The sequence below is a fragment of the Pseudoduganella sp. LjRoot289 genome, assembly GCF_964252925.1.
Taxonomy (GTDB): Bacteria; Pseudomonadota; Gammaproteobacteria; order Burkholderiales; family Burkholderiaceae_D; genus Rugamonas.
Window position 1 is genome coordinate 4,039,496 of the sequence record NZ_CAXUPN020000001.1, and the last position, 109,650, is coordinate 4,149,145.

The window sequence follows — 109,650 nt, forward strand, 5'->3', positions numbered from 1 at the left end:
CCGTCGCAAGCAACTTCTTCGGCACCATCACCATCGCCATCCTGCTGCTGTCTGCCGTCCTCGGCCGCTATAGCGCCTCCCTGCAGCAGGCCGTGTGGACGGCCGGCGTCGCTGTCACCATCGCCCTCGCCTTCCTGTCGGTGCACCGCCTGCTGCGCGGGAACGCGGCGCCGGCCGGGGCCGTGCCGGTGTGGCTGATTCCAGGCGTGGCCACGCTGGACATCGCCGTCACCGGCGCCAGCATGCCCATGCCATGGGCGCATGAAGTCAATCTGCTGGCGGTGGCCGTCGGCAGCGTGCTGGCCATGGCCTACTTCGTGATGATCTTCTCGCGCCTGGTCCATGGAGATCCGCTGCCGGCCGGCATGACGCCGTCGCTGCTGATCCTGATGGCGCCGTTCGAAGTGGGATTCCTGGCCTACGTCAACCTGGTCCAGCAGGTCGACCTGTTCGCCGCCGTGCTGTTCTACTTCGGCCTGTTCCTGTTCGCCGTACTGGCCTTGCGCGTGTTCCGCCCCGCCGTCCCCTTTGCCGCATCGTGGTGGGCGGTCAGCTTTCCGCTGGCGGCGCTGGCAAGCGCCGCGCTCAAATATGCCGACGCCACCGGCAGCGCTGTGCTGACGGCGCTGGCCGCCGGCCTGCTGGCCTTCCTGAGCGTGACCATCGCCGTGCTGCTGGTCCGCACGCTGCACGCGCTGTTTTCCGGTAAGCTGCTCAGGACGTGATCTATAAGGAGTAGCCATGCGTATCGCCATGCTGGTCTTCCCCGGGGTGCAAATGCTGGACGCGGTCGGCCCGGTCGAAGTCTTCCACGAAGCCGCGCTCCAGGCGGGCAAGCCCGGCGCCTACCAGATCGACATGGTGGCGCAGCAGGCCGGCCCGGTGCGCGCGTCGAACGGCATGCTCCTGCATGCGAACATCGCACTCGCCGACACCGGCGCCATCGACACCTTGCTGGTGGCGGGTAGTCCGCACATCCAGACGGTGGAGGGAGAAGCGGCAATGCTCGCATGGTTGTTGCAGCAAGTGGGCCGGGTCCGGCGTCTTGGTTCCATCTGCAGCGGCGCCTTCCTGCTGGCGCGCGCCGGTCTGCTGGACGGCAAGCAGGTCACCACGCACTGGAACAGTTCCGCGCTGCTGGCGCGCGCGCATCCACTGGTGCAGGTGGAGGCGGACCAGATCTATGTGCGCGACGGCGCGCTGTACACGTCCGCCGGCGTCAGCGCCGGCATGGACCTGGCGCTGGCGCTGGTGGAGGAAGACTTCGGCCGCGAAGTGGCGCTCAACACGGCGCGCCAGCTGGTGATGTTCCTCAAGCGGCCGGGCAACCAGTCGCAGTTCAGCGCGCACCTCGCGGCGCAGGCCTCGGAACGCAGCGCGATACGCGACGTGCAGCAGTGGGTGCTGGCCAGCGTGGCCGAACCGCTGGCCGTGGACGACCTGGCGGCGCGCGCCGGCATGAGCACGCGCAATTTCTCGCGCATGTTCAAGCAGGACACCGGCATGACGCCGGCCGACTTCGTCGAGAACGCGCGCATCGATGCGGCGCGCAGGCTGCTCGAGGAAACCAGCGATCCGCTCAAGCGCGTGGCCGCGTGGAGCGGTTTCGGCAACCCGAACGGTTTGCGGCGCGCCTTCCAGCGCAGGCTGGGCGTCACGCCCGGCGACTACCGGACGCGCTTCCAGAACAGCTAGCGCGGTACAACCCTATGCCGGGTGCTGGAACACCTGGCGCAGGTAAGCGAGGAAGGTCTCGTCCTTGCACATGGTCTTGCCGGGCGAATCGGACAGCTTGGCCACCGACTGGCCATTGCAGCGCACCAGCTTCATGACGATGTTCAGCGGCGTCAGGCCGACATCGTTGGTGAGATTGGTGCCGATGCCGAAACCGGTCATGATGCGGCCGGCGAAGTGCCGGTACAGGCTGAACGCGGTCGGCAGGTCCAGCCCGTCCGAGAACACCAGGCGCTTGGTGTTGGCATCGATGCGCAGCGCAGCGTAATGCGCCAGCGCCTTCTCGCCCCACACCACCGGATCGCCCGAGTCGTGCCGCAGGCCGTCGAACAGCTTGGCGAAGTACAGGTCGAAGTCGCTCAGGAAGGCGTCCATGCCCACCACGTCGGTCAGCGCCACGCCCAGGTCGCCGCGATACTCCTGCACCCAGTCCTCCAGCGCGGCCTTCTGGAAGTCGCGCAGGCGTACGCCGAAGGCCTGGAAGGACTGCATGTACTCGTGCGCCATGGTGCCGATGGGTACCATGCCCAGGCGCTTGGCGAGGTAGACGTTGGACGTCCCCTTGAAGTACTGCGGCACCTCGGCCGCCAGGCGCAGCACCACCTCGTCGTGCCACTGGGCGGAGAAGCGCCGGCGCAGGCCGAAGTCGGAAAACTCGAAGGGATGGCGCAGCGCCGGCTGCAGGCCGAAGGCCTTCAGCGACGCGATCTTGTCCGTCAGGCGCTCGCGCCCCTCGGCCAGCGCGGCTGCCTGGTCGAAGCGGCGGAAATACAGCTCGTTGACGATGTAGAGCACGAAAATCTCGAAGCCCATCACGTGCACCTGCGGCCCGGCGGCGCGGATCGCCAGCGTGTCGCCCGCCACCTCGACCTGGATGAATTTGCGCTGGAAACGGAACACGGCCAGGAAGTCGACGAAGTCGCTCTTCATGTAGCGCAGCGCGCGCAGGAAGTCCAGTTCATCGTCGGCGAAGGACATCACGCACAAATGGTCCAGCTGCGCGTTCACCTCGGCGGCCAGTTCGGCCAGCGGGAACACGGTGCTGTTCCGGCACAGGAATTCGTACTCGGCGTGCGCGCCCGGATGGCCATGCAGCAAAGCCTGCCACATGCTGAATTTATACAGGTCGGTTTCGAGCAGGCTGCGTACCACGGGGATCATCAACATTCTCCTAGCGGCCGGCATTGACCAGCAACTCCTGCAGCACGTCGCCCGACTGCGCCAGGCGTACGCCGCTCTCCTCCATGTCTTCCAGGAAGTCCTGGTACTGGTCGCAGAAACCGGCCACGGGGCTCATGCAATCGGTGATCAGCACCAGACGGCCCAAGGAGTCTTCGCCGAAGCGCGCCACGAACTGCGCGGCGATATGCTCGGTGGTCGCCTTCACGCAGTGGCTGCCCGCCTCGCCCGCGATGTAGACCAGGTCCGCCTCGGCCAGGTGGTCGATCAGCTTGCGGTTCAATTGCGTGTCCGGGTCGGCGTGGTCGGGCACCTCGGCCATCACGGCCGAATAGTGCTCGGTCCAGGGATTGGAACCCTTGGCGATCTTGGTGACGGTGCCGAGCGCGGCGTCCTCCCAGCGGTTGTAGGCCGAGCGCACATCCTCGTGCACGTTGTGGCCCCAGGAGCCGATCTCGCAATGCACGGGCCAGACCATCAGGCGGTAGCGGTCGGCCTGTTCGAGCGCGTCCAGGTAGGCCAGCGCGCGCGGCAAGGCGGTTCTGTCGCGCGGCAGGTAGCTGGCGGCGCGCACCTCGGCGGCGGTGATCTGCGTGAACGGCGCGGGCGGCGCGCCCTCGGCGGTGAGCCAGAACGTGGGGTGCGCAATGTCGTAGCGGTGATGGGAGTCGAGTGTGACGCTGATGGCGGTCAAACCGTGACGGCCGCGGTTGATCAAGCCGGCCAGGCGCAGCATGTCCTGGTGCGCGCCGGGAACCGGCAGCGCGGGCGCGTGCAAACCCTTGGTGGCCGGATTCTCCGGCAGGTAGGCGGTCGGCAGGTCGCAAAAGTCGTTTTGCGGATCGATGACAAGCAAATGCAGATTGCGTTTCATGGGCAAGCTCCGTGGCACGTTGACCAACATCATACCGGTTGCCACGGAAACTCGCGTGTCATTCCCGCGCATGAGGGAATCCAGACCAGGCGTATCGGCCTCGGCATGGATCCCCGCCTGCGCGGGAATGACATGGTGCCGCGATGGATCCCCGCCTGCGCGGGGATGACATGGTGCGGCGATGGTTGCCCGCTTGCGCGGGATAACCTTAGGCGGCGACCAGGTCGGCGATCGACTGGCGGCTCTTGGCCAGGGTATCGGCCACGGCTTGCTCGCCCAGCGCCACGCCTTCGGCTTGCACGAAGGTGACATCGGTCAGGCCCAGGAAGCCGAGCACGGCGCGCAGATAGGTGCTCAGGTGATCGTAGGCTGCGCCGGGACCTTGGCTGTAGACGCCGCCGGTGGCGGTGAATACATAGACCTTTTTGCCGGTCAACTGGCCGACCGGGCCGGTTTCGGTGTACTTGAAGGTCACGCCGGCGCGGGCGATGTGGTCGATCCAGGCTTTCAGCGTGGAACTGACCGAGAAGTTGTACATCGGCGCGCCGATCACGATCACGTCCGCCGCCTGCACTTCGGCCACCAGCGTGTCGGAGGTCTTCACGGTGTAGGCCTGGTCGGCGTTGCGCGCTTCGGCCGGGGTGAAGAAGGCGCCCATCATCTGCTCGGTCAGGTGCGGCACCGGATTGGCTGCCAGGTCGCGCTCGACGACGGTGTCGGACGGGTTGGCGGCTTTCCATTTGGCGATGAATTCGGCCGACAACTGACGCGACAGGGAACCGGAATTACGCACGCTGCTGTTGATATAAAGTACGTTTGCCATGATGCTGCTCCTTCGTGATATGGACCCGGATGGGATTGCATGCATCATAGATCGGGTTTAGTATCGATGGAATACTGTAAATTTCAATCGATAGCATCGATTTTCTAGATCATGAGAGATCCCGGCCTGCCCTCCCTCGACCAGCTGCGCGTATTCATCGCCGTCATCGACCACGGCGGCTTCGCGCACGCGGCGCGCGCGCTGCACCGCACGCAGTCGGTCATCAGCTACACCATCGCCAACCTGGAGGAGCAGCTCAACATCGCCCTGCTCGACCGCAGCAAGCGCAAGCCGGTGCTGACCGAGGCCGGCAAGGCCTTGCTGGCGGACGCGCGCGCGGTGTCGATGAAGGTCGACAGCATGCGCTCACGCGCCAAGGCGCTCTCGGCGGGGCTGGAGGCGGAGGTGTCGCTGGTGGTGGACGTGATGTTCCCCACTTGCCTGCTGGTGCGCATCCTGAACGCGTTCCAGCAAACCTTCCCCACTGTGGCGATGCGCTTGCGCACCGAGGCGCTGGGCGCGGTGACGCAGCTGGTGCTGGAGCGGGTCTGCCACATCGGCATTTGCGGCGGCGTGATCGCGCCGCCGGACGCCATCGAGCGCCGCGCGGCGGGCGAAGTGACCATGATGCCGGTGTGCGCGCCCGGCCACGCGCTGGCGCAGTTCGAAGGCAAGATCCCGGTGTCGGCGCTGCGCGAACACCTGCAGCTGGTGCTCACCGACCGCAGCGCGCTCACCGCCGGCAAGGACTTCGGCGTGCTGGGGCTGAGCAGTTGGCGCCTGGGCGACCTGGCGTCCAAATATGCGCTGCTGCGCGGCGGCCTGGGATGGGGCAGCATGCCGCAGGCGATGGTGCAGGCCGACCTGGCAGCGGGGCGCCTGGTGCAGCTCGACATCGCCGACGGCAAGGCCTTCCAGTACCCGCTGTTCGTCATCAACCGCAGCGACGAGGAGCCCGGGCCTGCGGGCCGCTGGCTGATGCAGCAGTTCCTCGACCTCGACCACAGCCTGCCGCACGAAGCCTACTGACGCCGCCGCTGCACCGGCAGCGTGCCGGCGTATTGGTCCATGTCCTTGCTCCGGTCAGAACCTGGTGAAATGCGCTTCGTCCGGCTCGCCGTCGCCGATATGCGCGCTGCTGCCGCGCTGGCCGCCGCTCGCCAGCACCGGCTTGCGCGCCTGGCTGTGGACGGCCGCCTTGCGCGGCGGCGTCACCACGGTGCGCGCCGGCGCGGCGGACAGCCCGGCCACGCGGAAGAAGGCGATGGCCGCTTGCAGTTCCTCGGCCTGGCTGCTCATTTCCTCGGCGGTGGAGGCCAGTTCCTCCGATCCGGCCGCGTTCTGCTGGGTGGTCACGCTCAACTGGCCAACTGCCGCGTTGATCTGGCCCACCCCGGTCGACTGCTCTTCCGACGCGGCCGTGATTTCCTGCACCAGGTCCGAGGTCTTCCTGATGTTGGGGACCATGGAATTCAGCAGGTCGCCGGCGCGTTCGGCCAGGCTCACGCTGCTGGCGGCCACTTCGCCGATCTCCTGCGCCGCGATCTGCGAGCGTTCGGCCAGCTTGCGCACTTCGGCCGCCACCACGGCAAAGCCCTTGCCATGCTCGCCGGCGCGCGCCGCCTCGATCGCCGCGTTCAATGCCAGCAGATTGGTCTGGTAGGCGATATCGTCGATGATGACGATCTTCTGCGCAATCTTCTTCATCGCCGCCACGGTTTCCTTCACCGCCGCGCCGCCTTCGGTCGCCTCGCTCGCGGCCTTGCTGGCCATGGCGTCGGTCACCTTCGCGTTCTCCGTGTTTTGCCCGATCGATGCGGTCATCTGCTCGACCGAGGCACTGGTCTGCTCCACGCCAGCCGCCTGTTCGCTGGCCGCCTGCGACAGCGACTGCGCGGTGGCGCTCACTTGCTCGGAGGCGCCGGCCAGCACCTGCGCACCGTTGCTCACTTCGGCGACCACCTGTGCCAGCTTGTCGACCATCTGCTTCATCGCATACAGCAGGCTGCCATGGTCGCCGTCCTTAAGACGGATCTCGACGGCCAGGTTGCCGCCGGCGACTTCGCTGACGATTTGCTGCGCATAGTCAGGCTCGCCGCCCAACTGGCGCAGCAGGCTGCGGATCAGCGCCCACGCAATCAGCGCGCCCAGCAGCACACCGGCTATGGTCAGGCCGCCGCTCAAGCGGGTGGCGGCGTGGTACTGCTGGACCGCTTCCTCGTACTCCTGCCTGGCCACGTCCTCCTGCAAGGCGCGCAGCTTGGCCAGCAATTCCAGCGGCACGTAGAAGTCCTTCCCGATGGCGTGGAGCGCCTCGGTGGCCCCCTTCTGATTGCCGGCCCTGGCCAGCGCCATGGCGGCGATGCGCCTGTCGTTGTAGGCGTTCCAGGACGGCGTGAACTCGCCGATCAGCTTCTTCTCGTCGGCCGTCAACACGGTGCCCAGGTAGTCGGCCAGGTTTTTCTTGAGCACGGCATCGTTCTTGCCTGCCGCCGCCACATCGGCCTCCACTTCGGCCGCGCTGGCGGCCAGGGTGGCCTGCACCGCGCGGTGGCGGATGCGCAGCATGGCGTCGCCTATCGTGGCCAGCTGGCCCAGGGCCACGGTGCGGTCCTCGTACACGGTCTTCAGTTTCTCGTTGCTGAAGTTCATGCCGCGCAGACCGGCATAACCGACCGCCATCACGATGATGGACAGCAGCGCGACCAAAAACCCCAGGCGGGTGCCCACCGTTAGTTTGTTGAACATGCAAATCTCCTAAAAAGCTTGCTCGAGGCGGGGACCGCCGGCCGCCGCCGGTGCGGGGAGCACGATGGGCGCAAGCAGACGGGAATGGATACGAAGGACGTTTTACTGCCGGCGGCTCCCAGGAAACACGTCCAAGCCGTCCATTCGGGTAGTTGCACTGGAGAACTGTACCCACCAAGAAACATTTTGTAAGCTGTACTTTGGTACAGTGTGACATTCCCGCCCCACGGCAGAGAGCTCCGTTTTGCCATGCTGCACCAAAGTACAAGTTACAGCCGCGCCAGGCAGCGTTAGAGTGGGTGCATGGCCAAGGACACCAACACGATCGACATTTTTCTGCTGCCGGGCGAGTACTTCGTCGGGGGAGCGGAATACCGCATCCGCACCCTGCTGGGCTCGTGCGTGTCGATTACCCTGTGGCATCCGGAGCGGCGCATCGGCACCATGTCGCATTTTTTGCTGTCGGCGCGCAACGGCGCCAAGGACAGTGAGCTGAACAGCAGATACGGCGAGGAAGCGTTGGAATTGATGCTGGCCGAACTGCGCGCCATGGGCGTGGACCCGGCCGAATGCGAGGCCAAGATTTTTGGCGGCAGCATGATGTTCCCCGAGATCGAAGGCAGGAAAAGCGGCAACATCGGCCGTCGGAACGGCGAAGTGGCGCTGCGCCTGCTGCGCGTGCACGGCATCCCCGTGGTATCGGAAAGCCTGTACGGAGTGGGCCACCGCAGCATCATTTTCGATGTCGACAGCGGCAATGTCTGGAGCCGGCAAGCCCGGCCGGGAGACAAGACGGCGCAAAGCGGCGCCCCGCCCGCGGGCGCCAGGCCGATGCAGGACGCCAGCCTGGCGGCGCTGCAGCAGGCCAACGCGTGGGATGCCGCCAGGCAGCCCGCTAGCGCGCGCGAGTGCTGTGCAGTTTTGACCTGAGGCGCTGCACTTCCTCGCATAAATCCACCACCAGCGCAGCCAGCTGCTCGTCGGCTTCGAAGTCGCGCTCGACGCGCAGCAGGCTGCGTGCGCGGCTCAGGTCGACGCTGGCGAAACGCCAGGCCTCGGGGGCTTGCTGCCCGTCGCCCGCCAGCGCGCCGCTGCTCACGTGGCGCACCACCCAGTCCGGCTCCACGGCACAGGCGCGCGCCAGTTCCTCCAGCGTCAGCGCCGCGTCCTCGAGCAACTGGCCGTAAATTAAGCTGTCCTTGTGCAAGCTGTCCTTGTGCATGTCGTCATCCTCCCATGCCTGCGCGCGGGTTGAAGGCCAGCTCGCGCGCCATCGTTTCATATAGTTTGCGCGCCTGCTCGCTGTCGGCGGGCGGCAGCACCAGTTCCAGCAGCAGGTAGAGGTCGCCGGCGGCGGCGCCTGCTTGCGCGGCCGAGCGCGCGGCCGGAATGCCACGCCCCTTCAAGCGCAGCTTGCGGCCGTTCTGCGACTTGGGCGGCACCGTCACCGTCACGCGGCCGGACGGCGTGGGCACATCGATCTCTGCGCCCAATGCAGCCTCCCACGGCGCCACCGGCACGGTTTCATAGACGTCGCGCCCTTCCAGGCGGTAGCGCGGATCGGGCTTGAAGCGGATCTCCAGATACAGGTCGCCGGCTGGCGCGCCGCCGCTGCCGGGGTGGCCCTGCCCCGCCAGGCGCAGCTGCTGCCCGGCGGTGATGCCTTGCGGGATGTTGACGTCCAGCGTGCGCTCGCGCGTGACCGGACGGCCGTGCGCGTCGCTCTCCTGCAGGCGCAGGCTGACGGTGCGGCTGACGCCGTGGTAGCTGTCGGCCAGGTCGATTTCCAGCGTCGCGTGGCTGTCCTCGCCGCGCGCGCGGGCGCTGCCGGCCCGGCGTCCGCGCCCGCCCAGGTTGGCGAACAGGTCGGCGAAAAAGTCGCTGTCGAAGTCCGGGGTGGCGCCGCCGGGCGCCTCGCCCCGGCCGCCCATGCCGCCCATATTGCCCCAGCCCGGCGGTGGCCGGAACTGCTGGCCGTCGCGGTAACCGCCCCGGCCCAGTTCGTCGTAAGCGGCGCGCTTTTCAGCGTCGCCCAGCACGCCGTAGGCTTCGTTCAGCTCCTTGGTTTTCTTGTCCGCGTCGGCCTCCTTGCTGACGTCGGGATGGTATTTGCGCACCAGCTTGCGGTATGCCTTCTTGATGTCGTCCGCGCTGGCGGTCTTGGGCACGCCCAGCGCCTGATAATAGTCTTTGTATTCCACGATGCATGCTCTCCGGGCTGCCGCGTTCAGGCAAGATTACAAGCAAACGCGCGCCGGAAGCGCGCGTTTGGGGGGGGCATCCCCGCGCAGGGTGCAGCAGGGGTTTCGTGGGGCATGGATACCCCGCTGCGCGGGAATGACAGGCTAGCGTATCCGGCGCAGCGACGAGGCCTGGTCGTTCATGGGCCCCAGGTTGTCGTAGCGGCCCGGGCCGTAGATGACGCACCTGCCGCCGAAATTGTCGTGCTCGCACAGTTGCCACTGGCCTTCGTTGATGATCATCGAACTGGCGCGGTCGTTGAAGCCGAGGCCGCTCAAGCTGCGCGTCTCGCCCTGCACGGACACGCGACGGCCGCCCAGGCCGGCGTGCTCAAACAGTTCGATCGGGTCCGGGCGGTTTTGGCCGTAGCCTCCGCCGCGCTCGTCGCGGCGGTCATCGCGGCGCTCCATGCGCTCCTCGCGGCGCTCGACGCGGTCGTCGACACCGTCACGGTCGCGGTCGCGGAAACCGCCCGCGCCACCACCACGTCCGCCGCGCTCCACCTGGCGCAACGACGAGATGCTGTTGTTGAAGCGGCGCAGGTCGTTGTACTCGCCACGCTCGAAGACGGCGCAATAACCGCCGAAGTCCTTGTGCTCGCAGACTTCCCACACGCCCGAGTGCACCACCAGGCTGGACGCGCGGTCGTTGAAACCGGCTTCGCGCAAGTCGCGCGAACCGTCGCGGATGGTCACTTCTTCGCCACGGAAGTTATCGCGCGAGAACAGCGTCAATTCGCCCGCGTGGGCTGCGGCGAGCTGGCCGAACAGGGCGGCCGCCAGGGCCAGAGTCTTGATGCTCATGTTTTTCATTGCGCGTTTCATAATTAGCTCCGTTAGTTCTTCTCAGCCAGCGTAATCGATGCCTTCTATCAACGAATATGCCGGAGCATCAGCCTACACGACTGTGTAACAAATTCCTACTGCGTCAACAAGCATGGGGCGGATTTAGCCAGTAGAATCGTTGCTTTCGTCTCAACCTTTTTGCCGCTCATGCCCACCACCTTCACCCTGCACAACATCCGCACCGAAGCCGCCGCCCTATGGAAGCTGGCCTGGCCGGTGCTGATCGGGCAACTGGCGACGGTCGGCATGGCCGTGGCCGACGTCGCCATGACCGGCCACGCCGGCGCCGGCGAACTGGCGGCCGTGTCGCTCGGGGCGTCGGTCTGGTCCATCATCCTGGTCACGGTCAGCGGCACCATGATGGCCATCAACAGCGTGGTGGCGCATGAAGTGGGCGCCGGCGCCTTCCACACCATTCCGCACTCGGTGCGGCAGGCGCTGTGGAAAGCGCTCGGCGTGGGCGTGGCCGCCGCGCTGCTGGCCAATCTGGCCACCCTGCTGTTCGACCATCTCTACCTGGAGCCGGACGTCAACGCGCGCGCCTCCCTGTTCGTGCACATCATCAGCCTGGCGCTGCCGCCGTTCGCCGCCTACCGCGCGCTGTACGGCTACAGCACCAGCATCAACCAGACCAAGCCGGTGATGGTGATCGCCATCCTGGGGCTGCTGTTCAACGTCGCCGTCAACTGGCTGCTGATCTTCGGCCACTTCGGCCTGCCCAGGCTGGGCGGCATCGGCTGCGCGGTGGCCAGCGCGGCCGGCACCTGGCTGATGCTGGGCGCCATGGTGTTCTGGATACGCTACGCGCCGGCTTACAAGCAGACCTACCCGTTCACCCACTGGGAGTGGCCGCACTGGCCGGAGATCGCCAGCATGCTCAGGCTGGGACTGCCGATCGGCGTCACCTATTTCGCCGAGGTCAGCGCCTTCGGCGCGGTCAGCCTGCTGGTGGCGCGCTTCGGCGTGGTGACCGTGTCGGCGCACCAGATCGCGCTCAATTTCGCCTCGCTGGTGTTCATGGTGCCGCTCAGCTTCGGCATCGGGCTGATCACGCGGGTCGGCCAGGCCATGGGCGAAGGCAATCCGGCGCGCGCCCGTTTCGCGTCCTGGGTAGGCGTATCCATGTCGCTGCTGTTCGCGCTGCTGTCGGCCATCTTCATCGCCGCGTTCCGCCCCCGGATCGCCGCCGCCTACACGTCCGACGTGGCGGTGCAGGAACTGTGCGCCCACCTGCTGCTGTTCGCCGCGCTGTTCCAGTTGTCGGACGCGACCCAGGTGGCCTGCTCCTGCGCCATCCGGGGCTACAAGGTGACGCGCCAGCCGATGCAGATCCAGCTGCTGGCGTTCTGGGGCTTCGCCCTGCCGCTGGGCTACCTGCTGGGGCTGGCGCCGGAATGGGCACGAGGGCTGCCGCTCGCGCCGTCCGCGCCCATGGCCGCCAGCGGGTTCTGGATCGGCCTGGTGCTCGGCCTGACCATCGCCGCCGTGCTGCTGACGTGGTCGCTGCACCGGCTGTCGCTGCAGCGTTTGCGCACCGCGTAAAGCCCGGGCGGGAGGGGCTGGACGGTTTGCGCGCCGAATGAACCACGGTTTTTCGGCGCGTATTCCAAATCCCAGCCGTGCGCCAGTCTGGTATTGTCTTGCCCACTTTTCCGACCTTCTCGAGAACCTTCATGCGTTTTATTCTTTCCTTCCTGGCACTACTGGCCGCCGTGCCCGCCTCCGCCGAACGTTTGACGCTGGACCGCATCTACGGCGACCAGGCCCTGGCAGGCGCCGGCGTGCGCAGCCTCAAGGTGTCGCCCGACGGCGCCCGCGTCACCTTTTTGCGCGGCCGCGACGACAACCAGTACCAGCTGGACCTGTGGGAATTCAAGCTGAGGGACAAGACCACGCAGCGCCTGGTCGACTCGAAAATCCTGGTGCCCGAGGAAGTGCTGTCCGACGCTGAAAAAGCCAGGCGCGAGCGCGAGCGCACCGCCAGCCTGAAGGGCATATTGAGCTACAGCTGGTCGCCGGACGGGCGCCAGTTGCTGGTGCCCATCGCCGGCAACCTCTACCTGATCGACGTCGCCAAGCCGGACGCGGCGCGCCTGCTCGCCTCCGGCAACGTGCTGGACCCTAAAATTTCGCCGCAGGGCCGTTACGCGTCCTTCGTGCGCAACCAGAACCTGTTCGTGATCGACCTGGCCACCGGCAAGGAGCGTCAGCTGACCAGCGACGGCGGCGGCCTGGTGCACAACGGCGAAGCCGAGTTCATCGCGCAGGAAGAAATGGGCCAGCGCACCGGCTACTACTGGGCCCCGGACGACAGCGCCATCGCCTACAAGCGCTTCGATGAAACGCCGGTGCCGGTGGCGCGCCGCTTCGAAATCTATGCCGACCGCACCGACGTGATCGAGCAGCGCTACCCCGCCGCCGGCGATCCGAACGTGACGGTGCAGCTGAAAATCGTCTCCCCGGCGACCGGCGAGCAGCGCGACGTCGACCTGGGCGGCAACCCGGACATCTACCTGGTGCGCGCCGACTGGAGCGCCAACGGCAAAGCCCTGCTGTACCAGCGCCAGAGCCGCGACCAGAAGACGCTGGAACTGATCTCGGTCGACGCCGCCACGCTCAAGCAGCGCACCTTGATCACCGAGAAGGCCGACACCTGGACCACCATCCACGACGACCTGCGCTTCCTGAAAGGGCGCGACGCCTTCCTGTGGTCGTCCGAGCGCAGCGGGCGCAACCATCTCTACCTGTACAGCCTGGACGGCAAGCTGCTGAGCACCGTCTCCAAGGGCGACTGGGGCATCGACAACGTGCTGGCGGTGGACGAGAAGGCCGGCAAGGTCTACATCAGCGCCAACCGCGACGCGGTGATCGACAAGCAGACCTATGTGCTGGCGCTGGACGGCAGCATGGCCGACAAGCCGAAGCGCATCACGCAAGGCGACGGTTGGCACGAAGCCGCGTTCTCGCGCAACGGCGAAGTGTTTGTCGACACGTATTCGAGCCCCAGCATTCCGCCGCAGGTGAGCATCCGCCGCCCGGACGGCAGCATGGTCGACTGGCTGGAGCATAACGAGCTGAACGACACGCATCCCTACGCCCGCTTCAAGTCCGACCACCTGCCGACCGAGTTCGGCACGCTGCCCGCCAAGGACGGCCAGACGCTGCACTACTCGCTGATCAAGCCCTACAAGTTCGACGCGGCCAAGCGCTACCCGGTCTACCTGTCCACCTACGGCGGCCCGCATTCGCAGCACGTGTCGCGCAAGTGGGGCAACTACTTCGACCAGTACATGGCGCAGCAAGGCTTCGTCGTGTTCCGCCTCGACAACCGCGGCTCCTCGCGCCGCGAGCGCGTCTTCACCGACGCCAACTACAAGCGCCTGGGCACGGTGGAAGTGGAAGACCAGCTGAGCGGAATTGAATGGCTGGGCAAGCAAAGCTATGTCGACGCCAAGCGCATCGGCGTGTTCGGCTGGAGTTATGGCGGCTTCATGACCTTGCGCCTGCTGTCGCAAGCGTCGGACAAGATCGCGATGGGCGTGTCGGTGGCGCCGGTGACGGACTGGAAGCTGTACGACACCCACTACACCGAGCAGTTCATGAGCACGCCGAAAGACAATGCCGAGGGCTACAAGCAGGCCAGCATCTTCCCGCACGTGGACGGATTGAAATCGCCGTTGCTGCTGGTGCACGGCATGGCCGACGACAACGTGCTGTTCACCAACACCACGCGCATGATAGACGCGCTGGTGAAACGCAACGTCCATTTCGAGCTGATGACCTACCCCGGCGCCAAGCACGGCATCTCCGGCACCGCCAGCCAGCGCCACGTGTACGGCAACATCGAAGCCTTCTTCAAGAAGAACCTCAAGCCAGACACGATCCAATAAAAGAACCCCAAATAGTCCGGCAAAAAGGGGCCAGGGTCAAATATTAAAAAGGGTCAGGGTTATTTATTAACGAACGATCGTTCATTAATATTTGACCCTGGCCCCTTTTGTACAAAAGTCCGCGGGAGCGGACTTTTTGCTTTAGCGGTTGCCGCGGTCGATCGCGTCTTTCACAGCTTCCTTGGCGTCGCCTACGCCTTTTTGCAGCTTGCCTTCTGACTGTTTGGCCAGCCCCTTGGCTTGTTGTTCGGAACTACCCACCAGTTCTCCAGCTTTTTCCTGAACTTTACCGGCGATGTCTTTGGCTTTGCCTTTAACTTGGTCCTTGTTCATGATGCTCTCCTTGGTTGGTCAGGCTCACACGCGGTTGCGGTGTGCTGGGGGGAAGCATATCCACAAGGAATCGCCGGTTCCGTACGCTGGCGCACGCTATTCGGTCATTGCCCGGCTTGCCTGCCTCACCCGGGATTGCGCCACAGGCTGGCCAGCCACGGCTGTTCGTCGCGCGGCAGGCCGGGCGGACGGTAGTAATGGCCCAGCGCTTCGAAGCCCGCTGCGGTGAGGAAGCGTTCCCAAGTTTCGTAGTCGTAATAACTGCCGTAGCGCGGCCCGCTCCAGCCTTCCCGGTTGTCGCCGCGCGGGTTGGAACTGAACAGCACGCCTCCCGGCTTCAGCGCCGCGCGCAGGCGCAGCAACACGTCCGGCAAGGCCGCGCTGGGAATGTGGAACAGGGAGGCGTTGGCGAAGATGCCGTCGAACTCGGCGGCGGGCAGGTCGAGCCGGACGAAGTCCTGCTGCCACACCTCGCAACCGCTCCACGCGCGCGCCATGCGCACGAACTCGGCCGAACCGTCGACGCCGACCGCGCTGTGACCCAGTCCGGTGAAGGTTCTCAGGTCGCGCCCCGGCCCGCATCCCAGGTCCAGGATACGGTACGGCGCGGGCGACCGGATGGCGCCGAGCAGCGCGGACACATTCTGGCTCACGTCGTGGTCGCGCGTGCCTTCGAAAAACTGCTGCGCGCTGCGTTCGTAGTGCTGCAGCGTGGCCTGCGTGATCCGCGCGATCTTGTCCGCGTCCTGTTCTGTGTCTTTGTCCGGTTCCATCCCCCTACTTTACCAGACGCGCACGCGCTCCTGCGGCGCCAGATACAGCTGCTGGCCCGGTTGCACGTTGAAGGCCTTGTACCACGCGTCCAGGTTGCGCACGGTGTAGGTACGCCACCGGGCCGGGGCGTGGCCGTCGGTCATCACCTGGCGGCGCAGCGCCGGTTCGCGCGCCATGGAACGCCAGGATTGCGCATAGCCCAGGAAGAAGGCGCGGTCGGCCTCCTCGCCGCCCGGATTCACGGCCTTGAAGGCATCGTAGGAGGCGGCCAGGCCAGCCAGGTCGGACAGGTTTTCGCTGAGCGTCAGCTGGCCGTTGATGGCCAGGTCCGGGTAGGGCTTGTAGGCCGAGTACTGCGCCGCCAGCGCGCCGGCGGCGGTCTTGAAATGGGCGGCGTCGGCCGGCGTCCACCAGTCGCGCAGGCGGCCCTGGGAATCGAACTGCGAGCCCATGTCGTCGAAACTGTGGCTGATTTCGTGACCGATGATGGAACCGATGGCGCCGTAGTTCTGCGCGTCCGTTCCCTTCAGGTCGAAGAACGGCGGCTGCAGGATGGCGGCCGGGAAGTTCAGCGCGTTCTGCATCGGCATGTTGACGGCGTTGACCAGTTGCGGCGGCATGCACCACTCCTTGCCGTCCACCGGCTGGTGCAGCTTGGCCAGCTGTTGCCAGTAGTGCAGTTTGCCGGCGCGCTCGGCGTTGCCGAAGGCGTCGTCCGGCTTCACGCTCAGCTGGGCGTAGGAAGTAAATTTGTCGGGGTAGCCGACGCCGACGTACAGCGCGTCGAGCTTGGCGTGCGCCTCCTTGCGGGTGGCCGGGGCCATCCATTCCAGTTTATCGACGCGGCGGTGGAAGGCTTGCACGATGCTGGCCACCATCTGCTGTAGCTTGGCCTTGGCTTCCGGAGGGAAGTATTTGCCTACATACAGCTTGCCGACGGCGTCGGGCATGCCGCCGTTGACGGCGTCCAGGCCGCGCTTCCAGCGCGCCGGCAGTTGCGGCGTGCCGCCCAGCGTGCGGCCGTGGAAATCGAAATGCTGCTCGACGAAGGCTTGCGGCAGGCTGCCGGCCGCGGTGTTGATGGCGTGGAAGGCGAGGAAATCTTTCCAGGCCTCCAGCGTGCACTCCTTCAGCAGCGCGGCCACGCCCACCACGGCGGTCGGGTGCCACAGCATGAAGGTCTGCTGCTTGCCCAGGCCGGCGCTCTTGAAAAAGGCGTTCCAGTCCATGCCGGGCGCTTTCTTGGCGAAGTCGGCCGCGCTCCACGTATTGTTGGCCTTGAGCACGTCGGCCGAGTCTTCGCGGCTGGCGTGGGTCAGCGCCAGTTTGCGCTCCAGCTCGTACACGCGCGCGGCGCGGGTTTCCGGGTCGCTCAGCCCGGCCAGCTTGAACATGGCGGCGATGTGGGCCTGGTAGGCGGTGCGCAGCTTGTGCATGCGCTCGTTGTCGTCCAGATAATAGGCGCGGTCTGGCAGGCCGAGACCGCCTTGCAGCAGATACGGCAGGTTGTGCCTGGGGTCATTCAAGCCTTGCGCCACCCATAAGCCAAGGATGTTTTCGGTGTGGAATTCGGTGGCGTTCAGCGGATCGACGTCGGCACGCAGCGAGGCGCCCAGCGCATGGGCCAGTTCGGTCTTGTCCTGGATGGCGGCGATCTTCTTCAGCGCGGGCTGCAGCGGTGCGGCGCCCTTGCCTTCGATTGCCGCTTCATCCATGAAGGCGCGGTAGTAATCGCTCACTTTTTGCGCTTCGGCACTGGCGTGCTTGTCGCCGGGCACCGCTTCGATCAGCTTGATGATGCGCTGGTTGGTTTCTTCCGCCAGTTGGGCCATCGAACTCCAGCTGCTGCGGTCCGCCGGGATAGAGGTGATTTTCAGCCAGTCCGCGTTGGCGTAGCCGAAGAAGTCGTCGCCCGGCCGCACGGCGGCGCTGGGCACTGCGGCGGACGCGTCGGCCTGCGCTGCGTGGGCGGGAACGACGGCCTGGAGGGCGCCGATCAGCGCCAGGCTGAGTACGGTCTTGATGGGTGCGTGCATATGCTGTTCCTGTCGTGATGTTTTGATGGCGCGTTTTTTTATCGGCGTGGTACGCCATGATCGACTCTAGAGAAGCCCGTCGCCGAATGCGAGCGCCGTGCGACAGACGGCAAAACCGCGCGACACGCTGCGGTTTTGGCGGAATGCGACGCGGCTATGGTACGTACACCACAACAAGCACACGAAAATGCCACAGCGATGCCATGAATCGCTATATAGTTCACCTACAGCAACGCATACAAAACAAGGAGAGCCCCCTATGAAACTCGAAGCACTTTTCCAGAATCCGACTGCGTTGCCCACGGCTCCGAAGGTTGTTGAAGAATTAATCAGCAGCTTTGATAAAGCCAGCGTTTCCACCGAGGAAATCGCGAAGAAACTGTCCGCCGACCCGGTCCTGAGCGCGAAACTGCTGCGCCTGGCCAACTCCGCCTACTACCACGTGTCGCGCAGCATCGGCACGGTGGAGGACGCGGTGCTGATGCTGGGCTTCGTGACCGTGCGCACGCTCGTCATCAGTTCCGGCCTGGTGAGCGGCTTCAAGACCATCCCCGGCCTGGACCTGAAACAGTTCTGGCGCTACAGCCTGTACACCGCCGTGTCGGCCAAATGGATCGCCAAGAAAACCAAGGAAAACACCGACCTGGCCTTTACCATCGGCATGATGCACGCCATCGGCCAACTGGTGATGCACGCTGCCATGCCGGAACAGGCAATGCAGCTCGACAAGGTCGCCGGACCGCTCGATTCGCGCCGCCTGGACGCCGAACTGGCGTCGCTGGCTTACACCTTCGCCGACGTCGGCGCCGAACTGGCCAAGCGCTGGAAGTTCCCTGAGACTTTCTCGGAGACCATCATGGCCTTCCCCGACCCGATGAACCACAAGCACGGCACCCGCCTGGCCGGCGTCATCCATCTGGCGGCCTGGCGCGCGCGCGTGGAAGAGAACAAGCTGACCGACGAAGAGATCGAGGCGTGCTACCCGACCGAGATCGCCGAGGAGCTGGGCCTGGAGCCGAACGCGCTGATCGACGACATGCCGCCGCCAAGCGAGCTGAGCGCCGGCCTGGAAGAGCTGGTCAAGTAATCGATTTTCAGTTTTTCAGCACCCGGCATCAGGCCGGCGCCGCCCACCAGGGTCGCGCCGGCCTTGTCTTTTTGGTCACTCGAAAATTATTCGAAGAAATTTTCAATTTATTTTCAGAAAACCCTAAAGTTCCCGGAACGCATGACGTTAACCCAGACAAGCAGTAATCCATTTTATTTTTCCGGGATGCGCCATGACCTCCAATGAAGTGCTCGCCATGTATGAAAATGTTGCCGGCCTGACCAGTCAAATGGCGATGTCCGCGCGCGCGAACGATTGGGAAAGCCTGGGCCGCCTGGAGAATCAGACTGCGGCGATGACTGCCACCGTCGCGGCTGGCGCCAAGGTTCCCGCGCTGGACGGCGCAGCCCGTCAGCGCAAGATCGACCTGCTGAAGCAAATCCTGGCCAACGACCGCGCCATCCGCGACGTGACCGAGCCTTGGCTGAACCGCACCCCTGGCATGGCCCAGTAAGCCAGCCCCACCCCAGCGAAAAGCGCCTTCTTCAAGGCGCTTTTTTATTGCCCCGGCGCAGGGCGGGGCTCGGTGGCGCACGCCGCCGCCACCCGCCAACCACAGGCGATTCCGGTTCGCCGGCGGGCTACGCGGTTCGCGCTCGGCGCGCCCCGCTCGGCGCGCCCCGCTCGGCGCGCCCCGCCAACCCGCCTTAGCCAATGGCAACCCGCAGCGACAAGGCGATGCCCTTGGCGGCCTGGCGGATCTCGTCCAGCGACGGGAAGCTGGGGGCGATGCGGATGTGGCTGTCGTCCGGATCGACGCCATAGGGATAGGCGGCGCCGGCCGGGGTCAGCGTGATGCCGGCTTCCTTGGCCAGCGCGATGGTGCGCTTGGCGGCGCCCGGCGGCGTGACCAGGTCGATGAAGTAGCCGCCGTCAGGACGGGTCCAGCTGACGCCTTCCACTTGCCCCAGGTATTCCTCGAACTGCGCCAGCACGATGTCGAACTTCGGCTTCAACAGCGCGCGGTGCTGCTCCATCAGTGCCTCGACGGTGGCCTTGTTTTTCAGGAAACGCACGTGGCGCAGCTGGTTGACCTTGTCCGGGCCGATGCTGCGGATGCCGGCGTGCTTGGTCCACCAGGCGATGTTGGCCGGCGACGCCGCCAGCGCGGCAACGCCGGAGCCGGCCCAGCTGACCTTGGAGGTGGACGCGAACACGATGGCGCGGTCCGGATTGCCGGCCTTGACGCACTCGTCCAGTATGCTGGCCACGCCGAGCTTCTGCTCGCCCAGGTGGTGGAAGCGGTAGGCGTCGTCCCACATCAGCCGGAAGTCGGGGGCGGCGGTTTTCATCGCGGCCAGGCGGCGCACCACCTCGTCCGAGTAGACCACGCCGCCCGGGTTGCTGTACTTCGGCACGCACCACATGCCTTTGATGCTGGCGTCCGACGCCACCAGGCGCTCGACCACGTCCATGTCCGGGCCGCCGTCGCCCATCGGCACGTTGATCATCTTGATGCCGCGCTGCTCGCAGATGGCGAAGTGGCGGTCGTAGCCCGGCACGGGGCACAGGAAGGTGATGGGCTGGGACGACATCCACGGCGCATGGCCGGGCACGCCCATCAGCAGGCTGTAGACGATGACGTCGTGCATCAGCGACAGGCTGGCGCTGCTGTCGACCACCACCTGCGCGGCCGGCACGTCCAGCAGTTCGCCGAACAGCGCGCGCGCCTCCGGCAAGCCGACGCCCCCGCCGTAGTTGCGGGTATCGGTGCCGTCCTGCCCGGCGGTGTCGGCCAGCGCGCCCATCAGGGCGTTGGACAGGTCCAGCTGTTCGGGTGCGGGCTTGCCGCGCGACATGTCGAGCTTCAGGCCGAGTTGCTTGAATGCGTCGTACTGCGTCTGTAACGTTGCGGTGTTCATGATGCCTTTCTAGTGATTGAAAGCGGGTGCGCTGTGCGCGGGCACCACCCAGCGCCAATCGCCAGGCGGGGTCGCTGGCGCATATATTCAATGCGGGGGGAAAGGGTTCTTGGGAGCGGCGCCAGGTTATTGGTGGCGCCGCTCCGTCGCCGGTGGCTTCCGGCGTCCGCTTGCGCTGTTTGGCAAGGCGGACTGCTTCAGGCTGAACCGTCACGACTCTGTTCGCCGCGCCACGCAATCGCCGGTGGCTACGCCAGAATTCAGCCTGCTCCTTACATGGCGCGATGACCATGAAACAAGTATATCGTGTTTTTTTTGAACTTGCCTTGCTCTGCCCTATGTTATTTATGCATCGCCCAGTATAGGCTCGGCGGGAGGCGGCGCTTCGGCCTCGGCGGGCTTTTTGTCCTTGCGCCAGCCTTGCCAGACCTTCAGCGGCTCGGTCGAGAATTTGATCTTCTTTTTGCGGATGAGATACACGGCCAGGCCGAGCACCAGCGCCAGCAGCAATGCGCCGGCGGCGATCAGTGTGGCGGTATTGATGCCGGCGGCCTTTTTCTTGCCTGCGGCCTTGGCAGCATTCGCGGGCGGGGACGCTGCCGGGGCAGCGGCGGCAGCGCCCGTCAGGGGCGATGCGGCCGCTGAGGCCGCGCCCGCAACCACCGGGCCAGGCGCAGAGGCAGGCACGGCAGCAGGCCCCGGCAAAGTAGCGGCGGCAGTGACGGTGCCAGCAGGCCCCGGGACGGTCGCCGGCACAGCAGCGACGGCAGCCCCCTGCCCCAGCGCGGCCTGCAGTTGCTTGACCTTGCTTTCCAGGTCGACCAGCTTGGTCTTCAGTTCGGCATTGGTCTGGTCCAGGGCCAGGCATTGCTGCGCCTCTTCGCCCGGCTGGCCAGGCGTGCAGGCGGCCCTGGCGCGGCCCGGCCGGCTCCGCTGCGCGCGCGCCTCGGCGCCAAGCTTGATGGGCACGGCCGCCGGGCCGGGCTTGACCGTGACTGCTGCGGCTGCGGTGGAGGTGCCCGATGCCGTGGTGGCCGGGTTGGCTGCGGTGGAGGTGCCGGATGCCCCGGTGGCCGGGTTGGCTGCGGCGGAAGTGCCGGATGCCGTGGTAGCCGAGTTCGCTGCCGCGGAGGTGCCGGATGCCGCGATGGCCGGGTTGGCTGTGGACGCTTTGCCGGCTGGATTGGCCGCCTCAGCCGTGGCATGACCGTTTCCCGCCGCGCGGTCCGCCTTGGCGGCGCCGGCCGGCTCCTTGGTGGTGGCGAGCCCGTTCTGGGCCGCCGCGCGCAGCCTGGCCGCACGCAAGGCCACGGCGCGGGCCTCGGCACTTGCCGCAGTTTGGGCAGTTTGGGTGGGCTTTCCGGCTTGGGCACCTTGGGCCGTTCGCGCCGCCAGCGCCGCGTCGGCGGCCATCATGTCGGCGACGGCGGAAGCGGACTCGGGAACCGGCGGCCGCAACGGCGCCGGCTTGGGCGCTGGAAGCGGCTCGGCTGTCAGCCAGAGCGTCGCCGACCTGACGCTGCTGCGGCTGCCGGTCCCCAGCTCCAGGAACAGATGCAGTATTTCAGCGTCGACAGGCTGCACAGTGGTCAGGTGCAGGAACTGGCGGTTGTCGCGCTTCATCACCGACATGCGCAGCGACGACAGCGCCGGGTGGATCTGCGTATTCGCGCCCAGGTAGACATTCGGCGCCGCCAGCTTGACCTGCACGCCCGCAGCGTCTTCCGGCGTCAGCATCACCAGTTCTATGTCCGCCGACAGCTGCTGCCCGATGTGCGAGCGCACGGCGACCTCGCCCAACTCCGCGGCAGACACGGCGGGCGACAAGGGACCGGCCAACAGGCCGGCCGCCAGCGCGGCAACGCAGGCGGAAGGGACAAAATGACGGTGGAAACGAAGCTGCATGTGTTCTGATCGCTGGACCGCGAATTTCTAGAGTGTAACAGTCTTAACGGCTGGAATTTCCCGTTTTGAAGTGCCGCGCCGGAATTTGGCCGCTGCGCTACACTTATTGCAACTTCCACCACGAGAGGCTTTCCAATGAGCACCAGATCCGAGCGCGACAGCTTTGGCCCCATCGACGTCCCGGCGGGACAATTGTGGGGCGCGCAGACCCAGCGCTCGCTGGAGCATTTCAACATCTCCACCGAGCGCATGCCGCCGGAACTGATCCATGCGCTGGCCAGCGTCAAGCGCGCCGCCGCGCGCGTCAACCTCGACCTCGGCCTGCTGGACCAGGCCAAAGCGGCTGCCATCACACAGGCGGCCGACGAGGTGCTTGCCGGCAAGCACGCTGGCGAATTCCCGCTGGCCGTGTGGCAGACCGGTTCCGGCACGCAGTCGAACATGAACATGAACGAGGTGCTGGCCAACCGGGGTTCCGAGCTGATGGGCGGCGAGCGCGGCGAAAAGCGCTTGCTGCACCCCAACGACGACGTCAACATGGGCCAGTCCTCGAACGACATCTTCCCCACCGCCATCCACGTCGCCGCCGCCAACGCCGTCGCGCACACGGTGCTGCCGGCATTGCGCGACCTGCGCGCCACGCTGGACGCCAAGGCCATGGCCTTCGCCGGCATCGTCAAGATAGGCCGCACCCATCTGCAGGACGCCACGCCGCTGACGCTGGGCCAGGAATTCTCCGGCTACGTCGCCCAGCTCGACTATGCGGACCAGATCATCACCGGCTCGCTGTCGCCGCTGCTGGAACTGGCCGCCGGCGGCACGGCGGTCGGCACCGGCCTGAACGCGCATCCGGAATACGCCACCCGCATCGCCGCCGAACTGGCCGAGCGGCTGCAGCTGCCCTTCCAGACCGCCGGCAACAAATTCGCCGTGCTGGCCGCGCACGACGCGCTGGTGGCGGCGCACGGCGCGCTGAAAACGCTGGCCACGGCGCTGATGAAAATCGCCAACGACGTGCGCTGGATGGCGTCCGGCCCGCGCTCGGGCCTGGGCGAAATCAGCATACCCGAAAACGAGCCGGGCAGCTCCATCATGCCGGGCAAGGTCAACCCCACCCAATGCGAGGCGGTAACCATGCTGTGCTGCCAGGTGTTCGGCAACGATGTCGCGATCACTGTCGGCGGTGCCTCGGGCAACTTCGAGCTGAACGTCTACAAGCCGCTGATCGCGCACAATTTCCTGCAAAGCGCGCGCCTGCTGGCCGACGGCATGCGCAGCTTCGACCACCATTGCGCGCAAGGCATAGAGCCGAACCTGGCCCGGATCGGCGAACTGATGGAGCGCTCGCTGATGCTGGTGACTGCGCTGGCGCCGCATATAGGCTATGATCGCGCCGCGCAAATCGCCAAGAAGGCGCAGCATGAAGGCAGCACACTGAAAGAAGCCGCGCTGGCGCTGGGTTTTGTCAGTGCCGAGCAGTTCGAGCAATGGATCGTGCCGCTGGAGATGACGCAGCCCAACGCATCAGCCTGACTTGTGTGTTGACAGCGACACTTTTAATAACTGGACAACACGTCATCGCAACTGAGGATAAAATAAATGCAAAAGGTGAGTTTTGAACTGACTTCGGAATACATCGAACTGAACCAGCTGCTGAAGGTCGTCGGCCTGTGCGACAGCGGCGGCGCCGGCAAGATATTGGTGGCTAATGGCCAGGTGAAAGTCGATGGCAAACAGGAGTTGCGGAAAACCTGCAAGATTCGTGCAGGCCAGCAAGTCAGCATAGGCGATGTGCGTATCAGTGTTGTGGCCGGCGGCGGCGCCGACGGCGCCTGACACTGCCGCGCTGCAGCAGGAAATATTCTTGCATTTGGGCAATTTATCGCTAAGCTGAAGGATGACGGGCCGTGCCGGCGCAGACCGGCGGGCCAGCCACAGCATTGATGTTGCTCAACTTGTAGGAGGGGATCGCCATGGACGGCCCTGAAGAGAAGCTACAAACCCAGGAACGCCTGATCGGCGATTTGCGGCAAGTGATCGAGAACGCGGAAGAACTCCTGAAGAACACGGACCAGTGCAACAGCGCGCTCTACCAGAACGCGCGCGCCAAGCTGACCCAGGCACTGATCGCCGCCACGGAAGAGCTGGAACGGTTTGAAGACGCGCAACTGGGGCGCATGATCGCCGCCACGCACGCCGCCAACGTGCTGCACCGCGACGACACCGGCGAAGCCAGGCTGATGCGGGCCTTCCGCTAGCGCCGCACTGGCAGGTCAACCCAGCCGTTTTCGTCCGATCAGCGCATCGAGCGAAAAACGGCCGGGCCCGATCGCCACCACCACCAGCAGCAAGATACCCCAGTAGAGATGGTCATTGACCGCTGCCGGGCACTCGAAACTGAACAGCTGCGGGTAGGAAATCACCGCCATCGCATTGACCAGAAACAGCCCCAGCGCAGCCGGGCGCGAGAACAGACCGACGAACAGCAGCAGCGGCAGCGCCAGCTCGCCCGCCGCGCCCATGTAGGCGGCCAAGTCCGGCGGCAGCAGCGGCACCTTGTATTCGTCGTGGAACAGCGCCAGGGTGCTGCCCCAGTCGTTGACCTTGACCAGGCCGGCTTTCATGAACTGCCAGCCGACGTAGAGGCGGATGGCCAGACTGGCCAGCGAGCCGCCCCAGTCGCCCAGGGCTTCATCGTAGCGGGTGGACAGGCGATGCAATACGAACAGATTTTTCATGTTGGCTCGATTCAATGTGGGGCGGCCGGCGCGGACGGCGGCTGCGGGTTCAGGGTGCGGTATGGACTGCGCTGAAGACGGCGCTATCCAGCCATTGTTTCAAGTGCGTGGCAACGTCGAATTCCTCGTCCAGCCCGAAGGCGGCGTCAAGCGCTGCGCCGAAATCGCCCCCCTCTTCCAGTACTTGCAGCGCGGCATGGCTGGCGGGGCTGATAGTCAGCACTTCGGTCTTCCAGCGCGGCCGTGCGACCAAGGCGTAGCTGGGCTGGGACATGTCCTCCGGGAACGGCGGGCCGCCGGGCTGGTGCGCCAGCCACAGTGGCACCACGTTCCAGCCGGACGCCAGCAGGCTGCAGGCCGGGTGCAACGGCAACCGGGCCTGTTCAATGGACTCCGGCGGCACGGCGGCGACATCGGCAGCGCAAGCTGCGGCTGAGTCGGACGCGTAGTGCGCGCGGTGCAAGGCCCACTCGAGACGCGCCATATCGGGCAGATACGGCAAGCCGGCAGTGTGCGGGAAGGCCGCCAGGAAGTCGGCGAAACGGCCGCCGAACCGGTTCAGGTCGCCGCTTTCGGACGGGTGGGCCCGGCCGTATTCGCCACTCAGGCCGCCGAAGAACGCCTCGCCGACCAGTTGCGCGATGACGGGGTAGACGGCCGACAGCGTCTTGTGCCAAGTGGAGCTCAGGTTGCCGCGATATAGCGCGTAGCGGTGCTCATTGGCATCGCCGAGGAAGGCCGCCAAGGCAGGCGCGGACTCGGCAGCATTTAGCAGTCCGGTAGCGAAAGCTTGCTGCGAACCAGTCAATAACGCCAGCGCGTCATCCTCGCGGGCGCGGGGAACCAGCTTGTCATCCTCGCGGGCGAGGGGATCCAGCTTGTCATCTTCGCCAACGCAGGGAGCCAGCTTGTCATCCTCGCGAACGCGGGGATCCAATTCAGGCGCCGCCGCCGGGGACACCGCACTGGATCCGCGCGCATGCGCGGCGCTGCCGCTGGCGGGCGATCGGACAGCGGCCAGGGCAAGCCCCTCCGCCACGGCACGCGCCTTCTCCGCCTCGCCCAGCAGTACATCCAGTCCGGGGATATCGGTATCCCACTCGATCAGCGTCGGCACCGGGCCAAAGCGCCGCAGCGCGGCTTCGTACAGCGCCCACACCGGATCGGCGACGGTCGCGCCGTGGTCGTCGATCACCGCTTCGGGCGTCACCAGGTGGCCGGCGAGATGGATCTCGCCCACCGTGCCTTGCGCAATCGCGGCGATCGCGGCCAGCGCGTCCTCGCCGTGATTGCATTGATTCACATACAGATTATTAACGTCCAGCAGCAGGCCGCAGCCGGTGCGCTGCGCCAGCGCGGCCAGGAACTCCGCCTCGCTCATCGCGTCGTCGCGGAAGCGCACATAAGTGGACACGTTTTCCAGCAAAATCCTGCGTTGCAGTTTGTCCTGCGCGCGGTGCACGCGCTCGCTCAGCAATGCCAGCGCGGCATGGTTCAAAGTCAACGGCAAGAGATCGTTCAAGTGGCGGCCGGCCACGGCGCCCCAGCACAAGTGTTCGGACACCAGCACTGGCTGCACTGCGCGCACCAGGTCGCGCACGCGCTCCAGATGCTGCTGGGAAAAGCCGCGCGCAGAACCCAGGCCCAGCCCCACGCCATGCAAGCTGACCGGATAATCGCGCCGCAATTCCTGCAGCACATGCCAGTCCCATCCACCCTGATCGAGATAATTCTCGGTGTGGACTTCAAGCCATGCAGCTTGCGGCCGCTGCTCCAGGAACTGGCGGTAATGCGGCGCCCTGAGCCCGACACCGACGCCCAGCGCATGCGGCAGATGGGCGTCATGTGGCATGCTCATGGCTCCGCGTCGATGCACTACTTGGAAGGCGCCATGGTTTTGCCGCCGGCTTTTTCGCACGTGCCCTTGGCTACATATTTCCATTCGGCGGCACCGTTGTCGGTCTTGGACTGGCCGGCGCAGGAATGCGCACCGTTGGCTGCCGCGCAATCGTTCTGGCCGGCTTTGGCGATACCGAAGCATTTCTCTTTGTCGGCTGCAGGCTCGGCCGCCGAGGCGGACACGGTGGTGGCGGCGCAGACGGTGGCCAGTGCTGCGGCGATCAGGGCTTGACGTTTGTTCATGAGTATCTCCTAAGGGTAAAGGTGGTTATCGCTCTTGGTGCGCAGAAATCTGCGACTGAAGCATAGTCGCGCACTGCCCACGCATCCTTACACATTTTTTTAGAATATCAAAAAAGAAAAAGCCCGGATCACCGAGGCAGTGGATCCGGGCTGCTTCACACGCGCTGCGCGCGGCGCGGCATCAAGCTGCGGGAGCGGCTTTTTTGACGGCCTTTTTGGCGGACTTCTTGTGTGCTGTTTTCTTGTGGACTGCTTTCTTGTGCGCTGGCGCGGCAACGGCGGCCTCAGGCGCGGTGGCCGGGGCTTGGGCGAAAGCGGTACCCATGGCGAAGGTGGCGGCGATAACTGCAGCGATCAGTTTCTTCATTTTGATTCCCTCAAAGTTGTCCGTAAGAATTCCTACGTAGGCCATTAACGCCTGTGGCCGCATTTTTGTTGACGCCGTCTTGAGGATTTTTAACAAACCGGTCGCGCAAAGCGCGAAGTGCAAGCAGAGTTGCAAAGCGGAAGCGCAAATACGCGCGGCGACAACTGCCGGAGGCAGGCGCCGCGCGCGGTTCAGGCTTTGGTATTGATGCTGTTACCGAGATTCGATGGCAGGTTCGATGCTTTCGGCACCGGCGGGATCGCCTCGATCAGCGCCTGGGCGCTCGAAGCCTGGATGTCCTGGGCCTTTTTCTGCACCGCGACAGCCACGTCCTGCTTGATGCCGGTATCGGCGATGCTGCTGGATAAACGGGCGATTCCTGAAACGTCCATGGCTTCCTCCAATAAGGCCTATCCCCTGTTTACGGACGTTTTTTTCTAACCTTTAGGCTGGTGGCGCAATTATTTTCATCCGCTGCCGCAGCCAGTCCAGCACCAGTGCCGGCTGGTTCAAGTCCAGCCAGGCCAGGCCGTCGCGCAAATCGGCGGGGCGCGGCTGATCGGATGCGACCGCCACAATGAACGGATCGGCCGGATACAGCGGCGCACGGCCGGTGACCGGGCGGAACACCTCCAGCTTGTCGTATGGCGTGGATTTGAAGCCTTCCACCAGGGTCAGGTCGGCGGGCGCCAAGCGGGCCAGTTGCTCATACAGCGTCGGCTCCGGCGCGCCGCGCAGCTCCTGGATGATGGCGAAACGGTAAGGCGACGCCACCATCACTTCGGCCGCGCCGGCCATGCGCAGGCGGGCCGAATCCTTGCGCGGCGGCTCCAGCTCCAGGTCATGGTGGCTGTGCTTGATGATGTTGACGCGCAATCCCTGCGCCGCCAGTTGCGACACCAGGAACTCGAGCAGCGTGGTCTTGCCGCTGCCGGAGCTGCCGACGATGCCGACGACGTTGCCGGGAAGCGGAGGATGTTCTTGATGCATCTGAAATCTTTCAGTACGGCATGCGGTAGCGATAGCCTTTGAAGGTGAACACGGCGGCTTTCGGCTGCAACTTCTCCAGCACCAGCCCCGGCGCCACCTCCTCGCCTTCGCGCCGCAGCACTTTATCGATCAGCACGAGGCGGTCGGCGGGGTTCTTGGAATACATATATCCGCCCATGGCGATAGCCGGAACGCTGCGCTGTATGGGTTCAGGCAATTCGCGCAGCCACTGGACAGCTTCCTCCTGCGGCTCGACGGGTGCCGGCGCGGACTTGGCCGGAGGCTTGGCTGCGGGCTGGACGGCAGCTGTTGCCGTGGCCTGCGCTGGCCCCGGCGTGGGCGGCAAGGAAGGAGCAAGGCGCAAGGAAGGCGCGGGCGGCAAGGAGGGCGCGGGCTGCGCAGCGTCAACCGGCGCCAGGCGCGGCGCTGACGCGACGGCCGGCGCTGGCAGCGCGGACGTTTTCGCAGCGGTGGCCACATGCTGCGCTGCGGGCGCCGATCGCGCAACGGCCGCCACCGGCGCCGTAGCCGGGACGGCGGCCACCGGCGCCCTGGCGGAGACGGCAGCCGGTTCGGCGGCATTTGAAACAGTAGCCGCGGGCAAGGCCACAGCTGAAACAGTAGCTGCGGGCAAGGCGGCAGCTGGGGCAGCAAGCGCGGGCAGGGCGGCTGCCGAGGCGGCGGCTACGGCGCCTGCTGGAGCGGCACCTGCTGGAACGCTACCTGCTGGAGCGACACCTGCTGGAATGGCGACAACTGGAGCGGCGCCCGGCGCGCCGGGCGACGCCTGCTCCGCTGGCTGCGACAGCGCTGCGCGGTTGGCATCGGACGCGATCGGCGCCGTGCCCGGCTGCCGCCACAGCAGCATCAGCGCCCCGGCGGCCACGGCTGCGCCGGCGGCCAGCGCCAGCGGCTTCCACCGGGCTGCGGACGGGTTGCGGATCACACCGCTGTCGAGCGTCGGTGCGTGTATGGTGGGCGTGGCGCCGAGCTGGCGTTCCGCCTGGGCCTTCTTCAGCGCTTCAAGTATGTAGGACATATTATTTCCCCGCCACGGCCACGCCGGCCTGCGCCGGCGCCTGCAGGCGCGGTTCATTCACGCCGGCCAGCTGGTTCAACCGGATGAAAGTCTTGGGTCCGGCCACGCCATCGGCCTTCAGGTTCTGACTGATCTGGAACTCACGCAGCAGACGCTGGGTGGTCGCATCGAGCGGCTGGTTATCCTGCGGCTTCCTGGCGCCGCGCAGCGCCGCCAGGCGCTTGGCCAGCCAGTCCACATCCGGTCCACGATCGCCTGCGGAGACCTCGTCGCGCCACGCGCGCGGCGCCCGCCACAGCGTGGTGAAGCTGCCGTCGAAGCGGCTGGCCAGGGCATCCAGCCCCACCGTCTCGCGCTTGCCCGCCATCTCGACGGTGGCGCCCTGCCCGCTCAACGCCGTCAGCACGGCGAAACGCGGAACGACCGGATCGTCGTTCAGTTTCAGCACCGCAGGCCGGTTCAGCAGGCGCAAGTCATCGATGCCGCCCTTGCCGTGGAGGCAACGCAGATTCAGTTTGGCCGCTGCCGGGCAGAATTCCCCGTCCGGCACCGACTGCCCCCACAGCCCCGCCATCGTCCTCAGCGCATGATCGGCACCTGCCGCAGCGGATATCGCCGCAGCCGAGCCGGCATCCGCTTTTCCGGCAAGGTCAGCACGCGGGCTAGACAAATTCGCTGGATTCGGCGCCGCCGCAGAGCGAACCGCTACTGGGCCCGTGTCTGCATTTGCAGGCAGCGGGCCGGTGCGTGGAGAGGTGGCGGAATGAGGCATCAGCTGCCAGGCGGCGGCGCCGGTGATGGCGGCGCCTGCCAGCACGCCGGCGGCGATGGCGGGCCACAGGCGCCGCGCCTGGACGCCCCCGGCTTCCACCGCGAACACTTCGGCGGCGGCTTTGCGCAGGATGGTGCGCGTGACTTGCGCCGCGTTTTCGACGTAGGCACCCAGCATGGCACGGTCGCACAGCAGGTTGATGCGGCGCGGCACGCCTTTCGTCAACTGGTGCACTTGCTGGATCAGGCCGCGCGGAAACGGGGCGACGCCGGTGGCGCCCGCCACCGCCAGGCGGTGCACGATGTAGCTGCCGGTCTCCTCCACGGACAGCGAACCCAGGTGGTAGCGCGCGATCACGCGCTGCGCGAGCTGCTCCAGCTCGGGCCTGGCGAGGATGGCGCGCAGCTCGGGCTGGCCGATCAGGATGATCTGCAGCAGCTTGCGCTCGCTCGTTTCCAGATTCGTCAACAGGCGCAGTTGCTCCAGCACGTCCGCCGACAGGTTCTGCGCCTCGTCGATGACGAGCACGTTGTTGCGCCCTTGCGCGTGGCTCTCGAGCAGGTGCTGGTTGATCGCGTCCACATAGCCTTTGACGCTGACCGCGCCGGCGCCCTGCGGCGCCAGCGCGATCCGGAACTCGTCGCAAATCGACAGCAGCAGCTCTTCCACCGACAGCTTGGGGTTGAAGATGTAGCCCAGCTGGCAATTCTCGGGAACCTGCTCCATGAAGCAGCGGCACACCGTGGTCTTGCCGGCGCCGATTTCACCTGTCAGCAGCACGAAACCGCCGCCGCTGCCCACGCCGTACAGCAAATGCGCCAGCGCTTCGCGGTGGCGTTCGCTCATATACAGGTAGCGCGGGTCGGGCGCGATGGAGAACGGCGATTGTTTCAGATTGAAAAACTGCGTGTACATGGTGTCCCTGGATGAGCGCCCCAGCCGGCCACGATGTGGCTAGCCGTCAGCGTAAGGCGGGCGGCAGCGGCTTGAACTTGGCGCAGTATATCTTCGCTCTGCGGTCGGCATACACGATGCGGCTGCCTGGCGTGGCCTGCCGCACCGGGTAGCGCGAACTGTCAATTTTCGCATACCGCAGCCCATCCTGGGCAATGATGGCTTCTTCCAGCTTTTCCGGGGTGCTTTCCGCCACCGCGCCGACGAACACCATGGGGTAGCTGTCGTCGCTGACGATGACTTCGACGATCTCCGCACCCCACAGCCGCGCATCCTGCGTGCGGAACCACCAGGCGCCGCCTTCGCGCTTGTAGGGCGGGCCGAAGAACTTGACCATGTAGTCGTAGTAAAAGCGGTTGCTGGTCTCGTCGCGGCACAGCAGGCCGCTGCCGATGACGGTGCCGAAGGTGGTGGGAGGGGCGGCATGGACGCCGGAGCAGGCCAGCGCCAGCAGGGACGCCATCGCGGCGCGCGTAAGGTAAGCAGGCATCAATATGAGGATATCAATAAGAGGATATCAATAAGCAGGCTTCAATTCAGCCGCATTCCTTAAATTTTTGACATCCAGGCGCGGTTGGCGCTGATCTTGGCCTTGGCGGCGGCGGGCAGCGCGTCGTAGCAGCCTGGATACTGCTTCAGCGCCGATTCGCGGACTTCTTTCTGCAAACCATTAATCAGGAAAACATACAGGATGCCGCCTTCGCTGGTTTTCTTGGTCCCGATGTATTTGATCATGCTGGTTCTCCTTCCCGGCTTGGCGTGCGCACAGCCGGCGTAGCTCTTGAGCCATTATGACAGTTCCGGCCCGTATCTACACGGTTTCAGCTGGCTGTGCCGCTACACAACTTAACGGCACGCAAGCGCTGAAACTGTAGGGCGCGGCTACACCGACGCTAGCCAGGGGTCCCGTTCGGGATGCGGAAAGCGCGCCGTCATGAAGTCGACAAAGGCGCGCAGCTTGGCCGACAGCAGCTTGCGGCTGGGATAGGCGAGGAACACGCTCACTGTGCCGGTGCAGTAATCGGGCAGCAGCCGCACCAGGCGGCCCTGCGCCAGGTCATCCTGCAGGGTGTAGGAAGTACGCAACATGATGCCCATGCCCGCCAGGCCGGCCTGGTGCAGCACCTCCACGTTGTTCGAGATCATCTTGCTAACGATGGGTACCTTGGTCTCGCTGTCGCCGCAAAGCACGTACCAGTGGTGGCGCACCAGTTCGAGGTCGTGGTTCAGGCAGTCGTGCCCGGTCAAGTCGGCCGGCCGCGCCGGCGCCCCGCGCCGCGCCACGTAAGCCGGGGAGGCGCACAGCACCACACTGGAGGTCGCCAATTGGCGGACTATCATGCTGGCGTCCACCTTCTGTATGCCGATGAAGACGCCGGCGTCGAAGCCGTCCTCCACCAGGTCGGGGGCCTTGTCGGACAGGGCGACGTCAAGCACGATGTCGGGAAACTCGGCGGCGAACAGCGGCAGCAGCGGGGCCAGCTGCGACTGGCCGAAATGCAGGTGGCAGTAAATGCGCAGCGTGCCGCTGGGCTTGCACGCGGAAGCCGACGCCAGCGCATCGGCGTCGTCGATATCGCTCAGGATCTGGCGCACCCGCTCCAGGTAGCCCTGCCCGGTCTCGGTCAGCGACAGCGAACGCGTGGTGCGGTTCAGCAGCCGGGTGCCAAGGTGCTGCTCCAGGTCCGCCACGTGGCGCGTGACGACCGCGTTCGACATCTCCATCGCCATGCCGGCACGGGCAAAACTGCCCTGCTCCACAACTTTGGCGAACACCCGCATCGATTGCAGCCGGTCCATAGTGCCTTTCGATCATTGCTGATTCAGAAATTGTCCATTGTCATTATTCGCCTTTTTTGCGCGGATCGCAACGTATACACTGGCTTCATCGATGAGCAAACGCTCTTCCCACACAAGGAGCCACACCATGAACGCCAAGCACCTGATCGCCGCACTGACCGTTTTCGCCGCCTCCGCCTCCGCTTTCGCGGCCGACGCCCCGGCAGCCGACAGCGCCAAGCCGCAGCAACAGCAGTCGCAGCAGCAACAGCAGCAGCCAGCCCCGGTGCTGCTGGCCAGCGCCGCCACTGACAACGCCTATGCCAACGTCAACTACCCCAGCGCGCTGGTGAAGAAAAACGGTCCGCGCAGCCGCGCCGAAGTAAAGGCCGAGGCCGTTGAAGCCGTGCGCAACCACCGCAGCACCGACTCCCAGCAGTTCGACTTCTACAAATAAGCCCGCTTCGCCGGGACTGCGGCCCGCCACCGGAAACGGTGCGGGCCGCTTGCATTTCAGCGCCACTTTTTTGCAGTTGATGCCGCGATTCCGCACTTTCGTCCCTTTCCCCGGGTCATCAGGGCGGATTTATCATATTGTTCACACACCAACCGTTCCCCACCAGTCCACAGTGTGAAAACAATATGAACAAGCTGATCAAACAATCCGCCGTCGTGTCCCTCGTGGCCCTGGGCGGCTGCATCTACCAGCCCAGCCACGCCGAAAGCGCACCGAGCAAAGCGATCGCCGCCGAAGCGCGCCCGGTGGCCGCCTTCAGCGCCATCGAACTGGCCGGCCCCTACGATGTCGTGATCAAGGACGACGGCGGCCGCGCGGTCGAGGTGCGCGGCACCCGCAAGCAGCTGGACAACATGGAAACCGTGGTGGAGAACGGCACGCTGATCGTGCGCCCCTTGAAACGCAACAGCTTCAGCTTCCAGTTCGGCAAGAGCGCCGAACGGGCCACCGTGCGCATCAGCGCGGCCGGCCTGAAAAGCCTGCTCGCCAGCGGCAGCGGCGACGTCCAGGCCGAGCAGCTCAAAGGCCAGCAGTTCGCGCTGACCTCCAGCGGCCCCGGCGACGTCCAGGCCAGCGGCACCGTCGGCACCCTGGTGGTGCGCGCCAGCGGCAGCGGCGACGTCAACATGCGGCGCCTGCAATCGGGCAGCCTGAATCTGCAGATGAGCGGTCCCGGCGACGTCGAAGCGGGCAGCGTCAGCATGGACCTGAACGCGGAAATCAGCGGTTCCGGCGACCTCGACGCGACCGACCTGCACACCAACACCGTGAACGCGCTGCTGCACGGCCCAGGCAGCGTGACCTTGGGCGGCGTCAGCAAGGAAATCCGCGCCGAGATCTCGGGCTCCGGCGACCTGGAAGCCTGCCACCTCGCGGTGGAGAACGCCAGCGCCATGCTGCGCGGCCCGGGCAACGCCTGCATCGCCGGCAACATCAAGAAATTCGACGCCGAAGTGCACGGCTCGGGCGACCTGAGCGCGCGCGGCCTGGCCAGCAACAATGTGCGCGTCATCCTGGACAGCTCGGGCAGCGTGGAACTGAGCGGCACCAGCAATACCTTGAGCGCCGAAGTGAACGGCTCGGGCGACCTGGACGCCAAGGGCCTGGTGGTGGCGCGCGCCGTCACCCGCAACCGCGGCCCCGGCAATATTTACCTGAAAAAGGTCAGCGACACGCTGGACGCCGAAGTGCGCGGCTCGGGCGACTTGAAGACCAGCGCCGAATGCAAGGACGTGAAAGTGACCATGAGCGGGCCCGGCGCGGTCCACCTGGACGGCAACACCGCCAACCTGAACGCGCGCCTGACCGGCTCGGGCAACCTGCAGGCGAAAGGCTTGCTGGCCAGGCAGGCCGACGTCGTGGTGCGCGGTCCCGGCAGCGCCTGGGTCAATGTGCAAGGCAAGCTGAACGCCGAAGGCAAACCCGCCACGGCCGACGGCGCCCACATGGTGATGATAGACCGCAGCGGTGTACGCCCCAGCCGCGACAATTGACGGCGGCGGCGGGCCTGCTGGCCCGCCCAGCCTGACTTACCCGAACGCCCGGCCCAGAGCCGGGCGTTTTGCATTTCAGCAGTATAAATTGGCCTTATACCAGACCAGATGCAATACCAACGCAGGAAAATAACTTCCCGTTTAAAAACAATCGCTTACACATCAGTTATCGCCATGGAAAGCAAGGCCACTTCATCAAATTACAATACCAGTTAAATACCTGTTGACAAGCCGGTTGGCCAACCATATAGTGCCCCACAGCTCCTCAAAGAGAACATGCATATGATCGAATTCTTAATCGGCGTCGACGGCGGCGGCAGCGGGACCCGGGTGCGCTTGATGCGCAGCAACGGCGCCGCGCTGGGCGAAGGCGACAGCGGCCCGTCCGGCCTGCTGCACGGCATCAAGAACGCGTGGTCCTCGGTCGAGGACGCCGCGGCGAAGGCTTTCAAGGCGAGCGGCCTGGACTACCCGGCGCGCGAGCGCATCGCCATCGGCCTCGGCCTGGCGGGCGTGCACAACCGCCAGTGGGCCGCCAACTTCGTCGCCGCCAACCCCGGCTACGCGGCGGTGGCGCTGGAAACGGACGCCTACACCACCGTGCTGGGCGCCCATCTGGGCCAGCCGGGCGCCATCATCGCGCTGGGCACAGGCAGCGTGGGCGAAATCCTCTTGGCCGACGGCAACCGCAAGGAAGTTGGCGGCTGGGGCTTCCCGGCCGGCGACGAAGCGGGCGGCGCCTGGATCGGCCTGCGCGCCATCGGCCATATCCAGCAAGCGATCGACGGCCGCGTGGAAGGCGGCGCCTTCGCGGCGACCGTCATCAACGCCTGCGGCGGCGAGCGCAATGCGATCCAGGTCTGGCTGGCCAATGCCACGCAGACCCATTACGCGCACCTAGCGCGCATCGTCCTGCAGCACGCCGATACCGACGCCACCGCGCGCGCCATCCTGCTCGAGGCGGGGCGCCAGGTGGCGCTGATCGCGCACGCGCTGGACGCTTCCGGCAAGCTGCCGATCGCGCTGTGCGGCGGGCTGGGCGAACCGCTGCGCGCCTATCTGCCGCCGGAACTGCTGCAGCGCATCGTCGCGCCGCAAGGCGATTCGGCCGCCGGCGCGCTGCGCCTGATCCAGCAGCGGCTGGACCAGGCTTGAACCAACCCTGACAAAAAATCAAAACGAGGAGCCACCCGTGCTAGACCAGTTGAGCGATTTCAGGCCCGACCATGAAAGCGACACGCCGCTGTATATGCAGCTGGCGAACAAGCTGTCCGACGGCATCTCCAGCGGCGACTGGCGCGCCAACGAGGCGCTGCCGTCCGAGCGCGTGCTGTCCGAAATGCTCGACATCTCGCGGGTCACCGCGCGCAAGGCGATCGACATGCTGTGCGACCGCGGCATGCTGACCCGCAAGCGCGGCTCCGGCACCTACATCACGCCCAAGCTGGAGCAGCCGCTGTCGCGCCTGACCAGCTTCTCCGAGGAGCTGCGCCAGCGCGGCTTCACGGCCGGCTCGCGCTGGCTGCAGCGCGAGATCGGCGTGGCGGCGCCGCTGGAACTGCTGTCGCTGGGCCTGTCGCCCAATATGCCGGTGGCGCGCCTGAAGCGCCTGCGCACCGCCGACGACGTGGTGATGGCGATCGAAACGACCACCATCCCAGCCGCCTATATGCCCAACCCGCACAGCGTGACCGGTTCCCTGTACGGATTTTTGGAAGCCAACGGCACGGTGCCGATGCGCGCGCTGCAGCACATCCGCGCGGTCAACGCCACAACGGAGCAAGCCAAGCTGGCCAACATCCAGCCCGGCGTGGCGATGCTGCACATCACGCGCGTGAGCTATCTGGAAAACGGCGCGGCGGTGGAGCTGACCCACTCCTACTGCCGCAGCGATTATTATGAATTTGTAGCGGAGTCGCGCAGATGAGCGATGTAACGATCCAAGGCAACATCCTGACCCCGGCCGGCTGGCTGAGCGGCGCCATCTCCTTCGGCGAGCGTATCGCCGGCATCAATGGCGCGGCGGTCGACCCGGCGCTGAACGGAGACGATTACATCCTGCCCGGCTTCATCGACCTGCACGTGCACGGCGGCGCCGGCAAGGACGTGATGGAGGGCGGCGACGCCGTCCACACGGTCGCCGCCATCCACGCGCGGCACGGCACCACCAGCCTGCTGGCGACCACCATGACCGCGCCGCCGGAGGACATCGACGTCGCGCTGACGGCCATCGGCAAAGCCGTACGCCAGCGCGGCAAGAACGAGGCGAGGGTGCTGGGCGCCCACCTCGAAGGCCCCTACATCAACTCCGGCAAGCTCGGCGCGCAGCCCAACTTCGCGCGCGCCGCGACCTTGGCCGAAGTGCAGCGCCTCGAAGCCATGGCGCCGCTGCGCGTGATCACCGTCGCCCCTGAAATCGCCGGCCACCTGGAACTGGTGCGCCAACTGGCCAACGAAGGCATGCGCGTGCAGATCGGCCACACGCTCGGCTCCTACGAGGACGGCGTGGCCGCGCTGGAACACGGCGCGGCAGGTTTCACCCACCTGTTCAATGCCATGAGCGGCCTGCACCACCGCGAGCCCGGCATGGTCGGCGCCGCGCTGGCGCACGCCGAATACGCCGAACTGATACCGGACCTGATGCACGTGCATCCCGGCGCCATCAGGACCGCGCTGCGCGCCATTCCGCGCCTGTACTGCGTCACCGACTCCACCGCCGCCACCGGCATGCCGGACGGCGAATACATGCTGGGCCGGCACATCGTCCACAAATGCATGGGCGGCGTGCGCCTGCCCGACGGCACGCTGGCCGGCAGCACCCTCACGCTGGACCAGGCCCTGCGCAACCTGGTCGGGCTCGGCCTCGACCTGGCGGACGCCTCGGCGCGGGTATCAACCAATGCGGCCGACTACATCGGCCTGCAGGAACGCGGCCGCCTCGCGCCGGGCGCGTACGCCGATCTGGTGGTACTGGATCGCGACCTCAAAATCAAAGCTGTCTATATCGAAGGAGAATGTTGTGACCTCAATGATGCTTAAAGAAGCCCTGTCCGCCGCCGAATGCGTCGCGCTGCAACTGGCGAACGACGCCGACCGCTACGCGGAACTGGGACGCAAATTGAGGAGCACGCCCTACTCCACCGCGCTGACCGTGGCGCGCGGCAGTTCGGACCACGCCTGCAACTACATCGCCTACCTGATCATGGCCCGCCTGGGCCGCGTGGTCGCGTCGCTGCCGATGTCGCTGGTGACCTTGCACAAATCGCCGCTGATCACGCGCGACACCCTGACCATCGCGGTCTCGCAGTCCGGCCAGAGTCCGGACGTGGTGGAACCGATCCGCTACTTCCGCGACGGCGGCGCCACCACCGTGGCGCTGGTCAACGACATCGATTCGCCGCTCGCCCAGGCCGCCGAATGGGCGATGCCGCTGCGCGCAGGCAAAGAGCAAAGCGTGGCCGCGACCAAGAGCTTCATCACCTCGCTGGTGGCCGGTGCGCGCCTGGTGGCGCAATGGCAGAACGACCCCGAGCTGCTGGCCGGCCTGCAGGCGCTGCCCGAATCGCTGCAAAAGGCGGCCGAGGCGGACTGGTCGCCGGCACTCGACGTGCTGGCGCCGGCCAAGAACATCATGGTGGTGGGACGCGGCATCAGCTTCCCGGTGGCGCTGGAATCGGCGCTGAAGTTCAAGGAAACGTCGGCGCTGCAAGCCGAAGCGTTCAGCGGCGCCGAGATCAAGCACGGCCCGATGGCGCTGATCGAAGAAGGCTACCCGCTGCTGATCTTCGCCACGCGCGGCCCGACGCAAGCCGGCCTGCTGGCGCTGGCCGACGAGATGCGCGGGCGCGGCGCGCGCGTGCTGCTGGCCGCGCCGGACGACGTGGCGCAGCGCGACCTGACCTTGCCGGTCGCCGCCACGCCGGACCTCGATCCCATCGTCGCGATCCAGGCCTTCTACGTGATGGCGGCCAAGCTGTCCGCCGCGCGCGGCCTGGACCCGGACCGTCCGCGCCACCTGAGCAAAGTCACCAAGACCAATTGACCCATCGCCGGCGGCCATCAACGCGGGCGGGTTGGCGCACGCGCGCGTAAGCCGCCACGCGCAGCCGAACCGCAAACCTGGCGGGCTACGCAACGCAAAGCCGCCCTATGAACGACGCACCACGACCCGAGCCATCGATGAAGATCAAGACACTGCTGACCGCATGGATGGCCCTGGGCCTGGCGACGTGCGCCATTGCCGCGCCGCCGGTGCAGAAAATCGAATTCTGGACCTTCAGCATGAAGCCCAAATTCACGCCCTACTTCGAAGGCCTGGCGCGGCGCTATGAAAGCGCCCATCCCGGCATCCGGATCGAATGGGTGGACTTCCCGTGGGACATCATCCAGACCAAGCTGGTGACGCGCATCGTGGCCGGCACGCCGCCCGCGCTGGTCAACCTCAACGTTCCCTGGGCCGACGAATTCGCGCGCGACGGCCTGCTGACGCCCGTCGACGAACTGATAGGCGAGTCCCGCGCGCGCTACCTCCCCAGCACCCTGCAGGACCTGACCTTCGGCGGCAAGACCTACGGCTTTCCGATGTACAGCAATGTCGCCGTCATCAGCTACAACACCGAGCTATTCAAAGCCGCCGGACTGACGCGCGCGCCGCGCAGCCTGGACGAGCAGCTCGCGTTCGCGCGCCAGATCGCCCAGCGCACCGGCAAGGCCGGCTTGTGCCCCGCCCTCGCCAAGATCGACGGCCTGATGATGCAGCAAGGCCTGCCGGTGATCGCCAACGGCCGCGCAGCCTTCAACTCCCCCGCGCACGTCGCGCTGATCGCCAAGCTGGCCGAGACCTACAAGGCAGGCGGCCTGCTCAAGGACAGCCTGTTCGCCGAAGACAATTTCCCCGCCGCGATCGACGCCTACAAAGGCGGCCGGCTCGGCATGCTGCTGGCGCCGCCGACGGCGGTCAAGCGCATCGAAACGGACGCCAGGGACATCTACGCCAAGACCGGCGTCGCGCCCGCGCCGCTGGGGCCGACCGGGATCGCCGACGGCGGCTGGCTGGTGCACTTCGCCGTGCCAGCCGGCGTCGATAAAAAGCTGCTGCCCGCGGTCGGCGAATTCGCGCGCTACCTGACGAACGACGCCAACCAGCTCGCGTTCGCCAAACAAGCCAGCGTCTACCCCGCCGCCGCCGAAGCGGCGCGCGACCCGTTCTTCCTGTCCGTGCCGCCGAACGCCGGCGCCGCCGGGCAGGCCGTCAGCGCCGGCGCGGTCTCGATGCCGCACGCCCACACGCTGTACGTGTCCGGCGTGACCGACTACGACGAATTGCGCCGTTCCCTGGTGAAGGCGGTGGAAGCCGGCGTCACCGGCCGCCAGGACATCCAGCAAGCGCTCGACGCAGCCGTAGCCATCTGGAACAAAAAGCTCGCCAAGCAAGGCCGCGCGGTCGCCCCATCTGTCGCCCCATCTGTCGCCCTCGCGCAGGCGGGGACCCATGGGGTGCCGCCGATGACGCTTAGCATGGGTTCCCGCCTGCGCGGGAACGGCGTTGCGGCTGCGGGAGGCATGCGATGAGCGCGCGCCGTACTACTTTGACAGCCTGGCTGTTCCTGGCGCCGGCCCTCGTTCTGCTCGCCGCCTTTTCGTTTTGGCCGGTGGGCTTCGGCTCCTACCTGGCCTTCACCGACTACAGCCTGATCCGCCCCACCGCGTGGGTCGGACTGGACAATTTCCGCTACATCTTCGACAACGAGATGTTCGTCACCGGCCTGACAAACTCGCTGGTCTTCCTGCTGATGGTACCGTTCGTGCAGGTCGGCGCGCTGGGGCTGGCGGTGCTGGTGAATAACCGCCTGCCCGGCATCCGCCTGTTCCGCGCGGCCTTCTATGTGCCCGTCGTGACCACCGTATCCGTGGTCGGCATCATGTGGGGATTCATGTTCCACGAACAGGGCGCGCTCAATTACGTACTGATGGCGATGCGCTTCGTCGACGCGCCGGTCGGCTGGCTGTCCAACGATACGCTGGCCCTGTTCTGCATCATGTTCGTCACGCTGTGGCGTGGCCTGGGCTGGTATATGGTGATGTATCTGGCCGCGCTGCAGGCCGTCCCCGCCGACATGCAGGAAGCGGCCATCCTCGACGGCGCCAACCGCTGGCAGCGTTTCTGGAAAATCACCGTGCCCATGCTGCGCCCGACCATCATGGTCTGCACCATCCTGTCGGTACTTGCCGCGCTGAAGGCCTACCAGGAGGTGGACGTGCTCACACAGGGCGGTCCGATGAACTCAACCTTCACCGCGCTGTACTACGCCTACGACCAGGGCCTGAAGCACCTGAAGCTGCCGCGCGCGCTGGCCGCCAGCTTCGTCGTCTCCGTGTTCTGCGTCGGTATCGCGATGCTGTGCCTGCGCTACTTGAAACCGCGCCACAAATGAAGCTGCCGATGAAACCACGCGCCCAAACCGTCATGCACTACGCCGCGCTGTGCGCCATCGCCCTGGTGTGCGTATTCCCGTTCTGGTGGACGGTGGTGACCGCCCTTTCCACGGAAGGCAATATCTTCTCCTTCCCGCCCACCTTCTGGCCCAGGTCGCCGTCACTGGTGAATTTTGAGGAGGCGTTCCGCGTCATCCCCTTCCTGGCCTTCTTCAAAAATTCGGTCCTCATCGCCGCCTGCACCGTGTTCTGGAAGCTGGTGCTGTGCTCCATGGCCGCCTATCCGCTGGCGCGCATGCGCTTCAAGGGCCGCCAGCTGGTGTTCGGCCTGATCCTGGCCACGCTGGTGCTGCCGTCGGAGGTGAACTTCCTGGTCAACTTCATCACGGTGACGAAACTGAGCCTGGTCGACACCTACGCCGGCGTGATCCTGCCCAACGTCGTCACGGCGGTCGCCATCCTGCTGCTCAAGCAGGCCTTCGAGGAAGTGCCGCAAGACCTGATCGACGCGGCCCGCGTGGATGGCGCTTCGGAATGGATCATCTTCACCCGCATCATGCTGCCGCTGATTGCGCCCTGGCTGGCCACGGTCGGCATCCTGACGGCGGTGGAGGCTTGGAACGAATACATCTGGCCATCCATCGTGATGAGCAAGCCGGACGAATTTCCGCTGTCGGTGGGCGTGCTGTATTTGCGCGGCACCTTCGGCAGCAGTACCCGCGTGATCGCCGCCGGCACGGTGCTCACCATCCTGCCTACCCTGGCAGCCTTCCTTTTCACTCAACGATATTTCATGCGCGGCATGGACGGAGCTGTTAAATGATGCACCTCAACCACCAAGAACTGCGCCGCATCGCGGGCCAGATGATCATGATCCGCTTCCCCGGCACGGTGCTGGACGCGGCCACCGCCGATTTCATCAGCGCCAACAACATCCGTGGCGTGTGCCTGTTCCGCGGCAATATGGTGGACTCGGAACAGCTGGGCAAGCTGACCGCCGACTTGCGCGCCGTCATGGGCCCGGACGCGCTGATCGCCATCGACCAGGAAGGCGGCGCCGTGGTGCGTTCGACCTGGGTGCCGGCGCCGCCGGCAGCCATGGGCCTGGGCGCGGCCGACGACACGGAACTGGCCCGCCGCACCGGCGCCGCCGTGGCGCGCGCAGTCAAGTCGCTGGGTTTCAACTGGAACTTCGCGCCGGTGCTGGACCTGAACAACAATCCGCGCAACCCGGTGATCGCCGAACGCTCCTTCGGCGCCGAGCCGCAGCGCGCGGCCGAGCTGGCGATGGCCTGGATGGCGGGCAGCCACGCCGAGGGCGTGGCCTGCTGCGTCAAGCACTTCCCCGGCCACGGCGACACCCACGTCGATTCGCATCGAGACCTGCCGACCGTGGACAAGCCTTTGTCCGAGCTGGAAAACTTCGAGTTCAAACCTTTCCAGCTGTCCGCCGGCCATGCGCCAGCGATGATGACGGCGCACATCGTCTACCCGTCCATCGACGCCGACAACCCGGCCACGATGTCGCCCGCCATCCTGGACGGCCTGCTGCGCAAGCGCTGGGACTACCGCGGCGTGATCATCACCGACGGCATGGACATGCACGCTATCGCCGGCCGCTACGGCGTGGGCAACGCCGCCGTGCGCGCACTGGCCGCCGGCGCCGACATGGTGATGGCGCTGGGCACCCCGGAAACGCAGGACGAAACGCTGAACGCCATCGCCGCCGCGCTGGCCAGGGGTGCGCTGTCGCAGGAAGGCGTCGACGAGCGCCTGGCGCGGCTAGTCGCGCTGGCGCAAGCCTATCCGTGCAAGCCGCGCCCATACGGGGAGGACGCGGCCGACCGCGCCGTCATGGCCGAAGGCTGGCGCCGCGCTCTGACCGCGCGCGGCAATCCGCAGCGTCCCGCCGCTGGCGCCAGGCTGCGCCTCGTCGCGCGCCAGGACGTGGTCAGCGACGGCGTGTCCGAAGCGGGCGTGCCGGCCAGCGTGGTCGCCGCGACGCTGGGCAAACTGTACGACGTGGAGCTGGTGACCTATTCGGACGCCGACAGCTTCGACTGGTCCGCGCTGCCGCAGGACGGGCGCTACACCGTGCTGGCCTCGACCTCGCGCCTGCGCTACGGCGACCATCCGCGCGCGACGTGGAAGCCGGATTTGCACCTGGCGCTGTGGAATCCCTACCAGGCGCTGGACATCGCCGCCCCGGCGCTGATGACTTACGGCTTCGCCCAGCCCGCGCTGGAGGCGGTCAACGCGTGGCTGTCGGGCGAACTGGAAGCGCAAGGCCGCGTGCCGGTCCCCGGCTTTGAGTAGTTAACTTGTCGTCCTCGCGCAGGCGGCGGTGCGCCCCTGCGCGACCCATGCTGAGTATGGGTTCCCGCGTGCGCGGGAACGACAGCCGGCGACACGATAAGAATAGACAGGAAGAGACTTCATGGAAAAGACCACCAACCGCAGCCCGCTGGCCTGGGTCCCGACGCTGTACTTCGCGCAGGGCCTGCCCTTCTTCGCCGTCGCGCTGATCGCCAGCCTGATGTTGAAGAGCATGGGCGTGCCGAACGACGACATCGCCCACTGGACCGCCTACATCGGCACCGCGTGGATTTTCAAGCCGCTGTGGAGCCCCTTCCTGGAACTGGCCAGCAGCAAAAAGATCATCGTGGTCGGCTTCCAGCTGGCGGGCGGGGTCTGCCTCGGCCTGGTTGCGCTGGCGCTGCAGTTGCCGTTCTGGCTGTCCGCCTGCATCGCCATGCTGGCGCTGGTGGCGATCTGCTCCGCCACCCACGACATCGCCTGCGACGGCCTCTACATCGCCAGCCTGAGCGAAAAACAGCAAGCCGAATACGCCGGCTGGACCGGCACCTTCTTCAATGCCGGCCGCTTCATCTCGCTGGGCGGCCTGGTGATCCTGGCCGGCTACCTGGAAAAATCGCAGGGCGTGGTGCCCGCCTGGACCATCATCTTCTGCATCCTGGCCGCCACCATGATCGCCCTCGGCCTGTACCACAGCTGGTCGCTGCCGCTGGCCAGGAACGTCATCGCGCCCGACACCACGGCCGCCGGCATCGCCCGCACCTTGAAGGACGTGATCATCGACTACGTCAACAAGCCGGGCATCTGGGTTTCCATCCTCTTCATCATCCTGTTCCGCGCCGGGGAGGCGCAGATCCAGACCATAGGTCCGCTGTTCCTGCGCGAGGCGCGCGAACTGGGCGGCCTGGGACTGACGACGTCCGAAGTGGGCGCCGTGTACGGCACCACCGGCACCATCGCCTTCATCATCGGCAGCATCGCGGGCGGTTACTTCACGTCCTGGCTCAGCCTCAAGCGCGCCATCCTGTGGCTGATCCTCGCGGTCAACCTGCCCAACCTGGCGTTCTACTTCCTGTCCACCTACCAGCCCGCCGACCTGAAGATCATCGGCGTCGCGCTCAGCGTGGAGATGTTCGGCTACGGCTTCGGCTTCGTCGGCATCATCCTGTACATGATGCAGGTGGTCGCTCCTGGCAAATACCAGACCGCGCACTACGCCTTCTCCACCGGCGTGATGCAGCTCGGCTTCGTGCTGTTCAAATGGGTCAGCGGGAACATCCAGGTCGCGCTGGGCTATCAGAAGTTCTTCATCTGGGTGCTGCTCAGCGCCATACCCGTCCTCGTCCTGTCGCAGCTGATACCGATGCGTTCCCGCGCCGGCAGGGACGACGAATCGGCACCCGCGCAAGCGGCCACCGCGAGCTAAGCCATGTCCAGTGTCAGCCTGAAAAACATCGTCAAGCACTACGACGCCAAGCACCCCGTCATCCATGGCGTGGACCTCGACATCCGCGACGGCGAATTCGTCGTCTTCGTCGGCCCTTCCGGCTGCGGCAAGTCCACCTTGCTGCGCATGATCGCGGGCCTGGAGAGCATCACCGGCGGCGAACTGCACATCGGCGAGCGCCTGGCCAACGACGTGGCGCCGGCCGAGCGCCGCATCGCCATGGTGTTCCAGTCCTATGCGCTATACCCGCACATGACGGTGTACGAGAACATGGCCTTCGCCCTCAAGCTGGCCGGCCACAAGGCGGCCGAAGTCAAGGAGGCGGTGGAGCGCGCCGCCGGCGTGCTGCAGCTCACGCCCCTGCTCAAGCGCAAGCCCAAGGAGCTGTCCGGCGGCCAGCGCCAGCGCGTGGCGATCGGCCGCGCCATCGTGCGCAAGCCCGAGGTGTTCCTGTTCGACGAGCCGCTGTCCAACCTGGACGCCAGCCTGCGCGTGCAGATGCGCGTGGAGATCAGCCGCCTGCACCAGGAGCTGAAGACCACCATGATCTACGTCACCCACGACCAGGTGGAGGCGATGACCTTGGGCGAGCGCATCGTGGTGTTCAACGCCGGCCGCGTCGAACAGGTCGGCACGCCGCATGAGCTCTACAGCAATCCGGCCAATCTGTTCGTGGCCGGTTTCCTCGGCTCGCCGAAAATGAACTTCATTCCCGGCGAAGTGCTGGTGGCCTCACCCACCTATGTGGCCGTGATGCTGGCCGGCGGCGCGCTGGTGGAAGTGGCTGCCGAGGGCGGCGCGGCGCAGCGCGGCGACCGCGTGACGCTGGGCATCCGCGCCGAGCACATGGCCCTGCGCGCGCCGCCCGCGCCCGGCCCGGACGGCATCGACGCGCCCATTTCAGCGGCCGAAGCGGCGGCGGCGGCCGAGGCGGCCAGCGGCGAGGACGCCAACCTGCTGCAGGCCACCGTCGGCCATGTCGAATACCTGGGCGACCTGTCCATCGTCTACGCCGCCCTGCCGGGCGTGGCGGAGATGGTGGCGGTCAAACAGTCCGCCGAGGGCACGCAGCTGGCGCCCGGCGCCACCGCCCGCCTTTACCTGCCGCCGGCGCGCTGCCTGCTGTTCAATGCCGAGGGCCTGGCGTTCGCCCGCAGCATGTAACAGCCGTTACAATTCGCGCACTCTTGAACCCCGGCAGGCGCTCCGATTTATGGGAGAATACGCGTTTGTCTTTATTTAGATTGAAGGATTGTCCATGTCCAAGTTTCGTTTCGCACGTACCAGCCTGATCGTTGCCGCACTCGGCTTGAATTTTGCACCAGCGCTGCTGGTTGGCGCGCACGCCGCTGACAAAGCCGCCGCGCCCGCACCGGAAGCACCGAAGCCTGACACCGTGCGTCCTGAACTCTTCAAATTGCTGGACCCGGCCCAGATCAAGGAATTGATGACGGCGAAAAACTACGCCGAAGTGCAGAACCGCCTCACCCAGTCCGAAGCGCTGCCCAACCTGACCCCGTACGAATCGTTCGTGATGAACCGCATGCGCGTGTCCCTGGGTTCGGCCACTTCGAACAACGCGATGACCATCAGCGGCCTCGAAGCCGTATTGGCGTCGGGCAAGCTGCCGCCGGCCGACCAGGCCGACTTCGTGCAGGCGCTGGGCAATCTGTACTACAACACCAAGGACTACCCGAAGGCCATCGCGACCTTCAACAAGTACGCCGAGCTGACCGGCGACACCAAGAAGCTGCGTCCCTATATTCTGCGCGCCTACTACTTCAGCAACGACTTCGCCACCGCCAAGGCTGAACTGCTGAAGGACCTGGACGCGAACGTCAAGGCCGGCAAGGCGCCGACGCTGGAAGAACTGCAACTGCTGGCCAACACCGGCGCCAAGTCGAAAGACACCGCGACCTACCTGGTGGCCGTCGAGAAGCTGGTGCAGTACTACCCGACCGACGACTACTGGGTCGACCTGCTGAGCCGCACCCAGGGCAAGGCGACCTACTCGAACCGCTTCGCGCTGGACGTCTACCGCCTGCAAAAGGCCGCCGTGTCGAAGATGGCGCAGGAAGACTACACCGAGATGGCTGAACTGGCGCTGCTGGCCGGCCAGCCGATCGAAGCCAAGAAGGCCGTCGACGCGGGCTACGCCGCCGGCGTGCTGGGCGTGGGCAACAACGCCGACAAGCACAAGAAGCTGCGCGCGCAGGCCGACAAACAGGCTGCGGACGACACCAAGAACATCGCCTCCGGCGAAGCGTCGGCCAAGAAGTCGAAAGACGGCACCGGCCTAGTCAACCTGGGCTACGCCTACGTCACGCTGGAACAGTTCGACAAGGGGATTGAACTGATCAAGGAAGGTATCGCCAAGGGCGGCCTGAAGAACCCCGAAGACGCCAAGCTGCGCCTGGGCTACTCCTACGCGATGGCCGGCAAGAAGGACGAAGCGGTCAAGGTACTGGAAACCGTGCAAGGCGCCGACGGCCGCGCCGACCTGGCCCGCTACTGGACGCTGTGGGTCAACCGCCCTGTCGCGAACGCTGCGTCTGCCTCCGCAGCCAAGTAATTTGAACCACGTATAAAAGAGCCAGGGTCATAAGTTATTGACCCTGGCTTTTTTTCGCCTTTTATTTCCTTTCATGCCACGTCTCCTCAGTCTCGACGCGTTCCGCGGCTTCGTCATCCTGGCCATGATCTGGGTGAACTACATTGCAGAGATGCCGGCCATCCCGTACTGGCTCAAACACACGGGCCCCAGGGCCGACGGCATCACACTGCCGGACCTGGTGTTCCCGGCCTTCCTGTTCATCGTCGGCATCGCCATTCCGCTCGCGCTGCACAAGGAACAGGGCCGTTTCAGCGCCGCGCTGATGGGCCGCCTGGCCTGGCGCGCGGGCAGCCTGATGGTGGCGGGCGTGGTGCTGGCGAACGCCTACCGCTACGACGATGCCGCCGCCCTGCTGCCGCGCGCAGTCTATTTCCTGCTGTTCTACGCGGCCATGGTGCTGCTGTGGCGCCAGACCGCGCAGCGCGGTCCCGCCTTCTGGGCCGGCCTGGCGCTGATGCTGTTCCTGCTCGCCGCCTTCCGTGGCCAGCGCAATCCGGAATTCAGCAGTGTCTATCTGCAGCATTCCTGGTGGGGCATCCTTGGAATGATAGGCTGGGCTTACCTGCTGTGCAGCCTGATCTACCTGGCTGCGAACGGCAATGCGACGGTGCTGATGGGCGCACTGGCGCTGCTCGTCGTGCTGTACATGGGCGGCACCGCCGGCGCCCTCCCCATCCCGCAAGCGCTGAACGAATTCGTGAACGTGCCCCAGGTGCTGGGCTCCACCGCAGCCAACGTACTGGCGGGAACTCTGGTGGGTACGCTATTCCTGCGCCGCCTGCGGGATGCGAAGTTGGCTGCGAACTTGGCTGCAAACTTGGCTGCAAACTTGGCTCCGGACCTGGCTCCGGACTTGGCTGCGAAGCTGGCCTCCATGGCGCTGCACCGCCGCCGCATGGTCTTCATGGCCGTGTTCGCGACGGCGCTGTTCGCGGCCGGCATGCTGCTGAGGCCCTACCACGGCATCAACAAGATCCACGCCACCGAGTCCTACTCGCTGGTATGCGCCGGGCTGGTGCTGGCGCTGTTCCTGCTGTTTTACGTGCTGATCGACGTGCTGCAGTGGCGGGCGTGGAGCGCCGTGCTGATGCCGGCGGGGGAAAATGCGCTGTTCGCGTATGTCGCGCCGGATTTGTGGGACCAGTTGGCGGCGCTGTTGCACTTGCCGCGCATCTGGTGGCCTTACCTGGAGTCGGGCGGCAGCGCCGGACTGCTGAACGCCGCCGCGCTGACCATGGCCATGATGGGCCTGACTGCGCTGGCCAACCGCGCCGGCCTGCGCCTGAAATTCTAGCCTGGACGCGCTCTTCTCAGACTTTAACGTAGATGCGGCGGCGGTCCATCACATAGCCGACCGCCCAGCAGGCCAGCATGAAACTGACGGCGAACAGCAGCGAGGCCATCTTCGGCGGGGCCAGCGACTGGAAGGTATTGGCGTATAGCCAGTCGTAGCCGTTGCGCTTGCCAAGCTGCGTCTTCGCCAATACCACCACGGCCAGCTCGGACAGCAGATAAATGAACAGCGTGTTCCTGCCGAACACTTCGAAGAAGTAGGTCCAGCCACGCTGGCCGCGCATTTCGATAATGTAGATCAACAGCGGCAGCACCAGCAGGTCCAGGCCTATGGTGTACAGCACATAGGAACTGGTCCACAGTTTCTTGTTGATCGGGAAGGCCAGATCCCAGCACAACGCGGCGCCGGCACAGAGCACGCCGGCCATCATCAGCTTCGCCAGCGTTTCGTAGCTCGCGCCTTTCGCCAGTATGAGCCTGCCCGCGAAGTAGCCTGCGATGACGTTGACGGTCGCCGGGATGGTGCCCAGCATGCCTTCCGGATCGAAAGGCAGGCCTTCACCGTGGTAGAGATGGCGTTCGCCCAGCAGCCACAGGTCGAACCTGGCGGGAGCATTGCCCTCCAGCGTGTAGTCGCCGCACAGCGCCAGCACCACCCAGTAGGCCAGCAGTGCCAGCAAGCTGTAGACCAGCGCGCCCTTCGCCTTCCAGAAATGCAGGATCAGCGAGGCCAGGCCGAAGCACAGGGCGATTCGCTGCAGCACGCCGGGGATGCGCGTGCCCGACAGTGGAATCAAGCCCCAGTTGCCCGCGCTGTCCACGGCCACGAAGGGGAACCAGAACAGCAGGAAACCGAGCAGGAAGATGGTGGCGCTGCGCTTGCCGACCTTGGCCAGCACGGCGCCGTTGCCCATACGCGCGTACTTAGGCAGCGCGAAGCTGAGCGCATTGCCGACCACGAACAGGAAGGTGGGAAAGACCCAGTCGGTCGGCGTGAAGCCGTGCCATTGCGCATGCAGCAGCGGCGCGAAGACCGTGTTCCAGTCGCCGGGGGTGTTCACGATGATCATCAGCGCGACGGTGAGGCCACGCAGCACGTCGAGCGACAGGTAGCGGCTGGGGGCAAGGCCAGCGCCAGCGCACGATGCGGCGCTGGGCGAGTCGTTCGGCGAGACGCAGGGTGCTGCGGCCGGCACGCCGTTCATCGGGCAGCCTTGGCCAACGCGCGTCCGTAAGCGCCCGCCGGCACGCCAGGCATGCCGCTGCAGGTGGCGTCCGCGCCTTTGACTTCGGTGCGGCAGGGCGTGTCGCGGTCGGTCGACCAGAAATGCAGGCCCGCCAGTTTCAACTGGCGCGCGCCGCGGGTCATGGTGTTCATGTCGGCCATCGTGAAGACGTTCTCCACCACGTCGTTAACACCTATCATGGCGGTCAGCTCGATCTGCTCGTACGGCACCTGATATTTCTCATGCACGTTGCGCGCTGCCTGTAGCGCGGACGCGCCCATATCGCAGCGACCCTTGCCCACCACGCACACATTCTTTGCGGCCGGTCCGTAGTCCATCACCATGATGTTCAGCGTGTAGCCGGCCAGGCCGCTGCGGCGCACCGCCGCCAGCACCGTCTCGGCCATCCCGTTCAAGCTATGGCCGCTGCCATCGGACGCAGCATGCGTGGCAACGGTAAAGCTGAAGCGCAGTTGCGGACGCCGGGCCTGTGCCGCCGCGATGCGCTGCACCAGCGCATCGGTTTGCTCCTTCGTCTGGCCCGCTTCGATGTCGAAGTCGATGCCGATCAGCTGCGCCGATTCGTAGCGCTTGATGAAGCGCTCCATGCCCTCGTCGCTGCCGCAGCTAAATTCTTTGCCTTGCCCGCCAGTGGAAATGATGTAGCCCACGCCTGCCGCCGCGAAGGCAGCCACGTTGGCATCCGCCACGGCTTGCGCCGGCTGCCCGCCCCAGTTCTCGTCGCCGCATTCGCCGCTGGCGAACGCCCAGGTCAGCGTTTGCTTGCTATGCGCCAGGTAAGGCACGCGCTTGCCGTCCGGCGCCACGGTGATGACGTTGCTGGCCGGGTCGTTGTGCATCGCCAGGTGTTTGTATGGGCTGTAGACAACGCGCGGCGCCGCCTGCGCCATGTGCCCCGTCATGGCCAAAGCGCTGGCCACCAGCACCGGTTTGATCAAGTAATGCATTCCCGCTCCAATAAGAAAAAAGGCAGGACCTCCATGGAAGCCCTGCCCTGTACAGCGTCAGACTTCAGGCGGCATTACAGCTTGCCGCGTACGCCCAGGAAGAACTGCTTGCCGTTCTTGTAGAACGCGCGTGGCTGGTCCTTGCTGGTGGCGTAGGACTTCAGCAGCGGATCGTTCAGATCCTTGCCTTCGAACGACAGCGTCAGGTTCTCGGTCAGGTTGTAGTTCAGCGCCAGCGACACGGTGCCCACTTTGTCCTGGTAGATCGCACTGTTGCGGTCCAGGCCATTCAGGAAGGCCGAACGGAAGCTGTAGTTCACGCGTGCGCTGAACTTGTCGTTCTCGTAGAACACGCTGGCGTTGTACGAGTTCTTCGAGGTGCCTATCATGCTGCAGTCGCCCAGGTCCGCACAGGCCGATTTAGGCGCCTTGCCGGTTTCCTTACCGTCCGCATAGGTGTAGTTCACGCTGGCGCCGAAGCCGTTGCCCAGGTCCTGCGAGTACTGCAGCTCCACGCCTTTCACGCGGGCCTTGGTGTTCAAGGCCGAGCTCATGTTGTAGTTCGTGATCGAGTGGGTCGACTGGTTGAAGAACTGCGCAACCGAGGAACCGAAGGTCACGTAGGAACCCAGGTGCATGTCGTACACGTTCATCGCGATCAGCGATTTCGGCATGAAATACCACTCGACGCCGGCCTCGACGTTGTTCGAGTAGATCGGCTTCAGGTTGGGATTGCCGCCGGTGCCAGAGAAGGTCAGGTCGTTCAGGCTGAGCGAACCCAGTGCGCCGAAGTCCGGCCGCGCCATGGTGCGGCTGGCCGCGCCGCGCAGCACCACGTTGCTCGACAGGTCGGTGCGCAGGTTCAGGCTAGGCAGGAAGTCGTTGTAGGTCTTCGAGGTGTAGACCGGATTCCAGGAATTGTTGCCCGAACCGTTGGCCACGTTGATCTCGGTTTTCACGAAACGCACACCCATATTGCCCGTCACCGCGCCCAGGTTCACGTCGCCCATCGCGTAGGCGGCGTGCGCTTTCTCGGCGATCTGGAACTCGTTCTGGTAGGAGTGGCTGTCGAAGGTCACATACTTGTCGCCCCACTCCTTCATCGAACCGGCGGTGAAGGTCCATGGGTTCTGCAGCACGTTGTCCAACGGGCTGGTCGGGAAGGTCGTCATGCCGGTAGGACGGTTGGCCAGCAGCGAAGCCGCAGGCGCCAGGGTGCCGGCCAGCCAGGTCAGCTGGCGGTCATGCTTGGCGGTGCGCAGGCCCATGCGGATAGTGGGCACCAGGTCCCATGGGGTCTTGTAGGTGCCGTCCACCTGGCCGTAGGTTTCCTTGTCCTTGGCGGTGGTGTCCGATGCCCAGCCGCCGAAGAAATCGGCGCCGGTGCGCGGGCTGAAGGTGCCCGCGTTGTCCACGGTGACGGTCGCCGGCGACATGCCGTGCATGGTCAGGCTGTTGCCCGAGTAGGCCAGCCAGGCTTCATAGCCATAGTCGCGGGCGTAACCGGTGCCGCGCGTGGTGCCGATCTGGCCGGTGAAGTTCAGGTCGTTGTTGACGCGGTATTTCCAGTCCACGTTGACGAACTTGGAGTCGCTGTACGAGCCTGGACGGGCGATGATGTCCTGTACCGACGGGCCCATATTGGCGCAGCTGGCGACCGGGCAGGTTTTCGGGAAGGTGATCGACGTGATCTGGTTGCCGGTGACGGTGTAAGCCGACGGAATCACGCCGCCCACGCCGGACCAGTTGTTCGACAGCGGCTGGTATGGCGCCAGCATGAAGTTGGCGTTGACGTTGTCCGCGTCCAGGCGGGTGTAGAAGCCGCTGACGTCGAAGGAAAAGTCGTTGTTGACTTTGAACTGCACGTCCACCATGCCGCCCTTGCGTTCACGCTTTTGCTGGAACAGCGCGGAGCCTGTCAGCATGGACAGGTATTTGTTTTCCACTTCCGGATTTTTTGCGATCCAGTCGGGTGCGAAGCCCTTGGTGAGCTTGTCCCACCACAGGAATTCCTGGCCCAGGCGGCGCAGCGTGCGCTTCTCGTCAAAGACCTGGAACAGCACGCCCAGATTGTTCTCTTCGTTCTTCCAGTTCACCAGGCCGCTCACTTGCAGGTCGGTCTTCTTGGCCGAATCGCCGTAGGCGCCTTCGATGGAACCCATCAGGGTCACGGGCTTCTTGAAGCTCAGCGGCTTGCGGGTTTCGATGTCGACGTTACCGGCGGCGCCGCCTTCGGTCAGGTTGGCCTGCGAGCTCTTATGCACGGTCACGCGGCCGATCAGTTCGGACGGGAACATCGAGTAGCTGACCGAACGGCCGCCGCCGGTGATGTTGGAAATGTACCAGTCGCCGCTCGACACGGTATGGCCGTTCAGCGTAGTCAGGGTCAGGTTGGACGGAGTGCCTTTCAGGCTGACGCGGTCATTCTCACCGAAACCGCCCTCGGTGCCGCCGGCGGTGGCGACGGACACGCCAGGCACGCGCTGCAACGAATCGGCGACGCTCTTATCCGGCATCTTGCCCACGTCTTCGGCGGTAATCACTTCCACCAGCGAGTCGGCGTTGCGCTTCTGGTTGATCGACTGCGCCAATGCCGCACGCACACCGGTCACGGTGACCACCGTATCAGGCGTCTTGGATGCATCCTGCGCCATGGCGGCGGTGCTGGTGATCAGGATGGCGACCGCAGTGGCGATCGGTGTCAAATTGCGCTTCATGTACTCCCCCTTGATTGAGGCTCTCGGTGAAAGCCCGTCCGTTTAAGTAGATCCCTTGCCAGCCCGCCGCGCTCCCCGCAACGTCCTGCAGATCCTTCTATACAACCACTAACAAAACCAATTCAACGCCAATATACTCTCATCCAATACCAGAACACTACCAGTTTTCGTATTTTTTTCACATGTTGTATGTGCCACACAGACCACTTTGCGAACAATGCAGCATAGTTAGCGCTATCTCCCTCTGCGATTGCACTAGTGCAATACAAACCGCCGGCGGCCCGGTCTTTTTTGGTATTATCAAAACGGACCAGTAGCGTATAAAAAGAGCACAAAACAGAGCACAAAGACGGGGACACAGAGACATGACATCGCTCGCACAAATCATGCAGCACCTGGGGCAGACCAGCAGCCAGCCCCTGTACCAGCAGTTGCAGCGCGCGCTGCGGGAAGCCATCGACAAGCGCATCTTCGGCCCGGAGGAAGCTCTGCCGGCCGAGCGCCAGCTGGCCAACGACCTGTCGGTCTCGCGCATCACGGTGCGCAAGGCGATCGACGGCCTGGTGGACGAAGGCCTGCTGGTGCGCCGCGCAGGATCGGGCAATTTCATCAACACCCGGATCGAAAAGAACTTCGCCAAGCTGACCTCTTTTTCCGAGGACATGCGGGCGCGCGGACGCACGCCGCGCAGCGTTTGGCTCAAGCGTTCGGAAGGCACGGTGACGCCGGAGGAAGCGCTGCGGCTGCGGCTCAGTCCCGGCGCGCCGGTGTACCGCTTCAACCGCATACGGTACGCGGACGAGATACCGATGTGCCTGGAATACGCGACCATCGTGGCCGACGCCCTGCCCTCGCTGGAGTCGGTCGACGTGTCGATGTACGAGGCGCTGGAGAGCGCGGGCCACCGTCCGGTGCGCGCCTTGCAGCGATTGAGCGCGCTGCTGCTCAACGCGGAACAGGCCGCGCTGCTGCAGGCGAAAGAGGGAGACGCGGGGCTGGCAGTGGAGCGGCTAGGCTTCCTGCGCGACGGCCGCGCGGTGGAGTTCTGCCGCTCCTACTTCAGGGGAGATATGTACGACTTCGTGGCGGAACTGAGCACCCCGTAACGGTCATTCCCGCGCAGGCGGGAACCCATGCCCCGCCTGCGCGGCGGTCCGCCGCTGCGGGATGACACCTTACTTCGCTTTGCTCTGGTCGCCGGCGACCACCACGCTCAGCTTGTTCACGTCCACCGCCTTGCGGAAGGCGGCGTTCACCTGCGCCGGCGTCAGCGCCTTCAGCTTGTCTTCGTATGCCTGGCTCCACGCGTACGTGCGGTTCAGGTACAGGAAGTTGGCCCAGCCGCCCGCCAGGATGCCGTCCTGCGAACGGTTCTGGATGCGCTGCTGCAGCATGCCCGACTTGGCGCCCGCCACCTCCGCCGCCGTGAAGCCGTCCTTCAGCGCGCGCGCCACTTCTTCGCGGATCGCCGCTTCCAGTTTCTTCAGGTTCTGCGGTGCGGCGATCGCCGAAATGCTCAGGTTGCTGGCGCGGTCGACATCGCTCACCGACAGGCCGGAACCGCCGCCGTACGACAGCCCGTCCTTCTGCCGGATGCGGTCCATCAGCCGCGACTTCAGGCCGCCGTCGCCGAAGATGTAATTGGCCAGTTCCAGCGCCACGAAGTCCGGGTCTTCGGTGTTCATGTCGATGTCCACGCGCGCGGAGTAGAAGCCGTTCTCCTTGTCCGGCGTGTCGATCACCTTATGCAGCGGCGCGCGCTCCACGTTCGCATCCAGCACGCGCGCGTAGTTCGCCTTGCTGCTCCAGTTGCCCAGTTCCTCCGCCACCACCGCTTGCGCGGCCGGCGAATCGAAGTCGCCGACGATGGCCAGCTCGCCGTGCGAGGCGCCGTAGAATTCGCGGTGGTAGGCCTTGACCTCGTCCAGCGTCAGCGCCTTGATGGCCGCCAGTTGCTCGTCCACGCTCATCACATAGCGCACATCGCCTTTGGGATAGTGGTTGTAGTGCTGCGCCAGCGCGGTGGACGCGAGCACTTGCGGCTCGTTGCGCGCCGCTTCCACGCCCACCAGCCATTGCGAACGCATCTGCTCGAATTCGGCCGCGTCGAACGAAGGCTCCTTCAGCACGTGCGCGGCCAGGCGCAGCGCGTCGCCCAGGTTGCTGCGCGTGGTGTCGAAGTGGTACACGCTGCCCGACATCTTCAGCTTCTCCATCGCGTCCGCCAGCTGCGCGCGGCTGTATTTGCTGGTGCCGCGCGTGAGCATCTGGCCGGCGGCGGCGGCCACGATGGACTTGCCGAACTGGTTCTTCTCGTCGCCCCAGTGCAAGCGCAGTTCCACGGCCACCGTCTCGCCGCGATTCTTCTTCGGCAGCAGCGCCAGTTTCAACCCGCCTATGGTTTTCAGTTCGGTGCGTTTCAGGATATTGGCCTGGCTCGGATCGAACACCTCCGACACCAGCGTATTCTCCTTGCCCTTGAAGTCCTGCATCACCTTCTCCACCGCCGGCGCGGCGGTGATTTCCGCGCGCTGCGGCGCGTCCTCGGGCACGAAGGAGCCGACGGTGCGGTTGTCGCGCTTCAGGTAGGCGGCGGCGGCCTTGGCCACCTGCTGCGGCGTCACCTTGGCCAGACTGTCGCGGCCCAGGAACATCAGGCGCCAGTCTCCCAGCGCGATCTGCTCCGACAGCGCCACGCCCACTTTCTGCGGATCGTTGAGCGCCTTCTCGATGCTGTTGCCGATGTTGCGGCGCACGCGCGCCATCTCTTCCTCGGTCGGCGGCGTCTTGGCGAAGCCTTCCACCGCCGCGATCAGCTCCTCGCGCACCGGCTCCAAAGGCTGGCCAGCCTTCACCACGGCGCCTATCAGCTGCAGGCCCGGCGCGTAGCCGGTCTGGCCGAAGCTGAACACCTGCGCGGCCTTGCCGGTTTCCACCAGCGCCTTGTGCAGGCGGCCGTTCGGCGTGTCGTTCAATATCTCGGACATGAAACTGAGCGCGTCGCTGTCGTCGTGCAGCGCGGCCGGGATCTTGTAGCCCAGCGCGACGATCTGGATATCGCCCTTTCGGCGCACGAGGAAGGAGCGTTCGCCATCCTGGGTCGGTTCCACGGTCCAGAAAGGCGGCAGCTTGCGCTTGGGTTTCGGAATCGCGCCAAAGGATTTGGAAATCCACGCCAGCGTCTGCGCCGGGTCGAACTTGCCGGCCACCAGCAGCACCGCGTTGTCCGGCTGGTAGTAGGTGCGGTAGAAGGCCTGCAGGTTCTCGATCTTGACGTTCTCGATGTCGCTGCGGTTGCCGATGGTGGATCGGCCGTAGCTGTGCCAGTCGTAGGCCACGCTCTGCATGCGCTTGAGCAGCACTTCGAACGGGCTGTTCTCGCCGCTCTCGTACTCGTTGCGCACCACCGTCATTTCCGAATCCAGGTCTTTCTTCGCGACGAAGGAATGGACCATGCGGTCCGCTTCCATGTCGAGCGCCCATTTCAGGTTGTCGCCGCCGGCCTGGAACACTTCGTAGTAGTTGGTCCGGTCGTAGGACGTGGTGCCGTTGTACTCCATGCCCCGGTCGGCGAACTGCTGCGGGATGCTGCGGTTCCTGGGCGCACCCTTGAACATCATGTGCTCCAGCAGGTGGGCCATGCCGGTTTCGCCGTAGTTCTCGTGGCGCGAGCCGACCAGGTAGGTGACGTTGACGGTGACGGTGGGCTTGGAGGCGTCCGGAAACAGCAGCACTTTCAGGCCATTGGGCAGGCGGTACTCGGTGATGCCTTCGACCGACGGACCTTTGACGACGCCGGACGGCAGCGATTGCGCCAGGGCCAGGGAGGGGGGCAGCAGCGTCAGGCCGCACAGCAGCATGGTGGCGCGCAGCGCCGTCAGTTGTAGTTTCATGTGTAGGCAGGAGGGCAAAACTTCATCCTACCCTAATCGCACATGACAATGTGACAATGTGTGAATGTCGCGCGGGGTGGCCGCCCCTATACTGGGCCCCTTTCAAACCACCGGCACCATCATGCTTCCAAAACTCTTACCGACGCTGGCGCTCGCGCTGGCCGCCCTTCCCGCCTGCGCCGCGGATCGCAGCACCGACCCGCTGGCGCCCGTCGTCCAGTGCCTTGCCGACGGCGACTTCAAGCTCGCCCAGCAACAGCGCCTGCCCGCCACGTCCACCAGCCGGCAGGTGGCCACGGCGGCCGGCAACTACGCCGTGTCGACCGCCGACGGCTACCGCCTGCTGGTGCACAAGGCCAGCAGCGCGCCGCTGGTCAACCTGAAAGTGGAGCTGTCCGCGCCCGGCAAATTCGCGGCGGACCGCGTCACGGTGCTGGCACAGCTGAGGGAGATGTCGAACAAGCGCCCGCCCGGCATGATGGCGCTGACGCTGAGCGAAGTGAACGGGGTGGAGGTCATGGCGGTGAACAATCCCACCATCGAGCGCGGCGGGCCGATCAGCCTCTACACGCTGGCGCACGAAGGCAGCGGCGTCATCAGCACAGCCTATATCCTGAGCCAGCCCAAGGAAGTCCGGGAATTCGGGAATTACGAGCAATATGCGGCGCTGCGCGACCAGTTCATTGCGAAGCTGGCCGGCTGCCTGGCCGCACAGAACTAGACGGCCCGGCGCGCGCTCAACTACCTTCTCCGGGCAGCGGCAGGAAGCAGGCGTCGACGATCTGCAGGCCGTTGTCCTTGGCGAAGTTGACGACGAAGTGGTAGGCCATCGGCTCCAGTTCGCGCAGCGTATGGCTGACCACCACCGACTTGGCGCCGTTGATCACGGTCGGCCGCACCAGGGGCGAGAACTTCAGGTGGGCGTCGGTGCCGCCCGAGCCTTCCGGTCGGAAACAGGACATGACGCCGCACAGGCGCTCGGCCCAGTCGCTGGGACGGAACTGTTTGCCATCGGCGGTGATACCTAGAATAAAGAACTCGTTGGCCAGTTCTTTCTTGGGTTGGGCTGACTCGGCCATAGACTCGTGGGGACCTGGGTGCGTGAAAAATCCTAGGTATTATATCTTATAGAAGACCTGGGAAGGTAAGTACTTGATTTGAAACACGCATCGGCGACCGCGCCGTATGAAAGAGCGGCCACCAATCCCGATATTGTAACCCCATCGCCTGTCAAAATCCTTTCAGCGGCCGGTCAAACACCGTTCATCCCAGCCAAACTGCGCCGGACAGCAACAGCAGCAGCATCATCCACAGCAGCAGCGCGCGCCAGACCAGGCCGACCGTGCTTTGCAGTGCGCGCACGCCGGGCTCCTCGCCCGGCAGCGCCTCGCTTTCCATCTCGCTGCTGTCGACCACGGCGGCGTCGGCCGGCAGCACGCGGGCCGCGCTCTCGTCCGGCGTGCCCAGGCGCACGCCCATGGCGCCGCCGCCGGCGGCCAGGATGATGCCGCGCGCCTCGTCGGTCCAGCGGTGCGCGAAATTACGCCAGGCGTAGATCGCGTCCTCGAAATTGCCGACCACGGCGAAGGCCACGGCGGTCAGGCGCACCGGGATCCAGTCGATCCAGTAGAAGGCCCGGGTGGCGAATTCGCCGAACGCCTCGTTGCGCATGTGCTCGGGTTCGTTCCAGGCCCGCGCCAGGTATTCGGACACGCGGTACAGCACCGCGCCGGCGGGGCCGAGCGGCATCAGGAACCAGAAGAACACGCCGAACACATTGCGGTGCGTGGTGATCAAGGCCTTCTCGACGGCCAGGCGCGAGATTTCGCCCGCCTCCATGCCCACGGTGTCGACTTTAGTCCATTCGGCCAGCAGCGCGCGCGCGGCGCCCTCGTCGCCGGCGTTCAGGGCCAGCTGGATGGAGGTGAAATAGTGGCTGTAGTGGCGGAAGCCCAGCGTCAGATAGACGATCAGCACATTCCACGCGAAGGCGGCCAGGAACAGGTCGTAGCGCACCAGCACCCAGTAGATCAGCGCGGTGGGCAGCACCAGCGCCAGTATCATCAGGAACCAGCCCATGCGGCCGTGCTTGGCGTCGCCCGCGTTGAACCAGGCTTCCATGCGCACTGCCAGGCTCTTGATCTCGGCGTAGATGGGATTGTCCGCGCGTAGCGGCTTCATTTGCTCAATCAGCAGCGCGCACAGAATGGAAAGAAATGTCATTAAACGTCCTCAAGATTGGCATTGCCGCAATGCCCGCTACGATAGCGCAGCGGAGCGCGGGAATCAAACTTATTAGTTCGATGGCTATGCCCTCAGGAAATGGAACAGGTTGCGCAGCATGCCGGCGGTGGCGCCCCAGATGTAATAGTCCCGGTAGGGCATGGCGTAGAAGCTGCGTCGGCCGCTGGCCAGCTCGGCCGACAGGCGCTGGTGGTTCAGGCCGTCCATCAGGAAGGCCAGCGGCACCTCGAAAATCTCGGCCACCTCGTGCGGGTCGGCGCGCAGCTCGAACGGCGGGCGCAGCAGCGCCACCACCGGGGTCACGCTGTAGCCGGTGCCGGTGTAGTAGACCGGCAGGGTGCCGATGATGTCGGCGTGGCGGCGGTCCAGGCCGATCTCCTCCTCGGCTTCGCGCAGCGCGGTCTCGGCCGGGCTGGCGTCGTAGTCCTCGGCGCGGCCGCCGGGGAAGCTGATCTGGCCGGCGTGGTTGTTCAGGTGGGCGGTGCGCTGCGTCAGCAGCAAAGTCAGGCCCTCGGGGCGCTCGACCAGCGGCACCAGCACGGCGGCCGGCTTGGGCGCCACACCGGGCAGGAAGGGCTGCTCGGACGCCTCCGGCTCCCACGCCGGCGGCGCGGCGAAGCGCGCGCGCAGCCAGTCCGGCGCCAGGCGCTCGAGGGACAGGGCCGGTTCGCCGGCGATGCCGTCTATCGGGAGTTGCTGCGGATCGAACAAAAGCTTGGCCATAAAACTCCTCCGGAATGCAAAAGGGCGCCCAGGGCGCCCTTTCGAGGAGGACGCCACCCGGCGCCCTCCTCCCCAAACCCAAGCGCTATTAAGCGCTTGCCTTCGCCGCTGGGCGACGGTTTGGCAGTTTTTCTTTGATACGTGCCGATTTGCCCGAACGGTCGCGCAGATAGTACAGCTTGGCGCGACGTACGTCACCGCGGCGTTTCACTTCGATCGAAGCGATCAGCGGGGAGTACAGCTGGAAGGTACGCTCAACGCCTTCGCCGGACGAGATCTTGCGAACGATGAAGTTCGAGTTCAGGCCACGGTTGCGACGGGAGATGACCACGCCTTCGTATGCCTGGGCGCGCTTGCGGGTGCCTTCGACTACGTTGACGTTGACGATCACGGTGTCGCCAGGTGCAAATTCAGGAATGTTTTTGCCCAGGCGAGCAATTTCTTCTTGCTCGAGTTGTTGAATCAGGTTCATTTAATGACTCCAATTACCATCATGCCGGCGCGTACTAAACCCGGTAGAGGATGGGGTTGAACAAGCGGACAACATGTCCGCCGTCTTTGCTACAGTGCCGGTTTTTCTAAATCGGCCAAAAATTTCTCGTCCTGGCGCGTCAGCAAACCTGCCTCACGCGCCTTGGGCAATAAATCCGGGCGCTTGCGCGCGGTCGCTTCCAGCATGCGCTGGCGGCGCCATTTCTCGATCTCGGCGTGGTTGCCGCCCATGAGGACCGCGGGCACTTCCTCGCCTTCGTAACTCACCGGCCGCGTGTAGTGCGGCGAATCGAGCAGGCCGTTGACAAAACTGTCTTCGACCGCCGACGCTTCCGTGTTCAGCACACCGGGCAACAGCCTCACCACCGCATCCATCAGCGCCATTGCCGGCAATTCGCCGCCGGACAGCACGAAATCGCCCAGGCTGATTTCCTCATCGACAACGCGGTCGATCAGGCGCTGGTCGACCGCTTCGTAGCGGCCGCACAGTATCACCAGGCCGGGCTCGGCCTTCAGCTGCATCACGCGTTCGTGGGTCAGCTGCTTGCCTTGCGGCGACATGAACACCACGCGCGGCGCCGGCAAGCCGGCGTCGACCTGGCGCTGCTTCGCGGCGGCGATGGTCGCCTCCAGCGGCTTGGCCAGCATCACCATGCCGGGACCGCCGCCATAGGGGCGGTCATCCACGGTGCGGTGATTGTCGGTGGTGAAGTCGCGCGGATTCCACAGCGACAAATTCCACTTCTGCTGCTCGAACGCGCGCCGGGTCACACCCGACTGCGTCAGCGCGGCAAACATTTCAGGAAACAGCGTTACGACATCAAATTGCATAGTGGTCCCGGGATCAGAAATCCAGGCCCCAGTCCACCGTGATCTTGTTCGCTTCCTTGTCCACCTTGATGATGAACTGGTCGACAAATGGAATCAGGCGCTCCTGCGCCGCGGACTCGGCGTCACCGGACTCGGCGCTGACGGCGGCGGTGATGCGCAGTATCGACTGCGGACCATTGCTCATCATGTCGGCGACCACGCCCAGGCTTTCGCCCTGCAAATTCTCTACTGCCAGTCCGATCAGGTCGGACCAGTAAAACTCGCCGTCGTCCAGCACCGGGAACTCACTGCGGGGAATGTAGACGCCGGTGCCTTTCAGCGCCTCCGCTTCATTCCGGTCGGTCAGTTCCGGCAACTGGGTCACGACGTCGCCGCCGTGCAATTTCGCACGGCGAACCTCGACTGCGCGCAGGCTGGGCTTATCCAGCCACCAGGTCTTGGCATGCAACAAAGCATCCGCGTCGTCGGAAAAGGGGCGAACCCGGATTCCGCCAGCGACGCCGTAGGCGCCGAACACAAAGCCCACTTGCACCAGATCGTCGGGGAGTTTCACCCCGGATGCTATTTTGTCAGCCAAAACCAGCAGCAGACTTAGGCTGCTTTCTTGTTCGAAGCGACCAGGCGAGCAACGGCTGGGGACAGCTGTGCGCCTACGCCGGTCCAATGGGCCAGACGGTCTTCGGTAATGCGGAATGGCACTTCTTGGCCGGAAGCCATCGGGTTGTAGAAACCGATACGTTCGATGAAACGGCCATCGCGGCGATTGCGCGAGTCAGTTGCAACGATGTTGAAGAATGGGCGCTTCTTGGCGCCTCCACGAGCTAAACGAATAACGACCATAATATTTCCAAATAAGTGTGCTGAGACGGAAAAAGCCGCAAATTATAGCGCGCTTTCTCACCTGCCAGCAAGCATTAACAAAAAAAGGGGTGGGTTTGGGGCAATCAAAGATTATCCCCCACTCCGGCGTCAAGGGCAAGCGCGAATACGCGAAAAGGCTGGGCCGGAGGCGCATTATGACCCATACTTGCCGTTCCGCGAATTTTGGCAACGATCTATGAACCCTAGGCACAAGAACAAGACCTTCGCCAGCCTGCTGGCCTTCCTGCTGGGCGGCATCGGCGCGCACCGCTTCTATCTGCGTGGCGTGAATGACACATGGGGCTGGCTGCACGCGGCCAGCGTGCCGGCCATCGGCCTGGTGATGGCGGCCGCGCCACAGGCCGACATCTACTTCAAGCTGCTGCCGCTGTTCCTCTCCATGCTGGCCGGCTTCCTGCAGGCACTGGTGCTCGGCTTGATGTCCGACGCCAAGTGGGACGCCACTTTCAACACCGGCACCGGCCGCGGCTCGAACACGCGCTGGCCGCTGGCCGTGATCCTGGTGGCCACCATGCTGGTGGGCTCGGGCGCGCTGATCGCCACGATTTCCCGCCTGTTTGACTTGCTGTACACCGGCGGCGCATACGGCTAAGCCTTTCGCTCCCGAAGCCGCCGGGGCGCGCACGATAGCGTGGCACAATTGCCGTGAAGCTATTTTCAGCGGTTATACTGCGCAGACAATCTTTCCTGGAGAAAAAAATGAATGCACGCACCCTGACCATGTCGCTGGCTGTTTCCCTGGCCCTGGCCGGCTTCGCTACCACCGCGTCCGCCCAGCAGTACACCAAGGCGCAATACGCCGCCGACACCAAGCAAGCAGCGACCCGCTACGCCGAAGACAAGAAACTGTGCGCCGAAGAAAGCAACTCCAGCGCGCGCATGCAGTGCCAGCGCGACGCCAAGGCCGAATACGACAAGGCGCTGGCCGGCGCCAAGGCCGACCTGAAGAACGCCACCGGCAAGCCGATGGCCTGCAATGACTGCGGCCGCGTGATCGCGGTCAACGTGGTCGAGAAAAAAGGCGAAGGCAGCGCGGTGGGCGTGATCGCCGGCGGCGTGGCGGGCGCACTGCTGGGCAACCAGGTCGGCGGCGGCAGCGGCAAGAAGCTGGCCACCATCGCCGGCGCGGCCGGCGGCGCCTACGCCGGCAACAAGGTCGAGGAACACGTCAAGTCGAGCAAGGCTTGGCACGTGAAAGTCCAGTACGACAACGGCACCCAGGGCGAGTTCACCTTCGACAAAGACCCGGGCTTCGCCAACGGCGACCTGGTGAAGAGCGCCAACGGCACCATCGTGCGCAAGTAAGAACAATAAGCAGCAAGTAAGCAGCAAGTAAGCATACGCATCATCGCGGCCGGGCGCCATGCCCGGCCGCGCGCAATTGCGCGACGGACATTTCCCATCTTGTGTACTATTTAACAACACAAGATAAGGAACCCGCATGGAAGACTTGAAAGACCCCGTCGCCGCAAGCCCGGCCGCCCTAACTCCCGCGTCGCACCCCGCTCCCCCATCCGGCCCCTCGCCGCGCAAACGCCGGCGCGGCGTGACGGTGCTGCTCTATCTGCTAGCCGCTTTCGGCCTGCTGTTCCTGGGCATCTTCGCCTATGGCGCCTACCGGGCCTCGCTCAAGGTCGAACGCGTGACGATAGACGAGGCGGCCGTGATCGACAGCGTCATGTCCAGCAACTACGGCAAATACTCGATCGCGAAAAAGGGCTGGCTCTATGTCGGCGAGGACAACCGCACCTATCTGATGCGCGTGGTGCAGCAAGTGAAAATGGCGGACAGCACGGAGGGAGACGAGCTGTACTTCCTCGCCAGCGGCCAGGCCGTCGACGGCGAAGGCGTCGCCGTCTTCGGCGCCTTCCACATCCGCCCCAACTCGCCGTCCGACGGCGGCCTGGCCGAGATCAGCAACGCGGTGATGCATGCCGGCACGCGCGCGGTCAAACCGGAGGACGTGCGTTTCGAAGCGCTGAGCGAAGAACTGTGGGGCTGGGTGGTGAAGGTCAGGGACGGCGAGGACCCGCAAGGCAGCCAGCGCGTAGTCACCCGCAACCTGGTGCTGGCATCGCACGACAATCAGATCGCGACGCTGGCCGATTTCCTCGCCGGCGCCGAATTCGACCCGGGCATCCCCTGCGCCGAGGCCAAGGCCAACTACGAGCGGTACGCGGCGGGTCCGGCCGCCGGCGCGCAGGGCGCGGAAGAAGAACCGGAAGAGCCGCTGCGCTGCGAGAAGCGGCGCTGGAGCTACCGCACCGCAGGCGTCAACGGCAAGATCCCCGTGCCGTTCACGGTGACAGTCGGCGGCACGCTGGACGGCGAGCCGGTGGAAGCCAAGAGCTGGAAGCTGATGTTCGACACCAAAAGCTTCAGCTACAACGTCCCAGAGGAACTGAAAAACTGATGCGCACACCTTCCACAGTCCGGCCCGGCGTTGTCCTCCAGGAGTATTCCGAACGCGAAGCGGCGGCGCTGGCCGCGCAATGGCTGGAAGCGTTCGGCAAGCACCGCGACGGCGTCAGCGCCAAATCGTATCTATGGCACGTGCTGGCCGCCGGCTGCCACCCCAGCGTGCGCGGCGCCGACGCGCTGGCACAGTACCGGCTGCATGCCGCGCCCGGCTACATCGTGCTGTCGAACAGCCGCGACCACGCGTTCACCACCGACCTGCTGCCCGAGTCCTGCGCCCTGCAGGACTATTATGTGTTCCCGGCCAATATGGCCTGGACCATGGCCGTCACCCACGAGGACGGCTGGAACGAAGGCCCTTACTTCGCCCGCCACCGCGACTACGCCGCGCTGAACGAGGCCAACCTGGCTCTGCTCCGCCAGCGCCAGCAGCTCGAGCAAGCCCGCCTGGAAGGCTGGGGCTGAACGTTCAGCTGCGGCGGGACAGCAGCAGGCCCAGGCCGGCGCTGGCCAGCAGGCCGGCGCAGCTGCGGTTGAAGATGCGCTTGCCGCGCGGCTGGGCGAACCAGCGGCGCAACTTGGTGCCCATCCACGAATAGATCGCGATGGCCGCCATTTCCAGCGCCAGGAACAGCGCGCCCAGCACGGCGAACTGCGGCGCCATCGGCTGCGCCGGGTTGACGAACTGCGGCAGGAAGGCGGTGAAGATCAGGATCGCTTTCGGATTGCCGGCCGCCACCAGGAACTCCTGGCGCGCCAGCTGCATCAAGCCCGCGGCAGGCGCGGTCGATTCGGCCTCTGCGCCCGGCGCCGCGCGCCACAGCTGGAACGCCAGGTACAACAGGTAGGCCGCGCCCAGGGTCTTGATGGCGTAGAACAGCATCTCCGACGTGTGCAACACCGCCGCCAGGCCGAACGAGGCCAGCGCAATCATGCCGCCGAACGCCAGCAGCCGCCCCGCTCCCGCCGTGCACGCCTGGCGGAAGCCATAGCGCGTGGCGTTGCTGATCGATAGCAGATTGTTCGGCCCCGGCGCCATGTTCAGCGCGAAGCAGGCAGGGACGAATAAGGCAAGCGTGGACAGTTCCATGGTGCAGCTCCTTTGGTGACGGATTCGATTCTAACGGAGTTTGCGTACCGCGCAGGCGAAAAAAAAGGCAGCCGAGGCTGCCTTTCTTCGCGGTGCGAACTCCTTAGAACTGCTCTTCGCCCAGCGCCAGCACGCCGGCGCTGCCGTCGATGATGGAGGCGCGCAGGCCGGACGCCTGGGTCAGGAAGTGGTCGGCGAAGAAGCGCGCCGTGACGATCTTGGCCTGGTAGAAGCTGGCGTCGCCGTCGCCGGCGTCCAGTTTCTGCTGCGAGACCAGGGCCGCGCGGGCCATCTGCCAGCCGCCCAGCACGATGCCGGCCAGCTTCAGGTAGTTCACGCTGCCCGCGAACACGGCCTTGATGTCGGTCTTCATATTGCCGGCCACATACTCGACCACCGCCTCCAGGTCGGCCGCGCCCTGCGCCAGGCGCTTGCCGATCGCAGCGAACGCCGCGCCGTCCAGCTTGGCCAGCTCGGCTTCGGTGGCGCGCACTTGCGCGATCAGGCCCTTGGCGACCTTGCCGCCGTCGCGCACGGTCTTGCGGCCCACCAGGTCGTTGGCCTGGATCGCGGTCGTGCCTTCGTAGATGGTCAGGATCTTGGCGTCGCGGTAGTGCTGCGCGGCGCCCGTCTCTTCGATGAAGCCCATGCCGCCGTGCACCTGCACACCGTCGCGCGTGACGTCCTGCGACAGCTCGGTCGACCAGCCCTTGATGATGGGCACCAGGTATTCGTACACGGCCTGGTTCTCGGCGCGGGTGGCCGCGTCCGCATGGTTATGGGCCGCGTCGTACAGCGAGGCGCCGACGTAGGCCAGCGCGCGCGCGGCCTCGGTCTGCGAACGCATATTCATCAGCAAACGGCGCACGTCCGGATGGTGGATGATGGACACGGGACCGGCCGAACCGGCCAGGTCGCGCGACTGCACGCGGTCCTTGGCGAAGGCCACCGCCTGCTGGTAGGCGTGCTCGGACAGGCCGATGCCCTGCAGGCCGACGCCGAAGCGGGCCGCGTTCATCATGATGAACATGTATTCCAGGCCGCGGTTCTCCTCGCCCACCAGCGTGCCGATGGCGCCGCCGTGGTCGCCGAACTGCAGCACGGCGGTCGGGCTAGCCTTGATGCCCAGCTTGTGTTCGATCGACACGCAATGCACGTCGTTGCGCGCGCCCAGCGAGCCGTCGGCGTTGACCAGGAACTTCGGCACGATGAACAGCGAGATCCCCTTCACGCCCTCGGGCGCGGTCGGCGTACGCGCCAGCACCAGGTGGATGATATTCTCGGCCATGTCGTGCTCGCCGTAGGTGATGAAAATCTTGGTGCCGGACACTTTGAAGGTGCCGTCGTCCTGCGGCACGGCGCGGGTGCGCACGGCGGCCAGGTCGGAGCCGGCTTGCGGCTCGGTCAGGTTCATGGTGCCGGTCCACTTGCCGGTCACCAGGTTTTCCAGGTAGATCGCTTTCATCTCGTCGCTGCCGGCGGTCAGCAGCGCTTCGATCGCGCCGTCCGACAGCATGGGCGCCAGCGCGAACGACAGGTTGGCGCCGTGCAGCATCTCCACGCAGGGCGTGCCGATCAGCTTGGGCAAGCCCTGGCCGCCGAAGTCGGTCGGGTGCTGCAGGCCTTGCCAGCCCGCCTCGGCGAACTGCTTGTAGGCTTCCTTGAACCCCTTGGAGGTGGTGACGCTGCCGTCCTTCCAGAAGCTGGGCTCGATATCGCCGCTGCGGTTCAGCGTGGCGACTTCGCCCTCGACGAATTTAGCGCTTTCTTCCAGCACGGCTTCAGCCGTTTCCGGGGTCGCGTCTTCGCAGCCTGGCAGCTGGCTGACGCCGGACAGGTTGGCCAGTTCGTTCATGACGAACAGCATGTCTTTCAGGGGGGCTTGATAGCTCATCTTCTACTCTCCAAGGAAAAGGCCACGCTGGCGGCGGCGTAAAGCCTTGCCAGCGTGGCCTCAATACATAGTTATGGACTAACCCAGTTCTTTGACCAGTTCAGGCACGATCTCGAACAGATCGCCAACGATGCCGTAGTCGGCAACGGAGAAGATCGGCGCTTCGGGATCCTTGTTGATGGCGACGATGGTTTTCGAATCCTTCATGCCGGCCAGGTGCTGGATCGCGCCGGAGATGCCGACGGCGAAGTACAGCGACGGCGCCACGATCTTGCCGGTCTGGCCCACTTGCCAGTCGTTCGGCACGTAGCCCGCGTCCACGGCGGCGCGCGATGCGCCCATGGCCGCGCCCAGCTTGTCGGCCAGCGGTTCCAGGATCTTGAACGCTTCGCCCGAACCCATGCCGCGGCCACCGGAGACGATGATCTTGGCGGCGGTCAGTTCCGGACGGTCGGACTTGGCCAGCTCGCGGCCGACGAAAGCCGATTTGCCCGAGTCGCCGACAGCGGCGATGGTTTCGGTGGCAGCCGAGCCGCCGGTCGATGCGGCCGAGTCGAAACCGGTGGTGCGCACGGTGATGACCTTGACCTTGTCGCCCGATTGCACGGTGGCGATGGCGTTACCGGCGTAGATGGGACGCTCGAAGGTGTCCGGGGAGTCGACCTTGGTGATTTCCGAGATCTGGGCCACGTCCAGCTTGGCGGCCACGCGCGGCAGGATGTTCTTGCCGTAGGCGGTGGCTGGCGCCAGGATGTGCGAGTAAGAGCCGGCAATCGCCAGCACCTGCTCGGCGACGTTCTCGGCCAGGCCGTCGGCGAAGTGGGCGGCGTCGGCCACCAGCACTTTGGAGACGCCGGCGATCTGCGCGGCTTGCTCGGCGGCGGCGCCGGCGTTCGAACCTGCCACCAGCACGTGGACCTCGCCGCCGCACTGCAGCGCCGCGGTGATGGTGTGGTGGGTGCTGCCCTTCAGGCTAGCGTTGTCGTGTTCAGCGATAACTAATGCGACCATGATTATTCCTAGAATATGTTAGACCGGGCCGGGTAACCGGGCCGCTTAGATGACTTTGGCTTCGTTGCGCAGCTTGGCAACCAGCGTGGCGACGTCCGGCACCTTGATGCCGGCCGAGCGCTTGGCGGGCTCGGCGACCTTCAGGGTCTTCAGGCGCGGGGTCACGTCGACGCCCAGCTCTTCCGGCTTGACGGTGTCCAGCGGCTTCTTCTTGGCCTTCATGATGTTCGGCAGCGTCACATAGCGCGGCTCGTTCAGGCGCAAGTCGGTGGTGATGATGGCCGGCAAGGTCAGCGACAGGGTTTCCAGGCCGCCGTCGACTTCGCGCGTCACCACGGCCTTGCCGTCTTCCAGCACCACTTTCGAGGCGAAGGTCGCTTGCGGCCAGCCCAGCAGCGCAGCCAGCATCTGGCCGGTCTGGTTCGAATCGTCGTCGATGGCCTGCTTGCCCAGGATGACCAGTTGCGGCTGTTCCTTGTCGACCAGCGCCTTGAGCAGCTTGGCCACGGCCAGCGGTTCCAGTTCGGTCGCGGTCTCCACCAGGATGCCGCGGTCGGCGCCGATGGCCATGCCGGTGCGCAGGGTTTCCTGGCACTGGGCCACGCCGCACGACACCGCCACCACTTCAGTGACCTTGCCGGCTTCTTTCAGGCGCGTCGCTTCTTCCAGCGCGATCTCGTCGAACGGATTCATCGACATTTTGACATTGGCGATATCGACGCCAGTGCCGTCGGATTTGACGCGGACTTTGACGTTGTAGTCGACCACGCGTTTGACGGGTACCAAGACTTTCATAGCTTTGCCTTTGGGAAAATTTATAAAGGAAGGACAGTTTATGTGGGCTAGATTATAAGAGAAATTCCAGCGGCAAGCAGAATTAAAGCACGATCGTGCCTTTTTTTGGTAGTAGAAAACATCTAAAATTTACCTAGGCGTCGATTCGTGCTGAGTTTGCTTGCAGACAGGGGGCGTAGCCCGCCCCCCTGTGGATGGATTTAAAACTTATTGCGAACTTATTGCACTTACTTGCACTTACTTGCGCTTACTTGCGCTGCATCAGGAATACAAATTCCGTACCGTACTGCGCGTGCGACAGCAAGGCGTTGCCGGTCTGCTTGGCGAAAGCCTGGAAGTCGCGCACGGAACCGGGGTCGGTCGCCATGATGCGCAGCACTTCGCCGCTCTGCAGCTCGGCCAGGGCCTTCTTGGCCTTCAGAATCGGCAGCGGACAGTTCAAACCCCGCGCGTCGAGTTCTTTTTGAAATTCCATGATTTCGTTATCAACTAGGGTAGCACTCATCAAAAATCCCGCAATTGGTTGACCAGTTGTTCCACAGTCTACTCCAATTTGGCGTTCGTGACGCGGTGCACCAAAATAGTTCCTCCCTCGTTGCAAGTACACAACGAGGGAGCTGTGTCAGAAACGGCCCGCACTAGCATGCGAGCCGCATGTTTGCTAGGAAAGACGCTGTTCGACCCATGTTGCAACGCCACCTAAAGCGCCCGGCAGAGCCGCAGCATCGGTGCCGCCGGCTTGCGCCATATCGGGGCGTCCGCCGCCTTTTCCGCCCACTTGCTGTGCAACAAAGTTCACCAGCTCGCCCGCTTTGACCCTGGAAGTCGCGTCCGCGGTCACGCCGGCGATCAGGCTGACCTTGCCGTCGGCCACGCTGGCCAGCACGATGGCAGCCGTTTTCAGCTTGTCCTTCAGCTTGTCCATGGTCTCGCGCAGGGTGGCCACGTCGGCGCCTTCCAGCGTTGCCGCCAGCACCTTGATGCCCTTGATTTCCACCGCCTGGGTGGCCAGCTCGTCGCCCTGGCCGGAGGCCAGCTTCGATTTCAGCGCGGCCAGTTCCTTCTCCAGCGATTTGACGTGCTCCTGCACGGCGGCGATCTTGACGGTCAGCTCGTCCGGGTTGGCCTTCAGCACGGCGGCCGCTTCGCCCAGCTTGCGCGTCAGGCCCTGCACCAGCGCCAGCGCGCCCTCGCCCGTGACCGCTTCCACGCGGCGGATGCCGGCTGCCACGCCGCCCTCGCCGGTGATCTTGAACAGGCCGATGTCGCCGGTGCGGTGCACGTGCACGCCGCCGCACAGCTCTTTCGACGAGCCGATGTCCATCACGCGCACTTCGTCGCCGTACTTCTCGCCGAACAGCGCCATGGCGCCATGCTTGACGGCGTCGTCGAAGCTCATGTTGTGCGACTGGGTCGCCTGGTTCGCCAGGATCTCGGCGTTGACCATGGCTTCCACCTTGGCGATTTCCTCGGCCGTCAGCGCGGCGTTGTGGCTGAAGTCGAAGCGCGCCTTGTCGGGGTCGACCAGCGAGCCCTTCTGCGCCACATGCGAACCCAGCACTTCGCGCAGGGCCTTGTGCATCAGGTGGGTGGCCGAGTGGTTGCGGATGGTGCGGCCGCGGCTGACGGTGTCGACCGTGGCCGAGACGGCGTCGCCCACCTTCAGCGTGCCCTTGGCCAGCACGCCGTGCTGGCCGAAGACGTCGGCCTGGATCTTGAGCGTGTCTTCCACGTCGAACTGCGCGCCGCCGCTGGCGATCACGCCCTGGTCGCCGACCTGGCCGCCCGACTCGGCGTAGAACGGCGTGGTGTCGAGCACCACGATGCCCTGCTCGCCCGCCTTCAGTTCCTGCACCGGTGCGCCGTTGGCGTACAGGGCGATCACTTTGGCGTCCTGGCTCAGGCTGTCGTAACCGACGAATTTGGTCTTCTCGCCCGAGTACTCGACGTTGGCGGCCATCTTGAACTTGCCGGCGGCGCGCGCGGTTTTCTTCTGCTGTTCCATGGCGGCGTTGAAGCCCGCCTCGTCCAGCGTCACTTCGCGTTCGCGGCAGATGTCGGCCGTCAGGTCCAGCGGGAAGCCGTAGGTGTCGTACAGGGTGAAGGCGGTGGCGCCGTCCAGCTTCTTGCTGTCCTTGGCCAGCTGCGCTTCCAGGATCTTCATGCCGTGTTCCAGCGTTTCGCCGAAACGCTCTTCCTCGGCCTTGAGCACCTGCGCCACGCGGGCGGCGGCCTCGTTCAGTTCCGGGTAGGCGGTGCCCATCTCGGTGTTCAGGTCGGCCACCAGCTTGTAGAAGAAAGGCTTGGTCTGGCCCAGCTTGTGGCCGTGGCGCAGCGCGCGGCGGATGATACGGCGCAGCACGTAGCCGTGGCCTTCCGAGCCGGGGATGATGCCGTCGACGATCAGGAAGGAGGCGGCGCGGATGTGGTCGGCGATCACGCGCAGCGATTTGCTTTCCAGGTCGGTGGCGCCGGTTTCGCGCGCGGCGGCCTTGATCAGGGCCTGGAACAGGTCGATCTCATAGTTGCTGTGCACGTGCTGCAGCACGGCGGCCAGGCGCTCCATGCCCATGCCGGTGTCGACGCAAGGCTTGGGCAGCTTGTTCATATTACCCGCTTCGTCGCGGTTGAACTGCATGAACACCAGGTTCCAGATTTCGATGAAGCGGTCGCCGTCTTCCTCGGCCGAGCCCGGCGGGCCGCCCCAGATGTCGGCGCCGTGGTCGTAGAAGATCTCGGTGCACGGACCGCACGGGCCGACGTCGGCCATCTGCCAGAAGTTGTCCGAGGCGTAGCGCGCACCCTTGTTGTCGCCGATGCGGATGATGCGCTCTTTCGGCACGCCGATCTCGTTGGCCCAGATGTCGTAGGCTTCGTCGTCCTCGAAGTAGACGGTGACGGTCAGCTTGTCGGCCGGCAGCTGGTAGACCTTGGTCAGCAGTTCCCAGGCGTACTGGATGGCGTCGCGCTTGAAGTAGTCGCCGAAGCTGAAGTTGCCCAGCATTTCGAAGAAGGTGTGGTGGCGCGCCGTGTAGCCGACGTTTTCCAGGTCGTTGTGCTTGCCGCCGGCGCGCACGCAGCGCTGCACGGTGGTGGCGCGCGAATACGGACGGCTGTCCAGGCCCAGGAACACGTCCTTGAACTGGACCATGCCGGAGTTGGTCAGCAGCATGGTTGGGTCGTTGCCTGGCACCAGCGGGCTGGACCGGACGATCGTGTGACCCTTGGATTCGAAGAATTTGAGGAACTTCTCGCGGATTTCAGATGATTTCATGTCGTATTGGTTAGGTTGCTGGCTGGTGCAAAGGGTTGATTATACGTGATGTCGCGGCCGGGAAATCGGACTACCGCGCAGAGTACGGCGCCGGGTACCGCGCCGGGTGCCGCGCACGGTCCGGGGCAAAGCGCGGCGCCGGCCGCGCCGGCGGCGCAGTGTCTCGTTGCCAACTTGCAACGCTGACAATATTCAGCGCGCAGCCGGCCCGATATTCCCTATACTGGAAATCCGGCAAGCCCCCCCATGCCGTCCACACACTGCGAAAGACTGCCATGCTAGATAACCTCTTGCTTCGGACCAAGTTGATTCTGCTGCTGGTGTTCGCCATCCTCGGGATAGCGCTGGTGGGCGGGGCCGGGCTGCTCGGCCTGCGCGGCGCCAGCCAGGGTTTCTACGAGGTGGCCGAGGTCCGCCTGCCCTCGCTGGTCGGCCTGTACCAGATGAAGCTGGGCAACCGCGAGATACGCATCGGCGCGCTGACCATCTTCCGGCTGCTCGACGACCCCAAGAATCAAAGCAAGATCGCGGCCCAGGCCAGCGCCATGCGGACCGGCTTCGCCGAAGTGGCCGCCGGACGCAAAATCTACGATCCGCTGCCGCAAACGCCGGATGAGGCGGTGCTGTACAAGGACTTCCTGAGCGCCTGGGAGCTGCGCCTGCGCGGCGGCGAAAGGGTGATCGCGGCGGCCGACCGGCTCGCCAGCGCCGGCGACGCGGCGGGCATGAAGCAGGCCGCCGAGGAATTCAGCCAGGCCGCCACGGCGGTCGCGCCGCAGATCGAAAGCGTGCGGATGGCGCTCGACAAGGTGATCGACCTCAATATCAAGGTCGCCGAGGAGGCCAACAAGGAGGCCGAGGCCGCGATGGCGGCGTCCCAGCGCAACATGGCCATCATCTTCGGCGTGGCCGCGCTGCTGGTGGCCGGCCTGGGCATCCTCATCCTGGTCAACACGCTGCGCCAGCTGGGCGGCGATCCGGCCTACGCGGCCGGCATCGTCAACCAGGTGGCCGAGGGCGACCTGACCGTGCGCATCGAGACCCGCGCCGGCGACCAGGGCAGCCTGCTGTTCAGCATGAAAAACATGGTCGAGCGCCTGGCCGGCGTGGTCGGCAGCGTCAACAGCAGCGCCGACGCGCTGGCCAGCGCGTCCGAACAGGTCAGCGGCACCGCGCAGTCGCTGTCGCAGGCGGCAACGGAACAGGCCGCCAGCGTCGAGGAGACCAGCGCCTCGGTCGAGCAGATGACGGCTTCGGTGGCGCAGAACACGGAAAACGCCCGCGTCACCGACGGCATGGCCAGCCAGGCGGCGGCCGAAGCGGTCGAAGGCGGCAACGCGGTGGGCGGCACGGTGGACGCCATGCGCCAGATCGCGCGCAAGATCGTCATCATCGACGACATCGCCTACCAGACCAATCTGCTGGCGCTGAACGCGGCCATCGAAGCGGCCCGCGCCGGCGAGCACGGCAAGGGCTTCGCGGTGGTGGCGGCCGAGGTGCGCAAGCTGGCCGAGCGCTCGCAGGTGGCGGCGCAGGAGATAGGCGAAGTGGCCAGCAGCAGCGTGGAGCTGGCCGAACGGGCCGGCAAGCTGCTCACCCAGATGGTGCCGAACATCCAGCGCACCTCCGGCCTGGTGCAGGAGATCAGCGCGGCCTCGGAGGAGCAGTCGAGCGGCCTGGCGCAGATCAATTCGGCCATCAACCAGCTCAGCCAGGCGACCCAGCAAAACGCCGCCGGCTCGGAACAGCTGGCGGCGACGGCCGAGGAAATGAGCATCCAGGCCGAGGACTTGCAGCGCACCATGGGCTTCTTCGCCACCGGCAAAGGCAGCGCCCGGCCGGCGCCGGCGGGGGCGCGGCCGGCGGCGCGGCGCGTGCCGGCGCCGACGCTGCGGCGCGCCCCGGCGCCGGCGCGCGAGGCCGGCTGGGAGCCGGACCAGGACAGTTTCGAGCGTTTCTAGCCGCTAGCGCATGACCAGCGCCACCACCTCCTCGGTCACGCCGCCGCCGGCGGTCTGGCGCGGCACCACCATCAAGACTTCGCCGCCCACGCTGCCGTCGTCGCGCCAGTCGATGCGCATTTTCAGCTGGCGGTCCAGCGCCACGAAGGCGTTGTGTCCGGTAGCCACGATGCGGTGCGGCCCCTGCTGGTCGATCTCGGCATACATGAATTTCCCCTTGCCGCTCAGGTTAAGGGTCTGGCCGTTGGACAACTGGTACCAGCCACGGAAGTCGTCGAACTCGGCGCTGTCCATGTAATAGCGCCGGTCGGGCAATTCTATCTTCAAGGTTGGAGCGGGTATGGTCACGCGCTCGCCCGCTTGCTGCGCCGCAGCGCCGCTGCCGAATGACGACGCGGCGCACAGCGCGCACACTGCTAGCCATTTGTTCATGATGTTCTCCTGTCGGTGGATGGTGCTACCGCAGTCTAGGTAAGGGACTCCCGCTGCGCATCGTCCGTATGAATGACAGGGCCGATCAAGTCGATGCGGTCTGTACAGAAGCCGTCCACGCCCCAGGCCAGGATCTCCGCGGCCCGCTCCGGCGCGTTGACGGTGTAGCAGAACAGGCCGTAGCCGGCCGCCTTCACCGCCGCCGCCAGCGCGGCAGTCAAATGCTTCTGGTTGGTATGGATGGCGACGGCGTCCAGCGCCGCCGCCTGCTCGCGCCAGTCGGCCGGCAGGGTGTCGAACAGGCAGGCGCGCGGCAGCTCCGGCGCCGCCTCCCGCGCGGCGGCCAGCGCCGCCATGCTGAAGGAGGACAGCAGCGGCACCGCCTTGACGTCGCCCGCGCGCAGTTCCTCGCTGAAGCGCGCCCGCGTCTTGCGCGCCACCCAGCGCCCCGTCTCCGCCTCGTGCCCCGGCACCGGCTTGATCTCGATATTCATCCAGATGCCCTGCGAGCGGCAGTAATCGATGTATTCGGTAAACAGCGGCACCGTCTCGCCGGCGAAGTCCGGGCCGAACCAGGCGCCGGCATCCTTGCGCACCAGGTCCGAGGCCGGGGTGCGCGCCACATTGCCCTGCCCGGCCACGGTGCGGCCGAAATCCGGGTCGTGCATGACGACGCCGATGCCGTCCTTGGACAGCATGACGTCGAACTCCACGGCGCGGAAACCGTAGGCCAGGCCGCAGCGCAGCGCGGCGATGGTGTTTTCCGGGGCGAGCGTGCCGCCGCCCCGGTGTGCTAGAACTTTAGGATAGGGCCACATGGCTGCCTCGGTTGATGTTGAAAACGCATGTCGCATGTCTGGTATTCAAAACATACCACAAGACGTTAAGCTGGCGGTCTTGCTAAATCGACGAGGTGGAAGATGACTGTGACCAAAGCGCTGGGCCATATCCGCGTGCTGGACCTGAGCCGCGTGCTGGCCGGGCCGTGGTGTTCGCAGAACCTGGCGGACCTGGGCGCAGACGTGATCAAGATCGAGCGCCCCGGCAGCGGCGACGACACGCGCGCCTGGGGCCCGCCCTACGCGCGCGGCGCGGACGGCCAGGACACCACCGAGGCCGCCTACTACCTGGCCGCCAACCGGGGCAAGCGCTCGGTGACGGTGGACATCGCCAGCGCCGAGGGCCAGCAGCTGATCCGCGAACTGGCGGCGCACGCCGACGTGGTACTGGAAAACTACAAGGTCGGCCAGCTGAAACGCTACGGCCTCGACTACGCGTCGCTGAAAGCGGTCAAGCCGGACCTGGTGTACTGCTCGGTGACCGGCTTCGGCCAGGACGGGCCGTACGCGCACCGCGCCGGCTACGATTTCCTGATCCAGGGCATGGGCGGGCTGATGTCGGTCACCGGCGAGCGCGACGAGCTGCCCGGCGGCGGTCCGCAGAAGGCCGGCGTGGCGCTGGTCGACCTGATGACGGGCATGTACGCCACCATCGCCATCCAGGCCGCGCTGATGCACCGCGACCGGACCGGCGAGGGCCAGTACATCGACATGGCGCTGCTGGACGTGCAGGTGGCCATGCTGGCCAATATGGGCAGCAATTACCTGAACAGCGGCAAGGCGCCCAAGCGCTGGGGCAACGCGCATCCCAACATCGTGCCCTACCAGACCTTCGCCTGCAGCGACGGCTACATCATCGTCGCCACCGGCAACGACGGGCAATACCAGAAGTTCGTCGAAACCGGCGGCCGCGCCGACCTGGCCTTCGATGAGCGCTACGCCAGCAACCCGCTGCGCGTGAAAAACCGCGAGGAGCTGGTGCCTGTGCTGGCCGAGATGGTCAAGCGCAAGACGCGCGACGAGTGGATCGCGCAACTGGAGGCGGTGGGCGTGCCGTGCGGGCCGATCAACGACATCGGCGACGTCTACCGCAACCCACAGGTGCAGGCGCGCGGCATGGTGACGGAGGCGCCGCACCCGACGGCGGGCAAGGTCAAGCTGGTGCGCAGCCCGATGCGCATGTCGGCCACGCCGACCGACGGCGGCAGCGCCCCGCCGCTGCTGGGCCAGCACACCGAGGAAGTGCTGCGCGAGCTGCTCGGCCGCAGCGAGGAAGAGATAGTCGCGCTGAAGGACAAAGGCGTGCTGTAACGATACGCCCCCCTGCCATCCCCCCAGTGGGGGACATGACAGGGGGCGGGTCAATGCAGGTCGTGCTTCAGTTCGGCCAGCTCGTCATGCACGTGCTGGACCGCGCTGCGCATCTGCGGGGTCAGCGTGGGCATGTTGGTGCAGACCTTGCGGGCGCGGTCGCCCAGCACTTCCAGCTCATCGACCATCTTGCGCAGGCGCGTGACGTCGTAGGGTGCCAGCCCCTGCTGGGCGGCGTCGGCCTGGCGGTCCAGCTTGTGGATGCAGTCGCGCAGCTCGCCCGGCAGGTCGCGCTCGGCCGAGCACGCTTGCGCGGCCTCCCCTATGGCCCGTTCCACGCGGTTGAAGCGTTGCCGTATTTCATACTCTTGCAGCATGATCCCCTCCTTGCGGTGAGCAGGCACCGGCGTGCCTGTCTTCCTTGGACAGCGATCTCATCAAAAAGTTGCGCCCGCCAACTTGAGCCAGGTCAAGGGCCGCAAGTCATGCTTATGGCAGCGCATTGTAAGCAATTGTTAAATCCAAAATATCAAAAACGCAATTCAGATACATTGCCCGCATGACACATTCATCCCGCACGTCAACTGCCCTGCTGCTGACCGTCGCGCTGCACCTGGCGCTGCTGGCCGCGCTACTGGCGCGCAACCATGTACGGATACCGGCTTCCGCAGCGGCCCAGGGCAGGCCCGCCATCGCATGGATCTTCTCCGCGCCGCGCACGGCCGCGGTGCCGCCGCTTCCGCCGCTGCGGCCCGACCGTGCGCCGCCCGCGCACCGTGAACGCCCTGCGGCAGCGCAAGCCATCACCGCCAGCAGCGCGGAGCGCCGAGTCGAGCGCGCTAGCGCGCCGCAGCCGATCAGCACGGCAGGAAATTCCGCGCGGCAGGCCCAGCCACCATCCGACGCGGCGCAGCGGTCCGTCACCGAAGCAACGATAGGCGAGCTCCCGGCGCAGCAGGCCCAGGCAGCATCCGGCACGGCGGCACGGTCCGTGGCCGAGCCAGCGATAGGCGACCTGTCGGCGCAGCCCGCCCAGCCACCGGTCAGCGCCGCCGAGCTGCTGCGCCTGACCGTGCACGGCGCGGGCAAGATCGACCAGGAACTGCGCGGCGGCAAGCTGGCGCCGCTGCCTCCGCCCGGCCAGACCCTGCGCGGCAAGATCGACGCCGCCTTCGAGGCTGCCCACGAGGCGGTACGGCCGAAATGGTACGAGCGGGCCAAGGTGACCGAGATCACGTCGCCCAATTCGCGCATCCGCGTCTACAAGATCAGGACCGCGCTGGGCACCTATTGCATCTCGATGGCGGACGCCAGCATGAACGGCGGCGGCTACAGCAGCCCGAGCTACAGCAACTGCCCTTGAGTTCCGAGCCGCGAGCGCGACCTCGCCGTCAAGCCGCCGTCAAGCCGCCGCCAGCCGCGCCGTTTCGGCGGACGCCAGCGGAGCCAGGGTGCGCAAGCGCAGCGCGATCAGCAAGCCGCCCGCCAGCGCGCAACCCAGCAGCGCCACCACGCCGGCCCAGCCCGCCACGCCCCACACCACGCCGCTCAGCCAGCCGATCACGCTCGCGCCGAGGTAGTAGAAGAACAGATACAGCGCCGAGGCCAGCGCCTGCTGCGTCTGCGCCCGCCGTCCCACCCAGCTGCTGACCACGGAGTGCGAGGCGAAGAAGCAGAAGGTGAACATCGCCAGGCCGATGAACATCGGCACCAGCTTGCCGCTCAGGGTGAGCAGCAAGCCGGTCAGCATCACCGACAGCAGCCCCCACAGCACGCGTCGGCGGCCCAGCTTGTCGGCCAGGCGTCCGGCCCACACCGAGCTGAAGATGCCCAGCAGGTAGAGGAAGGAAATCGCGCCCACCAGGCTCTGGCTCATGCCGAACGGCGCATCCAGCAAGCGAAAGCCGATGAAGTTGTAGGCGCTGACCATGCAGCCCATCAGCAGGAAGCCGGCGCCGAACAGCCACGGCAGGCCGTCGTCGGCGAAGTGGCGGCGCAGGCCGCCGGCCAGTTCGCCCAGGCCGCCATGGCCGGGACGGAAATTCTGCGAGCGCGGCAGGCTGCGGTAGAACTCGGCGGCCGCCAGCAGGCCGGCCACGCCCATCGCGCCCATCGCCACGCGCCAGGAAAAATGGTCGCTCATCACGGAAACCAGCACGCGCCCGGCCATGCCGCCGAAGGCGTTGCCGCTGATGAGCAAGCCCATCGACAAGCCCAGCGAACCGGGTTCGACTTCCTCGCTCAGGTAAGTCATCGCCACGGCGGGCATGCCGCCCAGCGCGAAGCCCAGCAGCGCGCGCGACACCAGGAACTGGCCGTAGTTCTGCGCCAGCGCGCACAGCACCGTCATCACCGCGGCCACAGTGAGCGCCGCGCCCATCAGCGGCTTGCGGCCGACACGGTCGGACAAGATGCTCGACAGCAGCAGCGACACCGCCAGCGCCGCCGTCGACACCGACAGCGCCAGGCTGCTCTGCGCCGCCGTCAGCGAGAACTCGCGCCCCAGCAGCGGCATCAGCGGCTGCACGCCGTACAGCAGCGCGAAACAGGAAAAACCGCTGAAAAACAGCGCGCGGTTGGTGCGCTTGAAAACCGGTGTGCCTGCCGCGATGCCCATGATGATGACCGCCTGTTGACTAGATGGCCCATCTTAGGATTGCGCTGTATTACTGTCCAATATATATTTAAGGCGTTAGTAATACTTAAAAAAGATAAGACCCATCATGGAACTGCGCCACCTGCGTTATTTTGTCGCCGTCGCCGAGGAGCTGAGCTTCACGCGCGCGGCCGAACGGCTGCACATCGGCCAGCCGCCGCTGAGCCAGCAAATCCAGGCGCTGGAGGCCGAAGTGGGCGCCCGGCTGCTGGAGCGCAGCAAGCGCTGGGTGCGCCTGACGGAGGCCGGCAAGCTCTTCCTGGCCGACGCGCGGCGGGTGCTGGCGCTCTCCGAGCAGGCCGTGCAGACGGCGCGCCGGGCCCAGCGCGGCGAAGCCGGCGAGCTGCGTATAGGCTTCACCTTTTCCACCCCGTTCACGCCGCTGTTCGCCACCGTCATCAACCGCTACCGCGCGCGCTACCCGGACGTGCTGCTGACCTTGCGCGAAATGGCCACCCTGCCGCAGATCGCCATGCTGGAAAGCCGCGAGCTGGACCTGGGCTTCGTGCGCCCGCCCGAGGCGGCGATTCCGGACGCGGTGCAGCTGACCGTGCTGCGGCACGACCCGCTGATCGCCGTGCTGCCGGCCGGCTCGCCGCTGGCGGCCAAGGACCAGGTCGAAATCCGCGACCTGGAGGGCCTGCCCTTCATCATGTATCCGAAAACGGCCGGCACCGGCATCCATCCGCAGATATTCAGGCTGTGCAAAGAGGCCGGCTTCGTGCCCAAAGTCGTGATGGAGGCGGGCGAAGCATCCACCATGATCGGGCTGGTGGCGGCCGGCTGCGGCATCACCGTGCTGCCGGGCTCGTTCGACAGCATCCACATGGAAGGCGCGTGCTACCGGCCGCTGGCCGACCCCACCGCCAACACGGTGCTGTCGCTGGCGCAGCGCAAGGACGCGCAAGGCGCGCTGGTGCAAGGTTTTATCGCACTGGCGCGGGAAGCGTCCGGCGCGTTGTAAGCATTTGTTACAGCGGAAATGCTGGGAGTATATCTCGGCTACATTGCCTGAATGACACATCCACGGGGAACCCCAACGGCTATGCTGCTGACCGTTGCGCTGCATCTGGCGCTGCTGTTTGCACTGCTGTCGCCGCAACACCGGCCAGCCCGAACGCAGGCCGACGGCAACGCCATACAATGGCTGCTGCCCGCCCTTATGCAGCCGGTGCGCCAAGCGCAGCAAACACAATCCGGCTTGCCGGTGCTGCGCGCGCTGCGCGCTGCGGCGGCGCCGCAAGCGGCAACGCCAGCCTCAAGCCCGTCCGCGGCATACTCGGTCACACCGTCGGTCACACCGTCGGTCACCCCCTCGGTGCCGCCCTCGCTGGAGCCGCCTGCAGCCCAAGCAACGGCGCAGCCTCAGCGGCCGGAGGAGGACGTCTTCGCGGCCGGCGTACCGCCCATCCCTGCCGGCGCGGCGCAACAGCTGCTCAAGTCAGGCTATGGCGCGGGCGCGGTGGACCGCGACCTGCGCGGCGGCACGGCTGCCCGGCTGGCTGGCGGCGGCGCTGCGCTGCAAGGGAAACTTGATGACGCCTTCAGTGCGGCGGTGGCACGCAAACGGATGGATCCGGCGACCATCCAGGAAATCTCCACGCTGTCCGACCGCGTGCGGGTCTACAAGATGACGACCCGTGGCGGCACGGTCTGCATTTCGATGCCGGATCCCAGCCTGCAGAAGAGCTATAGCTACCGGATCACCAACTGCCCGCCCGAAGACCGGCGTGGCACTGTCAGTCCGGCTGTCGCCAAGCCGCCGCGCGCTCAGCCGTAGTCCGCTTCCAGCTCGGAGCCGGCGTAGCTTTCCAGCTCGGCGAACAAGGTCTTCATGGCCGTGCGGCCGGGGATGTGCTGCAGCACCTTGCAGTTGCCGCGGTAGACGGCTATGCGGTCCAGCAGCACCGGGTGGTGCTGCACCGGCACCTTGGCCACCAGCTCGGCCCAGCCGGCTTCGTAGTCGGGCTTGTTCTTGCGCACCGCCTTGACGAAGCGCTCGAACTCCTTCTGGCCGGCGCGCGCGACGATGCGCCCGCCTCCCTCGACGGCGAAGATGATGGCCAGCGCGATCACGCCTTCGGCGTTCAGGTCGGTGTCGCTGATGGGGCCGTTGTCGTGGTGGCGCCGCAGCCAGCCCGCCAGGCGCACGATGGCCTGCACTTCCTTGCGCTGCTTGAGCAGCACCTGGTAGCGCTGGTGGCCGTTCCAGTTCTGGTTCGGATCGGCCAGGCAGATGTCGACGAACAGGTCGCGCAGGCGGCGCTGGGTGTAGACCGGGTCCTGGTCGTATTCGCCCACCAGGGAATCCTCCGGCATGGCCGACAAGTCCTTGATCTGGCGGAAGCCGGCCTGGAAGGCCGCCTCGGCGCCGTTCTCGATCAGGAAATCCAGCGCCGCCTCGTCGCTGTCGGCGCCCACCACCTGTTCCAAGCCCAGCGACACGCCGCCCACGGCCAGCAGCAGCGCGCGCGCGATGCCGTCGGCGGTGCGGTCGTTGGTGAACTTCTCGGCCACCATGGCGGTAATGCCGGTCAGCTCGTCGGCCAGGATGACGGCCGCATCCGGGCGCTCGTCGCCCGGCAGCAGCTTGATGGCGCGCACCAGGCGCGGCAGGCTTTCCTTGACTAAAGCCGGCAGCATCAGGAGAAGATCCCCGTGCCCAGGCTGCGGCGGCTGCTGGCCGCTTTCGGCGCGCTGCGGGTGCTCGGCACCTGCTTGCGCAGGCGGTACAGCAGTTCCTTGGTGCTGCGCTGCAGGAACTTCGGTTCGTCGTCCGGGTCGTCGGAGAATTCGGCGTCGGCCAGGTCGGCGCTGTGGCGGAAGTCCGGGAACAGCTCGAACAGCGAGCGGTCCCAGCCGTCTTCGCTGGCTTGCGCCAAGGCCACGGCCAGCGGCACCACGTCGTTGTCGGACGAGGTCAGGCCGCTCACATAAGGGCCTTTCGAGATGATCTCGCCGGCCACTTCCAGGATTTCCTTGGGCGCCATCGAGAACAGCACGGCGAAGGCGGTGCAGCCGTGGTCGGTGGCCGAGGCCGCGCTGAGCAGCTCGGCGCGGCGCGCTTCGTCCTCGGTCGAGAACACCACGCCGTGGATGTGGGCGAACAGTTGCTCGGCCAGGCGCTCCGGGTCGTCCTCGATCAGGTCGTCCTGGAAGGTCGCGGCGAAGAAGGCCAGGCTGTCGGCCCAGGCCTTGGGCGGCACCAGCAAGGTCGCCAGCGACATCTTGCCGCCGTCGAAACCGGCCAGGTGCAGCGCCGTCACTTGCGGCGGGATGGTGCTGAGCACTTCCACCACGGCGTAGTCGCCGAACTGGTCGGCTGCCTCGGCGAAAGCCTGCTCGGCATGGCCGAGCGAGCCGGACAGCACCAGCTCGGTGACTTGTTTACTAAGGGCGGGCAGATTTGCATCGGACATTAGCGGTCTCCTTCCTGGTCGAACATTTGCGCGAAGTCGTCGGTGGCCTCGCCGGCCTCGTCGTAGTCGTCCTCGTCGTCGCCGTCATCGCCGGCCGACAGCTGCTCGAGCGAGGTATCGTCCTCGTCCCACAGGCGCGGGTGCTTGTGCAGGCAGGCGGTGATGATGGCCTGGCGGCCTATCCCGGGGAAATTCTCTTCGATGGCGGCCAGCATGTTGGCCGCTTCGCCTTCCGGACAGGTGGCCAGCGCGAACACGCGCGCCGGGTCGCCGTCCTCGTAGTCCTGGGCTTCGGCCAGCACCGCTTTCGGGTTGTCGAACTTGATCACGTCCACCAGCGCGAACGCCATCATGTTCACGTCTTCGATGCCGGCGCCGCTGGCGTATTCCGACCTCAGCGCGTCGACCATCATCTGGTAATTCTTGCGGTCCGGCGGGTCGCCCAGGATGCCGTCGATCTGGCCTTCCAGTTCACGCGACTGATAGGCGAATTCGGGGTGTACTTTTCTCATTGCGTTCTCTTTTCTGGTATTACTGACTACTTTTACTCTGCCGGCAGGGTCACGCCGTGCAGGCCGAACACGGAACGCCACAGCTGGTAGGCTTCGGCTTCCGGATCGATGATGATGCGGTGGTTCACGCTCTGGTTGTATTCTTCGCGCTTGACCGGGTCCGACAGGATCTCATAGGCCTTGGTGATGGCCTTGAAGCGCACCTCGGCGCCCGGCGCCGCATTGCGGTCCGGGTGGTAGCGCATGGCCAGCGAGCGGTAGATCTTCTTGATTTCCTCGTCAGAGGCGTTAGGCGCCACACCCAGCACGTTGTATAAATTTTCCACTTGGAAACTCCGTTGGGGTCGTATGCCGTGATGTAAAGACGAATTATCCTATAGAAAAGCGTTCGCCGTCCCGCCCGGCCGCGCCGGTACGGTAAAATGCCCGGAATTAGCAGTCATTACCGTCCCTTTTCCCTTGCCTTTACATGAGCAACGACAAAAAAAATACCGCACCTGCCGCGCCGGCCCTGCCGTCGAACTTTCTGCGTGCCATCGTTGAATCCGACCTGGCCGCCGGCACCCACGCCCGCGAGGGCATGCCCGCCGTCATCACCCGCTTCCCGCCCGAGCCGAACGGCTATCTGCACGTCGGGCATGCCAAGTCGATCTGCCTGAACTTCGGCCTGGCGCGCGACTACAACGGCCGCTGCCACCTGCGCTTCGACGACACCAATCCGGAGAAGGAAGAGCAGGAATACGTCGACACCATCAAGGACAGCGTGCAGTGGCTCGGCTTTTCCTGGGACTGGCAGGGCCCGTCCGGCGTCGAGCACCATCTGCACCACGCCAGCGACTATTTCGACCAGCTGTACGCGATGGCCGAATACCTGATCACGGCCGGCTACGCCTACGTCGACAGCCAGAGCGCCGACGACATGGCGGCCAACCGGGGCAATTTCAACACCCCGGGCAGGAATTCGCCGTTCCGCGACCGTCCGCGCGAGGAGTCGCTGCAACTGTTCCGCGACATGAAAGCGGGCAAGTACGCCAATGGCGAGCACATCCTGCGCGCCAAGATCAGCGAGGACGCGATGTCCTCGCCGAACATGAATCTGCGCGACCCGGCGATTTACCGGATCCGGCACGAACACCACGTGCGCACCGGCGACGCCTGGTGCATCTACCCGATGTACGACTACACGCACCCGATTTCGGACGCGCTGGAAAACATCACGCACTCGATCTGCACGCTGGAATTCCAGGACCACCGCCCGTTCTACGACTGGCTGCTGGAAACCCTGTCGGCCGGCGGCTTCTTCACCATGCCGGTGCCGAAACAGTATGAATTCTCGCGCCTGAACCTGACCTATGTGATCACCTCCAAGCGCAAGCTGCGCCAGCTGGTGGACGACAAGGTCGTGGCCGGCTGGGACGACCCGCGCATGCCCACCATTGTCGGCCTGCGCCGGCGCGGCTACACGCCGGAAGCGATCCAGCTGTTCTGCGAGCGCATCGGCGTGACCAAGTCGGACGGCTGGATCGACATGAGCACGCTGGAAGGCTGCCTGCGCGAAGACCTGGACCCGAAGGCGCCGCGCGCCACCGCCGTGCTGCGCCCGCTCAAGCTGATCATCGAAAACTATCCGGCGGGCCAGAGCGAGGACTGCACCTCGCCGGTCCATCCGCACCACCCGGAGATGGGCGTGCGCACCTTCCCGTTCACGCGCGAGCTGTGGATCGAGGAGGAGGATTTCATGGAAGCGCCGAGCAAGGGCTATTTCCGCTACTATCCGCCGGTGGGCGACCAGCCGGGCGCCCGCGTGCGCCTGCGCCACGGCTTCGTGACCGAGTGCACCGGCTATGACAAGGACGAGAACGGCAAAGTGAGCGCCGTGCGCGTAAAATACTTCGAGGACAGCAAATCGGGCACACCGGGTTCGGACACCTACAAGGTCAAGGGCAATATCCACTGGGTATCGGCCGCCACCGCGCTCGAGGCTGAAGTGCGCCTGTACGACCGCCTGTTCACCGACCCGCAGCCGGACGCCGGCGGCAAGGATTTCATGGCCGCGCTGAATCCGAACGCGCTGGAAACCGTCACCGCCTACCTGGAGCCGGGCATGACGGCGGCCGTGGCCGATCAGCGCTACCAGTTCGAGCGCCACGGCTATTTCGTGGCCGACCGCGTCGATTCGCGGCCGGGCAAACCGGTATTCAACCGCATCGTGACATTGAAAGACAGCTGGTCCGCAAAATAAAGACCAACGTAATACCTGTTCGGCCGAACCGCCTTCGGGCGGTTTTTTTCGCTGCAATGCAACAACAAGCCGAATAAATGCAGGAAAAGATACTTGACGGAATCAATTGACGATCTATATATTTAAATAACTTTCTGTCCGGGCAATATTGCCGTCATGCGCGCGCTCCTAGCACCAAAAAAGTTGTTCTCTCCGACCAAGCCCTTGTGGTGGACAGGACTGTTGCTGTCGCTTGGCGTCGGGGTGATGCTGCACGTGGTCACGTCGAATTCGCTGCAGACCGAAGCAAGCGAGCGCTTCCGCAACCAGGCGCGCAACAGCCAGTTTAATATCGCCAACGGCATCAAGGCCTATACCGACGTGCTGCGCGGCACGGCCAGCTTCTTCCAGTCGGTCGACAGCATCACCCGCGAAAACTTCCACCGCTACGTGGGCGGCCTGGACCTGGCGAACAACTTCCCCGCCATCGTCAGCATCAATTTCGCGCAGAACGTGCCGCTCGAACAGCGCGCCGCGTTCGAGCAGCACGTGCGCGACACGGCCCGGCCGGGCATCGACGGCTATCCCGAACTGGTGCTCAGGCCCGCCGCGGCGCAGGGCGACGCCGCCATCATTTCCCTGATCGAACCGCTGGCCGGACTGGAGGGCAAGTTCGGCGTCGACATCGCGGCCCGCCCGGCGGTGGCCGACGCGCTGGCGCTGTCGCGCGACACCGGCATGCTGAGCGCGTCGGGCCTGCCGATCGGCTTCGACACCACGCCCAACCGCCCCGCGCTGGGCATGCGGCTGCCGGTGTACCGGCCGGACCGGCCGCTGTTCACGGTCGCGCAGCGGCGCGCGGCCTACCTGGGCTCGGTGGGCATCGGCTTCAGCGTGCACCGCCTGGTGAGCGAAGCGCTGGCCGAGATCCCGGTGCGCCATGCGCGCCTGACCTTGCGCGACGTGAGCGAAGCGGGTGCGCCCAACGGCGGCGCCCTGCTGTACGACAGCATGGAGCACGAGACCGCCACCCTGGGCAGCGAGGACATCATCTCCTTCGTGCTGCCGATCGACTTCAACGGCCGCCAGTGGCAGGCCCGCTTCACCGCACCGATGAGCTCGCTGTACTCGCGGGTGGATGCCTTCCTGCCGTGGCTGGCGCTGCTGACCGGCTTCATTGGCAGCATGCTGATCTACGCGCTGTTCCACACGCTGTCCTCGTCGCGCCTGCGCGCCATCCGCATGGCCAAGGCCATGACGCGCGAATTGCGCGAAAGCCAGGCCAAGCTGCAGTTGTCGCACCACAAGCTGCGCCGCCTGGCAGCGCATGCCGACCAGATCAAGGAAGAGGAACGCAAGCGCATCGCGCGCGAGATCCACGACGACCTGGGCCAGAACCTGCTGGCGCTGCGCATCGAAGCCGACGTGCTGACCACCCGCACCAGCCACCGCCACCCGCGCCTGCACGAACGGGCGCGCTGCACGCTGGCGCAGATCGACAACACCATCAAAAGCGTGCGCCAGATCATCAACGATTTACGGCCCAATGTGCTGGACCTGGGACTGAGCGCGGCGGTCGAATGGCAGATAGGACAGTTCCGACAGAGATCCGGCATTGTCTGCGAGCTGAACGAAGACGGTGCCGACCTCGAGCTGGCCATCGACGACAAGTGCGCGATCGCCTTTTTCCGCATCCTGCAGGAATCGCTCAGCAACATCCTCCAGCATGCCCACGCCAGCCTGGTGCGGGTCGAACTGCGGCAGCAGGACGGCATTCTCAGCATGAGCATCTCGGATAACGGCGTCGGCATGCACGCCCGCAGCCGCAACAAGTTTGGCTCCTTCGGCCTGGTCGGCATCGAAGAACGCATCAGCATCCTCGGCGGCGCCTGCACCATCAGCGGCGCACCCAACGCAGGCACCACCATCATGGTCTCCGTGCCGCTCGAACTCCAAGCCCCCTCCTTCCCGCACCGCCTGGAAACCGTTTAGGACAATCCTGTTGCCATTAGGAATTTCCCGATCTGAAGTTGACGAATATCAATAGCAACTACTTCCACCTGGGCAAAAATCGTTTCTGTAGCACCCCTTCCACAACAGAAAGGAACGATCACATGAAATCGAACGACGACTTCAAGGCCATTGCGGAACTGGATCTGGAACCGATCAAAGTCAAGCTGATGCACGAGGAATCCGGGGAAGGCTGGAGCCTGGAACGCGCCAACGCCACCGAGTTTGAATACCGGCGTTTCCTGATCCTGATGAAGAAATATCCGCACGAACAGACCGCGCCGCTGGTCGATGTCGACACGTTCTGGCACTACCACATCCTCGATACGCTGAAGTACGCGGCCGACTGCGAAGCCGTGTTCGGCTATTTCCTGCACCACTTTCCGTATATCGGCCTGCGCGGCGAGGCGGACGAGGAAGCCCACCGCCGCGTTGGCGAGCGGATGAAGGAACTGTACGAGACCACCTTCGGCGAAGACTATGTGCGCGGCGCCGCCAAGCTGGCGGCCTTCTCGGGCGTGGCCGCCAAGGCAGCCTTCTCCGGAGTTGCCGCAAAGGCAGCCTTCTCCGGGGTTGCCGCCAAGGCCGCCTTCTCCGGGGTTGCCGCAAAGGCCGCATTCTCGGGCATTTTGCCGCAAGCCGCCTTCTCCGGCGCGGCCTCACAGACCGCCTTGTCCGGCCCGGCCTCGAAGACTGCCTTCTCCGGCGTCGCCGCCAAGACCGCGTTCTCCGGCGTGGCCGCGCAAGCCGCGTTCTCGGGTGCCGCCGGGCAAACCGCCGTCTCGGGCGTGGCGGCCAAGACGGCCTTTTCAGGTGTCTCGGCGAAATCGGCGTTCTCCGGCGTGGCCAGCCAGACCGCCTTCTCCGGTGTTGCCGCCGGCGCCAGGGACTCCGCCGCCGACTTCTACAGCGCGCGTCCGCGCCTGAGCGCAAACGCCTGATTAACTTGCATTTTGATAGTGTTGCGGGGGCCGCCTGGCCCCTGTTCCGTTTGAAATCATCACTTGCATAAACGATGGGCTTGCCTATACTGGGAACTGTTGATCCGCATCAATAATCGTTCCCAACTCCGAACGATCACACGCTTGCCTCTCCGGCCCCGAACCGCGTGCCACCGCATATCGTCCAATTTTAGTTTTTCACTCTGCAAAAGGGATGTCACTCATGATTTCAGCCGAAAGCTTCCAAGCCATTGCCGACCTTGATCTGGAACCTATCAAAGTAAAACTGATGCACGAAGAGTCGGGAGAAGGCTGGTCCCTGCAAAAAGCCAATGCCGTGGAATTCGAGTATCGCCGCTTCCTGTACCTGATGAAGACCTTCCCGCAGGAGCAGACCGCACCGCTGTTCGACGTCGACACCTTCTGGCACTACCATATCCTCGACACCATGAAGTACGCGGTCGACTGCCAAGCCGTGTTCGGCTATTTCCTGCACCATTTCCCCTACATCGGCCTGCGCGGCGAGGAGGACGTGGAAGCGCACCACCGGGTGGGCGAACGCATGAAGGAGCTGTACGAAGCGACTTTCGGCGAAGACTACCACCGCGCCGCAGCCGCCTATTCGGGCGTGCCGCCACAGCAGGCCGCCACTGCTTACTCGGGCGCCGCCACGGTAGCGTATTCCGGCGTGCCGCCGCAGCAAACGAAAACCGCTTATTCCGGCGCCACCTCGGTAGCCTATTCCGGCATGCCGCCGCAGCAGGCGAAAACGGCCTATTCCGGCGCCGCCACGGTAGCGTATTCGGGCGCAGCACCGCAGCAGGCGAAAACCGCTTATTCCGGCGCCACTTCGGTAGCCTATTCCGGCGTGCCGCCGCAGCGGGCCAAAACCGCCTACTCCGGCGCTAGCGCGGTAGCCTACTCCGGCGTACCGCCCTCGCAGGCGCAAAAAACGGCCTATTCGGGCGCCACCGTGCCACTGGCGGCCATGTACTCCGAACGTCCGCGCCTGGACAGCGTCGCCTGAAGCGCCACCCAGCCTTAGACGTATAAATGGCCCCCGCCTGTCACCAGGCGGGGGCCATTGCATTGTGGCGGCAGCTGTTTAGGCAGCCATCATCTCGCGCAGTTCACGGATGCTGAAATCGCTGATTTCATGCATACGGATCAGGATCGTGGCGCCAATAGGCAGGGTGTTATGGCGGATCTTGCTGATCACGGGTGGAGCCACCTCAAGCGCGCGCGACAGCGCCGCATCGTTCTTGAGTTGCAATTTTTCAATAATTGCATCCAGGACTCGGTTCGGATTGTAAGTTGCCGAAGCAGTAATTTCTTTAAGAGACGTCATCGGATTCGTTCAGGTTCGGGTCGTCTTCTTGGAAAAAAAACGACACATTGACAAAATATTTACCGGAAAAGTGCATGAATGACACCAGTTCACATAGGGCGTTTGCTATGTTTTATAGCATCTAGACCGTATGATACACGTTTTTATTGCCCAAAGGCCAATCTGGAGCGATTTTTGTGAGAATTTGAGAGATTCTATCGCCACTCGATGTGTTAGGAAATGTTAAACGTGCTTTTCCAATAAGACATAGTCAATACGAACGGCTGAATCCTGCGGCCATGAACAGCCACTCCACGGTCATCAGGGCGCTGAGTTGCGCCATGCTGCCGGGCAGGAACAGGGCAAAGCGGGGGGAAGGGAACACCAGGGAGCCGGTTTCGCCGTTGTAACTTTGGCTATCCCAGCCGAGCTGGCGGCGGATTTCATCGGGCGATGGCGGCGGCAGCCTGGCATGGTGGCGCTGCATCATATAAGCGCGAACTTGTTCCTTGCTGGGATGCGAAATCGATTGCATGACGTCTCCTGCCAAACTCTTGTCTTTATATTATGCTCCGCTTTCCTTACAGAGGCCTTTCAGCTGTTGTAGGCAAACCACGACTCGTGCATAGCGTAAACGAATGCCCAGCTCGCCTTTCAAACGCATGTTGCGCATGCGGCGCGACTCGGACATGAAGGACAGCAGGGCCGGCGTGACCACCGCCGCCAGTTCCGCGCGCGGCAGGCGCGGCGGGCGCGGCAAGGCGAACGCGTCGGCCACGGCGTCGAAATAATCGGCCATTTTCATGTCGCTGTCGTCGACCGCGTGGTAGACCCGGTTGGCCCTGCCCCGGAACAGCGCGCGCGCAATGATGCGGGCCAGGTCGTCGGCGTGGATGTGGTTGGTGTACACGTCGTCCTGCTCGCGCAGCGCAGGCGTGCCCAGTTGCAAGCGCCTGGTCGGCAGGCGGTCCGCCGCGTAGATGCCGGGCACGCGCAGGATGGACAAGGTGGCGCCGCTGCGCACCGCCCAGCTGCGCAGCACCTGTTCCGCGTCCACCCGGCGCCGCGCGCGGGCGTTGTGCGGCGCCACCGGACGGCTTTCATCGAACCACGCACCGCCGCAATCGCCATAAACGCCGGTGGTGCTGATGTAAACGACGCGTCCGCGCTCAGGTAAAATGGCGGTCAGATTGCGGGTACGGCTGTCCAGCAAACCCTCGGCGGGCGGCGGCGCCAGGTGCACCACGTATTGCGCCAGGCCGGCCAGGCGGCGCAGGCTGGCGGGATGGTCGAGGTCGGCCAGCAGCGGCACGGCGCCGGCGGCGCGCAGTTCGGCGCGGCGTTCCGCTTGGCTGGTGACGGCGAAGATGCGGAATTGATCGCGCAGCAGCGGCAGCAAGCGCATGCCGATATCGCCGCAGCCCAGGATCAGCAAGCGCGGCCGGCAAATTTTATGAGTGTTTAAGTTTTTCATTTCAAGGATTGTATGACTTTCCAGATTACTGTTCAGCCCAGCGGCCACCAATTCAGCTGCGACGAAGACGAAACCGTCCTGGCAGCAGCGATGCGCGCCGGCGTCGGGCTGCCGTACGGCTGCAAGAACGGCGCCTGCAGCTCGTGCAAGGGCAAGGTCATTTCCGGCAACGTGACGCACAAGGCGCACCAGTCGCGCGCGTTGACGCCGGAAGAGGAAGCGGCCGGCATGTCGCTGTTCTGCTGCGCCACGCCGCACGCCGACCTGGTGATCGAGGCGCGCGAAGTGGCCGGCAGCGGCGACTATCCGATCAAGAAGATGCCGTCGCGCGTGGCCAGCATCGAGAAAGTGGCGCCGGACGTGGTGGTGATCTCGCTGCAGCTGCCCGCCAATGAAAACCTGCAATACCGCGCCGGCCAGTATATCGAATTCCTGCTGCGCGACGGCAAGCGCCGCAGCTACAGCATGGCCACCGCGCCGGACAACGGTCCGATCACGCTGCACATCCGCCACATGCCCGGCGGCCTGTTCACCGACCAGGTGTTCACGACGATGAAGGAGCGCGACATCCTGCGCTTCGAAGGTCCGCTGGGCACTTTCTTCGTGCGCGACGACAGCGACAAGCCCATGGTGCTGCTGGCCTCCGGTACCGGTTTCGCGCCGATCAAAGCCATCGTCGAGCACCTGGTGCAGATCGGCTCCACGCGCGCGATGACCTTGTACTGGGGCGGCCGCCGCCCGCAAGACCTGTACATGGACGCACTGTGCCGCGAATGGGCTGCCAAGCTGCCCAACTTCAACTACGTACCGGTGGTGTCGAACGCCGAAGCGCAAGATAACTGGAGCGGCCGCACCGGCTTCGTGCACCAGGCCGTGATGGCCGACCTGCCCGACATGTCCGGCTACCAGGTCTACTCCTGCGGCGCGCCTATCATGGTCGAGACCGCCAAGCGCGACTTCGTGGCCCTGTGCCGCCTGCCCGAAGACGAGTTCTACGCCGACGCCTTCACCACCGAGGCCGACCTGGCCAACTAGTGCCATCCCCGCACATGCGGGGAGCCAATTACCTATCCAGATGGCGCGGCTGGCGGAGTAGCCCCATCCCCGCGCACGCGGGGAGCCTATGGTGGTGGCCTCGCCATGGCCGGCATAGCCGTGTCGTCCCGCGCACGCGGGAAGCCCGGCGGTGGTGACATCGCCATGGCTGACGTAGCTGCGTCATCCCCGTGCACGCGGGGATCCATGCCGCGCGGCCAGGCCGGCTCAGTATGGGTCCCCGCATGCGCGAGGACGACGCGGCAGCGAAGTTGCCGGGCATCTGGCACAATGATGGGCTACCCGCCCAGCCATTGCCGCCATGTCCGCCTCCGCCCCGAACGGTTTCTCCGTCCTCAAGCACCGCAATTTCGCTTTCTATTTGTCGGCCCGCATCCTCGGCACGCTGGCCGTGCAGATGCAGCACGTGGCCATCGGCTGGCATGTGTATGCGCTGACCGGCAATCTGTTCGACCTGGGCCTGATCGGCCTGGCGCAGTTCGCGCCCTTCCTGCTGCTCATCCTGCCCGCCGGCCACGTGGCCGACCGCTACAACCGCCGCAACATCATCGCCTTCTGCCTGGCCGCGCAACTGCTGTGCGGCCTGCTGCTGCTGGCCTTTACCTTGACCGGGCTTGCCATCGTCTGGCCCGTGTTCCTCATCCTCACGCTGTTCGGCAGCGCGCGCGCCTTCATGATGCCGGCCACCCAGGCCGTGCTGGTGAACATGGTGCCGGCCGAGGACTTCAGCAAGGCCGTCGCGCTCAGTTCGTCCTCTTTCCACATCGCCGTCATCCTCGGCCCCACGCTGGGCGGCCTGCTGTATTTCTACGGCGCCACCACCGTGTTCCTGGCCGCGTCCGCGCTGCTGGTGATGTCGGTCGCGCTGATCTGCCTGACCAGGGCCGCACCGCAGGCGGTGAGCAAGGAGCCGCCCACCTGGCACAGCGTGCTCGAAGGCCTGCGCTTCGTGATGTCGCGCCCCATCGTGCTGGGCGCGATCTCGCTCGATCTGTTCGCCGTGCTGTTCGGCGGCGCCACCGCCCTGCTGCCCGCGCTGGCGGCCGACGTGCTGCATGTCGGGCCGAGCGGCCTGGGCCTGCTGCGCACCGCGCCCGGCGTCGGCGCAGCGCTGTGCTCGGTAGCGCTGGCCTTTTTCCCCATCACGCGCCGCGTCGGCTTGTGGATGTTCGGCGGCGTGGCGCTGTTCGGCGCCTGCACCGTGCTGCTCGGCTCGACCACCAGCTTCCTGCTCGCGCTGCTGGCGCTGCTGCTGATGGGCGCGGGCGACATGATCAGCGTCTACGTGCGCCACCTGCTGGTGCAGTACGAGACGCCCGATGCCATCCGCGGCCGCGTCAGCGCCGTCAACTCGGTCTTCATCGGCGCCTCCAACGAGCTGGGCGAATTCGAATCCGGCGTCACCGCCGGCTGGTTCGGCCTGGTGCGCGCGGTGATCTTCGGCGGCGCCGCCACGCTGGCCGTCACCGGCTTGTGGAGCGTGCTGTTCCCGGTGCTCTCGCGCATGGACCGCTTCCCGCACGCCGAACGCGAAGCGCAGTCCAAAGCGGCCTGAGAGGTATCATGGCCGGATGAAACTGTTCCCGGCCCTGATACACACCCGCCCCCACCTGAGCCTGGCCGTCGCGCTGGGCGCGCTGAGCGCGCCCATGCTGCCCGACGCCTGGCGGCTGACCACCCGCATCCTGGCCAGCTGGGATATGGCGGTGTGGGCCTACCTGCTGACCATGGGCTGGATGATGATGCGGGCAGACCACCGCAAGGTGAAACGGGTGGCGGCGCGGGAGGACGAGAAGGCGCCGGTGATCCTGGCCGTGCTGTGCGTGGCGGCGGTGATCAGCCTGCTTGCCATCGTGTCCGAGCTGTCCGCCCTGCGCGGCAAGGCGCTGGCCGACAACGGCCTCTCCTACGCGCTGGTGGGGCTGACCCTGATCGGTTCCTGGTTCCTGGTCGGCCTGCTGTTCTGCTTCCACTACGCCCACCTGTACTACCAGACCACGCCCAACGCCCGCCCGCTGCAATTCCCCGGCGAACACCACGAGCCCGACTATTGGGATTTCCTGTATTTCGCCTTCACCATCGCGGTCGCCGCGCAGACCTCGGATGTCTGCGTGCGCAGCGCCAGGCTGCGCAGACTGGTGCTGGGCCAGTCCGTGCTGAGCTTCTTCTTCAACCTGTTCATATTGGGCCTGTCCGTCAATATTGCAGCTGGCTTGATGAATAATTAAAGATTACTAAGTACCATGCGGCAATGTGCTGGCAAGCACCGCCAAAAGGAGTAATATGGACTCGCGTACCCGGTACGCATTGATGAACAAACGGGAGCTGTATATGCAGATCAAAGTCAACACCGACAAGACCATCGAACACCATGCAAGCCTGGATGAGCATGTGCAAACCGTCGTCACCGCAGCCATCAGCCGCTTTGCGGAGCAAATCACCCGCGTCGAAGTCCACCTGAGCGACAACAACAGCCAGAAATCGGTCGACGGCGACAATCGTTGCCTTATGGAAGCGCGCGTGACCGGCTATCAGCCCATCGCCGTCAGCGCCCATGCCGCCACCCTGCACCAGGCCATCAGCGGCGCCGCCGACAAACTCAGGCGCGCCATCGACAGCGCCCTGGGCCGTCTGTCCGACAAGCGCCATGCCACCGCCCCGCTGGCGGCCGATGAAGTGGCCGACGAAGAAACCAGCGAATAGCAGTACCTCCCACCACAGGACGCCGGCCCGCCAGCCGCTAGCCCGCTAGCGCTGCGCCAGCCGGCGCAGGTAGCCCAGCCCCTGCAGCGCGCGGCTGCCGTACCAGGACATCATCTCCCCATCCACCAGTTGCACCGGTTTGCCGATCTGGCGTTCCAGCGCGTCCACGTGCTCCTCCGTGAAACGGTAGGGTTCCGACGACAGCAAGACCTGGTCTATCCCCGCCACCAGTTCCGGCGTCCAGTCGAACTTCGGGTAGCGCCCGGCGCCCAGCTGCGGCACGCTCCAGCCGATCTCGGCGAGCATGCGGGCGATGTAGGTGTCGGCCGAAACACTCATCCACGGGTCTTGCCAGATGCAGTACAGCACGGTTTGCGGCGGCGCTTTTGCCATTGCCTTCAGCGCCGCGTACTCGGCTTCGAACGCGGCGCACCAGGCCTCGGCTTTTTCTTCGGCGCAGAAGATGCCGCCCATCAGCCGCGCCAGCGCCAGGTTGTCGCGCGGCGCCAGCGGATGGGTCACCACCACGTGCGGCACGAATTCGGCCAGCGCATCGGCGGCCGGCTTCTCGTTTTCGTCGATATTGACGATGACGTGGCTTGGCGCCAGCGCGCCTATCTTCTTCAGGTTGACGTCCTTGGTGCCGCCCACCTTGGCGATATCGCGCACCACTGCGGCCGGATGGATGCAAAAGCCGGTGCGCCCCACCAGCTGCCCGGCCAGGCCGAGTTCGCACAGCAGTTCGGTGATGGAGGGCACCAGCGACACAATGCGGGCCCGGCTGTCGGCGGGGTGCGGCCGCCCCAGGGCGTCAATATGGTTCATCAGGCAAAAGAGAAAAGGTGATTCGTCGCCGTATTGAAACACAAGGCAGGCCCGCAGCGCCAGCGAACCCGGCCCTGGTTTGTCGCCGGGCGGGATTGCGCTATGATTTGCCTCACAGTATCCACTCTTTTCCCCTGGACCTTATCTTGAAGCAGATCAGCACTTTTGGCGCCTCCGCCTACCGGATCGACGACTTGCAGCTGTTCCGCGATTCGGACGCCGCGCTGGCGGCGCGCTACCTGTCCAACTGCCCCGTGGTGCAGCTGGAGCTTGGCCAATCGATCACCGACACCAGCCGCGCGCGGCTGTACATCGTGCTGAGCGGCGCGCTGTCGGTGACTGCGGACACCCGCACCGGCATGGCCGACGGCACCGTCAGCAAGGTGCTGCCGGGCGAAAGCGTGGGCGAACAGTCGGTGCTCGACGAGGAAGCCAACCTGTCGTCGATGACGGCGCTGGAGAGCAGCCAATTGCTGGTGGTCGAGGCGCAGATCGTGTGGAAGCTGATCGACGAGTCCAACGGCGTGGCGCGCAACCTGCTGCGCCTGCTGTCCTTCCGCATCCGCGCCGCCAACGCGCAACTGCGCCGGCGCCAGAAGCTGGGCGAGTTCTACCGCCAGATGTCGATGATAGACGGCCTGACCGGCTTGTACAACCGCGCCTGGCTGAACGACCTGCTGCCGGAGATGGTGGCCAGCGCGCACGGTGCCGGCAAGCCGCTGTCGCTGATCATGATAGACCTCGACCACTTCAAGAAATTCAACGACAGCCACGGCCATCTGGGCGGCGACCAGGCCCTGCGCACGGCGGCCCAGGTGCTGAGCGGCGCCCTGCGCCCGTCCGATTGCGCGGTGCGCTACGGCGGCGAGGAAATGATGGTGCTGCTGCCGGACACCAGCGACAAGGTGGCCGTGGTGGTGGCGGAACGCCTGTGCGAGCGCATCCGCCAGGCGGTGGTGTTCGGCGACATGCGCATGCCCTTGCCGCACATCACCGCCTCGCTGGGCGTGGCCAGCCTGCTGCCCGGGCAGGACGACCACAGCCTGATCGCCACCGCCGACGCCGCCCTGTACCGCGCCAAGGACGGCGGCCGCAACCGCGTTGCGGTGCAGGAAACCTTGTTTTCGTAGAGCGGAACGCGTAACCCGCCAAATACAGGCGACGCCGGTACGCTGGCGGTTTACGCGGTTCCCGCTAACCCGCCCCACCCACCCCACCCGCCCTGCGGTCCGCCGCGAAATCCTGCAAGCCCTGCTTCACCAGCTCGTAGGTCTTGTCGATATTGCTGGAAATATCGCCCTGCAGCACCTGCAGGCCGTCGAGCATGCCGCGCGCCTCCTCGAAGCCCTGGTCCACGCCGCCCTGTATGGTGTCGAGGAACTTCTGCACGACGGCATCGTCGTCCTCGCCCTTGTGCTGGGCCTTGAAAGCGTCGAAAAACGCCGTACTGAGCGACACGATGCGCCCCGCCGTGCCTTCGGGGTTATTGTCCTGCCCGGCCGCGTTCTGGATCGCATCCGGCCCGAAGTCCGGCGCCAGCGCCTCGTTGATCCCGGTCAGCGCCGATTTGTAGAGCAGCGCCAGCGGCTCGTTGCCGGAGCTGATCGCCACCGACATCGACGCCTGCACGATGGCGGTGTTGAGCTGCTGCCTGGCTTGCACGCGCGGCGGCGCAGCAACCGCCCCGCTGCGGGCGGTGCCGTCCGCGCCCGGCGTCTCGGCCGCCTTGCCGCCGGATTTCAGTGAAGTGGGATTTACCATCATCGCTCTCCTCGTTTTCGCCATTCCCCTTTATCATATCGGCCATAATGCGGCGAACTGTAGCCGCAACCTTGATAAAGAGCATCCATGAGCCAGCAAACCTTTCTTTGGCACGACTACGAGACCTTCGGCGCCCAGCCGCGCCGCGACCGGCCCGCCCAGTTCGCCGCCATCCGCACCGATGCCGAGCTGAACGAGATCGGCGAGCCTATCATGCTGTACTGCCAGCCGGCGCCCGACTTCCTGCCCGACCCGGTGTCCTGCCTGATCACCGGCATCACGCCGCAGCAGTGCCTGGAACGGGGCGTGCCCGAGCACAAGTTCGCCGCCACCATCGAGCACGCCTTCTCGCAGCCGGGCACCATAGGCGTCGGCTACAACACCATCCGTTTCGATGACGAAGTGACACGCTTCATGTTCTGGCGCAACCTGATCGACCCGTACGCGCGCGAATGGCAGAACCAGTGCGGGCGCTGGGACTTGCTGGACGTGGTGCGCATGACCTATGCGCTGCGCCCGGAAGGCATCGAATGGCCGCTGCGCGAGGACGGCAAGCCCAGCTTCCGCCTGGAGCACCTGGCGGCCGCCAACGGCCTGCTGCACGAGGCGGCGCACGACGCGCTGTCCGACGTGCGCGCCACCATCGCGCTGGCCCGCCTGATCAAGCAGAAACAACCGAAGCTGTTCGACTTCTGCTTCGCGCTGCACAAGAAGGACCGCGTGGCCGACGAGATCGGCATGCACCTGGCGCCGGCGCTGCGCCAGCCCTTCCTGCACGTGTCCGGCATGTTCCCGGCCGAGCGCGGCTGCATCGGCCTGGTGTGGCCGCTGGGGACGCATCCGACCAACAAGAACGAGATCATCGTCTGGGACTGCAGCTACGATCCGAGCGAGCTGTACGGGCTGGATGCCGACACCGTGCGCCTGCGCATGTTTACGCGCAGCAGCGAGCTGCCGGAAGGCGTGACGCGGCTGCCGATCAAGAGCGTGCACCTGAACAAGTCGCCGATGCTGGTGTCGAACTTGAAGACCTTGTCGCCGGCCATGGCCGCGCGCTGGGGCCTGGACGTCGAGCAGGCCAGGCGCCATGCGCAGACGGCGGCGGCCGGGCCGGACCTGGGCGCGCTGTGGGCCCAGGTCTACCACCGCGCCGGCGCGGCCGAGGAGACCGATGTGGACGAGGATTTGTACGGCGGCTTCATCGGCAAGGACGACCGCCGCCTGCTCGATGCCATGCGCAAGGAAACGCCGGCCAAGCTGGCCATGATGACGCCGCCCTTCGACGACGCGCGCCTGGGCGAACTGGTGTTCCGCTACCGCGCGCGCAACTTCCCGCAGACCTTGTCGGAGCAGGAAGCCGAGCATTGGGAAGCGCACCGCGCCGCACGCCTGTTCGACGGCGCTGCCGGCGCGCGCACGGTGGACCAGCTGTTCGGCGAGATCGACCACTTGCAGGAAACGGCCGACGAGCGCGGCGAGGAGATCCTCGGCGCGCTGTACGACTACGTCGAACTGGTCGCCCCGCAGCGCTACTGAGCCGACAGCATTTCCGCCAAGATGCAGCTGAGCCGCATTGGGGGCCTGCCCCCCGGGGCCTGACCCCGGATGCGGCTCAGCTGGCTAAGCGGTACAGATTGATCGCGTCGCGGGTTTCAAGGGCGACGCGGCGCGCGGCCATGGCGAAGTCTTCGCCGGTCTGCTGCGCCGCGTACAGGATGGCGCGCGACGAGTTGATCATCATGCCCGTGCCATTGGCGCTGCGGCCCGACTTCACGGTCGCCTCCACATCCCCGCCCTGCGCGCCGACGCCCGGCACCAGCAGCGGCATGTCGCCGATGATGGCGCGCACCTGCGCCAGTTCTTCGGGGAAGGTCGCTCCCACCACCAGCGCGCATTGGCCGTTGGTATTCCACTTCTGCGCCACCAGGCGCGCCACGTACTGGTACAGCGGCTTGCCGTCCACGTTCAGGAACTGCAAGTCCGAGCCGCCGGCGTTCGAGGTGCGGCACAAAATGATGACGCCGCGCTCGGCCCATTCCATGTAGGGCTCCACCGAATCGGACCCCATGTAGGGATTCACGGTCACCGCGTCCGCGCCGTAGCGCTCGTACGCCTCGCGCGCGTACTGGCGCGCGGTTGCGCCGATGTCGCCGCGCTTGGCGTCCAGGATCAGCGGGATGTGCGGGTAATTGGCGCGCGCATAGGCGCAGATCTCTTCCAGTTGGCGCTCGGCGCCCAGGGCGGCGAAATAGGCGATCTGCGGCTTGAAGGAGCACGCCAGGTCGGCAGTCGCGTCGATGATCTCTTTGCAGAAATTGAAGATGCCGTTGGGGTCTTGCTGGAACTGCGGCGGCAGCTTGGCCATGTCCGGGTCCAGCCCCACGCACAGCAGAGAGTCGTTGGCCGTCCAGGCGGCATTGAGCTTGTTGATAAAATTCACGACTTCCCTCCGGTATAAATGCGAACCCGTGATTATAACTTGGCGCTGCCAGCCCTTCCGGGCCGGCGTGCCTGGAGTAGAATTCGCCCATCACCGCAAACAGGAAGCCTACATGAAACTATCCCAAAAAGTAGCCATCGTCACCGGCGCCACACAAGGCATCGGACTGGCGTGCGCGCAACGGCTGATCGCCGAAGGCGCCAACGTCATGCTGGTCGATATCAAGCCGGAAGGCTTGCAGGCGGCCGAGGCGCTGGGCGACCAGGCCCGCTTCTTCGCCGCCGACGTCAGCCAGAAGGCCGACGTGGACGCGCTCGTGGCCGAGACCATGGCCGTGTTCGGCCGCATCGACATCCTGATCAACAACGCCGGCGTCACCCACAAGGCCAACTTCCTCGACATCACCGAGGACGACTTCGACCGCGTGATGCGCATCAACCTGAAATCCATGTTCCTGTGCAGCCAGGCCGTGGCGCGCGAGATGGTGAAGCAGCAGAGCGGCTGCATCATCAATATGTCGAGCGTGAACTCGGAACTGGCCATCCCCGACCAGGTACCCTACGTGGTGTCCAAGGGCGCCATCAACCAGCTGACCAAGGTCACCGCGCTGAACCTGGCACCGTACGGCATCCGCGTCAACGGCATCGGCCCCGGCACCATCCTGACCGAACTGGCCAAGAAAGCCGTGCTGGGCAGCCCGGAAGCGCGCCACACCATCCTGTCGCGCACACCGCTAGGCCGCTGCGGCGAACCGGAGGAAGTCGCCTCCATCGCCGCCTTCCTAGCCAGCGACGACGCCACCTATATGACAGGCCAGACCCTGTTCGTCGACGGCGGCCGCATGGCGCTCAACTACACGGTGCCGGTCAAGGACTAGTTATACGAAAATCTTATGTCTGATATTGAAAACGAAAATTAGACATATATGTGGCAGTGCAGCATAATGCATCTGTCTCCACTATTCTCCTCCAAGATAATAGTCTTAAGCCCGCTTTTACCAGCGGGCTTTTTTTTGTCCGTGCAATTTGTCCGCGTAATTTTGTCCGCCTGAACGTCCATGACTGCCACGCATGACCGGCATGCGCAATTTGCGTGTACGCAAAGTTGGCATCTCTATAAAATGAGGGATCTGACGCGCGGAGAATGCAATGGCCAGTGCTTGGGAAACACCGCTGGGCCTTGAAGCCGGCCCGCAATCGCTGGCCGCGCGCCGGCCGTTTTTAACGGCGTTTGCGCTCTCCCTGGGCGCGGCGATTTCGCTCGGGCTGTCGCGGTTCTCCTATGCCCTGCTGCTGCCGCCCATGCGCGCCGACCTGGACTGGTCCTACCTGCTGTCCGGTACCATGAATACAGGCAACGCCTTTGGTTATTTCATCGGCGCCCTCCTCACTCCCGTCCTCATGCGGCGCTGCGGCGCGCAGACCGCCCTGGTCGGCGGCGCGCTGCTGGCCGGCCTGTTCATGATGCTGTCCGGCTTCGTGGTCGACGCCGATCTGCTGATTGCGCAACGCGTGCTGGCCGGCATCGCCAGCGCCTTCATCTTTATTGCCGGCGGCGTGCTGGCCGCGCGCCTGAGTTTGCTGCACCCGGAGCGGGCCGGCCTGCTGATCGGCATCTACTACGGCGGCACCGGCTTCGGCATCGTGCTGTCGGCGCTTCTAGTCCCGCTCGCGCTGGCCGCCGCCCAGGCCCGCGGCGCGGCGCACGCCTGGCAGTGGGCCTGGGTCGCGCTTGGCGCGGCCTGCCTGCTGGCGACGGTGGCGATGGCGCCGCCGGCCCGCCGCGTCGGCGGCGCGCCCTCCGCGCCCGGCGCGCACGGCCAATTCCGGCCCCGGGCATTCCTCTATGGATTGGCCGGCTATTTCATGTTCGGCGTCGGCTATATCGGCTACATGACGTTCGTGATCGCCTTGCTCAAGGAGCAAGGCATGGCGGCCGGTACCATCACCGTGTTTTACTCGATGCTGGGCCTGGCCGTGATGGCATCGTCGCGCATCTGGGCGCCCATGCTGGACCGCTACAAGGGCGGCCAGTCCATGGCCATACTGAACGGGCTGCTGGGCCTGGCGACCATGCTGCCCGCCTTGACGGCCGCGCCCTTGCTGGTGTTCGCTTCGGGTTTGCTGTTCGGGGGGATTTTTCTGTCGGTGGTCGCCTCCACCACGGCGCTGGTGCGCCACAACCTGCCGCCGCACGCGTGGTCGTCCGGCATCAGCGCGTTCACGACCGCGTTCGCGCTGGGCCAGATAGTCGGCCCCACGGTGATCGGCTGGATCGCGGACGGTCCGGGCGGCCTGCAGCGCGGCCTGATCTTTTCGGCGCTGGCGCTGTTCGCCGGGGCGCTGCTGGCATCGCGCCAATCCGCACAAAAGAATTTTCCCGGGGACTCTTGAGTTTTGTCACGCTGGCGTCATATCGGCAATATAAACTTGTTTCCATCTGCTGCACATGCAACCGATATGCGTGGCAACAGAAAGGTGCGCCTAGCGCGCACCACCCGATTACTGCTCTCTTGACCCGGAACAGGGTTTTGCGCCCGCTTTTATCAGCGGGCATTTTTTTTGCCGCGTGCTATTCTTGCGCCTATGCGTTCATTACTTCAACAAGTGGTCCTCACCTCCGCCCACGCCAACCTGCGCTACCGCACGGCGCTGGTGCTTTACCTGATGATATTGGTGCTGGGTTCCATTCCCGGCGCCCGCAGCGACATCGGCCAGGTTGCGTCCGGCCTGGTGCTGCACTCGCTGGCCTATGCTGGCCTGACCTTCCTCTTGTTCACCGGCGGCAACGGCAACGCGGCTTGGCGCGCCATCAAGGCGGTACTGACCGTCATGGCCATGGGCGCACTCGACGAACTGGTGCAAAGTTTCCTGCCCTACCGCCATGGCGCGCTGTCCGACTGGGCGGTGGACACCGCCTCCGCCCTGGCCACGGCCAGCGTCATGTGGCTGCTGTGGAGCCGCCACAAGGTCGCCGTCTAAACGGCATCGTCCGGCCCTTCCTGGCATTGCTGGCCAAACTCCAGTTCGCGCTGGCGGCTCCTCACGTCCATGCCGATCTTGCGCAGTATGGCGCGCGTCTGCCGCTTTTGACCGGAACAGGCTGAATTCCCGACGGCGCGCTCGGTGTCCAGCCGAATTTCGAGCAGCTGCTCGGCCTTGGCCAGCCGCACCAGGCCCTGCAGCGCTTGCGCGAACACGAAACGCTGCTGCAATCCCGACTGCTGCCCGCAGGTAGCTGCAATCAAATCATCGATGACCTTGTCCGTCCTGCGTTTGTACATAGCCTTTTCCTATGAGTTTCTGACACGCAATTATGGCCGGGCCGACCAGCGGACTATTTGACGTACGTCAAGCGCGCGCGCTTCTGAGGGAACGGCTGGTGTAATGGAAGCTCCAACAAATTCGGGCGTACGCTCGCATATGGGAGATCATCATGAAGAAAACGAGTATTGTATTGGCGGCCGCGCTGCTCGCACTGGCAGGCTGCGCATCTGAAAGCGGAAGCAGTGCAAGCAGCGACTATGGCAGCAGCAGCACCTCGGGCAGCAGCGGCACCTCCACGTCCGGCTCCGGCACGGGCAGCACCGGGTCCGGCATGACTTCCCCGAGCAGCTCATCCGCAGCCAGCTCGGAGCAGGCGGGCAGCAGCGCTTCCAACACGAGCAGCAGCAGCGGCAGCAGCGCCAGCACCGCCGGTTCCATGGGAACGGTGCAGACCATCGATCAGATCACACGGCAGGATGCGACGTCGATGGGCCTGGCAACCGGCGCGGCGGCGGCCGGCGGTTCGATGGGCTCGCCCACCGACAAGGTCTACCGCGTCACGCTGCGGCTGGACGACGGCACCATACAAACGGTATTGGCTGAAAGCATGCCAGGCTATAAGGCGGGTGACCGGGTACGCTATGCCAACGGCATGGTGCAACGCGAGTCGCAGTAGGACGCGAGACGCGACCGGCGAGGCGCAGCCTGCGCCTCAGTAAATCTGCTCGACCTGGTAGCCGCGCTGGCGCAGCAGTTCCGGTACGCCCTGCTCGCCCAGCAAGTGCAGCAAGCCGACGCCGACGAATGCGGTCTGGTCCGCCTTCATGATGTTTTCGATCGAGGCGGCCATCTCGGGGTTGCGCTTGCCGAGCAGCGTGCGGTCCATAAAGGCGGCCGACACGCTGTCGCCGCTGACCATGGATTGCCAGGCCGCGTTGATGCCGGGCGCATCGGCCTTGCTCCAGGCGTCGATCAGGCTGGCGGTCTTCTGCAGCGACACGCCGCTCGCCAGTTCAGCCATATTCTCCAGCAGATAGGTTTCCTGCTGCGCGTCGTCCATCGCACTGAACAGGCCCAGCTGGTAGTCCGCGCTTTCCAGTTCGCGCAGAGGCTTGCGCTGCTGCACGGCGGCTTTCAGCAAAAACTGCTCCACGCCATTGCTGCGCGCATAGCCGTGGCGTTCAATTTCCGCGCCCACCAGGAAGTTCGCCACCAGCCATGGCTTGTACTGGGCCATGCTGTCTAGCGTATTGCCGGTCTTGAGCAGCGCCGCTTCCACCAGCTTCAGCGTGGCCGGCGACAGGTGGTTGCGGATGGAGTCGCCCTGCGGATAGCGCGCATGCCGCGCCAGCGCTTCCTGGAACTCGCCGTTGGCGCGCACATCCAGTTCCAGCACCAGCGCGTTGGAGTCGGCCAGCGCGCGCGTCACTTCCGGTTCCAGCGGGTAGTAGCCCTGCTTGCCCGCGTGCACGGTGCCGAACAGATAGCTGGTGCGGCCGTCGTGCCGCACTTTGAACAGCGCGCCACGGCGCGGCACGGCCTGCTCCATCACGACGGCCGCCGCGCCGCCGGATGGCTGCAGATTGATGCTCATGTCCATGCTGATGTCCTTGGAATAACCCGGCTGGCAAACCGCTAACAGCAATGCGCAAAGTGACAATAATTTTCGTGGCATGCAGAATCCCCTGCCGGGATCGTTGTCGATCCGGCATCCTTGGTAGCGATTGAAAATGATGAGAGTTCGGTAAGGAGTGGCGTGAAAGTAAGCCTTATTGCTGCTAATGGTAGGGCTTATTTTTCCGCAAGGGAACACATATCTGCGCGGGGGAAACAAAAACAACGCGGCGCCCCATGATGGCGGCGCCGCGTGTGATCAAGCTGCTATTTTCCGGCGGTTTATCGTGCCAGTTCGACCAGCACAGCGGTATACATCTGCAAGTTCAACAGCAACTGTTTGGTGGTGATGAACTCGTGCTCGGAATGGCCGGTGTAGGTCATGCCCGGCATGGTCGGACCGAAGGCCACCGCTTTCGGGAACAGGCGCGAGTTGGTGCCGCCGCCTATCGATATCGGTTTGGCATGCTGGATGCCGGTGTAGTGCGAGAACACGTCCAGCAGCACCGGCACCTGCGGCGCGTCCGCCTGCACCCACGGCTCGCCGATCTGCAGGACGATGCTGGCCTGCGGCGCGTGCGTGCGCTGCCACTGCTTGAACGCCTGCTCGAAATCGCCCTGTACCTGGGCCGTGCTGCGCCCCTTCGGACGGCGGATATTGATGTTGAGCTCGATGCCGCCGTCCTGCTGCTTCAACACCGTGGGCGCCACCGTCATCGGCCCCATGAAGTCGTCGCGGTAGGCGGCCTTGCCGAAGCGTTCGCCGTGGATGCCTGTGCCGACCAGGTCGTTCAGGAAGGTCACCATGTCTCCAGCGGCGGTGGCCTTCCACGGCTGCACCTTGAGCGCGTCCGCCAGCATGCTGATGGCGTTGACACCGTCTTCCGGCTTGGACGAGTGCGCCGACACGCCGAGCGCGGTGATCTTCAGTTCGCGGCCCTGCCAGGCGTACTGGTAGCGCATGCCTTTTTGCGCGGCGGCGCGGCGGCGGATCTGTTTTTCCAGCGCCGGCGTGGCGTTGGCGATCACGGCGCTGGCGTCCTCCGGGATCTGGCTGCCGAAGAAGCCGCCCGCGAATTCCCGCAGCTGTGCCCCCTTGCCGGACGCCGGGCCGACGGACGCAGCGGCGGCGGGCATGGTCACCTTCACGGCGCCCCAGCCCTTCTCGGCCGTCACCACCGGATACTCGGCGTCCAGCGTGATATTCATCTGCGGCGGCACATGGTCTTTCAGGAAAGCCTCCAGCGGCGCCCAGTCCGATTCCTCGGCCATGTAGACGTACAGCTCCAGGCGCTTCTTCAACGCCACTTTCTGGTCCTTGATCGCCTTCATCGCATACATGGCGGTGGCGATAGGCCCCTTGTCGTCCTCCGAGCCGCGCGCCAGCAGGCGGCCCGGCTCGCTCGTGCTGTCCAGCTCGAACGGCGACCTGGCCCATTTGGCCGGGTTCACCGGCTGCACGTCGCCGTGCGTGATGATGCCGACGCGGTCGGCGCTGTCGCCCAGGCCTATCACCACCACCCAACCGTGGTCCTTGTAGTCCAGTCCCAGGCGCGCGGCCTCCTCTTTCAACAACTGCTTGAAGCCCAGGTGCTGCGGATTCTTCTCGTACGGCACGGCCGGGTCGGCCACGGTGTTGTAGCTGACCATGGCGGCCAGCGCGGCCGTCATTTGCTGCGGGTAGGTATCCAGCGCATAGCGCGCCGTCGCGGTCGCCGCATCGCTCAGCGGCGCGGCGCTGGCCTGCAAGGCGGACTGCAGCAGCAGGGTCATCAAGGCAAGTTTTTTCAACATGTAGGGGGTCTCGCTATCGTGTTGGTTTTATGATCGGTTTTACTAAAACCCAACGAGTTTATCCGAAAGGCCACAAGCGCGTCAGGGCCTTCATTGATTCCCGGCTGCCCGCCTCCATATCCCGACCATGACACCATTTTCCATACTCGACCTCTCCCCCATCGCCGAAGGCAGCAACGCTTCGGCCTCGCTGCGCAATACGCTGGACCTGGCCCAGCACGGCGAGCGCTGGGGCTACCGGCGCTACTGGCTGGCCGAGCACCACGGCATGCCGGGCATCGCCAGCGCCGCCACGGCGGTGGTCATGGCCCATGTGGCCGGCGGCACCAAGACCATCCGTGTCGGCGCGGGCGGCATCATGTTGCCGAACCACTCGCCGCTGGTGATCGCCGAGCAGTTCGGCACGCTCGAAGCGCTGCATCCGGGCCGCATCGACCTGGGCCTGGGCCGCGCGCCCGGCTCGGACCAGACCACCGCGCGCGCGCTGCGGCGCAGCCTGGCCTCCGACGCGGACGAGTTCCCGCAGGACGTGCAGGAATTGCAGGATTATCTGTCGGACCATCCGCGCCAGCGCGTGCTGGCCGTGCCGGGCAAGGGCGCCAAGGTGCCGCTGTGGATACTCGGCTCCAGCCTGTTCGGCGCGCAACTGGCGGCCCATCTCGGCCTGCCCTACGCTTTCGCCTCGCACTTCGCGCCGGCGCAGATGATGCAGGCCGTGGCGCTGTACCGCGCCAATTTCAAGCCGTCCGCGCAGCTGGAGCGGCCGTATGTGATGCTCGGTTTCAATGTGTTCGCCGCCGACACCGACGAGGAAGCGCAACTGTTGGCCACGTCGATGCAGCAAGCCTTCGTCAACCTGCGCACCGGCAAGCCGTCGCAGCTGCCGCCGCCGCTGCCCAACTACCGCCTGCAACTGGGACAGCAGGAAAACGCCATGCTCGACTCGGTGCTCTCGTGCGCCGCGATCGGTTCGCCGGAGACGGTGGAAAAGCAGCTGCTGGCCTTTATCGCCAGCGCCAGGCCGGACGAGCTGATGATCACGTCGCAGATCTTCGAGCACGCCAAGCGCCTGCGTTCCTACGAAATCACCGCCGCCATACACAAGCGCTTGAGCTAGCGCGCCCCGTGCGCCACCGGAGTCGGTCGGATAAAACAGGGGCCAGGGAGCAGAAACCGGAAATCCGCACTACAATGTTTCCCCGGCTGTGCCCGCCTGTTTCGAGCAGGGCACTGGCATCTGCAGTCCAGTTTCCAGGAGTTTCTGTTGTCCACCCTTCATACCCCCGCCCTGCCCGGCATTTCCCGTGGCATGGTGCTGCTGCTGGCGGCCGCCACCGGCCTCATCGTCGCCAATCTGTATTACGCGCAAACGCTGGTCGGGC

General features: G+C 65.3%; 109 protein-coding genes (2 of these 109 only partly in view). 52 read left to right on the forward strand and 57 right to left on the reverse strand.

The window, feature by feature from the left end; translation table 11 throughout:
• Window positions 1-725 carry the 3' portion of an SLAC1 anion channel family protein gene (locus tag ACSQ8Y_RS17205; RefSeq protein ID WP_436267651.1) on the forward strand. It extends 301 nt beyond the left edge of the window, so 725 of the gene's 1,026 nt are visible here — the last part of the coding sequence; its start codon lies off the left edge, out of view; the stop codon is at window positions 723-725.
• A gap of 16 nt (window positions 726-741) precedes the next feature.
• Window positions 742-1,695, forward strand: a complete 954-nt coding sequence (locus ACSQ8Y_RS17210; RefSeq protein WP_436267652.1) for a GlxA family transcriptional regulator — start codon at window positions 742-744, stop codon at window positions 1,693-1,695.
• A 12-nt stretch (window positions 1,696-1,707) separates the two neighbouring features.
• On the opposite strand, the gene pncB is transcribed toward ACSQ8Y_RS17210, so the two are convergent.
• From pncB to ACSQ8Y_RS17225, 3 genes are all read right to left on the reverse strand, one after another.
• The gene (pncB, locus tag ACSQ8Y_RS17215) at window positions 1,708-2,895 is read right to left on the reverse strand and encodes a nicotinate phosphoribosyltransferase (RefSeq protein WP_436267653.1); all 1,188 of its coding nucleotides are present in this window, start codon (window positions 2,893-2,895) and stop codon (window positions 1,708-1,710) included.
• Window positions 2,896-2,905: 10 nt separating this feature from the next.
• Entirely contained in the window at window positions 2,906-3,787 is an 882-nt protein-coding gene (locus ACSQ8Y_RS17220; protein WP_436267654.1) for a cysteine hydrolase, read from the reverse strand.
• A gap of 208 nt (window positions 3,788-3,995) precedes the next feature.
• Window positions 3,996-4,610 carry an FMN-dependent NADH-azoreductase gene (locus tag ACSQ8Y_RS17225; RefSeq protein ID WP_436267655.1) on the reverse strand — a complete coding sequence of 205 codons (615 nt, stop codon included), beginning with the start codon at window positions 4,608-4,610 and terminating at the stop codon, window positions 3,996-3,998.
• A 111-nt stretch (window positions 4,611-4,721) separates the two neighbouring features.
• Here ACSQ8Y_RS17225 and ACSQ8Y_RS17230 point away from each other — a divergent pair, with 111 nt between their 5' ends.
• On the forward strand, window positions 4,722-5,639 hold the full coding sequence (locus tag ACSQ8Y_RS17230; RefSeq protein WP_436267656.1) for a LysR family transcriptional regulator: 918 nt from the start codon (window positions 4,722-4,724) through the stop codon (window positions 5,637-5,639).
• A gap of 54 nt (window positions 5,640-5,693) precedes the next feature.
• Here the strand turns inward: ACSQ8Y_RS17230 and ACSQ8Y_RS17235 are convergent, their stop codons facing one another.
• Window positions 5,694-7,358: a methyl-accepting chemotaxis protein gene (locus tag ACSQ8Y_RS17235; RefSeq protein WP_436267657.1), complete on the reverse strand. Its 1,665-nt coding sequence runs from the start codon at window positions 7,356-7,358 to the stop codon at window positions 5,694-5,696.
• 303 nt (window positions 7,359-7,661) lie between these two features.
• Between ACSQ8Y_RS17235 and ACSQ8Y_RS17240 the strand changes: the two genes are divergently transcribed.
• Window positions 7,662-8,288: a chemotaxis protein CheD gene (locus ACSQ8Y_RS17240; RefSeq protein ID WP_436267658.1), complete on the forward strand. Its 627-nt coding sequence runs from the start codon at window positions 7,662-7,664 to the stop codon at window positions 8,286-8,288.
• Here the strand turns inward: ACSQ8Y_RS17240 and ACSQ8Y_RS17245 are convergent.
• From ACSQ8Y_RS17245 to ACSQ8Y_RS17255, 3 genes are all read right to left on the reverse strand, one after another.
• Window positions 8,254-8,580: a chaperone modulator CbpM gene (locus ACSQ8Y_RS17245; RefSeq protein WP_436267659.1), complete on the reverse strand. Its 327-nt coding sequence runs from the start codon at window positions 8,578-8,580 to the stop codon at window positions 8,254-8,256. The two genes, ACSQ8Y_RS17240 and ACSQ8Y_RS17245, sit on opposite strands and share 35 nt — an antisense overlap.
• 4 nt (window positions 8,581-8,584) lie before the next feature.
• Window positions 8,585-9,559 carry a DnaJ C-terminal domain-containing protein gene (locus ACSQ8Y_RS17250; RefSeq protein ID WP_436267660.1) on the reverse strand — a complete coding sequence of 325 codons (975 nt, stop codon included), beginning with the start codon at window positions 9,557-9,559 and terminating at the stop codon, window positions 8,585-8,587.
• A gap of 144 nt (window positions 9,560-9,703) precedes the next feature.
• A complete protein-coding gene (locus ACSQ8Y_RS17255; protein WP_436267661.1) occupies window positions 9,704-10,402 on the reverse strand; it encodes a beta/gamma crystallin family protein in 699 nt (232 codons plus the stop codon).
• Window positions 10,403-10,591: 189 nt separating this feature from the next.
• On the opposite strand from ACSQ8Y_RS17255, the gene ACSQ8Y_RS17260 reads away from it, so the two are divergent.
• Both ACSQ8Y_RS17260 and ACSQ8Y_RS17265 read left to right on the forward strand, forming a co-directional pair.
• Window positions 10,592-11,986, forward strand: coding sequence for an MATE family efflux transporter (locus ACSQ8Y_RS17260; protein WP_436267662.1), 1,395 nt, complete (start codon window positions 10,592-10,594; stop codon window positions 11,984-11,986).
• Between the two features lie 131 nt (window positions 11,987-12,117).
• Window positions 12,118-14,334 carry an alpha/beta fold hydrolase gene (locus tag ACSQ8Y_RS17265; protein ID WP_436267663.1) on the forward strand — a complete coding sequence of 739 codons (2,217 nt, stop codon included), beginning with the start codon at window positions 12,118-12,120 and terminating at the stop codon, window positions 14,332-14,334.
• Between the two features lie 141 nt (window positions 14,335-14,475).
• On the opposite strand, the gene ACSQ8Y_RS17270 is transcribed toward ACSQ8Y_RS17265, so the two are convergent.
• The 3 genes from ACSQ8Y_RS17270 to ACSQ8Y_RS17280 form a co-directional block, all read right to left on the reverse strand.
• The gene (locus ACSQ8Y_RS17270; RefSeq protein WP_436267664.1) at window positions 14,476-14,667 is read right to left on the reverse strand and encodes a CsbD family protein; all 192 of its coding nucleotides are present in this window, start codon (window positions 14,665-14,667) and stop codon (window positions 14,476-14,478) included.
• Between the two features lie 125 nt (window positions 14,668-14,792).
• Window positions 14,793-15,440, reverse strand: a complete 648-nt coding sequence (locus ACSQ8Y_RS17275; protein ID WP_436267665.1) for a class I SAM-dependent methyltransferase — start codon at window positions 15,438-15,440, stop codon at window positions 14,793-14,795.
• Window positions 15,441-15,449: 9 nt separating this feature from the next.
• Window positions 15,450-17,477 (reverse strand): M13 family metallopeptidase, encoded by a 2,028-nt coding sequence (locus tag ACSQ8Y_RS17280; protein ID WP_436267666.1) that lies wholly within the window; start codon window positions 17,475-17,477, stop codon window positions 15,450-15,452.
• A gap of 259 nt (window positions 17,478-17,736) precedes the next feature.
• On the opposite strand from ACSQ8Y_RS17280, the gene ACSQ8Y_RS17285 reads away from it, so the two are divergent.
• Together ACSQ8Y_RS17285 and ACSQ8Y_RS17290 are read left to right on the forward strand one after the other, a co-directional pair.
• A complete protein-coding gene (locus tag ACSQ8Y_RS17285) occupies window positions 17,737-18,564 on the forward strand; it encodes an HDOD domain-containing protein (protein ID WP_436267667.1) in 828 nt (275 codons plus the stop codon).
• Window positions 18,565-18,757: 193 nt separating this feature from the next.
• On the forward strand, window positions 18,758-19,039 hold the full coding sequence (locus tag ACSQ8Y_RS17290) for a flagellar protein FliT (protein ID WP_436267668.1): 282 nt from the start codon (window positions 18,758-18,760) through the stop codon (window positions 19,037-19,039).
• 193 nt (window positions 19,040-19,232) lie between these two features.
• Here the strand turns inward: ACSQ8Y_RS17290 and ACSQ8Y_RS17295 are convergent, their stop codons facing one another.
• The gene (locus ACSQ8Y_RS17295; protein WP_436267669.1) at window positions 19,233-20,447 is read right to left on the reverse strand and encodes an aminotransferase class I/II-fold pyridoxal phosphate-dependent enzyme; all 1,215 of its coding nucleotides are present in this window, start codon (window positions 20,445-20,447) and stop codon (window positions 19,233-19,235) included.
• Between the two features lie 345 nt (window positions 20,448-20,792).
• On the reverse strand, window positions 20,793-22,352 hold the full coding sequence (locus tag ACSQ8Y_RS17300) for a type IV pilus assembly protein FimV (RefSeq protein WP_436267670.1): 1,560 nt from the start codon (window positions 22,350-22,352) through the stop codon (window positions 20,793-20,795).
• 135 nt (window positions 22,353-22,487) lie between these two features.
• Between ACSQ8Y_RS17300 and fumC the strand changes: the two genes are divergently transcribed.
• The 3 genes from fumC to ACSQ8Y_RS17315 all read left to right on the forward strand — a co-directional run bounded on the left by fumC (window position 22,488) and on the right by ACSQ8Y_RS17315 (window position 24,610).
• Window positions 22,488-23,885: a class II fumarate hydratase gene (fumC, locus tag ACSQ8Y_RS17305; protein WP_436267671.1), complete on the forward strand. Its 1,398-nt coding sequence runs from the start codon at window positions 22,488-22,490 to the stop codon at window positions 23,883-23,885.
• A gap of 66 nt (window positions 23,886-23,951) precedes the next feature.
• Window positions 23,952-24,188 carry an RNA-binding S4 domain-containing protein gene (locus ACSQ8Y_RS17310; RefSeq protein WP_436267672.1) on the forward strand — a complete coding sequence of 79 codons (237 nt, stop codon included), beginning with the start codon at window positions 23,952-23,954 and terminating at the stop codon, window positions 24,186-24,188.
• Between the two features lie 137 nt (window positions 24,189-24,325).
• Window positions 24,326-24,610, forward strand: a complete 285-nt coding sequence (locus ACSQ8Y_RS17315; RefSeq protein ID WP_436267673.1) for a hypothetical protein — start codon at window positions 24,326-24,328, stop codon at window positions 24,608-24,610.
• Window positions 24,611-24,625: 15 nt separating this feature from the next.
• Here ACSQ8Y_RS17315 and ACSQ8Y_RS17320 read toward each other — a convergent pair whose 3' ends face one another.
• The 11 genes from ACSQ8Y_RS17320 to ACSQ8Y_RS17370 all read right to left on the reverse strand — a co-directional run bounded on the left by ACSQ8Y_RS17320 (window position 24,626) and on the right by ACSQ8Y_RS17370 (window position 33,154).
• A complete protein-coding gene (locus ACSQ8Y_RS17320; protein WP_436267674.1) occupies window positions 24,626-25,090 on the reverse strand; it encodes a DoxX family protein in 465 nt (154 codons plus the stop codon).
• 49 nt (window positions 25,091-25,139) lie between these two features.
• The gene (gene bufB, locus ACSQ8Y_RS17325) at window positions 25,140-26,948 is read right to left on the reverse strand and encodes an MNIO family bufferin maturase (RefSeq protein ID WP_436267675.1); all 1,809 of its coding nucleotides are present in this window, start codon (window positions 26,946-26,948) and stop codon (window positions 25,140-25,142) included.
• A 17-nt stretch (window positions 26,949-26,965) separates the two neighbouring features.
• The gene (locus ACSQ8Y_RS17330; RefSeq protein ID WP_436267676.1) at window positions 26,966-27,232 is read right to left on the reverse strand and encodes a BufA1 family periplasmic bufferin-type metallophore; all 267 of its coding nucleotides are present in this window, start codon (window positions 27,230-27,232) and stop codon (window positions 26,966-26,968) included.
• Window positions 27,233-27,413: 181 nt separating this feature from the next.
• A complete protein-coding gene (locus ACSQ8Y_RS17335) occupies window positions 27,414-27,722 on the reverse strand; it encodes a hypothetical protein (RefSeq protein WP_436267677.1) in 309 nt (102 codons plus the stop codon).
• Between the two features lie 68 nt (window positions 27,723-27,790).
• Window positions 27,791-27,991, reverse strand: a complete 201-nt coding sequence (locus ACSQ8Y_RS17340) for a YjfB family protein (protein WP_436267678.1) — start codon at window positions 27,989-27,991, stop codon at window positions 27,791-27,793.
• Between the two features lie 52 nt (window positions 27,992-28,043).
• Window positions 28,044-28,589: a molybdopterin-guanine dinucleotide biosynthesis protein B gene (gene mobB / locus ACSQ8Y_RS17345; protein WP_436267679.1), complete on the reverse strand. Its 546-nt coding sequence runs from the start codon at window positions 28,587-28,589 to the stop codon at window positions 28,044-28,046.
• A gap of 10 nt (window positions 28,590-28,599) precedes the next feature.
• Window positions 28,600-29,628 carry a general secretion pathway protein GspB gene (locus ACSQ8Y_RS17350; protein WP_436267680.1) on the reverse strand — a complete coding sequence of 343 codons (1,029 nt, stop codon included), beginning with the start codon at window positions 29,626-29,628 and terminating at the stop codon, window positions 28,600-28,602.
• 1 nt (window position 29,629) lies between these two features.
• Window positions 29,630-31,315, reverse strand: coding sequence for an AAA family ATPase (locus ACSQ8Y_RS17355; protein ID WP_436267681.1), 1,686 nt, complete (start codon window positions 31,313-31,315; stop codon window positions 29,630-29,632).
• A 46-nt stretch (window positions 31,316-31,361) separates the two neighbouring features.
• Window positions 31,362-31,844, reverse strand: a complete 483-nt coding sequence (locus tag ACSQ8Y_RS17360; protein ID WP_436267682.1) for a hypothetical protein — start codon at window positions 31,842-31,844, stop codon at window positions 31,362-31,364.
• Window positions 31,845-31,903: 59 nt separating this feature from the next.
• Entirely contained in the window at window positions 31,904-32,089 is a 186-nt protein-coding gene (locus ACSQ8Y_RS17365) for a hypothetical protein (RefSeq protein WP_161072440.1), read from the reverse strand.
• A 147-nt stretch (window positions 32,090-32,236) separates the two neighbouring features.
• Window positions 32,237-33,154 carry a LysR family transcriptional regulator gene (locus ACSQ8Y_RS17370; RefSeq protein WP_436267683.1) on the reverse strand — a complete coding sequence of 306 codons (918 nt, stop codon included), beginning with the start codon at window positions 33,152-33,154 and terminating at the stop codon, window positions 32,237-32,239.
• A gap of 127 nt (window positions 33,155-33,281) precedes the next feature.
• Here ACSQ8Y_RS17370 and ACSQ8Y_RS17375 point away from each other — a divergent pair, with 127 nt between their 5' ends.
• The 14 genes from ACSQ8Y_RS17375 to ACSQ8Y_RS17440 all read left to right on the forward strand — a co-directional run bounded on the left by ACSQ8Y_RS17375 (window position 33,282) and on the right by ACSQ8Y_RS17440 (window position 49,249).
• Window positions 33,282-33,590 carry a hypothetical protein gene (locus ACSQ8Y_RS17375; RefSeq protein ID WP_436267684.1) on the forward strand — a complete coding sequence of 103 codons (309 nt, stop codon included), beginning with the start codon at window positions 33,282-33,284 and terminating at the stop codon, window positions 33,588-33,590.
• A gap of 185 nt (window positions 33,591-33,775) precedes the next feature.
• Entirely contained in the window at window positions 33,776-35,143 is a 1,368-nt protein-coding gene (locus tag ACSQ8Y_RS17380) for a GIN domain-containing protein (RefSeq protein ID WP_436267685.1), read from the forward strand.
• A 282-nt stretch (window positions 35,144-35,425) separates the two neighbouring features.
• Window positions 35,426-36,298 carry a BadF/BadG/BcrA/BcrD ATPase family protein gene (locus tag ACSQ8Y_RS17385; protein ID WP_436267686.1) on the forward strand — a complete coding sequence of 291 codons (873 nt, stop codon included), beginning with the start codon at window positions 35,426-35,428 and terminating at the stop codon, window positions 36,296-36,298.
• 37 nt (window positions 36,299-36,335) lie between these two features.
• Complete coding sequence (locus ACSQ8Y_RS17390) at window positions 36,336-37,070, forward strand: GntR family transcriptional regulator (protein ID WP_436267687.1); 735 nt, start codon at window positions 36,336-36,338, stop codon at window positions 37,068-37,070.
• On the forward strand, window positions 37,067-38,182 hold the full coding sequence (nagA, locus tag ACSQ8Y_RS17395; protein ID WP_436267688.1) for an N-acetylglucosamine-6-phosphate deacetylase: 1,116 nt from the start codon (window positions 37,067-37,069) through the stop codon (window positions 38,180-38,182). Before ACSQ8Y_RS17390 ends, nagA begins: the two co-directional genes overlap by 4 nt.
• Entirely contained in the window at window positions 38,172-39,185 is a 1,014-nt protein-coding gene (locus ACSQ8Y_RS17400) for an SIS domain-containing protein (RefSeq protein WP_436267689.1), read from the forward strand. Before nagA ends, ACSQ8Y_RS17400 begins: the two co-directional genes overlap by 11 nt.
• A gap of 137 nt (window positions 39,186-39,322) precedes the next feature.
• Window positions 39,323-40,714 carry an ABC transporter substrate-binding protein gene (locus tag ACSQ8Y_RS17405; protein ID WP_436267690.1) on the forward strand — a complete coding sequence of 464 codons (1,392 nt, stop codon included), beginning with the start codon at window positions 39,323-39,325 and terminating at the stop codon, window positions 40,712-40,714.
• Window positions 40,711-41,577: a carbohydrate ABC transporter permease gene (locus ACSQ8Y_RS17410; RefSeq protein ID WP_436267691.1), complete on the forward strand. Its 867-nt coding sequence runs from the start codon at window positions 40,711-40,713 to the stop codon at window positions 41,575-41,577. The genes ACSQ8Y_RS17405 and ACSQ8Y_RS17410 overlap by 4 nt, the downstream gene beginning before the upstream one ends.
• 8 nt (window positions 41,578-41,585) lie before the next feature.
• Window positions 41,586-42,401 (forward strand): carbohydrate ABC transporter permease, encoded by an 816-nt coding sequence (locus tag ACSQ8Y_RS17415; protein ID WP_436267692.1) that lies wholly within the window; start codon window positions 41,586-41,588, stop codon window positions 42,399-42,401.
• Window positions 42,398-43,894 (forward strand): beta-N-acetylhexosaminidase, encoded by a 1,497-nt coding sequence (gene nagZ / locus ACSQ8Y_RS17420; protein WP_436267693.1) that lies wholly within the window; start codon window positions 42,398-42,400, stop codon window positions 43,892-43,894. Before ACSQ8Y_RS17415 ends, nagZ begins: the two co-directional genes overlap by 4 nt.
• A gap of 121 nt (window positions 43,895-44,015) precedes the next feature.
• The gene (locus ACSQ8Y_RS17425) at window positions 44,016-45,320 is read left to right on the forward strand and encodes an MFS transporter (RefSeq protein ID WP_436267694.1); all 1,305 of its coding nucleotides are present in this window, start codon (window positions 44,016-44,018) and stop codon (window positions 45,318-45,320) included.
• 3 nt (window positions 45,321-45,323) lie between these two features.
• The gene (locus ACSQ8Y_RS17430; RefSeq protein WP_436267695.1) at window positions 45,324-46,505 is read left to right on the forward strand and encodes an ABC transporter ATP-binding protein; all 1,182 of its coding nucleotides are present in this window, start codon (window positions 45,324-45,326) and stop codon (window positions 46,503-46,505) included.
• A gap of 94 nt (window positions 46,506-46,599) precedes the next feature.
• Window positions 46,600-47,913, forward strand: coding sequence for a tetratricopeptide repeat protein (locus ACSQ8Y_RS17435; protein ID WP_436267696.1), 1,314 nt, complete (start codon window positions 46,600-46,602; stop codon window positions 47,911-47,913).
• A 73-nt stretch (window positions 47,914-47,986) separates the two neighbouring features.
• Window positions 47,987-49,249 carry a DUF5009 domain-containing protein gene (locus ACSQ8Y_RS17440; protein ID WP_436267697.1) on the forward strand — a complete coding sequence of 421 codons (1,263 nt, stop codon included), beginning with the start codon at window positions 47,987-47,989 and terminating at the stop codon, window positions 49,247-49,249.
• Between the two features lie 16 nt (window positions 49,250-49,265).
• Here ACSQ8Y_RS17440 and ACSQ8Y_RS17445 read toward each other — a convergent pair whose 3' ends face one another.
• The 3 genes from ACSQ8Y_RS17445 to ACSQ8Y_RS17455 form a co-directional block, all read right to left on the reverse strand.
• Entirely contained in the window at window positions 49,266-50,453 is a 1,188-nt protein-coding gene (locus ACSQ8Y_RS17445) for an acyltransferase family protein (protein WP_436267698.1), read from the reverse strand.
• Window positions 50,450-51,442 carry a glycosyl hydrolase gene (locus ACSQ8Y_RS17450; protein ID WP_436267699.1) on the reverse strand — a complete coding sequence of 331 codons (993 nt, stop codon included), beginning with the start codon at window positions 51,440-51,442 and terminating at the stop codon, window positions 50,450-50,452. Before ACSQ8Y_RS17450 ends, ACSQ8Y_RS17445 begins: the two co-directional genes overlap by 4 nt.
• Before the next feature lie 74 nt (window positions 51,443-51,516).
• Window positions 51,517-54,159 (reverse strand): TonB-dependent receptor, encoded by a 2,643-nt coding sequence (locus tag ACSQ8Y_RS17455; RefSeq protein ID WP_436267700.1) that lies wholly within the window; start codon window positions 54,157-54,159, stop codon window positions 51,517-51,519.
• Window positions 54,160-54,524: 365 nt separating this feature from the next.
• On the opposite strand from ACSQ8Y_RS17455, the gene ACSQ8Y_RS17460 reads away from it, so the two are divergent.
• Window positions 54,525-55,265 (forward strand): GntR family transcriptional regulator, encoded by a 741-nt coding sequence (locus ACSQ8Y_RS17460; RefSeq protein ID WP_436267701.1) that lies wholly within the window; start codon window positions 54,525-54,527, stop codon window positions 55,263-55,265.
• 69 nt (window positions 55,266-55,334) lie between these two features.
• Here ACSQ8Y_RS17460 and ACSQ8Y_RS17465 read toward each other — a convergent pair whose 3' ends face one another.
• Window positions 55,335-58,052: a M16 family metallopeptidase gene (locus ACSQ8Y_RS17465; RefSeq protein ID WP_436267702.1), complete on the reverse strand. Its 2,718-nt coding sequence runs from the start codon at window positions 58,050-58,052 to the stop codon at window positions 55,335-55,337.
• Window positions 58,053-58,173: 121 nt separating this feature from the next.
• Between ACSQ8Y_RS17465 and ACSQ8Y_RS17470 the strand changes: the two genes are divergently transcribed.
• A complete protein-coding gene (locus tag ACSQ8Y_RS17470) occupies window positions 58,174-58,773 on the forward strand; it encodes a hypothetical protein (protein WP_436267703.1) in 600 nt (199 codons plus the stop codon).
• 16 nt (window positions 58,774-58,789) lie between these two features.
• Here the strand turns inward: ACSQ8Y_RS17470 and ACSQ8Y_RS17475 are convergent, their stop codons facing one another.
• The 7 genes from ACSQ8Y_RS17475 to rpsP form a co-directional block, all read right to left on the reverse strand.
• Entirely contained in the window at window positions 58,790-59,131 is a 342-nt protein-coding gene (locus ACSQ8Y_RS17475) for a DUF3579 domain-containing protein (protein WP_436267704.1), read from the reverse strand.
• Window positions 59,132-59,315: 184 nt separating this feature from the next.
• On the reverse strand, window positions 59,316-60,275 hold the full coding sequence (locus ACSQ8Y_RS17480; protein WP_436267705.1) for a CobD/CbiB family protein: 960 nt from the start codon (window positions 60,273-60,275) through the stop codon (window positions 59,316-59,318).
• An 84-nt stretch (window positions 60,276-60,359) separates the two neighbouring features.
• Window positions 60,360-61,019: a CoA pyrophosphatase gene (locus ACSQ8Y_RS17485; protein WP_436267706.1), complete on the reverse strand. Its 660-nt coding sequence runs from the start codon at window positions 61,017-61,019 to the stop codon at window positions 60,360-60,362.
• 88 nt (window positions 61,020-61,107) lie between these two features.
• Complete coding sequence (gene rplS, locus ACSQ8Y_RS17490; protein ID WP_436267707.1) at window positions 61,108-61,491, reverse strand: 50S ribosomal protein L19; 384 nt, start codon at window positions 61,489-61,491, stop codon at window positions 61,108-61,110.
• An 89-nt stretch (window positions 61,492-61,580) separates the two neighbouring features.
• Entirely contained in the window at window positions 61,581-62,342 is a 762-nt protein-coding gene (gene trmD, locus ACSQ8Y_RS17495; protein WP_436267708.1) for a tRNA (guanosine(37)-N1)-methyltransferase TrmD, read from the reverse strand.
• Window positions 62,343-62,355: 13 nt separating this feature from the next.
• On the reverse strand, window positions 62,356-62,895 hold the full coding sequence (rimM, locus tag ACSQ8Y_RS17500; RefSeq protein ID WP_436267709.1) for a ribosome maturation factor RimM: 540 nt from the start codon (window positions 62,893-62,895) through the stop codon (window positions 62,356-62,358).
• A 38-nt stretch (window positions 62,896-62,933) separates the two neighbouring features.
• A complete protein-coding gene (rpsP, locus tag ACSQ8Y_RS17505) occupies window positions 62,934-63,182 on the reverse strand; it encodes a 30S ribosomal protein S16 (RefSeq protein WP_436267710.1) in 249 nt (82 codons plus the stop codon).
• 217 nt (window positions 63,183-63,399) lie between these two features.
• Here rpsP and ACSQ8Y_RS17510 point away from each other — a divergent pair, with 217 nt between their 5' ends.
• From ACSQ8Y_RS17510 to ACSQ8Y_RS17525, 4 genes are all read left to right on the forward strand, one after another.
• Window positions 63,400-63,816: an NINE protein gene (locus ACSQ8Y_RS17510; protein ID WP_436267711.1), complete on the forward strand. Its 417-nt coding sequence runs from the start codon at window positions 63,400-63,402 to the stop codon at window positions 63,814-63,816.
• 107 nt (window positions 63,817-63,923) lie between these two features.
• The gene (locus tag ACSQ8Y_RS17515) at window positions 63,924-64,529 is read left to right on the forward strand and encodes a glycine zipper 2TM domain-containing protein (RefSeq protein ID WP_436267712.1); all 606 of its coding nucleotides are present in this window, start codon (window positions 63,924-63,926) and stop codon (window positions 64,527-64,529) included.
• 136 nt (window positions 64,530-64,665) lie between these two features.
• Window positions 64,666-65,637 (forward strand): hypothetical protein, encoded by a 972-nt coding sequence (locus ACSQ8Y_RS17520; RefSeq protein WP_436267713.1) that lies wholly within the window; start codon window positions 64,666-64,668, stop codon window positions 65,635-65,637.
• The gene (locus ACSQ8Y_RS17525; RefSeq protein ID WP_436267714.1) at window positions 65,637-66,107 is read left to right on the forward strand and encodes a DUF4275 family protein; all 471 of its coding nucleotides are present in this window, start codon (window positions 65,637-65,639) and stop codon (window positions 66,105-66,107) included. Before ACSQ8Y_RS17520 ends, ACSQ8Y_RS17525 begins: the two co-directional genes overlap by 1 nt.
• Window positions 66,108-66,111: 4 nt before the next feature.
• Here ACSQ8Y_RS17525 and ACSQ8Y_RS17530 read toward each other — a convergent pair whose 3' ends face one another.
• The 6 genes from ACSQ8Y_RS17530 to alaS all read right to left on the reverse strand — a co-directional run bounded on the left by ACSQ8Y_RS17530 (window position 66,112) and on the right by alaS (window position 73,706).
• Complete coding sequence (locus tag ACSQ8Y_RS17530; RefSeq protein ID WP_436267715.1) at window positions 66,112-66,732, reverse strand: LysE family translocator; 621 nt, start codon at window positions 66,730-66,732, stop codon at window positions 66,112-66,114.
• Between the two features lie 103 nt (window positions 66,733-66,835).
• Window positions 66,836-68,626 carry an acyl-CoA dehydrogenase gene (locus tag ACSQ8Y_RS17535; protein ID WP_436267716.1) on the reverse strand — a complete coding sequence of 597 codons (1,791 nt, stop codon included), beginning with the start codon at window positions 68,624-68,626 and terminating at the stop codon, window positions 66,836-66,838.
• A gap of 78 nt (window positions 68,627-68,704) precedes the next feature.
• Complete coding sequence (locus ACSQ8Y_RS17540) at window positions 68,705-69,637, reverse strand: electron transfer flavoprotein subunit alpha/FixB family protein (RefSeq protein ID WP_436267717.1); 933 nt, start codon at window positions 69,635-69,637, stop codon at window positions 68,705-68,707.
• Between the two features lie 45 nt (window positions 69,638-69,682).
• The gene (locus tag ACSQ8Y_RS17545) at window positions 69,683-70,432 is read right to left on the reverse strand and encodes an electron transfer flavoprotein subunit beta/FixA family protein (protein ID WP_436267718.1); all 750 of its coding nucleotides are present in this window, start codon (window positions 70,430-70,432) and stop codon (window positions 69,683-69,685) included.
• 247 nt (window positions 70,433-70,679) lie between these two features.
• Window positions 70,680-70,907 (reverse strand): sulfurtransferase TusA family protein, encoded by a 228-nt coding sequence (locus ACSQ8Y_RS17550; protein WP_056403241.1) that lies wholly within the window; start codon window positions 70,905-70,907, stop codon window positions 70,680-70,682.
• A 186-nt stretch (window positions 70,908-71,093) separates the two neighbouring features.
• Window positions 71,094-73,706 (reverse strand): alanine--tRNA ligase, encoded by a 2,613-nt coding sequence (gene alaS, locus ACSQ8Y_RS17555; protein ID WP_436267719.1) that lies wholly within the window; start codon window positions 73,704-73,706, stop codon window positions 71,094-71,096.
• A gap of 275 nt (window positions 73,707-73,981) precedes the next feature.
• Between alaS and ACSQ8Y_RS17560 the strand changes: the two genes are divergently transcribed.
• Window positions 73,982-75,667, forward strand: a complete 1,686-nt coding sequence (locus tag ACSQ8Y_RS17560) for a methyl-accepting chemotaxis protein (protein WP_436267720.1) — start codon at window positions 73,982-73,984, stop codon at window positions 75,665-75,667.
• A gap of 3 nt (window positions 75,668-75,670) precedes the next feature.
• Here the strand turns inward: ACSQ8Y_RS17560 and ACSQ8Y_RS17565 are convergent, their stop codons facing one another.
• A complete protein-coding gene (locus ACSQ8Y_RS17565) occupies window positions 75,671-76,099 on the reverse strand; it encodes a hypothetical protein (RefSeq protein WP_436267721.1) in 429 nt (142 codons plus the stop codon).
• Between the two features lie 35 nt (window positions 76,100-76,134).
• Window positions 76,135-76,917 carry a glycerophosphodiester phosphodiesterase gene (ugpQ, locus tag ACSQ8Y_RS17570; RefSeq protein WP_436267722.1) on the reverse strand — a complete coding sequence of 261 codons (783 nt, stop codon included), beginning with the start codon at window positions 76,915-76,917 and terminating at the stop codon, window positions 76,135-76,137.
• Window positions 76,918-77,019: 102 nt separating this feature from the next.
• On the opposite strand from ugpQ, the gene ACSQ8Y_RS17575 reads away from it, so the two are divergent.
• On the forward strand, window positions 77,020-78,249 hold the full coding sequence (locus ACSQ8Y_RS17575) for a CaiB/BaiF CoA transferase family protein (protein WP_436267723.1): 1,230 nt from the start codon (window positions 77,020-77,022) through the stop codon (window positions 78,247-78,249).
• 50 nt (window positions 78,250-78,299) lie between these two features.
• Here ACSQ8Y_RS17575 and ACSQ8Y_RS17580 read toward each other — a convergent pair whose 3' ends face one another.
• The gene (locus ACSQ8Y_RS17580) at window positions 78,300-78,626 is read right to left on the reverse strand and encodes a hypothetical protein (RefSeq protein WP_436267724.1); all 327 of its coding nucleotides are present in this window, start codon (window positions 78,624-78,626) and stop codon (window positions 78,300-78,302) included.
• Between the two features lie 182 nt (window positions 78,627-78,808).
• On the opposite strand from ACSQ8Y_RS17580, the gene ACSQ8Y_RS17585 reads away from it, so the two are divergent.
• A complete protein-coding gene (locus ACSQ8Y_RS17585; protein WP_436267725.1) occupies window positions 78,809-79,612 on the forward strand; it encodes a hypothetical protein in 804 nt (267 codons plus the stop codon).
• A 39-nt stretch (window positions 79,613-79,651) separates the two neighbouring features.
• Here the strand turns inward: ACSQ8Y_RS17585 and ACSQ8Y_RS17590 are convergent, their stop codons facing one another.
• The gene (locus ACSQ8Y_RS17590; protein WP_436267726.1) at window positions 79,652-80,866 is read right to left on the reverse strand and encodes an MFS transporter; all 1,215 of its coding nucleotides are present in this window, start codon (window positions 80,864-80,866) and stop codon (window positions 79,652-79,654) included.
• Between the two features lie 106 nt (window positions 80,867-80,972).
• Here ACSQ8Y_RS17590 and ACSQ8Y_RS17595 point away from each other — a divergent pair, with 106 nt between their 5' ends.
• Together ACSQ8Y_RS17595 and ACSQ8Y_RS17600 are read left to right on the forward strand one after the other, a co-directional pair.
• Complete coding sequence (locus ACSQ8Y_RS17595; protein WP_436267727.1) at window positions 80,973-81,869, forward strand: LysR substrate-binding domain-containing protein; 897 nt, start codon at window positions 80,973-80,975, stop codon at window positions 81,867-81,869.
• A gap of 81 nt (window positions 81,870-81,950) precedes the next feature.
• Window positions 81,951-82,685, forward strand: a complete 735-nt coding sequence (locus ACSQ8Y_RS17600) for a hypothetical protein (RefSeq protein WP_436267728.1) — start codon at window positions 81,951-81,953, stop codon at window positions 82,683-82,685.
• Here the strand turns inward: ACSQ8Y_RS17600 and ACSQ8Y_RS17605 are convergent.
• From ACSQ8Y_RS17605 to ACSQ8Y_RS17620, 4 genes are read right to left on the reverse strand one after another with little or no spacing between them, the layout of a single operon-like run.
• Entirely contained in the window at window positions 82,676-83,548 is an 873-nt protein-coding gene (locus ACSQ8Y_RS17605) for a hypothetical protein (protein ID WP_436267729.1), read from the reverse strand. The two genes, ACSQ8Y_RS17600 and ACSQ8Y_RS17605, sit on opposite strands and share 10 nt — an antisense overlap.
• Window positions 83,548-84,324 (reverse strand): hypothetical protein, encoded by a 777-nt coding sequence (locus ACSQ8Y_RS17610; RefSeq protein WP_436267730.1) that lies wholly within the window; start codon window positions 84,322-84,324, stop codon window positions 83,548-83,550. Before ACSQ8Y_RS17610 ends, ACSQ8Y_RS17605 begins: the two co-directional genes overlap by 1 nt.
• Window positions 84,324-84,836 (reverse strand): hypothetical protein, encoded by a 513-nt coding sequence (locus ACSQ8Y_RS17615; protein WP_436267731.1) that lies wholly within the window; start codon window positions 84,834-84,836, stop codon window positions 84,324-84,326. Before ACSQ8Y_RS17615 ends, ACSQ8Y_RS17610 begins: the two co-directional genes overlap by 1 nt.
• A gap of 32 nt (window positions 84,837-84,868) precedes the next feature.
• Window positions 84,869-85,162 carry a DnaJ domain-containing protein gene (locus ACSQ8Y_RS17620; protein WP_436267732.1) on the reverse strand — a complete coding sequence of 98 codons (294 nt, stop codon included), beginning with the start codon at window positions 85,160-85,162 and terminating at the stop codon, window positions 84,869-84,871.
• A gap of 143 nt (window positions 85,163-85,305) precedes the next feature.
• Here ACSQ8Y_RS17620 and ACSQ8Y_RS17625 point away from each other — a divergent pair, with 143 nt between their 5' ends.
• From ACSQ8Y_RS17625 to ACSQ8Y_RS17640, 4 genes are all read left to right on the forward strand, one after another.
• The gene (locus tag ACSQ8Y_RS17625) at window positions 85,306-87,078 is read left to right on the forward strand and encodes a glutamine--tRNA ligase/YqeY domain fusion protein (protein ID WP_436267733.1); all 1,773 of its coding nucleotides are present in this window, start codon (window positions 85,306-85,308) and stop codon (window positions 87,076-87,078) included.
• 222 nt (window positions 87,079-87,300) lie between these two features.
• Window positions 87,301-89,049, forward strand: coding sequence for a CHASE domain-containing protein (locus ACSQ8Y_RS17630; protein WP_436267734.1), 1,749 nt, complete (start codon window positions 87,301-87,303; stop codon window positions 89,047-89,049).
• A gap of 122 nt (window positions 89,050-89,171) precedes the next feature.
• Window positions 89,172-90,008 carry a hypothetical protein gene (locus ACSQ8Y_RS17635; protein WP_436267735.1) on the forward strand — a complete coding sequence of 279 codons (837 nt, stop codon included), beginning with the start codon at window positions 89,172-89,174 and terminating at the stop codon, window positions 90,006-90,008.
• Between the two features lie 223 nt (window positions 90,009-90,231).
• Entirely contained in the window at window positions 90,232-91,035 is an 804-nt protein-coding gene (locus ACSQ8Y_RS17640) for a hypothetical protein (protein ID WP_436267736.1), read from the forward strand.
• Between the two features lie 78 nt (window positions 91,036-91,113).
• On the opposite strand, the gene ACSQ8Y_RS17645 is transcribed toward ACSQ8Y_RS17640, so the two are convergent.
• From ACSQ8Y_RS17645 to ACSQ8Y_RS17655, 3 genes are all read right to left on the reverse strand, one after another.
• The gene (locus ACSQ8Y_RS17645) at window positions 91,114-91,356 is read right to left on the reverse strand and encodes a hypothetical protein (protein ID WP_056403290.1); all 243 of its coding nucleotides are present in this window, start codon (window positions 91,354-91,356) and stop codon (window positions 91,114-91,116) included.
• A gap of 250 nt (window positions 91,357-91,606) precedes the next feature.
• Window positions 91,607-91,870, reverse strand: a complete 264-nt coding sequence (locus ACSQ8Y_RS17650) for a hypothetical protein (protein WP_436267737.1) — start codon at window positions 91,868-91,870, stop codon at window positions 91,607-91,609.
• Between the two features lie 30 nt (window positions 91,871-91,900).
• Window positions 91,901-92,809 (reverse strand): SDR family oxidoreductase, encoded by a 909-nt coding sequence (locus ACSQ8Y_RS17655; protein WP_436267738.1) that lies wholly within the window; start codon window positions 92,807-92,809, stop codon window positions 91,901-91,903.
• Between the two features lie 12 nt (window positions 92,810-92,821).
• Here ACSQ8Y_RS17655 and ACSQ8Y_RS17660 point away from each other — a divergent pair, with 12 nt between their 5' ends.
• The 4 genes from ACSQ8Y_RS17660 (at window position 92,822) to ACSQ8Y_RS17675 (ending at window position 96,568) form a co-directional block, all read left to right on the forward strand.
• The gene (locus ACSQ8Y_RS17660) at window positions 92,822-93,844 is read left to right on the forward strand and encodes a CDP-6-deoxy-delta-3,4-glucoseen reductase (protein WP_436267739.1); all 1,023 of its coding nucleotides are present in this window, start codon (window positions 92,822-92,824) and stop codon (window positions 93,842-93,844) included.
• Window positions 93,845-94,166: 322 nt separating this feature from the next.
• A complete protein-coding gene (locus ACSQ8Y_RS17665; RefSeq protein ID WP_436267740.1) occupies window positions 94,167-95,420 on the forward strand; it encodes an MFS transporter in 1,254 nt (417 codons plus the stop codon).
• Between the two features lie 16 nt (window positions 95,421-95,436).
• Window positions 95,437-96,093 (forward strand): DUF1345 domain-containing protein, encoded by a 657-nt coding sequence (locus ACSQ8Y_RS17670; RefSeq protein WP_436267741.1) that lies wholly within the window; start codon window positions 95,437-95,439, stop codon window positions 96,091-96,093.
• Between the two features lie 103 nt (window positions 96,094-96,196).
• On the forward strand, window positions 96,197-96,568 hold the full coding sequence (locus ACSQ8Y_RS17675) for an HPF/RaiA family ribosome-associated protein (RefSeq protein WP_436267742.1): 372 nt from the start codon (window positions 96,197-96,199) through the stop codon (window positions 96,566-96,568).
• A 45-nt stretch (window positions 96,569-96,613) separates the two neighbouring features.
• Here the strand turns inward: ACSQ8Y_RS17675 and ACSQ8Y_RS17680 are convergent, their stop codons facing one another.
• A complete protein-coding gene (locus ACSQ8Y_RS17680; protein WP_436267743.1) occupies window positions 96,614-97,393 on the reverse strand; it encodes a helical backbone metal receptor in 780 nt (259 codons plus the stop codon).
• A 146-nt stretch (window positions 97,394-97,539) separates the two neighbouring features.
• Here ACSQ8Y_RS17680 and ACSQ8Y_RS17685 point away from each other — a divergent pair, with 146 nt between their 5' ends.
• Window positions 97,540-98,523: a GGDEF domain-containing protein gene (locus tag ACSQ8Y_RS17685; RefSeq protein WP_436267744.1), complete on the forward strand. Its 984-nt coding sequence runs from the start codon at window positions 97,540-97,542 to the stop codon at window positions 98,521-98,523.
• A 64-nt stretch (window positions 98,524-98,587) separates the two neighbouring features.
• On the opposite strand, the gene ACSQ8Y_RS17690 is transcribed toward ACSQ8Y_RS17685, so the two are convergent.
• Window positions 98,588-99,157 (reverse strand): DUF5610 domain-containing protein, encoded by a 570-nt coding sequence (locus tag ACSQ8Y_RS17690; RefSeq protein ID WP_436267745.1) that lies wholly within the window; start codon window positions 99,155-99,157, stop codon window positions 98,588-98,590.
• An 84-nt stretch (window positions 99,158-99,241) separates the two neighbouring features.
• Here ACSQ8Y_RS17690 and sbcB point away from each other — a divergent pair, with 84 nt between their 5' ends.
• The gene (gene sbcB / locus ACSQ8Y_RS17695; RefSeq protein ID WP_436267746.1) at window positions 99,242-100,690 is read left to right on the forward strand and encodes an exodeoxyribonuclease I; all 1,449 of its coding nucleotides are present in this window, start codon (window positions 99,242-99,244) and stop codon (window positions 100,688-100,690) included.
• A 76-nt stretch (window positions 100,691-100,766) separates the two neighbouring features.
• On the opposite strand, the gene pyrF is transcribed toward sbcB, so the two are convergent.
• On the reverse strand, window positions 100,767-101,594 hold the full coding sequence (gene pyrF / locus ACSQ8Y_RS17700) for an orotidine-5'-phosphate decarboxylase (protein WP_436267747.1): 828 nt from the start codon (window positions 101,592-101,594) through the stop codon (window positions 100,767-100,769).
• 112 nt (window positions 101,595-101,706) lie between these two features.
• Between pyrF and ACSQ8Y_RS17705 the strand changes: the two genes are divergently transcribed.
• From ACSQ8Y_RS17705 to ACSQ8Y_RS17715, 3 genes are all read left to right on the forward strand, one after another.
• Window positions 101,707-102,471: an SDR family NAD(P)-dependent oxidoreductase gene (locus ACSQ8Y_RS17705; protein ID WP_436267748.1), complete on the forward strand. Its 765-nt coding sequence runs from the start codon at window positions 101,707-101,709 to the stop codon at window positions 102,469-102,471.
• A gap of 271 nt (window positions 102,472-102,742) precedes the next feature.
• Window positions 102,743-103,987 (forward strand): YbfB/YjiJ family MFS transporter, encoded by a 1,245-nt coding sequence (locus tag ACSQ8Y_RS17710; RefSeq protein ID WP_436267749.1) that lies wholly within the window; start codon window positions 102,743-102,745, stop codon window positions 103,985-103,987.
• A 192-nt stretch (window positions 103,988-104,179) separates the two neighbouring features.
• Window positions 104,180-104,575 carry a VanZ family protein gene (locus ACSQ8Y_RS17715; RefSeq protein WP_436267750.1) on the forward strand — a complete coding sequence of 132 codons (396 nt, stop codon included), beginning with the start codon at window positions 104,180-104,182 and terminating at the stop codon, window positions 104,573-104,575.
• Here the strand turns inward: ACSQ8Y_RS17715 and ACSQ8Y_RS17720 are convergent.
• Window positions 104,572-104,877 carry a hypothetical protein gene (locus tag ACSQ8Y_RS17720; protein WP_436267751.1) on the reverse strand — a complete coding sequence of 102 codons (306 nt, stop codon included), beginning with the start codon at window positions 104,875-104,877 and terminating at the stop codon, window positions 104,572-104,574. The two genes, ACSQ8Y_RS17715 and ACSQ8Y_RS17720, sit on opposite strands and share 4 nt — an antisense overlap.
• A gap of 152 nt (window positions 104,878-105,029) precedes the next feature.
• On the opposite strand from ACSQ8Y_RS17720, the gene ACSQ8Y_RS17725 reads away from it, so the two are divergent.
• Entirely contained in the window at window positions 105,030-105,536 is a 507-nt protein-coding gene (locus tag ACSQ8Y_RS17725) for a hypothetical protein (protein WP_436267752.1), read from the forward strand.
• Window positions 105,537-105,572: 36 nt separating this feature from the next.
• On the opposite strand, the gene ACSQ8Y_RS17730 is transcribed toward ACSQ8Y_RS17725, so the two are convergent.
• Both ACSQ8Y_RS17730 and ACSQ8Y_RS17735 read right to left on the reverse strand, forming a co-directional pair.
• On the reverse strand, window positions 105,573-106,460 hold the full coding sequence (locus ACSQ8Y_RS17730; protein ID WP_436267753.1) for a TraB/GumN family protein: 888 nt from the start codon (window positions 106,458-106,460) through the stop codon (window positions 105,573-105,575).
• Between the two features lie 296 nt (window positions 106,461-106,756).
• Window positions 106,757-108,268, reverse strand: coding sequence for a dipeptidase (locus ACSQ8Y_RS17735; RefSeq protein ID WP_436267754.1), 1,512 nt, complete (start codon window positions 108,266-108,268; stop codon window positions 106,757-106,759).
• Window positions 108,269-108,395: 127 nt separating this feature from the next.
• Here ACSQ8Y_RS17735 and ACSQ8Y_RS17740 point away from each other — a divergent pair, with 127 nt between their 5' ends.
• Together ACSQ8Y_RS17740 and ACSQ8Y_RS17745 are read left to right on the forward strand one after the other, a co-directional pair.
• Window positions 108,396-109,385: an LLM class flavin-dependent oxidoreductase gene (locus ACSQ8Y_RS17740; protein ID WP_436267755.1), complete on the forward strand. Its 990-nt coding sequence runs from the start codon at window positions 108,396-108,398 to the stop codon at window positions 109,383-109,385.
• Window positions 109,386-109,577: 192 nt separating this feature from the next.
• Window positions 109,578-109,650, forward strand: partial view of an MFS transporter gene (locus ACSQ8Y_RS17745; RefSeq protein WP_436269853.1) — the 5' portion only. Its footprint extends 1,097 nt past the window's final position; only the first 73 of its 1,170 coding nucleotides appear in the window; it begins with the start codon at window positions 109,578-109,580; the stop codon falls past the right edge of the window.

Excerpts from the sequence above, each read along its gene's own strand:
- ACSQ8Y_RS17575 (WP_436267723.1), top strand. The coding sequence starts at position 77,020 with ATGACTGTGACCAAAGCGCTGGGCCATATCCGCGTGCTGGACCTGAGC.
- ACSQ8Y_RS17715 (WP_436267750.1), top strand. The coding sequence starts at position 104,180 with ATGCGTTCATTACTTCAACAAGTGGTCCTCACCTCCGCCCACGCCAAC.
- sbcB (WP_436267746.1), top strand. The coding sequence starts at position 99,242 with ATGAGCCAGCAAACCTTTCTTTGGCACGACTACGAGACCTTCGGCGCC.
- ACSQ8Y_RS17655 (WP_436267738.1), bottom strand. The coding sequence starts at position 92,809 with ATGAAAAACTTAAACACTCATAAAATTTGCCGGCCGCGCTTGCTGATC.
- ACSQ8Y_RS17245 (WP_436267659.1), bottom strand. The coding sequence starts at position 8,580 with ATGCACAAGGACAGCTTGCACAAGGACAGCTTAATTTACGGCCAGTTG.
- mobB (WP_436267679.1), bottom strand. The coding sequence starts at position 28,589 with ATGCATCAAGAACATCCTCCGCTTCCCGGCAACGTCGTCGGCATCGTC.
- ACSQ8Y_RS17405 (WP_436267690.1), top strand. The coding sequence starts at position 39,323 with ATGAAGATCAAGACACTGCTGACCGCATGGATGGCCCTGGGCCTGGCG.
- ACSQ8Y_RS17590 (WP_436267726.1), bottom strand. The coding sequence starts at position 80,866 with ATGGGCATCGCGGCAGGCACACCGGTTTTCAAGCGCACCAACCGCGCG.
- ACSQ8Y_RS17485 (WP_436267706.1), bottom strand. The coding sequence starts at position 61,019 with ATGGCCAAGCTTTTGTTCGATCCGCAGCAACTCCCGATAGACGGCATC.
- ACSQ8Y_RS17650 (WP_436267737.1), bottom strand. The coding sequence starts at position 91,870 with ATGCAATCGATTTCGCATCCCAGCAAGGAACAAGTTCGCGCTTATATG.
- ACSQ8Y_RS17465 (WP_436267702.1), bottom strand. The coding sequence starts at position 58,052 with ATGAAACTACAACTGACGGCGCTGCGCGCCACCATGCTGCTGTGCGGC.
- ACSQ8Y_RS17460 (WP_436267701.1), top strand. The coding sequence starts at position 54,525 with ATGACATCGCTCGCACAAATCATGCAGCACCTGGGGCAGACCAGCAGC.
- ACSQ8Y_RS17675 (WP_436267742.1), top strand. The coding sequence starts at position 96,197 with ATGCAGATCAAAGTCAACACCGACAAGACCATCGAACACCATGCAAGC.
- ACSQ8Y_RS17455 (WP_436267700.1), bottom strand. The coding sequence starts at position 54,159 with ATGAAGCGCAATTTGACACCGATCGCCACTGCGGTCGCCATCCTGATC.
- ACSQ8Y_RS17210 (WP_436267652.1), top strand. The coding sequence starts at position 742 with ATGCGTATCGCCATGCTGGTCTTCCCCGGGGTGCAAATGCTGGACGCG.
- ACSQ8Y_RS17660 (WP_436267739.1), top strand. The coding sequence starts at position 92,822 with ATGACTTTCCAGATTACTGTTCAGCCCAGCGGCCACCAATTCAGCTGC.
- ACSQ8Y_RS17525 (WP_436267714.1), top strand. The coding sequence starts at position 65,637 with ATGCGCACACCTTCCACAGTCCGGCCCGGCGTTGTCCTCCAGGAGTAT.
- ACSQ8Y_RS17510 (WP_436267711.1), top strand. The coding sequence starts at position 63,400 with ATGAACCCTAGGCACAAGAACAAGACCTTCGCCAGCCTGCTGGCCTTC.
- ACSQ8Y_RS17530 (WP_436267715.1), bottom strand. The coding sequence starts at position 66,732 with ATGGAACTGTCCACGCTTGCCTTATTCGTCCCTGCCTGCTTCGCGCTG.
- ACSQ8Y_RS17235 (WP_436267657.1), bottom strand. The coding sequence starts at position 7,358 with ATGTTCAACAAACTAACGGTGGGCACCCGCCTGGGGTTTTTGGTCGCG.
- ACSQ8Y_RS17365 (WP_161072440.1), bottom strand. The coding sequence starts at position 32,089 with ATGATCAAATACATCGGGACCAAGAAAACCAGCGAAGGCGGCATCCTG.
- ACSQ8Y_RS17430 (WP_436267695.1), top strand. The coding sequence starts at position 45,324 with ATGTCCAGTGTCAGCCTGAAAAACATCGTCAAGCACTACGACGCCAAG.
- ACSQ8Y_RS17315 (WP_436267673.1), top strand. The coding sequence starts at position 24,326 with ATGGACGGCCCTGAAGAGAAGCTACAAACCCAGGAACGCCTGATCGGC.
- ACSQ8Y_RS17370 (WP_436267683.1), bottom strand. The coding sequence starts at position 33,154 with ATGGACCGGCTGCAATCGATGCGGGTGTTCGCCAAAGTTGTGGAGCAG.
- ACSQ8Y_RS17725 (WP_436267752.1), top strand. The coding sequence starts at position 105,030 with ATGAAGAAAACGAGTATTGTATTGGCGGCCGCGCTGCTCGCACTGGCA.
- ACSQ8Y_RS17290 (WP_436267668.1), top strand. The coding sequence starts at position 18,758 with ATGACCTCCAATGAAGTGCTCGCCATGTATGAAAATGTTGCCGGCCTG.
- ACSQ8Y_RS17670 (WP_436267741.1), top strand. The coding sequence starts at position 95,437 with ATGAAACTGTTCCCGGCCCTGATACACACCCGCCCCCACCTGAGCCTG.
- ACSQ8Y_RS17380 (WP_436267685.1), top strand. The coding sequence starts at position 33,776 with ATGAACAAGCTGATCAAACAATCCGCCGTCGTGTCCCTCGTGGCCCTG.
- ACSQ8Y_RS17545 (WP_436267718.1), bottom strand. The coding sequence starts at position 70,432 with ATGAAAGTCTTGGTACCCGTCAAACGCGTGGTCGACTACAACGTCAAA.
- ACSQ8Y_RS17615 (WP_436267731.1), bottom strand. The coding sequence starts at position 84,836 with ATGAGAAAAGTACACCCCGAATTCGCCTATCAGTCGCGTGAACTGGAA.
- ACSQ8Y_RS17450 (WP_436267699.1), bottom strand. The coding sequence starts at position 51,442 with ATGCATTACTTGATCAAACCGGTGCTGGTGGCCAGCGCTTTGGCCATG.
- ACSQ8Y_RS17410 (WP_436267691.1), top strand. The coding sequence starts at position 40,711 with ATGAGCGCGCGCCGTACTACTTTGACAGCCTGGCTGTTCCTGGCGCCG.
- nagA (WP_436267688.1), top strand. The coding sequence starts at position 37,067 with ATGAGCGATGTAACGATCCAAGGCAACATCCTGACCCCGGCCGGCTGG.
- ACSQ8Y_RS17520 (WP_436267713.1), top strand. The coding sequence starts at position 64,666 with ATGGAAGACTTGAAAGACCCCGTCGCCGCAAGCCCGGCCGCCCTAACT.
- ACSQ8Y_RS17550 (WP_056403241.1), bottom strand. The coding sequence starts at position 70,907 with ATGGAATTTCAAAAAGAACTCGACGCGCGGGGTTTGAACTGTCCGCTG.
- ACSQ8Y_RS17710 (WP_436267749.1), top strand. The coding sequence starts at position 102,743 with ATGGCCAGTGCTTGGGAAACACCGCTGGGCCTTGAAGCCGGCCCGCAA.
- ACSQ8Y_RS17475 (WP_436267704.1), bottom strand. The coding sequence starts at position 59,131 with ATGGCCGAGTCAGCCCAACCCAAGAAAGAACTGGCCAACGAGTTCTTT.
- rplS (WP_436267707.1), bottom strand. The coding sequence starts at position 61,491 with ATGAACCTGATTCAACAACTCGAGCAAGAAGAAATTGCTCGCCTGGGC.
- ACSQ8Y_RS17295 (WP_436267669.1), bottom strand. The coding sequence starts at position 20,447 with ATGAACACCGCAACGTTACAGACGCAGTACGACGCATTCAAGCAACTC.
- ACSQ8Y_RS17560 (WP_436267720.1), top strand. The coding sequence starts at position 73,982 with ATGCTAGATAACCTCTTGCTTCGGACCAAGTTGATTCTGCTGCTGGTG.
- ACSQ8Y_RS17605 (WP_436267729.1), bottom strand. The coding sequence starts at position 83,548 with ATGCTGCCGGCTTTAGTCAAGGAAAGCCTGCCGCGCCTGGTGCGCGCC.
- ACSQ8Y_RS17580 (WP_436267724.1), bottom strand. The coding sequence starts at position 78,626 with ATGCTGCAAGAGTATGAAATACGGCAACGCTTCAACCGCGTGGAACGG.
- ACSQ8Y_RS17735 (WP_436267754.1), bottom strand. The coding sequence starts at position 108,268 with ATGTTGAAAAAACTTGCCTTGATGACCCTGCTGCTGCAGTCCGCCTTG.
- ACSQ8Y_RS17280 (WP_436267666.1), bottom strand. The coding sequence starts at position 17,477 with ATGCACGCACCCATCAAGACCGTACTCAGCCTGGCGCTGATCGGCGCC.
- fumC (WP_436267671.1), top strand. The coding sequence starts at position 22,488 with ATGAGCACCAGATCCGAGCGCGACAGCTTTGGCCCCATCGACGTCCCG.
- ACSQ8Y_RS17690 (WP_436267745.1), bottom strand. The coding sequence starts at position 99,157 with ATGATGGTAAATCCCACTTCACTGAAATCCGGCGGCAAGGCGGCCGAG.
- pncB (WP_436267653.1), bottom strand. The coding sequence starts at position 2,895 with ATGATCCCCGTGGTACGCAGCCTGCTCGAAACCGACCTGTATAAATTC.
- ACSQ8Y_RS17415 (WP_436267692.1), top strand. The coding sequence starts at position 41,586 with ATGAAACCACGCGCCCAAACCGTCATGCACTACGCCGCGCTGTGCGCC.
- nagZ (WP_436267693.1), top strand. The coding sequence starts at position 42,398 with ATGATGCACCTCAACCACCAAGAACTGCGCCGCATCGCGGGCCAGATG.
- trmD (WP_436267708.1), bottom strand. The coding sequence starts at position 62,342 with ATGCAATTTGATGTCGTAACGCTGTTTCCTGAAATGTTTGCCGCGCTG.
- ACSQ8Y_RS17720 (WP_436267751.1), bottom strand. The coding sequence starts at position 104,877 with ATGTACAAACGCAGGACGGACAAGGTCATCGATGATTTGATTGCAGCT.
- ACSQ8Y_RS17610 (WP_436267730.1), bottom strand. The coding sequence starts at position 84,324 with ATGTCCGATGCAAATCTGCCCGCCCTTAGTAAACAAGTCACCGAGCTG.
- ugpQ (WP_436267722.1), bottom strand. The coding sequence starts at position 76,917 with ATGTGGCCCTATCCTAAAGTTCTAGCACACCGGGGCGGCGGCACGCTC.
- ACSQ8Y_RS17600 (WP_436267728.1), top strand. The coding sequence starts at position 81,951 with ATGCTGCTGACCGTTGCGCTGCATCTGGCGCTGCTGTTTGCACTGCTG.
- ACSQ8Y_RS17350 (WP_436267680.1), bottom strand. The coding sequence starts at position 29,628 with ATGTCCTACATACTTGAAGCGCTGAAGAAGGCCCAGGCGGAACGCCAG.
- alaS (WP_436267719.1), bottom strand. The coding sequence starts at position 73,706 with ATGAAATCATCTGAAATCCGCGAGAAGTTCCTCAAATTCTTCGAATCC.
- ACSQ8Y_RS17740 (WP_436267755.1), top strand. The coding sequence starts at position 108,396 with ATGACACCATTTTCCATACTCGACCTCTCCCCCATCGCCGAAGGCAGC.
- ACSQ8Y_RS17260 (WP_436267662.1), top strand. The coding sequence starts at position 10,592 with ATGCCCACCACCTTCACCCTGCACAACATCCGCACCGAAGCCGCCGCC.
- ACSQ8Y_RS17625 (WP_436267733.1), top strand. The coding sequence starts at position 85,306 with ATGAGCAACGACAAAAAAAATACCGCACCTGCCGCGCCGGCCCTGCCG.
- ACSQ8Y_RS17585 (WP_436267725.1), top strand. The coding sequence starts at position 78,809 with ATGACACATTCATCCCGCACGTCAACTGCCCTGCTGCTGACCGTCGCG.
- ACSQ8Y_RS17595 (WP_436267727.1), top strand. The coding sequence starts at position 80,973 with ATGGAACTGCGCCACCTGCGTTATTTTGTCGCCGTCGCCGAGGAGCTG.
- ACSQ8Y_RS17470 (WP_436267703.1), top strand. The coding sequence starts at position 58,174 with ATGCTTCCAAAACTCTTACCGACGCTGGCGCTCGCGCTGGCCGCCCTT.
- ACSQ8Y_RS17385 (WP_436267686.1), top strand. The coding sequence starts at position 35,426 with ATGATCGAATTCTTAATCGGCGTCGACGGCGGCGGCAGCGGGACCCGG.
- ACSQ8Y_RS17220 (WP_436267654.1), bottom strand. The coding sequence starts at position 3,787 with ATGAAACGCAATCTGCATTTGCTTGTCATCGATCCGCAAAACGACTTT.
- ACSQ8Y_RS17270 (WP_436267664.1), bottom strand. The coding sequence starts at position 14,667 with ATGAACAAGGACCAAGTTAAAGGCAAAGCCAAAGACATCGCCGGTAAA.
- ACSQ8Y_RS17480 (WP_436267705.1), bottom strand. The coding sequence starts at position 60,275 with ATGACATTTCTTTCCATTCTGTGCGCGCTGCTGATTGAGCAAATGAAG.
- ACSQ8Y_RS17400 (WP_436267689.1), top strand. The coding sequence starts at position 38,172 with ATGATGCTTAAAGAAGCCCTGTCCGCCGCCGAATGCGTCGCGCTGCAA.
- ACSQ8Y_RS17425 (WP_436267694.1), top strand. The coding sequence starts at position 44,016 with ATGGAAAAGACCACCAACCGCAGCCCGCTGGCCTGGGTCCCGACGCTG.
- ACSQ8Y_RS17355 (WP_436267681.1), bottom strand. The coding sequence starts at position 31,315 with ATGTACACGCAGTTTTTCAATCTGAAACAATCGCCGTTCTCCATCGCG.
- ACSQ8Y_RS17635 (WP_436267735.1), top strand. The coding sequence starts at position 89,172 with ATGAAATCGAACGACGACTTCAAGGCCATTGCGGAACTGGATCTGGAA.
- ACSQ8Y_RS17440 (WP_436267697.1), top strand. The coding sequence starts at position 47,987 with ATGCCACGTCTCCTCAGTCTCGACGCGTTCCGCGGCTTCGTCATCCTG.
- ACSQ8Y_RS17665 (WP_436267740.1), top strand. The coding sequence starts at position 94,167 with ATGTCCGCCTCCGCCCCGAACGGTTTCTCCGTCCTCAAGCACCGCAAT.
- ACSQ8Y_RS17515 (WP_436267712.1), top strand. The coding sequence starts at position 63,924 with ATGAATGCACGCACCCTGACCATGTCGCTGGCTGTTTCCCTGGCCCTG.
- ACSQ8Y_RS17275 (WP_436267665.1), bottom strand. The coding sequence starts at position 15,440 with ATGGAACCGGACAAAGACACAGAACAGGACGCGGACAAGATCGCGCGG.
- ACSQ8Y_RS17240 (WP_436267658.1), top strand. The coding sequence starts at position 7,662 with ATGGCCAAGGACACCAACACGATCGACATTTTTCTGCTGCCGGGCGAG.
- ACSQ8Y_RS17230 (WP_436267656.1), top strand. The coding sequence starts at position 4,722 with ATGAGAGATCCCGGCCTGCCCTCCCTCGACCAGCTGCGCGTATTCATC.
- ACSQ8Y_RS17435 (WP_436267696.1), top strand. The coding sequence starts at position 46,600 with ATGTCCAAGTTTCGTTTCGCACGTACCAGCCTGATCGTTGCCGCACTC.
- ACSQ8Y_RS17375 (WP_436267684.1), top strand. The coding sequence starts at position 33,282 with ATGAACGCCAAGCACCTGATCGCCGCACTGACCGTTTTCGCCGCCTCC.
- ACSQ8Y_RS17565 (WP_436267721.1), bottom strand. The coding sequence starts at position 76,099 with ATGAACAAATGGCTAGCAGTGTGCGCGCTGTGCGCCGCGTCGTCATTC.
- ACSQ8Y_RS17300 (WP_436267670.1), bottom strand. The coding sequence starts at position 22,352 with ATGCAGCTTCGTTTCCACCGTCATTTTGTCCCTTCCGCCTGCGTTGCC.
- ACSQ8Y_RS17535 (WP_436267716.1), bottom strand. The coding sequence starts at position 68,626 with ATGAGCTATCAAGCCCCCCTGAAAGACATGCTGTTCGTCATGAACGAA.
- ACSQ8Y_RS17445 (WP_436267698.1), bottom strand. The coding sequence starts at position 50,453 with ATGAACGGCGTGCCGGCCGCAGCACCCTGCGTCTCGCCGAACGACTCG.
- ACSQ8Y_RS17285 (WP_436267667.1), top strand. The coding sequence starts at position 17,737 with ATGAAACTCGAAGCACTTTTCCAGAATCCGACTGCGTTGCCCACGGCT.
- ACSQ8Y_RS17225 (WP_436267655.1), bottom strand. The coding sequence starts at position 4,610 with ATGGCAAACGTACTTTATATCAACAGCAGCGTGCGTAATTCCGGTTCC.
- ACSQ8Y_RS17340 (WP_436267678.1), bottom strand. The coding sequence starts at position 27,991 with ATGGACGTTTCAGGAATCGCCCGTTTATCCAGCAGCATCGCCGATACC.
- ACSQ8Y_RS17645 (WP_056403290.1), bottom strand. The coding sequence starts at position 91,356 with ATGACGTCTCTTAAAGAAATTACTGCTTCGGCAACTTACAATCCGAAC.
- ACSQ8Y_RS17330 (WP_436267676.1), bottom strand. The coding sequence starts at position 27,232 with ATGAACAAACGTCAAGCCCTGATCGCCGCAGCACTGGCCACCGTCTGC.
- ACSQ8Y_RS17265 (WP_436267663.1), top strand. The coding sequence starts at position 12,118 with ATGCGTTTTATTCTTTCCTTCCTGGCACTACTGGCCGCCGTGCCCGCC.
- ACSQ8Y_RS17310 (WP_436267672.1), top strand. The coding sequence starts at position 23,952 with ATGCAAAAGGTGAGTTTTGAACTGACTTCGGAATACATCGAACTGAAC.
- ACSQ8Y_RS17255 (WP_436267661.1), bottom strand. The coding sequence starts at position 10,402 with ATGAGCATCAAGACTCTGGCCCTGGCGGCCGCCCTGTTCGGCCAGCTC.
- rpsP (WP_436267710.1), bottom strand. The coding sequence starts at position 63,182 with ATGGTCGTTATTCGTTTAGCTCGTGGAGGCGCCAAGAAGCGCCCATTC.
- ACSQ8Y_RS17540 (WP_436267717.1), bottom strand. The coding sequence starts at position 69,637 with ATGGTCGCATTAGTTATCGCTGAACACGACAACGCTAGCCTGAAGGGC.
- ACSQ8Y_RS17705 (WP_436267748.1), top strand. The coding sequence starts at position 101,707 with ATGAAACTATCCCAAAAAGTAGCCATCGTCACCGGCGCCACACAAGGC.
- ACSQ8Y_RS17360 (WP_436267682.1), bottom strand. The coding sequence starts at position 31,844 with ATGCCTGCTTACCTTACGCGCGCCGCGATGGCGTCCCTGCTGGCGCTG.
- ACSQ8Y_RS17680 (WP_436267743.1), bottom strand. The coding sequence starts at position 97,393 with ATGAACCATATTGACGCCCTGGGGCGGCCGCACCCCGCCGACAGCCGG.
- ACSQ8Y_RS17640 (WP_436267736.1), top strand. The coding sequence starts at position 90,232 with ATGATTTCAGCCGAAAGCTTCCAAGCCATTGCCGACCTTGATCTGGAA.
- ACSQ8Y_RS17320 (WP_436267674.1), bottom strand. The coding sequence starts at position 25,090 with ATGAAAAATCTGTTCGTATTGCATCGCCTGTCCACCCGCTACGATGAA.
- bufB (WP_436267675.1), bottom strand. The coding sequence starts at position 26,948 with ATGAGCATGCCACATGACGCCCATCTGCCGCATGCGCTGGGCGTCGGT.
- ACSQ8Y_RS17730 (WP_436267753.1), bottom strand. The coding sequence starts at position 106,460 with ATGGACATGAGCATCAATCTGCAGCCATCCGGCGGCGCGGCGGCCGTC.